This window comes from Microbacterium sp. NPDC079176 (assembly GCF_040686675.1).
Taxonomy (GTDB): Bacteria; Actinomycetota; Actinomycetes; order Actinomycetales; family Microbacteriaceae; genus Microbacterium.
Genome location: NZ_JBFBLM010000001.1, coordinates 56,822 through 168,213, shown reverse-complemented (window position 1 = coordinate 168,213; position 111,392 = coordinate 56,822). Strand labels below are relative to the sequence as shown.

General features: G+C 68.5%; 111 protein-coding genes, 1 tRNA gene and 2 pseudogenes (1 of these 114 cut by a window edge). 57 read left to right on the top strand and 57 right to left on the bottom strand.

The features are described from left to right. Window positions 1-213 precede the first annotated feature (213 nt). Window positions 214-1,335, bottom strand: a complete 1,122-nt coding sequence (locus tag AB0P11_RS00840) for a methyltransferase (RefSeq protein WP_363518878.1) — start codon at window positions 1,333-1,335, stop codon at window positions 214-216. 61 nt (window positions 1,336-1,396) lie between these two features. On the opposite strand from AB0P11_RS00840, the gene AB0P11_RS00835 reads away from it, so the two are divergent. The 8 genes from AB0P11_RS00835 to AB0P11_RS00800 all read left to right on the top strand — a co-directional run bounded on the left by AB0P11_RS00835 (window position 1,397) and on the right by AB0P11_RS00800 (window position 7,779). Next, a complete protein-coding gene (locus AB0P11_RS00835) occupies window positions 1,397-2,053 on the top strand; it encodes a TetR family transcriptional regulator (protein WP_363518875.1) in 657 nt (218 codons plus the stop codon). Next, window positions 2,050-3,033 carry an ABC transporter ATP-binding protein gene (locus tag AB0P11_RS00830; RefSeq protein ID WP_363518873.1) on the top strand — a complete coding sequence of 328 codons (984 nt, stop codon included), beginning with the start codon at window positions 2,050-2,052 and terminating at the stop codon, window positions 3,031-3,033. The genes AB0P11_RS00835 and AB0P11_RS00830 overlap by 4 nt, the downstream gene beginning before the upstream one ends. Beyond that, window positions 3,030-3,830: an ABC transporter permease subunit gene (locus tag AB0P11_RS00825; protein WP_072590464.1), complete on the top strand. Its 801-nt coding sequence runs from the start codon at window positions 3,030-3,032 to the stop codon at window positions 3,828-3,830. The genes AB0P11_RS00830 and AB0P11_RS00825 overlap by 4 nt, the downstream gene beginning before the upstream one ends. A 101-nt stretch (window positions 3,831-3,931) precedes the next feature. Beyond that, window positions 3,932-4,330 (top strand): GntR family transcriptional regulator, encoded by a 399-nt coding sequence (locus AB0P11_RS00820; protein ID WP_053098362.1) that lies wholly within the window; start codon window positions 3,932-3,934, stop codon window positions 4,328-4,330. Further along, window positions 4,327-5,244 carry an ABC transporter ATP-binding protein gene (locus AB0P11_RS00815; RefSeq protein ID WP_363518868.1) on the top strand — a complete coding sequence of 306 codons (918 nt, stop codon included), beginning with the start codon at window positions 4,327-4,329 and terminating at the stop codon, window positions 5,242-5,244. The genes AB0P11_RS00820 and AB0P11_RS00815 overlap by 4 nt, the downstream gene beginning before the upstream one ends. Further along, window positions 5,244-5,930 (top strand): hypothetical protein, encoded by a 687-nt coding sequence (locus AB0P11_RS00810; protein WP_053098360.1) that lies wholly within the window; start codon window positions 5,244-5,246, stop codon window positions 5,928-5,930. The genes AB0P11_RS00815 and AB0P11_RS00810 overlap by 1 nt, the downstream gene beginning before the upstream one ends. A gap of 158 nt (window positions 5,931-6,088) precedes the next feature. Next, window positions 6,089-7,225: an aromatic acid exporter family protein gene (locus tag AB0P11_RS00805; RefSeq protein ID WP_363518865.1), complete on the top strand. Its 1,137-nt coding sequence runs from the start codon at window positions 6,089-6,091 to the stop codon at window positions 7,223-7,225. A 95-nt stretch (window positions 7,226-7,320) separates the two neighbouring features. Further along, window positions 7,321-7,779 carry a GyrI-like domain-containing protein gene (locus AB0P11_RS00800; RefSeq protein ID WP_053098358.1) on the top strand — a complete coding sequence of 153 codons (459 nt, stop codon included), beginning with the start codon at window positions 7,321-7,323 and terminating at the stop codon, window positions 7,777-7,779. Window positions 7,780-7,782: 3 nt separating this feature from the next. Here the strand turns inward: AB0P11_RS00800 and AB0P11_RS00795 are convergent, their stop codons facing one another. Further along, window positions 7,783-8,004: a hypothetical protein gene (locus tag AB0P11_RS00795; RefSeq protein WP_363518862.1), complete on the bottom strand. Its 222-nt coding sequence runs from the start codon at window positions 8,002-8,004 to the stop codon at window positions 7,783-7,785. A 150-nt stretch (window positions 8,005-8,154) separates the two neighbouring features. On the opposite strand from AB0P11_RS00795, the gene AB0P11_RS00790 reads away from it, so the two are divergent. The 4 genes from AB0P11_RS00790 to AB0P11_RS00775 all read left to right on the top strand — a co-directional run bounded on the left by AB0P11_RS00790 (window position 8,155) and on the right by AB0P11_RS00775 (window position 13,511). Continuing rightward, window positions 8,155-8,781 carry a sigma-70 family RNA polymerase sigma factor gene (locus AB0P11_RS00790; protein WP_233277273.1) on the top strand — a complete coding sequence of 209 codons (627 nt, stop codon included), beginning with the start codon at window positions 8,155-8,157 and terminating at the stop codon, window positions 8,779-8,781. Further along, complete coding sequence (locus AB0P11_RS00785; protein WP_056275923.1) at window positions 8,778-9,260, top strand: hypothetical protein; 483 nt, start codon at window positions 8,778-8,780, stop codon at window positions 9,258-9,260. Before AB0P11_RS00790 ends, AB0P11_RS00785 begins: the two co-directional genes overlap by 4 nt. Before the next feature lie 185 nt (window positions 9,261-9,445). Continuing rightward, window positions 9,446-11,020, top strand: coding sequence for a S8/S53 family peptidase (locus tag AB0P11_RS00780; protein ID WP_363518858.1), 1,575 nt, complete (start codon window positions 9,446-9,448; stop codon window positions 11,018-11,020). Between the two features lie 61 nt (window positions 11,021-11,081). Beyond that, window positions 11,082-13,511 carry a CHAT domain-containing protein gene (locus AB0P11_RS00775; RefSeq protein WP_363518855.1) on the top strand — a complete coding sequence of 810 codons (2,430 nt, stop codon included), beginning with the start codon at window positions 11,082-11,084 and terminating at the stop codon, window positions 13,509-13,511. 248 nt (window positions 13,512-13,759) lie between these two features. On the opposite strand, the gene AB0P11_RS00770 is transcribed toward AB0P11_RS00775, so the two are convergent. From AB0P11_RS00770 to AB0P11_RS00750, 5 genes are read right to left on the bottom strand one after another with little or no spacing between them, the layout of a single operon-like run. Beyond that, window positions 13,760-14,536 (bottom strand): DeoR/GlpR family DNA-binding transcription regulator, encoded by a 777-nt coding sequence (locus AB0P11_RS00770; protein WP_056275914.1) that lies wholly within the window; start codon window positions 14,534-14,536, stop codon window positions 13,760-13,762. Window positions 14,537-14,564: 28 nt separating this feature from the next. Then, window positions 14,565-15,419, bottom strand: a complete 855-nt coding sequence (locus tag AB0P11_RS00765; protein WP_363518852.1) for a class II fructose-bisphosphate aldolase — start codon at window positions 15,417-15,419, stop codon at window positions 14,565-14,567. Then, window positions 15,416-16,357 carry a 1-phosphofructokinase family hexose kinase gene (locus AB0P11_RS00760; RefSeq protein WP_363518850.1) on the bottom strand — a complete coding sequence of 314 codons (942 nt, stop codon included), beginning with the start codon at window positions 16,355-16,357 and terminating at the stop codon, window positions 15,416-15,418. Before AB0P11_RS00760 ends, AB0P11_RS00765 begins: the two co-directional genes overlap by 4 nt. Continuing rightward, entirely contained in the window at window positions 16,354-17,346 is a 993-nt protein-coding gene (locus tag AB0P11_RS00755; protein WP_363518847.1) for an ROK family protein, read from the bottom strand. The genes AB0P11_RS00760 and AB0P11_RS00755 overlap by 4 nt, the downstream gene beginning before the upstream one ends. Window positions 17,347-17,370: 24 nt before the next feature. Continuing rightward, window positions 17,371-18,267: a sugar isomerase gene (locus tag AB0P11_RS00750; RefSeq protein WP_363518844.1), complete on the bottom strand. Its 897-nt coding sequence runs from the start codon at window positions 18,265-18,267 to the stop codon at window positions 17,371-17,373. Window positions 18,268-18,555: 288 nt separating this feature from the next. Between AB0P11_RS00750 and AB0P11_RS00745 the strand changes: the two genes are divergently transcribed. Genes AB0P11_RS00745 through AB0P11_RS00735 form a run of 3 tightly spaced genes read left to right on the top strand, consistent with a single transcriptional unit; the run spans window position 18,556 to window position 21,728 of the window. Next, a complete protein-coding gene (locus AB0P11_RS00745; RefSeq protein ID WP_056275906.1) occupies window positions 18,556-19,800 on the top strand; it encodes an extracellular solute-binding protein in 1,245 nt (414 codons plus the stop codon). A 30-nt stretch (window positions 19,801-19,830) separates the two neighbouring features. Continuing rightward, window positions 19,831-20,805: a sugar ABC transporter permease gene (locus AB0P11_RS00740; protein ID WP_053098347.1), complete on the top strand. Its 975-nt coding sequence runs from the start codon at window positions 19,831-19,833 to the stop codon at window positions 20,803-20,805. A gap of 2 nt (window positions 20,806-20,807) precedes the next feature. After that, complete coding sequence (locus tag AB0P11_RS00735; protein WP_171821966.1) at window positions 20,808-21,728, top strand: carbohydrate ABC transporter permease; 921 nt, start codon at window positions 20,808-20,810, stop codon at window positions 21,726-21,728. Between the two features lie 96 nt (window positions 21,729-21,824). On the opposite strand, the gene AB0P11_RS00730 is transcribed toward AB0P11_RS00735, so the two are convergent. Beyond that, entirely contained in the window at window positions 21,825-22,559 is a 735-nt protein-coding gene (locus AB0P11_RS00730; protein WP_363518839.1) for an SDR family NAD(P)-dependent oxidoreductase, read from the bottom strand. A 112-nt stretch (window positions 22,560-22,671) separates the two neighbouring features. On the opposite strand from AB0P11_RS00730, the gene AB0P11_RS00725 reads away from it, so the two are divergent. Then, complete coding sequence (locus tag AB0P11_RS00725) at window positions 22,672-23,148, top strand: hypothetical protein (RefSeq protein ID WP_053098345.1); 477 nt, start codon at window positions 22,672-22,674, stop codon at window positions 23,146-23,148. 43 nt (window positions 23,149-23,191) lie between these two features. Here AB0P11_RS00725 and AB0P11_RS00720 read toward each other — a convergent pair whose 3' ends face one another. Further along, window positions 23,192-24,358 (bottom strand): ROK family protein, encoded by a 1,167-nt coding sequence (locus AB0P11_RS00720; RefSeq protein ID WP_363518836.1) that lies wholly within the window; start codon window positions 24,356-24,358, stop codon window positions 23,192-23,194. Between the two features lie 138 nt (window positions 24,359-24,496). Beyond that, window positions 24,497-24,796 (bottom strand): chorismate mutase, encoded by a 300-nt coding sequence (locus AB0P11_RS00715; RefSeq protein WP_053098343.1) that lies wholly within the window; start codon window positions 24,794-24,796, stop codon window positions 24,497-24,499. A 95-nt stretch (window positions 24,797-24,891) separates the two neighbouring features. On the opposite strand from AB0P11_RS00715, the gene AB0P11_RS00710 reads away from it, so the two are divergent. Beyond that, entirely contained in the window at window positions 24,892-26,169 is a 1,278-nt protein-coding gene (locus tag AB0P11_RS00710) for an AI-2E family transporter (protein ID WP_363518833.1), read from the top strand. Window positions 26,170-26,236: 67 nt separating this feature from the next. Here the strand turns inward: AB0P11_RS00710 and AB0P11_RS00705 are convergent, their stop codons facing one another. The 8 genes from AB0P11_RS00705 to AB0P11_RS00670 all read right to left on the bottom strand — a co-directional run bounded on the left by AB0P11_RS00705 (window position 26,237) and on the right by AB0P11_RS00670 (window position 34,199). After that, the gene (locus AB0P11_RS00705; RefSeq protein WP_056275893.1) at window positions 26,237-27,160 is read right to left on the bottom strand and encodes an ABC transporter substrate-binding protein; all 924 of its coding nucleotides are present in this window, start codon (window positions 27,158-27,160) and stop codon (window positions 26,237-26,239) included. 98 nt (window positions 27,161-27,258) lie between these two features. Beyond that, on the bottom strand, window positions 27,259-27,987 hold the full coding sequence (locus AB0P11_RS00700; RefSeq protein WP_053099329.1) for an ABC transporter permease: 729 nt from the start codon (window positions 27,985-27,987) through the stop codon (window positions 27,259-27,261). Continuing rightward, window positions 27,984-28,664 carry an ABC transporter permease subunit gene (locus AB0P11_RS00695; protein ID WP_230101098.1) on the bottom strand — a complete coding sequence of 227 codons (681 nt, stop codon included), beginning with the start codon at window positions 28,662-28,664 and terminating at the stop codon, window positions 27,984-27,986. Before AB0P11_RS00695 ends, AB0P11_RS00700 begins: the two co-directional genes overlap by 4 nt. Further along, window positions 28,661-29,548, bottom strand: coding sequence for an ATP-binding cassette domain-containing protein (locus tag AB0P11_RS00690; protein ID WP_053098339.1), 888 nt, complete (start codon window positions 29,546-29,548; stop codon window positions 28,661-28,663). Before AB0P11_RS00690 ends, AB0P11_RS00695 begins: the two co-directional genes overlap by 4 nt. Window positions 29,549-29,616: 68 nt before the next feature. Further along, window positions 29,617-29,919 carry a DUF427 domain-containing protein gene (locus tag AB0P11_RS00685; protein ID WP_363518828.1) on the bottom strand — a complete coding sequence of 101 codons (303 nt, stop codon included), beginning with the start codon at window positions 29,917-29,919 and terminating at the stop codon, window positions 29,617-29,619. 199 nt (window positions 29,920-30,118) lie between these two features. After that, window positions 30,119-31,552 (bottom strand): NAD(P)/FAD-dependent oxidoreductase, encoded by a 1,434-nt coding sequence (locus AB0P11_RS00680; protein WP_072590451.1) that lies wholly within the window; start codon window positions 31,550-31,552, stop codon window positions 30,119-30,121. A 243-nt stretch (window positions 31,553-31,795) separates the two neighbouring features. After that, window positions 31,796-32,905: a beta-propeller fold lactonase family protein gene (locus AB0P11_RS00675; protein WP_363518824.1), complete on the bottom strand. Its 1,110-nt coding sequence runs from the start codon at window positions 32,903-32,905 to the stop codon at window positions 31,796-31,798. Between the two features lie 7 nt (window positions 32,906-32,912). Continuing rightward, entirely contained in the window at window positions 32,913-34,199 is a 1,287-nt protein-coding gene (locus tag AB0P11_RS00670) for an adenylosuccinate synthase (protein ID WP_056275880.1), read from the bottom strand. 210 nt (window positions 34,200-34,409) lie between these two features. Between AB0P11_RS00670 and AB0P11_RS00665 the strand changes: the two genes are divergently transcribed. Then, window positions 34,410-35,345, top strand: a complete 936-nt coding sequence (locus tag AB0P11_RS00665) for a DMT family transporter (protein ID WP_363518821.1) — start codon at window positions 34,410-34,412, stop codon at window positions 35,343-35,345. 64 nt (window positions 35,346-35,409) lie between these two features. Continuing rightward, on the top strand, window positions 35,410-36,150 hold the full coding sequence (locus AB0P11_RS00660; protein ID WP_363518818.1) for a Pr6Pr family membrane protein: 741 nt from the start codon (window positions 35,410-35,412) through the stop codon (window positions 36,148-36,150). A gap of 260 nt (window positions 36,151-36,410) precedes the next feature. On the opposite strand, the gene AB0P11_RS00655 is transcribed toward AB0P11_RS00660, so the two are convergent. Beyond that, window positions 36,411-36,875: a hypothetical protein gene (locus AB0P11_RS00655; protein ID WP_363518815.1), complete on the bottom strand. Its 465-nt coding sequence runs from the start codon at window positions 36,873-36,875 to the stop codon at window positions 36,411-36,413. A gap of 235 nt (window positions 36,876-37,110) precedes the next feature. On the opposite strand from AB0P11_RS00655, the gene AB0P11_RS00650 reads away from it, so the two are divergent. From AB0P11_RS00650 to AB0P11_RS00615, 8 genes are read left to right on the top strand one after another with little or no spacing between them, the layout of a single operon-like run. Then, window positions 37,111-38,271 (top strand): AAA family ATPase, encoded by a 1,161-nt coding sequence (locus AB0P11_RS00650; RefSeq protein ID WP_363518812.1) that lies wholly within the window; start codon window positions 37,111-37,113, stop codon window positions 38,269-38,271. 6 nt (window positions 38,272-38,277) lie between these two features. Further along, window positions 38,278-39,165: a DUF58 domain-containing protein gene (locus AB0P11_RS00645; RefSeq protein ID WP_363518809.1), complete on the top strand. Its 888-nt coding sequence runs from the start codon at window positions 38,278-38,280 to the stop codon at window positions 39,163-39,165. Next, complete coding sequence (locus tag AB0P11_RS00640; protein WP_053098330.1) at window positions 39,152-39,643, top strand: hypothetical protein; 492 nt, start codon at window positions 39,152-39,154, stop codon at window positions 39,641-39,643. The genes AB0P11_RS00645 and AB0P11_RS00640 overlap by 14 nt, the downstream gene beginning before the upstream one ends. Next, window positions 39,634-40,620, top strand: a complete 987-nt coding sequence (locus AB0P11_RS00635) for a VWA domain-containing protein (protein WP_363518805.1) — start codon at window positions 39,634-39,636, stop codon at window positions 40,618-40,620. The genes AB0P11_RS00640 and AB0P11_RS00635 overlap by 10 nt, the downstream gene beginning before the upstream one ends. Continuing rightward, window positions 40,602-41,639 (top strand): VWA domain-containing protein, encoded by a 1,038-nt coding sequence (locus tag AB0P11_RS00630; protein WP_363518802.1) that lies wholly within the window; start codon window positions 40,602-40,604, stop codon window positions 41,637-41,639. The genes AB0P11_RS00635 and AB0P11_RS00630 overlap by 19 nt, the downstream gene beginning before the upstream one ends. After that, a complete protein-coding gene (locus AB0P11_RS00625) occupies window positions 41,636-42,421 on the top strand; it encodes a hypothetical protein (protein ID WP_363518799.1) in 786 nt (261 codons plus the stop codon). The genes AB0P11_RS00630 and AB0P11_RS00625 overlap by 4 nt, the downstream gene beginning before the upstream one ends. Further along, on the top strand, window positions 42,415-43,536 hold the full coding sequence (locus AB0P11_RS00620; RefSeq protein WP_363518796.1) for a hypothetical protein: 1,122 nt from the start codon (window positions 42,415-42,417) through the stop codon (window positions 43,534-43,536). The genes AB0P11_RS00625 and AB0P11_RS00620 overlap by 7 nt, the downstream gene beginning before the upstream one ends. Window positions 43,537-43,588: 52 nt before the next feature. Next, window positions 43,589-44,221 carry an ATP-binding protein gene (locus AB0P11_RS00615; RefSeq protein ID WP_363518793.1) on the top strand — a complete coding sequence of 211 codons (633 nt, stop codon included), beginning with the start codon at window positions 43,589-43,591 and terminating at the stop codon, window positions 44,219-44,221. 28 nt (window positions 44,222-44,249) lie between these two features. On the opposite strand, the gene AB0P11_RS00610 is transcribed toward AB0P11_RS00615, so the two are convergent. The 3 genes from AB0P11_RS00610 to AB0P11_RS00600 form a co-directional block, all read right to left on the bottom strand. Then, the gene (locus tag AB0P11_RS00610; RefSeq protein WP_056275856.1) at window positions 44,250-44,957 is read right to left on the bottom strand and encodes a hypothetical protein; all 708 of its coding nucleotides are present in this window, start codon (window positions 44,955-44,957) and stop codon (window positions 44,250-44,252) included. A gap of 89 nt (window positions 44,958-45,046) precedes the next feature. Continuing rightward, window positions 45,047-45,838, bottom strand: a complete 792-nt coding sequence (locus AB0P11_RS00605; RefSeq protein WP_363518789.1) for an NAD(P)H-dependent oxidoreductase — start codon at window positions 45,836-45,838, stop codon at window positions 45,047-45,049. Window positions 45,839-45,851: 13 nt separating this feature from the next. Beyond that, on the bottom strand, window positions 45,852-47,234 hold the full coding sequence (locus tag AB0P11_RS00600; RefSeq protein ID WP_363518786.1) for an MFS transporter: 1,383 nt from the start codon (window positions 47,232-47,234) through the stop codon (window positions 45,852-45,854). 98 nt (window positions 47,235-47,332) lie between these two features. On the opposite strand from AB0P11_RS00600, the gene AB0P11_RS00595 reads away from it, so the two are divergent. The 6 genes from AB0P11_RS00595 to AB0P11_RS00570 all read left to right on the top strand — a co-directional run bounded on the left by AB0P11_RS00595 (window position 47,333) and on the right by AB0P11_RS00570 (window position 55,657). After that, on the top strand, window positions 47,333-47,737 hold the full coding sequence (locus AB0P11_RS00595; protein ID WP_363518783.1) for a helix-turn-helix domain-containing protein: 405 nt from the start codon (window positions 47,333-47,335) through the stop codon (window positions 47,735-47,737). Window positions 47,738-47,787: 50 nt separating this feature from the next. Further along, window positions 47,788-49,221 (top strand): argininosuccinate synthase, encoded by a 1,434-nt coding sequence (argG, locus tag AB0P11_RS00590; RefSeq protein WP_056275848.1) that lies wholly within the window; start codon window positions 47,788-47,790, stop codon window positions 49,219-49,221. A gap of 233 nt (window positions 49,222-49,454) precedes the next feature. After that, entirely contained in the window at window positions 49,455-50,078 is a 624-nt protein-coding gene (locus AB0P11_RS00585) for a helix-turn-helix domain-containing protein (protein ID WP_363518780.1), read from the top strand. Next, window positions 50,075-50,995, top strand: a complete 921-nt coding sequence (locus tag AB0P11_RS00580) for a hypothetical protein (RefSeq protein WP_363518777.1) — start codon at window positions 50,075-50,077, stop codon at window positions 50,993-50,995. The genes AB0P11_RS00585 and AB0P11_RS00580 overlap by 4 nt, the downstream gene beginning before the upstream one ends. Further along, on the top strand, window positions 50,992-52,869 hold the full coding sequence (locus AB0P11_RS00575) for a YhgE/Pip domain-containing protein (RefSeq protein WP_363518774.1): 1,878 nt from the start codon (window positions 50,992-50,994) through the stop codon (window positions 52,867-52,869). The genes AB0P11_RS00580 and AB0P11_RS00575 overlap by 4 nt, the downstream gene beginning before the upstream one ends. Window positions 52,870-53,002: 133 nt before the next feature. Then, window positions 53,003-55,657, top strand: a complete 2,655-nt coding sequence (locus AB0P11_RS00570) for a penicillin acylase family protein (protein ID WP_363518771.1) — start codon at window positions 53,003-53,005, stop codon at window positions 55,655-55,657. Between the two features lie 20 nt (window positions 55,658-55,677). On the opposite strand, the gene AB0P11_RS00565 is transcribed toward AB0P11_RS00570, so the two are convergent. Further along, the gene (locus AB0P11_RS00565; protein ID WP_363518768.1) at window positions 55,678-57,039 is read right to left on the bottom strand and encodes an MFS transporter; all 1,362 of its coding nucleotides are present in this window, start codon (window positions 57,037-57,039) and stop codon (window positions 55,678-55,680) included. A 104-nt stretch (window positions 57,040-57,143) separates the two neighbouring features. Here AB0P11_RS00565 and AB0P11_RS00560 point away from each other — a divergent pair, with 104 nt between their 5' ends. After that, on the top strand, window positions 57,144-57,905 hold the full coding sequence (locus AB0P11_RS00560) for an alpha/beta hydrolase (protein WP_363518765.1): 762 nt from the start codon (window positions 57,144-57,146) through the stop codon (window positions 57,903-57,905). A gap of 63 nt (window positions 57,906-57,968) precedes the next feature. Here the strand turns inward: AB0P11_RS00560 and AB0P11_RS00555 are convergent, their stop codons facing one another. From AB0P11_RS00555 to AB0P11_RS00490, 14 genes and pseudogenes are all read right to left on the bottom strand, one after another. Beyond that, window positions 57,969-58,886 (bottom strand): hypothetical protein, encoded by a 918-nt coding sequence (locus tag AB0P11_RS00555; RefSeq protein ID WP_187249117.1) that lies wholly within the window; start codon window positions 58,884-58,886, stop codon window positions 57,969-57,971. 261 nt (window positions 58,887-59,147) lie between these two features. Then, window positions 59,148-59,537 carry a monovalent cation/H(+) antiporter subunit G gene (gene mnhG, locus AB0P11_RS00550; RefSeq protein ID WP_053098314.1) on the bottom strand — a complete coding sequence of 130 codons (390 nt, stop codon included), beginning with the start codon at window positions 59,535-59,537 and terminating at the stop codon, window positions 59,148-59,150. Beyond that, entirely contained in the window at window positions 59,534-59,803 is a 270-nt protein-coding gene (locus AB0P11_RS00545) for a monovalent cation/H+ antiporter complex subunit F (protein ID WP_053098313.1), read from the bottom strand. The genes mnhG and AB0P11_RS00545 overlap by 4 nt, the downstream gene beginning before the upstream one ends. Further along, complete coding sequence (locus AB0P11_RS00540; RefSeq protein WP_053098312.1) at window positions 59,800-60,387, bottom strand: Na+/H+ antiporter subunit E; 588 nt, start codon at window positions 60,385-60,387, stop codon at window positions 59,800-59,802. The genes AB0P11_RS00545 and AB0P11_RS00540 overlap by 4 nt, the downstream gene beginning before the upstream one ends. Continuing rightward, a complete protein-coding gene (locus AB0P11_RS00535) occupies window positions 60,384-61,937 on the bottom strand; it encodes a Na+/H+ antiporter subunit D (protein WP_056275836.1) in 1,554 nt (517 codons plus the stop codon). The genes AB0P11_RS00540 and AB0P11_RS00535 overlap by 4 nt, the downstream gene beginning before the upstream one ends. Window positions 61,938-62,200: 263 nt before the next feature. Continuing rightward, window positions 62,201-62,701 (bottom strand): annotated as a pseudogene (locus tag AB0P11_RS00530) (Na(+)/H(+) antiporter subunit C); the annotation flags it as partial. Beyond that, complete coding sequence (locus tag AB0P11_RS00525) at window positions 62,701-65,643, bottom strand: Na+/H+ antiporter subunit A (RefSeq protein WP_072590435.1); 2,943 nt, start codon at window positions 65,641-65,643, stop codon at window positions 62,701-62,703. The gene AB0P11_RS00525 and the pseudogene AB0P11_RS00530, both read right to left, overlap by 1 nt. A gap of 180 nt (window positions 65,644-65,823) precedes the next feature. Continuing rightward, window positions 65,824-66,540 (bottom strand): GntR family transcriptional regulator, encoded by a 717-nt coding sequence (locus AB0P11_RS00520; protein ID WP_285363596.1) that lies wholly within the window; start codon window positions 66,538-66,540, stop codon window positions 65,824-65,826. 5 nt (window positions 66,541-66,545) lie between these two features. Further along, the gene (locus tag AB0P11_RS00515) at window positions 66,546-67,559 is read right to left on the bottom strand and encodes an aldo/keto reductase (RefSeq protein ID WP_363518759.1); all 1,014 of its coding nucleotides are present in this window, start codon (window positions 67,557-67,559) and stop codon (window positions 66,546-66,548) included. Then, window positions 67,556-68,704 carry a mandelate racemase/muconate lactonizing enzyme family protein gene (locus AB0P11_RS00510; RefSeq protein ID WP_363518756.1) on the bottom strand — a complete coding sequence of 383 codons (1,149 nt, stop codon included), beginning with the start codon at window positions 68,702-68,704 and terminating at the stop codon, window positions 67,556-67,558. The genes AB0P11_RS00515 and AB0P11_RS00510 overlap by 4 nt, the downstream gene beginning before the upstream one ends. Then, window positions 68,704-69,567 carry a carbohydrate ABC transporter permease gene (locus tag AB0P11_RS00505; protein ID WP_363518753.1) on the bottom strand — a complete coding sequence of 288 codons (864 nt, stop codon included), beginning with the start codon at window positions 69,565-69,567 and terminating at the stop codon, window positions 68,704-68,706. The genes AB0P11_RS00510 and AB0P11_RS00505 overlap by 1 nt, the downstream gene beginning before the upstream one ends. Beyond that, window positions 69,560-70,399, bottom strand: a complete 840-nt coding sequence (locus AB0P11_RS00500; RefSeq protein ID WP_363518750.1) for a sugar ABC transporter permease — start codon at window positions 70,397-70,399, stop codon at window positions 69,560-69,562. The genes AB0P11_RS00505 and AB0P11_RS00500 overlap by 8 nt, the downstream gene beginning before the upstream one ends. A gap of 136 nt (window positions 70,400-70,535) precedes the next feature. Next, entirely contained in the window at window positions 70,536-71,792 is a 1,257-nt protein-coding gene (locus AB0P11_RS00495) for a sugar ABC transporter substrate-binding protein (protein WP_233277270.1), read from the bottom strand. Between the two features lie 80 nt (window positions 71,793-71,872). Further along, window positions 71,873-73,216: an alpha-L-fucosidase gene (locus AB0P11_RS00490; RefSeq protein WP_363518746.1), complete on the bottom strand. Its 1,344-nt coding sequence runs from the start codon at window positions 73,214-73,216 to the stop codon at window positions 71,873-71,875. Between the two features lie 86 nt (window positions 73,217-73,302). On the opposite strand from AB0P11_RS00490, the gene AB0P11_RS00485 reads away from it, so the two are divergent. The 3 genes from AB0P11_RS00485 to AB0P11_RS00475 are packed head-to-tail and all read left to right on the top strand — an operon-like array spanning window position 73,303 to window position 76,520. After that, window positions 73,303-74,631, top strand: a complete 1,329-nt coding sequence (locus AB0P11_RS00485; protein WP_363518743.1) for an alpha-L-fucosidase — start codon at window positions 73,303-73,305, stop codon at window positions 74,629-74,631. A 15-nt stretch (window positions 74,632-74,646) separates the two neighbouring features. Beyond that, on the top strand, window positions 74,647-74,973 hold the full coding sequence (locus AB0P11_RS00480) for an L-rhamnose mutarotase (RefSeq protein ID WP_056275821.1): 327 nt from the start codon (window positions 74,647-74,649) through the stop codon (window positions 74,971-74,973). A gap of 47 nt (window positions 74,974-75,020) precedes the next feature. Beyond that, window positions 75,021-76,520, top strand: coding sequence for a hypothetical protein (locus AB0P11_RS00475; RefSeq protein WP_363518741.1), 1,500 nt, complete (start codon window positions 75,021-75,023; stop codon window positions 76,518-76,520). 20 nt (window positions 76,521-76,540) lie between these two features. On the opposite strand, the gene AB0P11_RS00470 is transcribed toward AB0P11_RS00475, so the two are convergent. Continuing rightward, window positions 76,541-77,602, bottom strand: coding sequence for a LacI family DNA-binding transcriptional regulator (locus AB0P11_RS00470; RefSeq protein WP_363518738.1), 1,062 nt, complete (start codon window positions 77,600-77,602; stop codon window positions 76,541-76,543). Between the two features lie 59 nt (window positions 77,603-77,661). On the opposite strand from AB0P11_RS00470, the gene AB0P11_RS00465 reads away from it, so the two are divergent. Next, window positions 77,662-78,912 (top strand): MFS transporter, encoded by a 1,251-nt coding sequence (locus AB0P11_RS00465; protein WP_363518735.1) that lies wholly within the window; start codon window positions 77,662-77,664, stop codon window positions 78,910-78,912. 1 nt (window position 78,913) lies between these two features. Here AB0P11_RS00465 and AB0P11_RS00460 read toward each other — a convergent pair whose 3' ends face one another. Continuing rightward, window positions 78,914-79,207 carry a response regulator gene (locus AB0P11_RS00460; protein ID WP_363518733.1) on the bottom strand — a complete coding sequence of 98 codons (294 nt, stop codon included), beginning with the start codon at window positions 79,205-79,207 and terminating at the stop codon, window positions 78,914-78,916. Between the two features lie 147 nt (window positions 79,208-79,354). On the opposite strand from AB0P11_RS00460, the gene nucS reads away from it, so the two are divergent. Next, window positions 79,355-80,050, top strand: coding sequence for an endonuclease NucS (gene nucS, locus AB0P11_RS00455; RefSeq protein ID WP_363518730.1), 696 nt, complete (start codon window positions 79,355-79,357; stop codon window positions 80,048-80,050). Between the two features lie 599 nt (window positions 80,051-80,649). Here nucS and AB0P11_RS00450 read toward each other — a convergent pair. Further along, a complete protein-coding gene (locus AB0P11_RS00450; protein ID WP_363518727.1) occupies window positions 80,650-81,375 on the bottom strand; it encodes a hypothetical protein in 726 nt (241 codons plus the stop codon). A 38-nt stretch (window positions 81,376-81,413) separates the two neighbouring features. On the opposite strand from AB0P11_RS00450, the gene AB0P11_RS00445 reads away from it, so the two are divergent. Further along, the gene (locus tag AB0P11_RS00445) at window positions 81,414-82,070 is read left to right on the top strand and encodes a hypothetical protein (protein ID WP_363518725.1); all 657 of its coding nucleotides are present in this window, start codon (window positions 81,414-81,416) and stop codon (window positions 82,068-82,070) included. Between the two features lie 565 nt (window positions 82,071-82,635). On the opposite strand, the gene AB0P11_RS00440 is transcribed toward AB0P11_RS00445, so the two are convergent. Continuing rightward, complete coding sequence (locus tag AB0P11_RS00440; protein ID WP_363518722.1) at window positions 82,636-82,983, bottom strand: hypothetical protein; 348 nt, start codon at window positions 82,981-82,983, stop codon at window positions 82,636-82,638. Window positions 82,984-83,332: 349 nt separating this feature from the next. On the opposite strand from AB0P11_RS00440, the pseudogene AB0P11_RS00435 reads away from it, so the two are divergent. Next, window positions 83,333-83,533: pseudogene (locus AB0P11_RS00435) on the top strand (endonuclease NucS domain-containing protein); the annotation flags it as partial. A gap of 63 nt (window positions 83,534-83,596) precedes the next feature. Next, window positions 83,597-84,262 carry an HAD hydrolase-like protein gene (locus tag AB0P11_RS00430; protein WP_072590425.1) on the top strand — a complete coding sequence of 222 codons (666 nt, stop codon included), beginning with the start codon at window positions 83,597-83,599 and terminating at the stop codon, window positions 84,260-84,262. Between the two features lie 116 nt (window positions 84,263-84,378). On the opposite strand, the gene AB0P11_RS00425 is transcribed toward AB0P11_RS00430, so the two are convergent. Beyond that, window positions 84,379-84,585 carry a cold-shock protein gene (locus AB0P11_RS00425; protein WP_042540947.1) on the bottom strand — a complete coding sequence of 69 codons (207 nt, stop codon included), beginning with the start codon at window positions 84,583-84,585 and terminating at the stop codon, window positions 84,379-84,381. A 542-nt stretch (window positions 84,586-85,127) separates the two neighbouring features. Between AB0P11_RS00425 and AB0P11_RS00420 the strand changes: the two genes are divergently transcribed. Beyond that, window positions 85,128-85,946: a shikimate 5-dehydrogenase gene (locus tag AB0P11_RS00420; RefSeq protein ID WP_363518720.1), complete on the top strand. Its 819-nt coding sequence runs from the start codon at window positions 85,128-85,130 to the stop codon at window positions 85,944-85,946. Between the two features lie 30 nt (window positions 85,947-85,976). Here AB0P11_RS00420 and AB0P11_RS00415 read toward each other — a convergent pair whose 3' ends face one another. Continuing rightward, window positions 85,977-86,810 (bottom strand): aldo/keto reductase, encoded by an 834-nt coding sequence (locus AB0P11_RS00415; RefSeq protein WP_363518717.1) that lies wholly within the window; start codon window positions 86,808-86,810, stop codon window positions 85,977-85,979. A 35-nt stretch (window positions 86,811-86,845) separates the two neighbouring features. After that, entirely contained in the window at window positions 86,846-88,033 is a 1,188-nt protein-coding gene (locus AB0P11_RS00410; protein ID WP_187249132.1) for an MFS transporter, read from the bottom strand. 114 nt (window positions 88,034-88,147) lie between these two features. On the opposite strand from AB0P11_RS00410, the gene AB0P11_RS00405 reads away from it, so the two are divergent. Next, on the top strand, window positions 88,148-88,597 hold the full coding sequence (locus tag AB0P11_RS00405) for a MarR family transcriptional regulator (protein WP_363518713.1): 450 nt from the start codon (window positions 88,148-88,150) through the stop codon (window positions 88,595-88,597). A gap of 15 nt (window positions 88,598-88,612) precedes the next feature. Here the strand turns inward: AB0P11_RS00405 and AB0P11_RS00400 are convergent, their stop codons facing one another. The 4 genes from AB0P11_RS00400 to AB0P11_RS00385 all read right to left on the bottom strand — a co-directional run bounded on the left by AB0P11_RS00400 (window position 88,613) and on the right by AB0P11_RS00385 (window position 93,646). Then, on the bottom strand, window positions 88,613-90,958 hold the full coding sequence (locus AB0P11_RS00400) for an FdhF/YdeP family oxidoreductase (RefSeq protein WP_363518711.1): 2,346 nt from the start codon (window positions 90,956-90,958) through the stop codon (window positions 88,613-88,615). Continuing rightward, a complete protein-coding gene (gene fdhD / locus AB0P11_RS00395) occupies window positions 90,948-91,832 on the bottom strand; it encodes a formate dehydrogenase accessory sulfurtransferase FdhD (protein WP_363518708.1) in 885 nt (294 codons plus the stop codon). The genes AB0P11_RS00400 and fdhD overlap by 11 nt, the downstream gene beginning before the upstream one ends. 66 nt (window positions 91,833-91,898) lie before the next feature. Further along, window positions 91,899-92,579, bottom strand: coding sequence for an ABC transporter ATP-binding protein (locus AB0P11_RS00390; protein ID WP_187249133.1), 681 nt, complete (start codon window positions 92,577-92,579; stop codon window positions 91,899-91,901). Further along, window positions 92,576-93,646, bottom strand: coding sequence for an ABC transporter permease (locus tag AB0P11_RS00385; protein WP_363518706.1), 1,071 nt, complete (start codon window positions 93,644-93,646; stop codon window positions 92,576-92,578). The genes AB0P11_RS00390 and AB0P11_RS00385 overlap by 4 nt, the downstream gene beginning before the upstream one ends. Before the next feature lie 163 nt (window positions 93,647-93,809). Between AB0P11_RS00385 and AB0P11_RS00380 the strand changes: the two genes are divergently transcribed. Next, window positions 93,810-94,994 (top strand): sensor histidine kinase, encoded by a 1,185-nt coding sequence (locus AB0P11_RS00380; protein WP_363518703.1) that lies wholly within the window; start codon window positions 93,810-93,812, stop codon window positions 94,992-94,994. Further along, window positions 94,991-95,617, top strand: a complete 627-nt coding sequence (locus AB0P11_RS00375) for a response regulator transcription factor (protein ID WP_363518700.1) — start codon at window positions 94,991-94,993, stop codon at window positions 95,615-95,617. The genes AB0P11_RS00380 and AB0P11_RS00375 overlap by 4 nt, the downstream gene beginning before the upstream one ends. Window positions 95,618-95,672: 55 nt before the next feature. On the opposite strand, the gene AB0P11_RS00370 is transcribed toward AB0P11_RS00375, so the two are convergent. Continuing rightward, window positions 95,673-96,644 (bottom strand): LacI family DNA-binding transcriptional regulator, encoded by a 972-nt coding sequence (locus AB0P11_RS00370; RefSeq protein ID WP_053098288.1) that lies wholly within the window; start codon window positions 96,642-96,644, stop codon window positions 95,673-95,675. A 152-nt stretch (window positions 96,645-96,796) separates the two neighbouring features. Between AB0P11_RS00370 and AB0P11_RS00365 the strand changes: the two genes are divergently transcribed. The 7 genes from AB0P11_RS00365 (at window position 96,797) to AB0P11_RS00335 (ending at window position 104,493) form a co-directional block, all read left to right on the top strand. After that, window positions 96,797-98,329 (top strand): mannitol dehydrogenase family protein, encoded by a 1,533-nt coding sequence (locus AB0P11_RS00365; RefSeq protein WP_363518697.1) that lies wholly within the window; start codon window positions 96,797-96,799, stop codon window positions 98,327-98,329. Continuing rightward, a complete protein-coding gene (locus AB0P11_RS00360; protein ID WP_363518694.1) occupies window positions 98,326-99,330 on the top strand; it encodes an L-idonate 5-dehydrogenase in 1,005 nt (334 codons plus the stop codon). Before AB0P11_RS00365 ends, AB0P11_RS00360 begins: the two co-directional genes overlap by 4 nt. A gap of 59 nt (window positions 99,331-99,389) precedes the next feature. Continuing rightward, window positions 99,390-100,781 carry an MFS transporter gene (locus AB0P11_RS00355; RefSeq protein ID WP_363518691.1) on the top strand — a complete coding sequence of 464 codons (1,392 nt, stop codon included), beginning with the start codon at window positions 99,390-99,392 and terminating at the stop codon, window positions 100,779-100,781. An 84-nt stretch (window positions 100,782-100,865) separates the two neighbouring features. Beyond that, on the top strand, window positions 100,866-102,092 hold the full coding sequence (gene manD, locus AB0P11_RS00350) for a D-mannonate dehydratase ManD (protein WP_053098284.1): 1,227 nt from the start codon (window positions 100,866-100,868) through the stop codon (window positions 102,090-102,092). Beyond that, window positions 102,082-102,735, top strand: coding sequence for a bifunctional 4-hydroxy-2-oxoglutarate aldolase/2-dehydro-3-deoxy-phosphogluconate aldolase (locus AB0P11_RS00345; RefSeq protein ID WP_053098283.1), 654 nt, complete (start codon window positions 102,082-102,084; stop codon window positions 102,733-102,735). The genes manD and AB0P11_RS00345 overlap by 11 nt, the downstream gene beginning before the upstream one ends. Next, a complete protein-coding gene (locus AB0P11_RS00340; protein ID WP_363518687.1) occupies window positions 102,732-103,691 on the top strand; it encodes a sugar kinase in 960 nt (319 codons plus the stop codon). The genes AB0P11_RS00345 and AB0P11_RS00340 overlap by 4 nt, the downstream gene beginning before the upstream one ends. Before the next feature lie 40 nt (window positions 103,692-103,731). Further along, window positions 103,732-104,493, top strand: coding sequence for a Pr6Pr family membrane protein (locus AB0P11_RS00335; protein ID WP_363518684.1), 762 nt, complete (start codon window positions 103,732-103,734; stop codon window positions 104,491-104,493). A gap of 18 nt (window positions 104,494-104,511) precedes the next feature. On the opposite strand, the gene arr is transcribed toward AB0P11_RS00335, so the two are convergent. From arr to AB0P11_RS00320, 3 genes are all read right to left on the bottom strand, one after another. Continuing rightward, a complete protein-coding gene (arr, locus tag AB0P11_RS00330; protein WP_083569242.1) occupies window positions 104,512-104,922 on the bottom strand; it encodes an NAD(+)--rifampin ADP-ribosyltransferase in 411 nt (136 codons plus the stop codon). A gap of 128 nt (window positions 104,923-105,050) precedes the next feature. Further along, the gene (locus tag AB0P11_RS00325) at window positions 105,051-105,305 is read right to left on the bottom strand and encodes a hypothetical protein (RefSeq protein ID WP_053098281.1); all 255 of its coding nucleotides are present in this window, start codon (window positions 105,303-105,305) and stop codon (window positions 105,051-105,053) included. Next, window positions 105,302-105,538 (bottom strand): hypothetical protein, encoded by a 237-nt coding sequence (locus tag AB0P11_RS00320; RefSeq protein ID WP_053098280.1) that lies wholly within the window; start codon window positions 105,536-105,538, stop codon window positions 105,302-105,304. The genes AB0P11_RS00325 and AB0P11_RS00320 overlap by 4 nt, the downstream gene beginning before the upstream one ends. A 188-nt stretch (window positions 105,539-105,726) precedes the next feature. Here AB0P11_RS00320 and AB0P11_RS00315 point away from each other — a divergent pair, with 188 nt between their 5' ends. Both AB0P11_RS00315 and AB0P11_RS00310 read left to right on the top strand, forming a co-directional pair. After that, window positions 105,727-106,140, top strand: a complete 414-nt coding sequence (locus tag AB0P11_RS00315) for a hypothetical protein (protein WP_056275740.1) — start codon at window positions 105,727-105,729, stop codon at window positions 106,138-106,140. A gap of 69 nt (window positions 106,141-106,209) precedes the next feature. After that, the gene (locus AB0P11_RS00310; protein WP_056275737.1) at window positions 106,210-107,199 is read left to right on the top strand and encodes an aldo/keto reductase; all 990 of its coding nucleotides are present in this window, start codon (window positions 106,210-106,212) and stop codon (window positions 107,197-107,199) included. A 14-nt stretch (window positions 107,200-107,213) separates the two neighbouring features. Here AB0P11_RS00310 and AB0P11_RS00305 read toward each other — a convergent pair whose 3' ends face one another. From AB0P11_RS00305 to AB0P11_RS00290, 4 genes are all read right to left on the bottom strand, one after another. Next, window positions 107,214-108,011 (bottom strand): siderophore-interacting protein, encoded by a 798-nt coding sequence (locus AB0P11_RS00305; RefSeq protein ID WP_363518678.1) that lies wholly within the window; start codon window positions 108,009-108,011, stop codon window positions 107,214-107,216. Window positions 108,012-108,138: 127 nt separating this feature from the next. Beyond that, entirely contained in the window at window positions 108,139-109,443 is a 1,305-nt protein-coding gene (locus AB0P11_RS00300) for an LCP family protein (RefSeq protein WP_363518675.1), read from the bottom strand. Window positions 109,444-109,645: 202 nt separating this feature from the next. Next, window positions 109,646-109,969, bottom strand: a complete 324-nt coding sequence (locus AB0P11_RS00295) for a hypothetical protein (RefSeq protein WP_320489366.1) — start codon at window positions 109,967-109,969, stop codon at window positions 109,646-109,648. A gap of 19 nt (window positions 109,970-109,988) precedes the next feature. Then, a complete protein-coding gene (locus AB0P11_RS00290; RefSeq protein WP_363518672.1) occupies window positions 109,989-110,237 on the bottom strand; it encodes a hypothetical protein in 249 nt (82 codons plus the stop codon). 205 nt (window positions 110,238-110,442) lie between these two features. On the opposite strand from AB0P11_RS00290, the gene AB0P11_RS00285 reads away from it, so the two are divergent. Next, window positions 110,443-110,856, top strand: a complete 414-nt coding sequence (locus AB0P11_RS00285; protein WP_363518669.1) for a hypothetical protein — start codon at window positions 110,443-110,445, stop codon at window positions 110,854-110,856. Between the two features lie 86 nt (window positions 110,857-110,942). Here the strand turns inward: AB0P11_RS00285 and AB0P11_RS00280 are convergent. Beyond that, a tRNA-Leu gene (locus tag AB0P11_RS00280) sits at window positions 110,943-111,025 on the bottom strand. A 271-nt stretch (window positions 111,026-111,296) separates the two neighbouring features. On the opposite strand from AB0P11_RS00280, the gene AB0P11_RS00275 reads away from it, so the two are divergent. After that, window positions 111,297-111,392, top strand: partial view of a DUF3662 and FHA domain-containing protein gene (locus tag AB0P11_RS00275; RefSeq protein ID WP_363518666.1) — the 5' portion only. It continues 633 nt past the right edge of the window; 96 of the gene's 729 nt are visible here — the first part of the coding sequence; its start codon is at window positions 111,297-111,299; the stop codon falls past the right edge of the window.

Sequence of the window (111,392 nt, the reverse complement as noted above, 5' to 3'; positions counted from 1 at the left end):
AACGTAACGAAATGGCCGGTCAGGGGCAAATCCACGATCCCTAGTGCCGTTCAGTTTCGTCGGCTGACCGGGGGATTGCGCGGGTTTCGGACGCGGTCGCGGCGCGGTTCTGGTCGGCGATTTCGGTCGGCCGTTCGCGCCTGCGTCGGCCCGATCCCGAGCATTCGGCCGCGGGAAGTGCGTGTGACCGAACGACGCCCAGTCGGCGACGGATCAGCGCCGGATGCTGCGCGTGACCGTGAACTTCGGGGTGCGCGCGAGCTGCTCGGTCGCCCCGACGAGCCGGGTCAGTTCGGCGCGGTACCCGAGCGACGAGTTGAAGACCGTGAAGAGCTCTCCGCCGGGGCGGAGGATGCGGGCGGCGGCCTCGAACAGTCGGGTCGCAGCCCCGGTGTGCACGCTGCTGCCGAGGTGGAAGGGCGGATTGAGCAGCACGACGTCGACAGTCGCGTCGGCGATCTCCGAGCCGGCGTCGTCGTGCATGACGGTGACTCGATCGTCGACGCCGTTCGCGACCATCGTGGCGCGGGCCGAGGCGACGGCCGCCGCAGATCGGTCGGTGGCGATCACACGGGAGTCCGGGTGCGCGAGGGCGTAGGAGGCGGCGAGCGCGCCGGTCCCGCAGCCCAGGTCGACGACGATCGGAGCCGGGCTCGGCTGTTCATCGAGACCGAGCACCTCGAGCAGAACCCGCGTGCCGATGTCGAGTTTCGCCCCCGCGAACGCGCCGCCGTGCGCGACGAGCACGAGCCCGTCATGCCGCTCCGCGACCGGGAACGGCGGCTCAGCGGGGGCCGGCCGCGGCTCGGATGCGACCACCAGCCGCGACTTCCGCTCGGCGCGCTGCGCCTGCACCGTCTCGAAGCTCCGCGCGAGCACCTCGTTCTGCGTGATGGTCATGTGCTTCACGCGCCCGCCGGCGACGAGCGCCACATCCGGGGCGGCCCGACGCGCTACGGCATCGGCGATCTCCTCGAGCTCGGCGAGCGCCTTGGGCAGCTGCAGCAGCACGAGCCGCGCGCCGTCGAGCAGAGTGGAGTCGAGCTCGTGAGTGGAGAATCCCGTCAGCCCGAGCTCCTCGGCGTTGCGGGCGAGCGCGCGTCGCCCGGTCGCGAGGTCCTGATGCACGCGGATGCCGTCGAGTCCGGCGGCCGTGAGCGCGAGCGTGATCGCCCCGTATTCGTCGCCGATCACCGCGATCTCGCGCCCCGAGAAACCGGAGAAGTCCGGCGCCAGCGCGCGCTCGACGAGCAGCAGGTCGGTCGCGTCGTGCGCCTGCAGATTGTCGGCCTCGACGTCGGGCCAGCGGCGCAGGCGGCTGTAGGGGAAGTCCACTCCTCCAGAGTACGAGCGACCCCTCTTGACCGCGGCTGAACATCTGTTTAGTGTGCTGTACATGCGTTCAGCTTCCGACGATCTCACCGCTCGTGCCCGCATCCGCGACACTGCCATCGCCGCCTTCGCGCGCAACGGCTTCGATGGCACCAGCCTTCGCGCGATCGCCACGGAGGCCGGAGTCAGCGCCGCGCTGATCGTGCATCACTTCGGCGACAAGAACGCCCTGCGCACGGAGTGCGACGACTATGTCGTCGGCGTCTTCACCGATGAGGAGCACGACCTCATCACGGCCCCGACCGGCGACCGCATCCGCACCGCGCTGAACGACCTCGGCCGGTACGGGCCCTATATCGACTACCTCGCCCGGATGCTGATCGACGGCTCTCCGGCAGCGGATCGGCTGTTCGACAGCTTCCTCGCGAGAACGCGCGATGTGCTCGCCGAGCAGCGCGAGGCGGGGATGCTCGAGCCCATGAGCGACCCCGAGATGACGACGCTGACCCTCACCCTGATCGGCCTGGCGCCGGTGGTGATGCGCGCTCAGATCGCCCGCGCCCTGGGCGCCGATCAACTGAGCCCTGCCGGGCTGCGACGCACGACGCTGCCCACACTCGAGCTGCTCACCCACGGCATCTATTCGACGACCGCGCTGCTCGACGGTGCGCGCGAAGCCCTCGGAGCAGAGGGTCCCGCCCCGGAAGGAGACGCATCATGACCGACACCATCGAGATCGAACGTCTGCACAAGCGCTTCGGCAGCCGCGTCGCGCTGCACGAGCTCGACCTCCGAGTACGTCCGGGAACCGTGTTCGGGCTCATCGGACCGAACGGCGCGGGCAAGACCACCACGCTCCGCACACTGGTCGACATCATCCGTCCGTCCTCCGGCACAGTGCGCATCCTCGGCGAGGACCCGCGTCACGGCGGTGCCGCTCTGCGGCGGCGCATCGGCTACGTGCCGGGCGAGCTGCACCTCGAGGGGCGCACGAGCGGACATCGGATGCTGGCGTTCTATGCCCAGGTCTCGGGTTCACGGGACTCCGCCGCGACCCTGCGCACGGCACGCGACCTCGGCGACCGTCTCGGCGTCGATCTGTCACGTCCGGTGCGCACCCTGTCGAAGGGCAACAAGCAGAAGGTGGGGCTGATCCAGGCGTTCATGCATCGTCCGGAGCTGCTGATCCTCGATGAGCCCACCAGCGGCCTCGATCCTCTCGTGCAGCGGGAGTTCCTGCAGATGGTCCGCGAGGCGAAGGATGCCGGGCAGACCGTGCTGCTGAGCTCGCATGTGCTCAGCGAGATCCAGCAGACCGCCGACGAGGTCGCCGTCCTCGCGAACGGACGGGTCGTCGCCGACGGTGACGTCGCCTCGCTGCGACTGGGCTCGATCCGCCGGGTGCGCGTCGAGCTCGCGACGACGGATGCCGCGGCCGCGCGCGCCGGCTTCGACCGGGTACCGGGGCTCACCGGCATCGACGCGCACGATGCCGACGGGATCCTGCAGCTGTCCGGCACGGTCGACGGCGCGATCGACCCGTTCATCAAGGCGCTCGCGCCGTTCGAGGTGCGCGACCTCACCGTCGAGGAGCCGGACCTCGAGGAGTCCGTGCTGCGGCTCTACGGATCCTCTGTCACGCCGGCGTCGACCCGACCCGCGACCCGACGATCGCGGCGCGACAGGGGGGAGCAGCGATGAACGGCATCCTGCCCGTGTTCCGACGCAGCCTGCGCGAGTCCTGGCGAAGCCTGCTCGGATGGACCGCCGGCCTCGCCGCGGTGCTGTTCCTCTATCTGCCGCTGTACCCGAGCCTCGCCGGAGACGGCCAGCTCGAGGCCATGATCTCGTCGCTGCCGAAGGAACTCGTCGACACCCTCGGGTACGACCAGATCGCGACCGGCGCCGGATACGCGCAGAGCACGTTCTTCGGCCTGATCGGCTTCCTTCTGCTGACGATCGCAGCAGTGACGTGGGGGTCGGCGGCCATCGCCGGCGCGGAGGAGAGCGGACGGGCCGAACTCGACCTCGCGCACGGCATCGGCCGCGGCCGGTATGCGCTGGAGTCGGCCTTCGCCGTGCTCGTGCGACTGCTGTGGCTCGGCGTCTTCTCGGGGCTCGTCGTCTGGGCGTTGAACGACTCGGCCGAGCTCGGCCTCGACGGCTGGCGCATCGTCGGAGCGAGCGCCGCGCTCACCGGACTCTCGTTCCTCACGGCATCCGCCGCCCTGCTCGCCGGCGCAGCGACGGGTCGCCGCATCTGGGCGACCGGCGCCGGCGCAGGGATCGCCGTGCTCGGATACATCCTGCAGGCGTTGGCGAAGCAGTCCGATGACCTCGAGTGGCTGAACGCGCTCTCGCCCTACGCCTGGGTGTACCGTCAGCCGCCCCTCGCCGAGGGCGTGGATGCCGGTGGACTCGCGCTCACCTGGGGCCTGGCCGTGGTCCTCGCCGCAGCTTCGGCCGTCGCGCTGCGCGCCCGGGACCTGCGCGGCTGAGCGCTCCTCACCGCACCTGCCTGCCTGAAACAACTGTTGACACACCCGCGGTTCAGTGGTTACCTAGTCGAGTAACTAACCCATTAACCAGCGGAGGACTCGTGATCGAAGAAGGCAAGCCGCTCTTCCTCCAGATCGCCGAGCAGATCGAGGACTCGATCCTCGACGGCTCTCTCGAGGAGGAATCGCAGGCGCCCTCGACGAACGAGCTCGCCGGCTTCTACCGGATCAACCCCGCGACGGCAGCGAAGGGAGTCGCCATGCTCACCGACAAGGGAGTGCTCTACAAGCGCCGCGGCATCGGCATGTTCGTCGCCGCCGGGGCGAAGGATCTGCTGCTCGGCGAGCGCCGTGCCGCATTCGCCGACCGCTACATCGAACCGCTCATCGCGGAGGCCCGCACACTGGGCCTCGGCTCCGACGACCTCGTCGCGCTGCTGCACGAGCGCGCGACCCAGACACAGCAGAAAGACCAGACAGAAGGGAAGACCACCGCATGACTGCCGTCATCGAGGTCCAGAACCTCACCAAGCACTACAAGGAGAAGAACGCGCTCGACGACGTGTCGCTCAGCCTCGAGGGCGGCGCGATCTACGGACTGCTCGGCCGCAACGGCGCGGGCAAGACCACGCTCATGTCGATCCTGACCGCGCAGAACTTCGAGTCGTCCGGCACCGTGCGCGTCTTCGGCGAGCACCCCTACGAGAACACGCACGTCCTCAACCGGATCTGCTTCGTGCGCGAGAGCCAGAAGTATCCGGATGACGCCTACCCGCGTCACGCGTTCAAGGCGGCCAGCCTGTTCTTCCGCAACTGGAACCAGGAGCTGGCCGACGAGCTCATCGAGCAGTTCCAGCTGCCGATGAAGCAGACCATCAAGAAGCTCTCCCGCGGACAGCTCTCGGCCGTCGGGGTCATCATCGGCCTGGCGTCGCGCGCCGAGCTCACCTTCTTCGACGAGCCGTACCTGGGGCTCGACGCGGTCGCCAGGCAGATCTTCTACGACCGCCTGCTCGAGGACTATGCCGAGCACCCGCGCACGATCGTCCTCTCGTCGCACCTGATCGACGAGGTCTCGAACCTCATCGAGAAGGTCATCGTGATCGACAACGGCAAGATCCTCCTCAACGAAGACACGGATGCCGTGCGCGACCGCGCCGTCACCGTGGTCGGCGATGCGGTCAAGGTCGACGCGTGGGCGGCAGACCGTGAGGTCCTGCACCGCGAGGCGCTCGGCCGAGTGGCATCCGTCACCGTGCTCGGGGCGCTGTCGGCCGCCGAGCGCGCCGAGCTCACGGCATCCGGTCTCGATCTGGCTCCGGTGTCGCTGCAGCAGCTGATCGTCCGTCTCACCCAGAAGGCCGAGGCGGGCGCAGCCAACAGGGCCTCCGTCGCGAAAGAGGAGGTGCGCTGATGCGACGCACACTCAACGTCATCCGTCTGCAGCTCATCAACCGTCAGACGTTCATCTGGGTGCCGCTGATCATCCTCGGCTCCGCGGTCGTGATCTCGGTGCTGATCTACGCGATGATCCCCGTCGACACCCCCAAGTACGGCGGTGGCGGCCAGGCTCCGCTCTGGTACTTCTTCGCGATCGGCCTCTCGGCCATGACACTCACCTTCCCGTTCTCGCAGGCAATGAGCATCACGCGGCGCGATTTCTTCTTCGGCACGCTGCTCACCGCGATCCTCGGCAGTGCGCTCATGGGCGTCGTCTTCCTGATCGGCGGCGGAATCGAGACGCTGACGAACGGCTACGGCGTGAACGGCTACGTGTTCTACCTGCCGTGGCTGTGGGAGGCGGGTCCGCTCGGAGCGTTCACCGTTTACTTCACGCTCGCCCTGTTCCTGTTCGTGGTCGGCTTCACCGGTGCGACGATCTACAAGAGCTGGGGACCCACCGTGCTCACGATCGCGGGCGTCGGGCTCGGTCTCGTGCTCGTGGGTCTCGCGTTCCTCGCGACGAGGCTCGAGCTGTGGGACGAGGTGTGGCGGGGCATCCTCGACGCCGGAGCTCTCGGTCTCGCACTGTGGGGTCTCGTCGTGACCGCGGTGCTGGCGGGCATCTCGTTCCTCGCGTTCCGCCGGGCCATCCCCTGATCACCCGCTGATCACTCGACGCCGGTCGCTCCGAAGAGGGGCGGCCGGCGTCGACGCGTCGCGACCGCTACTCGCCCTCGCCGCCGGACGCAAGCACATGCGTGAACGGATGCCGAGCGGCTAGCGTCACCCTTCGGGGAGGATGACGAGAGGATGCCGTGACGAACATCAGGACACGAGTGCGCGCGCGCCGTCCCGGCATCGTGCGCTCACTGCGCGAGGCGGTCGACCCGGCCCGGCTGCTGCTCGTGGCCAAGACCGCTCTGGCTGTCGGACTCGCGTGGCTGATCGCCCCGCACATGCCCGGCGTCACCGACGAGTACCCGTACTACGCGCCGCTCGGCGCCCTCGTGAGCATGTATCCCACGCTGATGGGGTCGGTGCGGTCGGGGCTGCAGACCCTGCTCGGACTCGCCACCGGCATCGGGCTGGCAGCGATCGTCGTGCTCACCGTCGGCCCGACGTGGTGGACCATCCCGGCCGTGGTCGGCATCGGCGTGCTGGTCTCGGGAACGGGGTGGTTCGGCGTCGGCCGCGAGTACGTGCCCATGGCCGCGCTCTTCGTGCTGATCATCGGCGGCCAGAATGCTGACGACTACTCGATCGGGTACCTGGTGCAGACGGCGGTCGGCGTCGTCGTCGGACTCCTCGTCAACCTGGTGATCGCGCCGGCGCCGCTGACCCTCGCCGCCGCGGCCAAGGTCGACGCGTTCCGCACGCAGCTGAGCGAGCACCTGCACGACATCGGGTCGGCGGTCTCGGAGTCGTGGCCGCCCGAGCACCAGCAGTGGGCCGATGATGCGGCCTCACTCGCCGACACGACGGCGGAGCTGCGCACGGCCCTGTCGGAGGCCGACGACAGCCGGCGAGGCAACCCACGGGCGCTGGGACGACGGGGGGAGACGCGACACATCCACGCCGAGCTCGCCCGGCTCGACAGGATCGCGCATCTGATCCGCGACATCTCGGACGAGATCGCCGACACCATCTGGGATCGCCCAGGGGCTCTGGTGCTCGACGCGGCGCTGCCCGAACCGCTGTCGAACGCGTGCCATGCCGTCGCCGAGGTGATCGCCCAAGAGGATCCCCTGTCGCCCGAGGATCACCGGGTCAGGGGTGAGGCCGCGCGCGCCGTGAGGCTGCTGCTCGAGACCGTCGACGACCGGACCATCGACGCCCGCCGCTCGATGGGGCCGGGAGTGCTCGCGGCCATGCACCTGCGGCGCATCCTGATCCTCAGCGGCCACCGCGACGAGGACGAAGACGAGGACGAGTCGGACGACGAGGCGGGATAGTCGGATCCGGCGAGCGACCGGATCGACGACGGTAGCCGATGTCCGTGCCCCTGCGTAGGATCGGCGGCACGCACCCACGACCTGAGGAGACGACGATGTCCGCCGAGCAGATCACCGAGAAGCCCCTTCCCTACGTCCGCCTCGCGGCGCTGACCCAGAGCGTCGCCTCACAGCCCGAGGTCGCGGGGGTGGTGGGTCCGCTGTTCGATCAGGTGGCCGATGCGATCGTCGCGTCGGGCGGAGAGCCGGGGCTCCCGATCGCGGAGTACGACATGAACAAGCACGGCGTGCGCATCACGGTCGGCTTCACCTATGACGGGCCGGCGATCGACGGGCTCGTCATCGTCGAGCTTCCCGCCGTCGACGATGCGTTCACCGCCACACACCTCGGCACCATGGCGACGATCGATGACAGCTGGCATGCGCTGAATCAGGCGATCGCCGCGCACGGGGCGACGGCGCAGGGCGCCTGCCGTGAGGTGTATCTGCAGTCGGAGTCCGAAGATCAGGCCGACTGGATCACCGAGCTCCAGCAGCCGGTCACCCGCAGCTGATCGTCAGAGCGCTCCGGCGAGCGCCGCGATGCCGACGATCACCGAGACGAGCGCGAGCACCAGGGCGATCGCGATCAGCACGGCGTGCACCTTGAGGAACGCCGTCGCCTTGCCGTCGGTATCCCGTGCCCGCGGGTCGGTCGCGACGCGCTTGTAGAAACGGGGCCACACCAGCACGTTGAAGGCGGCGTTGAGGAAGAGCACGACGGCGAGAGCGATCACCACTCCACGCTAACGCCCGCGGCACGGGTCGCCGGACACCCGGCATCCGTCTCCCCGGGACGGAATCCCGCCAGAACCCCGAAAAAACATACCGAGTCCATGTATCAGGAGCCTCTTGCCGTGCTCCTTACCGGTGTGATCACAATGGGACTCATGATCGACGGCGCACCCGACGGCGCCGCCCTCGATCCTGCACCGGACGACGGAGCAGCACGCTGGAGGCGTGCCGCCGAGTTCTTCGACGCATGGCGGGACGGCGAGAGCCGCGCGATGGACGACCTCGTGCGGCTGATGACGCCTGTGCTCTGGCATGTCGTGCGCGCCTACGGACTCGACCGCACACTGGCCGAAGACGTCGTCCAGACGACGTGGCTGCAGCTGGTTCGCGGGCACCGCTCGATCAGTGATCCGAAAGCGGTGTCGGCCTGGCTGACGACCACCGCTCGCCGCGAGGCCTGGCGGGCCGGGAAGGCCCAGAACAGGGTCGACACGACCGAGTCGGATGCTCTCGACGCACTGCTTCCCACGCAGCAGTCGGCCGAGCACCACGCCACCGTCGGCGACGAGAAGCGACGGCTGTGGGCAGCGGTTCACCTCCTCGCCGACCGATGCCAGCGACTGCTGCGAGTGATCGCCTTCGAGGAGCGACCGGACTACGCCCGCCTCGCCGCCGATCTCGCGATGCCGGTCGGCAGCATCGGCCCCACCCGCCAGCGCTGCCTCGCGAAGCTGCGCGAGCTGCTCGACGCACCGACACCACGAACGGAGGGCAGCTCATGAGCGAGAACGATCGCGCCAACGGCGGCGACAACCATGAGGATGCCGAGCTGTTCGCGCAGCTGCGTTCGCTCTGGCGTGACGTCGACCCGATGCCGGCCGCCCTCATCGACCGCATGATCGCGGCCGTGGCAGCCGAGGGGCTGTCGGAGGAGTACGCGCTGCTCACCCTCATCGAGGAACCGCTCGGAGCCGTTCGCGGCGACGCCGACGCGCTCACCCTGCAGTTCAGCGACGGCACGACCAGCATCCTGCTGCACGTCACGCGCACGGCGAGCGGTGCGCACCGGGTCGACGGCTGGGTCGACTCGATCTCGGGTGCGATCGAACTGGCTCAGGGCGAGAGCATCCGCACGACGACCGCGAACGACACCGGCCGCTTCCTGTTCGACGACGTGCCCGACGGGTTGACCCGCGTGCGCCTGAGCACCACGGTCGGCGACCAGGAGCGCACCCTGTCGACCCCGCAGTTCGAGTTGTGATCCACCGCGGGGCGACCCGCGTATGACGGGGCGACCCGCGCACACCACCGCTGGGCGACTCCCGCACCACGCAGGACCTCACTCACCGGAAGCGGGCCGACCCGCACACACCGCGGGGTCCCCCGCACAGGACGCGGGCTCATCCCGCAGAGGACGCGGGTCCGCCCGCGAGGAGAGGATCGACGATGGAGCAGCCCAAGGGGTGGAGCTGGCAGGACCGGGCCGAGGGATCGATCAGACGGGGGACGGCGCTGGACCCGTCGGTCGAACCCGTCGAGGGCGTCAGGGCGTTCCCCACCGCATATCTGCAGGAGCGGCTGCTGATCACGCAGGATCAGGAGAATGGTCAGGAGGAGTACGACGAGGAGATCCGCGAGCTGCGCGATGCAGCCGGCTCGTTCGGCTGGATGCTCGAGATCGATTCGCCGGATGCTCTGCGCGCGGCTGATTCGCTGGTCCCCGGCGTGCCGGGGTTCCTGCGCGCTCGCCTGACCACTCCCGACGAGCCGACCCGCGGCGAGTCGCCGGTGCCGCCGGACGCCTGGCGCGTGCTGCAGCGCGCGCGGCGCAGCTCCGGCACGTCGATGCCGCGAACCAGCCTCGAGCATGTGCTGTCGATCGACCCCGTCGGACTCAACCCGTTCAGCCGAACGAATCCCTTCAGCCGCACCAACCCGTTCAGCCGCACCAACCCGGTGCGCGGCGCGGGCGGAGGGGCCGGAGGCAGCGACGACTACCTCGAGCCGGGGCGCGGCGCGCGCCAGCCGGTGACCTGGCTCGGACCGGCTCCCCGGCGCACGGCGGCCCCGAAGCGCGGCCGACGTCCGGTGGTGGCGGTGCTCGACACGGGATGCGGTGTGCACGACTGGCTGCCGGACGACATCGTCACCCGCCACATCGAGATCGACGGCGTGCCGATCGGACTCACCGACGACGCAGACCCCGAGGTCTATCCGGATCTCTACGGGCAGCTCGACGGCGAGATCGACGCCGTCGCCGGGCACGGCACGTTCATCGCGGGCATCATCCGTCAGACGGCGCCGGATGCCGACATCCTGTCGATCCGCATGGCCGGCGCACTGGGCGTGATCGACGAGAGCACCTTCCTGACGACCGTCGCGCAGGTCGTCGAGCTGCTGCGGCGACACCGCGAGGACCCGTCGACCGGGCATCCGATCGACGTGCTCAACCTGTCGCTCGGGTACTACCACGAGACCCCGGTCGACGGTCAGTTCAGCCGGACCCTCGACGCGCTGCTCACCGCGGCGCGAGAGCTGGGGTGCGTGGTGGTGTGCTCGGCGGGCAACGACGCGATCGACCGGCCGTCGTTCCCGGCATCGCTGTGGCCGTGGCCCGGTGCCGACAACGGCATCCCCCGTGATCACGCTGCGCCGCATGTGTCGGTCGGGGCTCTCAATCCGTCGGGCCGCTCGGTCGCGCTGTTCTCGAACGTCGGCCCCTGGGTGCAGGTCTACGCCCCCGGCGCCGCCGTCGTGAGCACGTCACCGGCCTTCGTCGGAGGCGAGCAGGCGACGACCAGAGCGGACGTCGACGGACTGCGGCGCGAGACGATCGACCCGGACGACTACCGCGGAGGCTTCTCGATCTGGAGCGGCACGTCGTTCGCGGCTCCGTATGTCGCGGGGCGCATCGCGGCACAGTGGGGCTCCGTGCCGCCACAGGGCGTCACGGCGGATGCTGCGGCCAAGGCCGTCTCCGCCGTGCTCAAAACCCTGCCTTCACCCGTGACGGGAGGGTAGCCGCGCGCGTCGGATCACAGCACACCTTCCCTGAGGCCAGACATACCGGCATTCTGGTGCAATGCCCCTGTCTGCTCTCGAGCTGCATCAGCGCGGCGTCGACGCAGCCAACTCCCGACGGTTCGCCCAGGCGCGGCGTGCGCTGACCGCCGCATCGGCGCGCACGGACGACGCCGATCTGCGTGCCCGCATCGACGGGACCATGGCCTACGTGCTCGCCCAGACGGGCCAGCCGGTGGAAGCCGAGCGACTGTCGCGCGAAGCGCTGTCACGGCCGGGCCTCAGCGACGAGACAGTCGCCCTCGCGAACGGCCAACTCGGCACGTTGCTCATGCACGGCGGACGGCTCGACGACGCCGACCTGTTTCTCACCAGGGCGATAGACGGCCTCGACGAGGGCTCGATCGAGAGCGCCAACTGCCTGATGAGCCGGTCGATCGTCAGTATGCAGAGGCACCGGCTCGACGCCTGCACGGCCGATCTGCAGCGGGCCATCGCGGCCTATGAGGCCCACGGAGCCGAGGAGCCGCTGGCCGAAGCGCGCCACAATCTCGGCTACGCCGCGCTGCTCGGCGGCGACCTCGTCACCGCACTCGGGCTGATGACCCGATCGCGTCCGATCCTCGCCGCGACCAGCGACCTCGCCGCCGCGATCAGCGACCTCGATCGGGCCGAGGTGCTGCGCGATGCCGGCCTCACGACCGAGGCCGAAGAACTGCTCGGCACGGTCGCGGTGCGATTCGGTGCACAGCGGATGCGGCAGGCGCGAGGCGAGGCCGAATTCCATCTCGCCCGATCGCTGCTGCGGCACGACGCCTCGTCGGCCGAGCGTGCCGCGGCGACCGCATCCCGTCGCTTCGCCACCCTGGGAAGCGCGAGCTGGGCCGCCCGCGCCGACGCGGTGCGGCTGGAGGCGCAGCTGCGAACCCGACCTCAGAAGCCGCCGGCCGCCGAGGACTTCTCTCGCACGGTGGACGCGCTCACCCGGGGAGGATTCCGCACCGAAGCGGCTGCGGTGTCACTTACCGCTCGGCTGGCCGACGGAGGTCGCCTGCCCCGACTCACCCCTGACGCCCCGACGCCGCTGCGTCTGCGCGCGCACGAGGTGCGTGCGGTGCGTGCCGCCGCACGGGGCAGGGATGCCGATGCTCGCCGGGCCGCCGCCGAGGGGCTCGACCTGCTCACCACGTGGCAGCAGTCGTTCGGAGCGCTCGACCTGCAGGCGTCGGTGGCCATGCACGGCACCGAGCTGATGTTCGCCGGTCTCGCCGCGGCCGCGCGATCGCGCGATCCCGAGGTGCTGTTCGAGTGGTCCGAGCGTGCCAGGCATCTCAGCCAGCAGGTCGCACCGGTGCGCCCGCCGCACGATGCCGAATTGTCGGCCGACCTCGCCGAGCTGCGGATGCTGCGCGCCGACCTCGCGGGGTCGGACTGGACGACGGATGCCCGGGTGCGCGAGCTGCGGGATCGAGTACGTGACCGCCAGTGGTCGTCGACCGGCGTCGGCGAGAGCCACGAACGCCTGGGTCTCTCCGAGACCCGAGCGCGACTCGACGAGGACACAGCGATCCTCGCCTACGTCTTCACGCGCGAGGAGCTGCTGTGCGTCGTCGTGACGACATCCGGCTCGTCGATCGTCGAGCTGGCGCTGCCGCGCATCGAGGCCGCGCTCGACGGACTCCGCGCCGACCTCGACGTGGCGGCTCTGACCCACGGCGGGCCGATGGCGCACGTCGTGGCGCGTTCGCTCGACGACAGACTGCGACGACTCGACCAGGCCCTCCTGGCACCGGCGCGCGCGGCGTCGGGAGGAGCGGCACGTCTGGCCCTGACGGTGCCCGGCATCCTGGGCGGCATCCCGTGGGCGATGCTCCCGGGAATGCGCGGAACTCCGTTCACCATCGCGACGTCGGTGTCTCGCCTGCTCGGCGGCTCCGATCGCCGCCCGCCACAGGCCTCCCGGGCAGGTTTCGCGACCGGCCCCCGCGTCGCGCGCGCCGAAGAGGAGGTGCGCCGGGCCGCCGCAGCGTGGGCAGGCGCCAGGATGCTGACCGGCGACAGCGCGCGGGTCAGTGCCGTCACCGAGCTCGCCGAGCAGGTCGACGTGCTGCACATCGCCGCCCACGGTCGTCATGCGGTCGACAACCCGCTGTTCTCAGGGTTCGAACTCGTCGACGGCACCCTGTTCGGGTACGACGTCGACCTGATCTTGCGCCCGCCCGAGACCGTCGTGCTCTCGGCGTGCGAACTCGGCCGCTCGTCGGTGCGGTGGGGCGAGGAGGCGCTGGGCATGACGCGCGTCTGGCTGCACGCCGGCACCGGCTGCGTCATCGCCGCCCCTGTCGTGGTCGCCGACGACGTCGCCTGCGAGCTGCTCGGGGCCGTGCACTCCGAGCTGGCCACCGGTGCCAGCCCCGCGGACGCGCTGGCCGCGGCATCCGAATCCACAGGCCTCAGCGCGCCTTTCCAGTGCCACGGAAGCGGACTCTGAAACTTTTCTCCAGTCGATGTATCAGAACATCGGTGACCCGCTCCTTATCTCCAGAAGGTGCCAGCGAAGGGCTTCGGAAACGAAGCGCGAGGGAGGCGCAGTCGAACTGGGGAAACCCTCGTGCACTGGGGAGTGTGAGGGGACGACAGGACACCATCTACTCCGGGGATGTCGCGAGAGGGGTCGCGGCATCCCCACCAGGAGTCCCGCACCGTGTTGCTTGTGAGAGTCAAGGACTGATCGGCAGGTCAGGCCGTCATGACCTCGTACCCCGCGTCGCGGAACGCGGCAAGCGAGGCGTCGTCGGAACCGTCGTCGGTCAGGAGAACGGGGAACAGCTCCGGGCCGCCGACGGCCGCGAACGCCACGGTGCCGATCTTGCTGCTGTCGGTGACGACCACGGCTCGGCGGGCGCGCTCGGCCATCATGCGGTTCACCGCGGCTTCGCGTTCGTCCTGCGTGGTGGCGCCGGCCGCGGCATCCATCCCGTTGACCCCGATGAAGGCGATGTCGAGTCGCACTCCGCGCAGCAGCTGCTCGACGAACGGACCCACCAGCTCGTAGCTGCGCGAGTGGATCACCCCGCCGGTCACGACGACCTTGATGTCGGGTCTGGTGGCGAGCTGGGCGGCGATGTTCACGGCGTTGGTGACGACCGTGATGCCCGGGCCTGCGGCGAGATCGTCCCGAGCGGCGAGCGCTGCGGCGATGGCGGTGGTCGTGGTTCCGCCCGAGAGCCCGACGACCATGCCCGGCGCCACGAGGGCGGCGGCGGCCTGGGCGATGCTCTCCTTCTGCTGCGAGCGCTGGTGGCTCTTATAGCGGATCGGCAGCTCGTAGGCGACCGAGTGGGCGACCGCCCCGCCGTGGGTGCGTGTGAGCAGACGCTGCTCGGCGAGCGAGTCGAGATCACGGCGCGTGGTGGCGGCCGAGGCTCCGAAGCGCTCGACGAGTTCGTCGACGTTCACCTCGCCGTCCGCGGCCAGCAGGTCGAGGATCGCGTTCAGTCGGGCGGCGCGCTTCATGTCACCATCCTGCCCGGCATCGCGTGACTCACCCCGCCACCTCGGTGGACTCGAGGGCGAACAGGCGCAGCATCCGCGCCGCCTCCCCGGCGAGCGCATCGCGCGCAGGGGTGAGGTACTTGCGCGAGTCGACGAGCCTCTCATCGGTGTCGAGGGTCGCGCGGATCGCGCGGGTGAAGAACCCGTTCAGGTGCGTCGAGACGTTGATCTTCGTCATGCCCGCGCGCACGGCGTCAGCGATCACGGCGTCCGAGACTCCCGATGATCCGTGCAGCACCAGGGAAACGGGGAGGGCTTCGCGCAGGCGTGCGATGAGAGCGAGGTCGAGGGATGCCGTGCGGTCCGTCATGGCGTGCGACGACCCCACGGCGACGGCGAGCGCGTCGACGCCGGTCGCTGCGACGAACGCGCGGGCCTCGTCGGGGTCGGTGCGCACACCGGGGGCGTGGGCGCCGTCCTTGCCGCCGACCTCGCCCAGCTCGCCCTCGACGTAGACGCCTGCCGCGTGCGCCCGCTCGGCGACGGCAGCGGTCAGCGCCACGTTCTCGTCGTACGGCAGCGCACCGCCGTCGAACATGACCGAGCCGAAGCCCAGCGCGATGGCCTCGTCGACGAGCTCGGGGCGCTCGGCGTGATCCAGGTGCACCGCGACCGGGGTCTGCGCGCGCCGCGCGACGGCGAGCGTCGCCAGAGCGATCGGCTCGAGGCCGCCGTGGTAGTCGGCGCAGTTCTGCGAGATCTGCAGGATCACCGGCAGTCCGGCGTCGGCAGAGGCACGCACGAGCCCCTCGGCGGTCTCGAGGTGGATCACGTTGAAGGCGCCGATGCCGGTGCCGCGGGCTGCGGCATCCGTCACGAGCTCTCGGGCGGAGACCAGGGTCACAGAGGGTCCTCTCGAACGGGGGAATCGTAGGGGGTGACGACGAGGCGCTCCTCGAGCGCCGCCCAGTCGTCGGAGATCTCGCCGGCGAGCGGCATGAGCACAGCGGCGGCCGACCACGCGGTGGCGCGTCGCAGAACGGTCTCGGGATCACGGACGCCGTCGGCATAGAGCACCGCGCACGCGGCCACTCCCGCGTCGCCCGCACCGGTCGGGTTGCCGGCCAGCGGGGCATCGAGGCGCGCATGCAGCACGTCGGAGGCCGTGACGGCGAGCATGCCCTCGGCGCCGAGCGACAGCAGCACGAGGTCGACGCCGCGCTCGATCAGCGAACGCGCGCCGTCGACCGGGTCGGTGATGCCGGTAGCCTCGACGAGCTCGGCCGCGTTGGGCTTGAGGACGGATGCTCCGGCATCCGCCGCGTGCAGGAGAGCCGGACCCGAGGTGTCGACGATCACGGGCACACCGGCGTCCCGCGCCGTGCCGATCAGCAGCGGAAGCAGCGTCTCAGGAGCACCGGGCGGCAGGCTGCCCGAGATCACGAGCACGCGCGCGCCGGGAAGCGCATCGACGACCTCGCCCAGCATCGCAGCCCACTCGGGGTCGGAGGGGTTCACGCCCCGCTCGTTCACGATCGTCGTGTCGCCGAGGGTCTCGTCGACCAGCGCGATGCTCTGCCGTGTCGCTCCGACCACGGGGACCAGGCGATGGGGCACGCCGCTGGCCCCGAGCTCTGCGGCGAGCTCGACACCGCTGCGACCGCCTGCCGTCGACACGGCGAGCACCGAGGCGCCCTGCGCGTGGGCGACCCGGGCGACGTTCAGGCCTTTGCCGCCGGCACGCACCGCACCGGCATCCGCTCGGTGGGTCTCGCCGAGGGTCAGTCGCTCGACGTGCCAGGTGAGGTCGAGCGCGGGGTTCGGGGTGACGGTGAGGATCATGCCAGCTCCCTCGCGCGCAGCGCCGCGCCCAGGATGCCGGCATTGCCCGACAGCTCCGCCGGCACGAGCTCAGGAAGGCGATGGAAGCTCAGACGCTCCGCCAGTCGTGCCCGCAGCTCGTCGAAGAGCGCTCCCCCGGCGCGGGAGAGTCCACCACCGATCACGATCGCCTCGGGGGCGATGACGGCGGTGAGCTGCGCGAGGGACAGGGCGAGGGCGTCGAGCGCCGAGTTCCAGATCTCGGAGGCGACGCGGTCGCCGGCCGCCGCGCGGGCGATCACGTCCTTCGCGCCGTCGGGGCTGATTCCGGTCGCCTCGCGATAGCGGCGAGCGATGGCGCCGGCAGACGCGACGACCTCGAGGCACCCGCGCGCACCGCACGCGCACACCGGTCCGTCGGCGATCGGCGAGTGGCCGATCTCGCCCGCGTAGCCGCCGGCGGTGTACGGCTCGCCGCCCACCAACAGGGCACCCGCGATGCCCGTGCCGATGACCAGCACGACGGAGTTCGAGTAGGCGCGGGCGCCGCCGAGGCGGTGCTCGGCCCAGCTCGCCGCCCGCACGTCGTGATCGAACGCGACGGGCAGACCGAGCTTCTCCGACGCGAGGTCGCGCAGCGGCGAGTTCCGCCAGCCGAGATTGCTCGCGAAGACGCCGAGGCCGGCCTCCGCGTCGACGATCCCCGGCACCACGAGTCCTGCCGCCAGCGGCACGACATCGGGGTGGTCGGCCCGAAGTTCGGCGGCGAGCACGCCCAGGCGCTCGATCAGCACCTCCGTGCGGTCCCCCTCGGCGACGGGGGTCGGCGTGCGGCGGAGGCCGAGACCCGTGCCGTCGGCATCGAACAGCGCCGACTTGATGTCGGTGCCGCCCACGTCGAACGCCAGCACCGGCGCGCCGTGACCGAGCGGGCGCGCGGCGGCGAGCCGCTCGCCCGACGCGTCGCTCACGACGTCGGCGATGCTCGCGGCATCCTCAGTGCTGGTCATCGATCGCTCCGCTGATGGGTCGGGTCATGCATCCAGGATGACGGATCGCGTGAGGTTGCGCGGCTGGTCGGGGTCGAGCCCGCGGGCGACGGCCCTGTCGAGGGCGACGCGGTGCAGGCGCACGAGGTCGGCGAGCGGGTCGACCGGATGCTGCACGAAGCGGGCTCCGGTGGCCTCGACCTGCGCGGCCAGGCCTTCGGGCGCCTCGCCGAACTGCCAGGTGACGCGGCCGGGGGCGGCGATCGCGATCGGACCGTGGCGGTACTCCATCGACGGGTACGACTCGGTCCACGACTGCGACGACTCGCGCATCTTCAGCGCGGCCTCGTGCGCGAGGCCGACCGTCCACCCACGGCCGAGGAACGAGTACTGCTCGGCGTCGCGGAGCTCGTCGTCGTAGTCCGCCGTGAGCACGACGGCCGCATCCGCGATCGCGCCGGAGAGATCCTCACCGAGCGAGGCACGGAAGAGGGCCAGGGCCGTGGTCGCGAAGCGGGTCTGCACGACCGACTTCTCATCGGCGAAGGGCAGCAGCACGGCGTCGTCGACGAGCGAGACGAGCGGCGATGTCTCGTCGCCGATCACGCCGATCGTGGGCACGCGGCCCTTGATGCGCTCGACCAGCTCGAGCACCTCGGTCGTCGTGCCCGAACGCGTCAGTGCGACGACCGCGTCGTAGCCGCGGTCGACGAACGACTCGGATGCGGCGAACGCATCGGTCTCGCCCTGGCCCGCGGTCTCGCGGAGGAACGCGTAGGACTGCGCCATGAACCACGAGGTTCCGCAGCCGACGACGGCGATGCGGGCTCCGGATGCCGGGAGCAGCGCCTGCGCGTCGCGGAGATCCGCCGCGCGGGCCCAGGTCTCAGGCTGCGAATTCAGTTCTTCGCGCATGTGTGCGCCGGGCAGAAGTTCGGTCATGTCGGGCCCTCCGGACCAGATGTTGCAAGTTTGTGATTGTTTAGCGGCTTATTCGATCATAGTATGTCGAGATTAGGAATCGTTGCAAGGTTCCTCTTGATTTGTTTATTCTCCTGACAAATAATCGAACAAGTTCCACCGCCCCTCCGGAGATCCGGTCCATGGAGGGTTCCTCGAGCCGACCCGGCTTGAACCGATCGTCCCGCCACCGGGGGAGGCGATCACACGCATCGTCGCGTGCTGTGCTTGCGACTGTGCACCACCTACACAGTGAGGAATGCAATACACATGAAGAAGTCACTGCGATTCGGTGCTGTCGCTCTTGCGGCCACCGCCACGCTCACGCTCGCTTCGTGCGGGTTCGGCGGCTCGACAGGAGGCGGCGGAGACGCCGAGGGCGAGACGACGCTCAACCTTCTGGTCCCCAGCTACTCCGACGCCACCAAGGGCCTGTGGGAAGACGTGATCGAGGGTTTCGAGAAGGAGAACCCTGACATCACGGTCGACCTCGAGGTGCAGTCATGGGACAACCTCGAGAAGGTCGTCTCCACCAAGATCCAGGCCGGCGAGGCTCCCGACATCTACAACGGCGGTCCGTTCGCCGGATTCGTCGGCGACGAACTGCTCTACCCGGTCGAAGACGTCGTCTCGGAGGAGACCTACTCCGACTTCCAGGACGCGTTCCTCGCGAACGCCGAGGTCGACGGCACGGCCTACGCCCTGCCGCTGATCGCATCGGCCCGTGCGCTGTTCGTCAACAACGCGCTGCTCGAGCAGGCCGGCGTCGAGGCTCCGACGACCTGGGACGAGCTGCTCGACGCTGCGACCAAGGTGTCGGCACTCGGTGGCGGCGTGGCCGGCTACGGCATGCCCCTCGGCTCCGAAGAGGCTCAGGCCGAAGCGGCCGTGTGGCTGTGGGGCGGCGGCGGATCGTTCGGCGACGCGTCCGAGATCACGATCGACACCCCCGAGAACCTCGAAGGTGCCGAGCAGATCAAGAAGATGATCGACGCCGGTGCGACGCAGGCCGACCCCGGCTCGACGCAGCGCTCGCCCCTGATGGACATCTTCATCCAGGGCAAGATCGGCATGCAGGTCGGCCTGCCGCCGACGGTCGGCCAGATCGAAGAGGGCAACCCCGAGCTCGACTACTCGATCGTCCCGATCCCGACGAAGGACGGTTCGCCCTTCACCCTCGGCGTCATGGACCAGCTGATGGCCTTCCAGAACGACGGCGACAAGCAGGAGGCGATCACCGCCTTCTTCGACTACTACTACTCGGCAGACGTGTACGTGCCGTGGGTGCAGGCAGAGGGCTTCCTGCCCGTCACCAAGTCCGGTGCCGAGCAGCTCGCCGGTGAGGAGGCGCTCGCGCCGTTCCTCGAGGTACTGCCCGACGCGCAGTTCTACCCGTCGACGAACGAGAAGTGGTCGGCCACCGACGGCGCCTTCAAGTCGCTGTTCGGCCAGCTGCAGTCGAAGCCGGCCCAGGACGTCCTGGCCGAGATCCAGGCACAGGTCGACGCGGGCTGAGCCCCGCAGACGGAGAGGTTCGGGTATCCCATGAGCCAGACGAAAGAATCCTCGAACCTCGCGGGGGCGGCCACCGGCCGCCCCCGCACCCCGGGCCGCCGATCGGGCGCCGCCCGCGGCAAGCCGGGAGGGAAGGACCTGCTCCAGGCGCTGCCCTGGATCGCGCCCGCCCTGCTCCTCATCATCGGCGTGGTCCTGTTCCCCGCCGGGGTGATGTTCTTCAACTCCACCCGTGACATCTCGCTGTCGGGCCTCGACAAGGGCTCGGTCGGCTTCGACAACTTCGTGACCGTGTTCACGTTCGCCGAGTTCTGGCCGATCATGTTCCGCACGATCATCTGGGTCGTCGCGGTGGTGACCTTCACCGTGATGATCTCGCTCGGGCTCGCGCAGATCCTCAACAAGGCCTTCCCCGGTCGCCAGATCGTCCGCATGGCCGTGATCGTGCCGTGGGCGGCATCCGTCGTGATGACGACGATGGTCTTCTACTACAGCCTCGAGCCGTACTTCGGCGTCTTCAACAAGTTCCTCTACGACATCGGGCTCGCAGACGACGCGGTCGGCTACGGCTGGACCAAGAACCCGGCCACCGCCTTCGCCTGGTCGATCGTGATCGCGATCTTCGTCTCGCTGCCGTTCACGACCTACACGATCCTCGCGGGCCTCCAGACGGTTCCGGCCGACACCCTCGAAGCCGCGAAGATGGACGGCGCCGGCGCGACCCGCACCTACTGGACGGTCGTCGTTCCCCAGCTGCGCAGCGCCCTGGCCGTCGCGATCCTCATCAACATCATCAACGTCTTCAACTCGCTGCCGATCCTCAAGGTGATGACCGGGTCGATCCCCGGATACGGCGCCGACACGATCATGACGATGATCTTCAAGTACATCGAGCTGCAGAAGAAGGTCGACGTCGCGAGCGCACTGTCGGTCGTCGCCTTCCTCATCGTGATCGTGATCGTCGCGATCTACGTCAAGGCCGTCAAGCCCATGAAGGAGGTCTGATCATGACCCTGACCGAGACCGCCCTCGTCACCACCGCGGGCGATGACGCCGCCCCTCGCATCCCCGGACGCAAGCGCCGCTACACCGAGGACCAGGTCACGCTGCCCCGCGTCATCCTGCGCATGGCCGCCGGCATCCTGGTGCTCGCGATCTTCGTGCTGCCGTACCTGATCATGTTCTTCGGCTCCGTGAAGACGAAGTCGCAGATCCGCTCGGTCGACCCGACGTACCTGCCGATCGAGTGGCACTGGGAGAACTACATCTCGATGTGGTCGACCCCCGAGACGCCGCTGCCCTACAACCTCATCTCGACGATCATCATCGCCGTGTTCGCGACGCTGCTCGTGCTGCTGGTCTCGCTGCCCGCGGCCTACTACACCGCCCGCTTCAAGTTCCCCGGGCGCATGGTCTTCCTGTTCCTGGTGATCGTGACGCAGATGCTGCAGCCGGCCGTGCTCACCTCTGGCCTGTTCCGCCAGTTCACGGTGCTCGGACTCAGCGACACGTGGGCGGCGATGATCTTCATCAACGCCGCGTTCAACCTGTCGTTCGCGGTGTGGATCATGCACTCGTTCTTCGCGGGCATCCCGAAGGAGATCGACGAGGCCGCCCAGATCGACGGCGCGGGGCGCTTCACCGTGCTGTTCAAGATCAACCTGCCGCTCGTCTGGCCGGGCATCGTGACGGCCATCGTCTTCACGTTCGTCGCCTGCTGGAACGAGTTCGCCGCATCGCTCGTCATCCTCTCGACCGACAAGAACCAGCCGCTCTCGGTCGCATTGACCAAGTTCGTCGGTCAGTACGAGACGAGCTGGCAGTACGTGTTCGGCGTCTCGATCGTCGCGATCCTGCCCGTCGTCATCCTGTTCATGCTCATCGAGAAGCGCCTCGTCGGCGGCCTGACCGCCGGCAGCGTCAAGTAGACCTCGGGCCCGTCGCGGGGCGTCCGGTTCGCAGTTCGTGCCGCCGGGCGCACCCGCGAGCGGCACGAACTGCGACGGGAACCTCGACTCTGACGCCTACCGCGCAGGCAGCTCGACCCCGGTCGCGTCAGCGAGGGCCGCGAGGAGCCGCTCCTGGAAGGATGTGTCGTCGACGGCCGGGTGGGGTGTGCGCCGCTCGCCGTGGTGCCAGTATCCGCCGGTGACGTCGAGACGCGGCTCGGTCGCGAGGCGCTCCTGCGTCTCATGCCCGAGATCGAAGTCGTCGGGGGCGCCAGCACCGCCCATCTTCGTCGGCACCCATCCAGGATCGACCGAGTCGGCCGCGACGCGAGGCGCCCACCGTCGGGCGACCGCCGCCGACAGAGCCGTGACGAACAGCTTGCTGTCGGAGTAGCCGGCCGTCGTCCGCGAGCCGTCCCAGTCGAGCTCCGTGAGATCGGTCGAGCCGCCGCGATGCATCCCGCTGCTGAGGTAGACGTGACGTGTGGGCGTGCGCAGCAGCGCGGTGAGCAGGTAGGGACTGACCACGTTGACGGGCAGGATGCCGGACCCCGAGATGACACCGGCGTTGTGGATGACCGCGTCGACCTCCGCTCCCCCGTTCAGCTCGTCGGCGACATCCCTGACGGCGCGGCGATCCGTGAGGTCGGCGATGACGAGATCGGCACCGCGATCCGTCAGCGATGAGACGGCGGCTGCTCGATCCGCGCTGCGCGCATGGACGATCACCCGATGGCCCTGGTCGAGAAGTGCGGCGGCCGTCGCGCGGCCGAGACCGTCCGTGGAGCCCGTGACGAGGATGCGTGTCATGACCCCATCCTCTCGCGATGCTCAGCATCCTCTCCACCGACAGGAGCCGACCGCTCCCGGTACTCTGGCACGGTCGACTCCGCCATCCGGCGCGGTGAGACGGGGGGATCACATGACCTGGCAGGATGCGGGGCGCGTCGAGAGGCGGCCGACGGAAGACGCTCACCCCGGGTGGGGGTGGGGCGTGGTGCTGGTGCCCGTGGCCGTCGGACTCGCGGCTCTCGGGCTGTTCTTCATCCGTGAGCTCGACCCCGGGATGGGCACCGTGATCGGCGTCGCGCTCATCGCCTGGGCCGTGTCTCTCGCGATGCCGTTCTTCGTCATCGCCTGGTATGCCGTGCAGGCTGCGTGGAAGGCATCACGCGAAGAGCGCGGGCAGACGTTCGCCGCACCGTCGCACGCGCTGCGGCGCATCGGGTTCGGCATGCGCTGGAGCTTCCGCGCACGCGGCACGCTCTTCAATCCCGCGTCGTACGACGGACCCGACCTGCCGATGCTCGTCGTGGGCAAGGTGGTGCACATCCTCGCGATCGTCGTCCTGGTGATCGCCGGGCTCGTCGCCGCTCTCGTCGGGATCGCCTCGCGCTGAGCGGGATCCCGCACCCTCCGATGCGTCGTTGCCGATCCGCGAATCAGGATGCCGGAACGGATGCCGCGCGCAGCTGCGCGGGACTCCAGCGGACCCCGAGCGCGCTCGACAGCGCCACCTGTGCGACCCCCGTCGAGATCGACGCGTCGGCATCCGCGAAACGCACCGGAACGTTCGCGGTGCCCGTCGCCGTGTAGTCGATCTCCGCCTGCACGAGGCCGAGGAACGGGTCTCCGAGCGCGCGCGCCGGCCCCCCGATCACGACCTCGGCCGCGTCGAGCACTGCGGCGATGAGCTTGATGGTGCGCGCGAGTGCGCGTGCGCCCTCAGCCAGCTTCTCCTCATCGGCAGACGCGGCCAGCGCGGTGATCGCCTCGTCATCCATGGCGTCATCGAAGTCATCGCCCAGCATCGCCGTCATCGACGACGCCGATTCCAGGCATCCCTGGCGTCCGCAGCGACACGCGCGCGCATCCTCGCCGAACTGCACCTGGACGTGACCGATCTCGCCCGCGCGATCGCGTGGGCCCGGTGCGAGTTCGCCGTCGAGAGTCACCGCCACACCGATCCCGGTGCCGATGTGGATGAACAGCCGGTATCCGGACGACTCATCCTCTCGGGCCGCTTCGGCGATCGCCTCGGCATCCACGTCGTTCACGAGAAGGACGGGAACCGAGAGCAGGCGCTCGAAGCGCTCGGCGAGCGGCACGTCGGTCCATCCGAGCTGCACGCTCTCGAACACGCGGCGGCCGTCTGTCGTTCCGGGAAGCTGCACGCCCGCGACGAGCAGCCGTCCGGCGTATTCGGCGGCGATCTCCGTCAGCGCAGCGTCGAGCATTCGCACCCGTGATTCATCGGAGAACGCGACTCGCCGCGTCTCGACCTCGGTGCCGTCGAGCGCGACCAGAGCGATGCGCGCATCGGTCGGTCGGATCACGAGCACCAGGATGACGTGATGCTCGGCCTCGATGCTCAGCGTGGTCGCGCGTTTGCCGCCCGTGCTGGCGGCCTGCTCGCCGTCGACGACCAGCTGCAGCTCGATGAGCTCGGCGACCAGCGACGAGGCCGTCGCCGCGGTCAGGCCGGTGGCTCGGGCGATCCCCGCCCGGGTCTCGGAGCCCGGGTTGCGGAAGACCAGCTGCAGCGCACGGCGCAGGTTCGCGCGGCGGACCGAGGCCTGGGTGTCGAGTGCGTCATCGCCGTTCAGCATGGTGCCGGTCCCGGTGCAGGAATCAGTTGACAGACCTGGTGGTTCTGCGTACCCTCGGTCATAGTTTATTCAATAAACTTAGTTCGGTCCCCGGGCGAGTGAGTGCTGCACACACTGTCACTCGCTCGGAAGGCCGGATCATCGTCCTTCGGCGGCTTCGGTGTGATGGCGGATCACTTCGGCCACGACGAAGTTGAACCACTTCTCGGCGAACTCCGGATCGAGATGCGCCTGCTCGGCGAGTGCCTTGAGCCGCGCGACCTGCTGCTCCTCGCGACCCGGATCGGATGCCGGCATCTCGTGCTCGGCTTTGAGCTGACCGACCTGCTGCGTGGCGCGGAAGCGCTCGGCGAGCATGAAGATGAGTGCGGCGTCGATGTTGTCGATGCTCGAACGCAGTCGGAGGAGTTCAGCTCGGGGGTCTTCGGCGGCGGTCATGCCCCCTACTCTACGGAAACACGCGGCAGAACGACCCCACCCTGAAGGGGGGATGCCTCCCGGATGGACCCGCGCTCGGCCGCTATCGTGAGCACATGAGCCGAGAAGAGCAGGACCCGTCGAAGAGCGCGTCTGCTGCCGCATCCGAACCCTCCTCGGCACCCGACGTCGCAGCGTCGATCACCGAAGCATCCGCCGGCACCCCGGGGTCCGCGAGCTCCCCCGCGGGAGACACCGCCGTTCCGGCGATCTCCCCCCACACCCCGAAGACGTCGCCGGCAGTTCATCACGGGGTCGTCGAGCCGATGACTCCGAGCCGCTCGTTCTGGACGCGCATCGACCGGCCTTTCGTGTTCGGATTCCTGGTGACGATCGGCGGCCTCGCCGCCATCGTGCTCGGTTTGGCCGTCGCGAACCTGTCGACCGTGCTCATCTACATCGCCCTGGCACTGTTCGCCGCCCTCGGCCTCGACCCCACCGTGCGCTTCCTCGAGCGGCGCGGGCTGTCTCGCGCCATCTCGGTGGTCGTCGCGATCCTCGGGCTCGTGATCGTGGCAGGTCTCGTCGTGTGGATGGTGCTGCCGGTCGTGATCGACCAGGTCGCGAGCTTCGTGCGGTCGGTGCCGGGGATGATCCAGGAGTTCACCCGCAGCGACATCTACGCGACGCTCGACGCCCAGTTCGGCGACCAGTTCCAGGACCTCGTCGCCGATGTGCAGAGGTTCCTCACCGACCCGGGAAACATCGCCGCGATCGGCGGAGGAGCGCTGCAGGTCGGCGCCTCGATCGCCAACGCCATCTCGGGCATCATTGTGGTGCTCGTGCTCACGCTCTACTTCGTCGCGACGCTGCCGTCGATCAAGTCGGGGATGCTCCGCCTCGCTCCCGCACGTGACCGCGCGCGCGCAAGCGACATCACCGAGCAGATCACCGATTCCGTGGGCGCCTACGTGATGGGAATGGTCGTGCTCGCGTTCTGCAACGCCGTGCTCACGTTCCTGCTGTACGTGTTCCTCGGGCTGCCGTTCCCACCGCTGATGGCGACGGTCGCCTTCTGCATCACCCTGATCCCGCTCGTGGGCTCTGTGATCTTCTGGATCATCGGCACCGGCATCGCGCTGTTCAGCGACCCGATCGCGGCACTCGTCTTCGCTCTCATCTACGTCGTGTACATGCAGATCGAGGCCTACGTCATCACCCCGCGCGTCATGAACAAGGCCGTCGCCGTTCCGGGTGCCCTCGTCGTGATCGGCGCCCTCGCCGGCGGCACGCTGCTCGGCCTGCTCGGCGCTCTCGTGGCGGTGCCGGTCGCGGCATCCATCCTCATCGTGATCAAACAGGTGCTGATACCCCGGCAGGACGCCAGGGTCTAGGCAGTCCCTGGACGCAGAAGTGCCCGGCCCCCTGAAGGGCCGGGCACTTCTGTGAGGACGACTCAGGTCAGACGAGGTCGTTGTCAGCGAGCCACTTCTTCGCGATGTCCGCGGAGGACTGCTCCTCGACCGTGCTGAGCACGTTGAGGGCGACGAGCTCCTCGCCGGTCAGCTTGGCGCTGATGGCGTTGAGGACATCGGAGACGTCGTCGGCGATGTCGCTCGAGACGATCGGCACGACGTTCGACGAGATGATCAGGTTCTCAGGGTCTTCGAGAGCGACGATCTCCTCGGTCTCGAAAGCCGGGTCGGCGGTGTAGATGTCGGCGACCTGGATCTGGCCGGCGAGCAGCGACTCGAGCGTGGTCGGGCCGGTGGCCGAGAACGTCAGGTCGACGCCGTAGACCTCTTTGGCCTTGGCCGGGCTGTACGGACGCTGCTCGAACTCCGGAGCCGCACCGATCGTGACCTCGGAGGTCACCTTCGAGAGGTCGCCGATCGTCTTCAGGTCGTTCTCCTCGGCGAAGCTCTTCAGCACCGTGTAGGAGTCCTGATCGGTCGCCTCGGCGAAGTCGAGAGCGGTCAGGCTCTCGGGAAGGGCCTCCTGCAGCGCCGCGTAGACGTCGTCAGGGCTCGTGACGTCGACCTCGTCATCCGAGATGTACTCGAGCAGGCTGCCCGTGTACTCGGGGAAGACGTCGATGTCGCCCGACTCGACATCCGGCATGTACGCGTCACGCTGGCCGATGCTGAGCTGCTTCTCGACGTCGAAGCCGGCGGCCTCGAGCGCCTGGGCGTAGATCTCGGCGATGATCTCGTTGGAGTAGTACGCCTGCGAGCCGACGACGATCGTGTCGCCGCTGCCCGAGCTCTCACCGGAGTCGGACGGCTCGTCGAGCGGGTTGCTCGACGAGCAGGCGGACAGGGCGAGTGCAGCCGCGGCGACAAGACCGACGGCGAAGACAGAGCGCTTGCCTCGTGCTGTGAACATGGACTTCCTCTTTTCTGGAACTGCTGTGGGGGACTGCTGCTGTGTGGGACTGCTGCTATGTGGAACTGCGCGGTAGGGACGGAGGAGCCGGTGCGCGATCAGGCCGTGGCCGGAGCCGCGGCGGGAGCGAGGTCGCGCGACCGGCGACGGGTGGGACGGCCGGCACGGAGCCCCGCCGGCACCGCGGCGTGCTGGGCTGCGGCGAGGATCAGGTCGACGAGCAGCGCCAGCGTGGCCACGAGGATCGCCCCGGCCAGGACCTGATCGAACTTCTGCAGGGGAATGCCCTGGATGATCGGCCAGCCGAGGCCGCCGAGATTCACGTAGGCGGCGATCGTGACGGTCGCGATGACCTGAAGCAGGGCCGAGCGGAGGCCGCCGACGAGCAGAGGCAGTCCGAGCGGCACCTCGACCTTCCAGAAGATCTGCCAGCCGGTCATGCCCATCGCCTTGGCCGAATCGATCACGCGGCGGTCGATCGCCTCGAGCCCCGTATACGCGCCGGCGAGCAGCGAGGGGATCGCGAGCAGAACGAAGGTGATGATGGCCGCCTGCGGCACACGCAGCACGCCGAGCAGGAGGACGAGCAGGATCATCAGGCCGAACGCGGGAATCGCTCGCGCCGCGCCGGAGATCGCGACCGCGACCTCGCGCCCCTTGCCCGTGTGGCCGATCAGCCAGCCGATCGGCACCGCGATCACCGCGGCGATCAGCACCGAGATCACCGTCAGGGCGAGATGCTCGGCCAGCAGCTTGGGCAGCGCGTAGTTTCCCGTCCACTGCTCGGGAGCGAGCATCCAGGCGAAGGCCTCGGCGAAGAGATTCATGCCGGGGCTCCCAGCGCGATCGGCCGAGGCGCGACCTTCTTCGAGGCGGCGCGCGTCCACGGCATCAGCGCGCGACCGATCAGCAGCAGGATCAGATCGATCACGAGGGCGATGATGACCACGGCGACGACGCCCGCGAACACCTCGGCGATGATGCGCCGGTCGAGGCCGTTCGTGAACAGGTAGCCGAGGTTGGTCACGCCGATCAGGATGCCGACCGTGGCGAGCGAGATGGTGCTGACGGCCGTCACGCGGAGTCCGGCGAGGATCACCGGACCGGCGAGCGGGAACTCCACCGCCCAGAATCTGCGGAAGGCGGCGAAGCCCGTCGCCGTCGCCGCCTGGCGCACATCGTCATCGACCGAATCGAGACCGTCGGAGACCGCGCGCACCAGGATCGCGATCGCATAGATCGTGAGCGCGATGACGAGATTCGACTCGCTCCGGGCCGAATACCCGGCGACCGAGGGCAGCAGGATGAGCAGCGCGAGCGACGGGATCGTGTAGAGCAGACCGGTGAGCACGATGATCGGGCCGCGCACCAGGCGGAAACGCCACGCGACCCAGCCGAGCGGGAGCGACAGCACGAAACCGAGCACGATCGGGATGATGCTCTGACGCAGATGCACCAGAGTCAGATCGAGGATCAACCCGAGGTTGTCGGTGACCCAGTTCACGCGCCCTCGCCCTGCACAGCGCCGAGAGCGGCGGCATCCGGCCCCGCCAGGGGACCGTCGGACGTCTCGGCCGCCGCGACGATCGCGCCCTGCGTGCGCCCCTCGGAGTCGACCACGACGGTGCCGTGCGGGGTCTCTTTGAGGTGCAGGGCCCGACGCCCACGGTCGGCTCCGATGAACGAGGCGACGAAGTCGTCTGCCGGGTTCTCGATGATCTCGCTCGGGCTGCCCACCTGCACGATGCGCGCGCCCTTGTCGAGGATCACGACCTGATCGCCGAGCAGGAAGGCTTCGTCGATGTCGTGGGTGACGAACACGACGGTCTTGTCGAGCTCGTGCTGCAACCGCAGCGTCTCCTGCTGCAGGTCGGCGCGCACGATCGGGTCGACGGCGCCGAAGGGCTCGTCCATCAGCAGGATGTTCGGATCCGCCGCAAGACCGCGGGCCACACCCACACGCTGCTGCTGACCGCCCGAGAGCTGACTGGGATACCGGTCGGCGAGTGACTGGTCGAGCCCCACCGTCTTGAGCAGCTCACGCGCGCGCTCGTGCGCCGGCCCCTTCTTCACGCCGGTCAGACGCAGCACGGTGGCGACGTTGTCGATCACCGTGAAGTGCGGCATCAGGCCGGAGTTCTGCATGACGTAGCCGATGCGGCGGCGCAGGGCGACGGGGTCGCCGCCGAGCACGCTCTCGCCGTCGATCTCGACCTCGCCCGAGGTCGGCTCGACCATGCGATTGATCATGCGCAGCAGAGTCGTCTTGCCGCATCCTGAGGATCCGACGAACACCGTCGTCTTGCGGGACGGCAGCACCAGGCTGAAGTCCTTCACGGCGGTCGTGCCATCGGGGAACTGCTTGGTGACGTTGCGGAACTCGATCACGATTTACTACTCTCCGGTCGATCGATCGACGAGGCGCGCATCAGCGCCTCGACTGCGGCATACAGAGGTCATGCAGAGACCTCGACCCGCGGGTCGAAGGCGACGAAGCCCGAGAAGTCCTTGCCCACACGGTCGAAGGCGCTCGGATACGGCGTCGGATACGACCAGGCGTAGTCGGTGTGCAGCTCGCCACCGGCCTGGACGGAGAAGTACTGGGCGGCGCCCTTCCACGGGCATGTGTACGGAGTGGGGCTCTCGACGAGCACGCCCTCCGTGATGGATGCCGGCGGGAAATACCAGTTTCCCTCGATGCGCGCGAGATCGCTCTCGTCGGCTTCGGCGATGAGGGTTCCTGCGAGTACAGCCTTCATGGTCCTGCCTCCTCGGATGTGTGTTCGAGCGTATAAGAGGTGTGCGACATTCGGCCGGGGGTTGTGCCGGAGGTCGTCAATGTGGGAAACAATCCTGCTCCGGGCGCGCCGATCGCGCCAGTCTCTCGTCGGTTGTTCGGAGCGGATGCCGAAACGGATGGGCCGCGCGGCGTCCGTCGTCGGCATCCGTCCGATGCGCTCAGGCCGAGTCCCTCCCATAGGACTCGAGCAGCCGCAGCCAGATCTCGCTGATCGTCGGGTACGCCGGAACGGCGTGCCACAGGCGGGCGATCGGCACCTCGCCGACGATCGCGACCGTGGCCGTCTGCACGAGCTCGGCGACCTCGGGGCCGACGAAGGTCGCTCCGATGATCACGTCGCGCTCCTTGTCGATCACGAGGCGGGCCTGCCCCTCGAAGCCGTCCTCATAGAGGCTCGCGCCGGCGACAGAGCCCAGGTCGTAATCGACGACGGCGACGTCGGTTCCGGCCTTGCGGGCCTCTGCCTCGGTGTGCCCGACCGAGGCGACCTCGGGGAACGAGAAGGTCACCTGAGGGGCGCCGGCGCTGTCCGCGGTGGCGACGTGACGACCCCAGGCCGCATCGTCGACGTCCTCGCCTTTGGCGCGCGCCGCGATCACGTCGCCCGCTGCTCGCGCCTGATACTTGCCCTGGTGCGTGAGCAGCACACGACCGTTCACATCGCCGACCGCATAGAGCCAGTCGGATCCGGGAACACGCAGCGTGTCGTCGACCGTGATCCAGCGACCGGGCTCGAGACCCGCGACGTCGAGGCCGATGTCGCCGCTGCGAGGAGACCGCCCGGTCGCCACGAGGACTTCGGCAGCGGTGACCGTCGATCCGTCGTCGAGCACGATCTCGACTCCCTCGTCGCCTCGCGTCACGCTGGTCGTGCCGGTGTCGGTGCGGACGTCGACACCGAGCTCCTTCAGCCCGGCCGCGACGCGCTCCCCGGCGAACGGCTCCATCGAACCCAGCAGACCGCTGCGGGCGATGATCGTCACCGTCGAACCGAGGGCCGCATAAGCCGTGGCCATCTCGACAGCCACGACCCCGCCGCCGATCACGGCCAGCGACTCGGGCAGCTCCTCTGCGCTGGTCGCCTCGCGGCTGGTCCAGGGGGACGAGTCGCGCAGGCCCTCGATGGGCGGGATCACGGCATCCGATCCGGTGCTGATCGCGACGGCGTGGCGGGCGCGGAGCACGCGGGTGCCGCCGTCGGCATCCGTCACCGTCACCTCGCGCTCACCCGTCAGACGGCCGTGCCCGCGGGCGAGGTCGATGCCGGCGGAGTCGAGCCACTTCACCTGCCCGTCATCCGACCAGTTGCTCGTGAACGAGTCTCGGCGGTCGAACACCGCGCGCACGTCGAGCGACCCCGTCACCGCCTCGGCCGAGCCCTTGACCTTCTGCGCGGCTCGCAGCGCCTGGGCCGGACGCAGCAGCGCCTTCGACGGCATGCATGCCCAGTACGAGCACTCACCGCCGACCAGCTCGCTCTCGACGATGATCGCGGTCAGTCCGTTCTGCACGGCGCGGTCGGCGACGTTCTCGCCCACCGGCCCGCCGCCCAGCACGATCAGGTCGTAGTCGTCGGTCTTCTCAGCAGTCATGGGGTGCACCTCTCCGTCGCCCAGTCTTGCTCAAGTCCAACGTCGAGTCACGGGGTGGTTGTTCCGCGACGCGCCGTCGGGCGCGTTGCCGGCCTGCTCCACAACTCCGGAAGGCCGGCGAACAGCGACGCGCACCGGCCGTGCAGCCCCGCATCGGGCCGTTCGTCCGGAGTTATGGCGCCGCCCCGGTTCACAGCCTGAGTGCGAACGCCAGGTCAAGCTCCCCGAGGCGCGACCCGCGCGTCAGCGAACCGGCAGGATGTGCGTCGGCGCCGGGGCCTGCGCGAGGTGGCGGATGCCGAGCGGCGCGCCCGTGCGCTCGTCGAGGTCGATCAGCGCGACGGTGTCGGAGCGCTGCCCCGCGACCAGCAGCTTGCCCTCGTGCACGACGTGATGACGGGGCCAGTCCACGCCCGAGTCGGCGAGGGCGATCGACTCGAGAGCCTCGCCTCCCCCGCGCACGCGGAGCGCGGCGATCGTGTTGCTGCCGCGCAGGGCCGTGTAGAGGAACTGCGCGTCACGGCTGCGGGCGAGTTCGGCGGGGAAGTCCACGCCGATCTCGGCGATCGGGCTCGCGAGCACCGACGACACGACAGCCCACGTGCCGTCGCGCCCGGGACCGAGAGTGAACACCTCGCACGAGTACTCGGTCACCACGTGCAGGTGGCCGCTGGGGTGCACGACCATATGCCGGGGGCCGGTGCCGACGGGCAGCACGACCTCGTGATCGAGCACCAGGCCACCCCCGGTGGGTCGCCAGATCCGCACCAGGTCGAAGCCGAGATCGGTGGTCGCGATGCGCCCGTCGGCGAGGAAGGCTGCCGAGTGCGCGTGCGATGCGCGCTCCTCACCCGTCGCGGTGAGCTCGCCGGGGTACGGATCGGATGCCGCGACCGCGACGCCCGCCGGAGGCGCCGCCTCGAGCGGCTCGCCGAGGAGAGCGGCACGCAGCTCGGCTGCCTTGTTCACGGCATCCGGCACCAGGCGGCCCTGCGCGTCGATGCCGATGCGGACGACGCGGCCGTCGCCGTAGCAGCTCGCGACGAGGAACGATCCGCTCGACGAGACCGCCACGTGGCAGACGCCGTCGCCCGCGGCGACGGGCTCTCCGAGCGGCTTCAGCGTCGAGTCGCCGCTGCGCGCGAACGCCTGCACTCCGGCATCCCCTTCGAGCGCCGCGTAGACGACGTCGAGCGACGGATGCTGCGCCAACCACGACGGGGAGGGGGTCTGCGTGACCGCTCCCCGATACTCGAGTGCGGTGGGCGCGCTCTCGTCGCCCGCGAGCAGGCCGATGCCGTCGGCCGAGCCGTCCATCGCGGGTCCGTACCCGCCGAGCCAGAACCGGGTCATGTCAGCCTCAGTCGAGCAGGTCGTGACGCACGATGACCTGGTCGCGCTCGGGGCCGACGCCGATGACGGAGATGCGCGTGTTGCTCATGCCCTCGAGCGCGATGACGTAGTCCTGCGCGTTCTTCGGCAGGTCGTCGAACGTGCGTGCGGTCGAGATGTCCTCGCTCCACCCCGGGAAGTACTCGAGGATCGGCGTCGCGTGGTGGAAGTCGGTCTGGTTGACCGGCACCTCGTCGAAGCGTCGACCGTCGACGTCGTATGCGACGCAGACCGGGATCTGCTCGAGTCCGGTGAGGATGTCGAGCTTGGTGAGGACGAGATCGGTGATGCCGTTCACACGCGTCGCGTAGCGGGTGATCGGGGCGTCGTACCAGCCGACCCGGCGCGGACGGCCCGTGGTGGTGCCGAACTCGAAGCCGCGTGACCGCAGCCACTCGCCCTGCTCGTCGAACAGCTCGGTGGGGAACGGACCGGAGCCGACACGGGTCGTGTAGGCCTTCACGATGCCGACGATGCGGTCGAGCGCTCCGGGGCCGACGCCCGATCCGGTGGACGCGCCGCCCGCCGTGGCCGACGACGACGTGACGAACGGGTAGGTGCCGTGGTCGACGTCGAGCATGGTGGCCTGACCGCCCTCGAACACGACCACCTCGTCGCGGCGCAGGGCCTCGTCGAGCAGGTATCCCGTGTCGGCGACCATCGGCCGCAGGCGCTCGGCGTACGAGAGCAGGTCTTCGACGACCTCGTCGGCGGTGATCGCGCGACGGTTGAAGATCTTCACCAGCAGGTGGTTCTTCTGGTCGAGGGCGCCTTCGACCTTCTGGCGCAGGATGTTCTCGTCGAAGAGGTCCTGCACGCGGATGCCGACGCGGTTGATCTTGTCGGCGTAGGCGGGGCCGATGCCACGGCCGGTCGTGCCGATCATGCGCTTGCCGAGGAAGCGCTCGGTGACCTTGTCGAGAGTGCGGTGGTACTGGGTGATGATGTGCGCGTTGGCGCTCACCTTCAGACGGGAGACGTCGATGCCGCGGCCGCCGAGCGCCTCGAGCTCGCTGAAGAGCACCTCGAGGTCGATCACGACGCCGTTGCCGATCACCGGCGTGACGCCCGGCGACAGGATGCCGGACGGCAGCAGGTGCAGTGCGTACTTCTCATTGCCGACCACGACGGTGTGGCCCGCGTTGTTGCCGCCGTTGAACTTGACGACCCAGTCGGTGCGCTCGCCGAGCAGGTCGGTGGCCTTGCCCTTGCCCTCATCGCCCCACTGGACGCCGACGATAACGATTCCTGGCATGGGTATCCCCCTTGCTTTCGCCGGGTTTGCACCGGCTGATGAGCTGGCCCTCTTCGGGCGGCTCCATCCTATCGAAGGTCGTTCGCCGACCCTCCGGGCTGTGGGCGGCGGACGCTCTCGAACGGACTGCAGCAACCCGTGGCGGAAAACGAGCGGATGCTGTCGCTCGGGCGCATCGCCGATGTCCGTGGCCGGTGCCAGGATCGAAGGATGCCGAAGACCGGTCGCGTGCGTCGCGACGACAGCCCGAACCCCGCGAAGCCCCGCCCACAGGGTCCGCTCGTGCTTGTCGCCGCACTGGTGACGGTGGTGCTGTGGGCCTCGGCGTTCATCGGCATCCGCGGCGCCGGTCCGCACTTCGACCCGGGCGCGCTGGCGCTGCTGCGCATGGCTGTAGGAAGCGCCGTGCTGGCGATCATCGCGGTGCGCCACGGCATCCGTCTTCCCGACCGGAGGAACTGGTGGCTCGTCGCGGTCTGGGGCGTCGGGTGGTTCTGCGTCTACAACCTGGCCCTCAATGCCGCCGAGCGCACGCTCGATGCCGGCACGGCCGCGATGGTGGTCAACCTCGCGCCGCTCATGGTGGTGGTCTTCAGCGGGCTCTTCCTGCGTGAGGGCTTTCCGAAGCCGCTGATCATCGGCGCGCCGATCGCCTTCCTCGGGGTCGTCCTGATCGGCATGAACTCGTCGACGAGCGAGGGTCCCGACATCACCGGGCTGCTGCTCGCGCTGCTCGCGGCCGTGATGTACGCGGGATGCACGCTGCTGCAGAAGCATCTGCTCAGCGCGGGGTCCGACGCGACCACGCTGACGTTCCTCGGCGCGGTGGCCGGCACGGTCGCGCTGCTTCCGTGGGCGGGCAGCCTGGTCGGAGCACTGCAGACGGCCCCGCTCGGCTCGACGCTGTGGGTGGTGTATCTCGGCATCTTCCCGACGGCGGTCGCGTTCACCACCTGGGCGTACGTCCTGCAGCGCAGCACGGCCGGCCAGACGTCGGCGACGACCTATGTCGTGCCCGCGATCGCGATCCTCATGTCGTGGGCGATCCTCGGTGAGGTGCCGACCCCGCTCATGTTCCTCGGCGGTGCGCTGTGCCTGCTCGGGGTGCTCGTGACACGGATGAAGTGGGGGCGCCGCGCCGCGTGACGTGACGGCATCGCGGTCTAGCGTCAACCGGCATACTGACCGATAAAGTGTGCGCGGAGGCGAAATGACGACCTGGTGGCCCTACGCCCGACTGGCAGCAGCAGCGCTCGGACTCGCGGCGATCATCGCCCAGCTCGCACGCAGCGTCGAGAACGCTCTCGCGGCAACCACCGAGTGGGGCCAGCACCTGCCGACGGTCGCGGCGAACTTCCTCAGCTTCTTCACGATCCTGTCGAACCTGCTCGCGGCCATCGTGCTGATCGTCGCCGCGGTCTGGGCGCTGCGCCACCGTCACGACGAGGAGCGGGAGCCCGGCTGGCTCGCTGTCCTCCTCGTCTGCGTCAGCACGTACATGATCGTCACGGGCATCGTCTACAACACCCTGCTCCGCGGCGTCGAACTGCCCCAGGGCGTCACGGTCCCCTGGTCGAACGAGGTGCTGCACGTCGTCTTCCCGTTGTTCCTGCTGGTCGACCTGCTGTTCGCTCCGCGGCGGCGCGCGCTGCGCTGGCGTGCCGTGGCGATAGCGACGATCTTCCCCATCGTGTGGGTCGTCTACACGATGATCCGGGCGAATCTCATCGTCGCCCCCGCCACCGGCGAGGCCTGGTGGTATCCGTACCCGTTCCTCAACCCCCACATCGTGCCGGGCGGCTATCTCGGGGTCGCCGGCTACATCGTCGGCATCGCCATCGCCATCATCGGCGTGGCCTGCGCGGTCGTCTGGGTGGGCCGCAAGCGCGGCGCCTCTCAGGACGTCGCCGACACGACGCACGCCGAGGAGTCCCCGCGCGCCCGAGGATGATGCGGCGAGAAGCCTGCCCCGAGGCGGAGCGGCTCACGCTGCGGCTATCGGGTTCCGCCCTCGGGCCTGAACGTCGCGAGCACCGGATCGCTCACGTGCTGAGGAGTCGTGGCCAGGGCCTCGCGCGGATCGAGGAGGCGAGCCGACGCCGAGGTCGATGCTCTGGATGTCGGCCCAGTGCACTTCGCCATCCAGGTGGAAGGTCGCGGATCCGAGCCCGCGGGGATGCAGGAACAGTCGCCGAGGCTGCCGCAGTGAGATCAGGTGACTGACGACAGGACCGAGCAGCAGCACCGCGAACAGTGCCCAGTGCCCAGTGCCCAGACGATGCGCCACACACCGCTGACGGTCGCCGCCACGACCGCAAAGGTCGACGCGGCGGCGAGCGCCGCGACCAGCGTCATCGCGGGCACGAGCTTCGATCCGGGAAGGAGGATGCCCCCGGGGACGCTCGCACTCGCCCGACTGATGTCCTCCGCGCTGACGCGCCGGCGAGAGAGCGTGGTGAGCCAGAGTGTCACCGCGATCACCCACCACAGCGAAGGGACAGCGATGAGCACGCCGATCATGGATCGCATGGACCCGGTGTCGTGCAGGTACGCCCAGGCGCAAGCAGAGGTAGCGACGGCCGCGAGGATCACGTTCAGCACGACCACGGCCACCCATAACGGTCGTCCGATCGAGTACTCGAGCGCACTGCGCGGCATCGTTCTGAGCTGCTTCATCGTTCCCGCATCATCCGAAGATCGAGCTCTCAGCTAAGCACGCGTCCGTCGCTCCGCCGATATACGCGTCGGGCCGGATCAGATCCCATGATGTCGAGTCACGGATGCCGTCCCCCCCTGCGTGGCCCGCCGCCGCGCCATCCGCGCCGGGGCCGGAGCCGCGCCGGCCGATGCGGTTACGCTGGTCGACGGGGGGTCGTCGACGCGTCCCCCGTGGGAACGAGGAGACACACCGATGAACGAGCCCTACGCGCCCGGCCCCTCCGCAGGTTCGACGCCGCCGCCTCCGCCTGCGCCCTCCGCCCAGGCCGCCGCGCCGGCTCCTCCCGCTCCCGCGACCCGCGCCGAATCGTCGGCCCCCGCGGCCCCCGCGGCCCCCGCGGCCTCCCCGTCGGCGAGCAGGAAGTCCGAAGCGCCGACGGACGCCGAGCTCCAGCGCGCGAGCGCCGTGCTGAAGACCGTGTCCGACGCATACTCGGCCAAGATGGTCGGCCAGGAGCGTCTGCGCATGAGCCTGCTGATCTCGCTGATCGCGGGCGGGCACATCCTGCTCGAGAGCGTTCCGGGTCTGGCGAAGACCACCGCGGCCAGCACCCTCGCCGACACCGTGAGGGCGCAGTTCAAGCGCATCCAGTGCACCCCCGACCTGCTGCCCAGCGACATCACGGGCAACCAGATCTACGACGCGGCGACCGGGTCGTTCCGCACCGTGCTCGGACCGGTGCACGCGAACTTCGTGCTGCTCGACGAGATCAACCGCTCGAGCGCCAAGACCCAGAGCGCCATGCTCGAGGCCATGCAGGAGCACCAGACCACGATCGGCGGCGAGGTCCACCACCTGCCCAAGCCGTTCCTGGTGATCGCGACGCAGAACCCCATCGAGCAGGAGGGCACCTACGAGCTGCCCGAGGCGCAGATGGACCGCTTCCTGCTCAAGGAGATCGTCGAGTACCCGAGTCCCGCCGAGGAGTTCGAGATCCTCGGCCGCATCGACTCGGGAGTGCTCGATCCCGACCGTCACGTCTCGAGCGCCATCAGCCTCGACGACGTGCACATGCTGCAGGACGTCGCGAGCCGCATCTACGTCGACCCCGCGATCCGCAGCTACATCGTCTCGATCGCCTACGTCACGCGGAACCCCGGCCCGTACATCGGCGAGGAGCGCGCGCGCTTCATCAAGTACGGCGCGAGCCCGCGTGCGAGCATCGCGTTCCTGCAGGCGTCGCGGGCGCTGGCGCTGCTCAACGGCCGCGGCCACGTGATCCCCGAGGACATCCGCTCGCTGCGCCACCTCGTGCTGCGTCACCGCGTGCTGCTGACGTTCGAGGCCGACGCCGAGGGCATCCGCAGCGAGGAGATCATCGACCAGATCTTCGCGTCCGTCCCCACGCCCTGACCCGCCATGGCCAGCCTGATCGCCCAGGTGAAGAGCAAGCTCTTCATCCACTCGTCGCGCAAGTCGCTGCACGCGCTCGACGGCGCCTACGCGTCGCTGCTGCACGGCCGCAGCCTCGACTTCGAGGACCTGCGCAAGTACGAGTACGGCGATCAGGTGCGCGACATCGACTGGCGCGCGACGGCTCGACTGGGCACTCCTCTGGTCAAGCGGCACCGTGCGATGCGGATGCACACGGTCCTCTTCGTGGTCGACACCGGCCGCTCGATGGGCGCGCTCGCGCACGACGAGAAGTCGAAGAAGGACCTCGCGATCCTCGCCACCGGCGTGCTCGGCGTGCTGGCGCTGCGGCACGGCGACGACTTCTCACTGGTCTACGGCGATTCCGACCGCATCCGCCGCCGCGCGCCGGGCCGCAGCGAAGGCGCACTGGAACACGCGCTGCGCACGATCGACCGGTCGATCGACACGAGCAGGGCAGCCAGCGACCGCGACGCGCTGCTGTCGTACGTCACGCGCACGATCTCTCGCCGCATGATCGTCGTCGTCATCACCGACCAGGCTCCGGTCACGACGGAGACCGAACGGATGCTGCGCCGACTGCGCGTGCAGCACGACGTCCTGTGGCTGACCGTGAGCGACGCCGATCCGGTGCTCGACCACGCGACGGCCACCATCCGCAGCGATGTCGACAGCATGTGGGAGGTGCCGGACTTCGTGCAGGGCGATCCCGACATCATCCGCGAGCTCGCCGCGCAGACCGAGGCCGACGCGGCGCGTCTTGCTGAGCTGCTCAAGCGCATGGAGATCAGCCACAGCGTGCTGGCGGGTCAGGACGACGCCGTCTCGCAGCTGCTCCAGCTGCTGAATCGGAGGTCGAATGCCCGACTCTGATGAGCTGTACCCGCCTTTCCAATACGGCTGGGGCTGGATCCTGGTCGCATTCGGCATCCTCCTGCTGCTGATCGCGGCAGCATGGGTGGTCGTGGCGCTCACCAGGCCGCGACGTGACCTCACGCTGTCGCGCGACGCCCAGGGACCGACCCTGCTCACCACCGACGTGCTGTCGCAGCTGCGGGTCGAGTACTTCGACCGGATCCAGCGCATCGAAGACGACTACCGCGCCCGCACCCTGTCCGCCCGCAACGCGAATCTCGAGCTCAGCCGCGTCGTGCGCACGTTCGTGAACGAGTACAGCGGACTCGAGGCACCGGTGCTCGCGCTCGACGACCTCGTCTCTCGAGGGGTCCATCCCGCGCTCGTCGACGCCATGGGTCGCCACTACTACCCCAGCATCTTCCGGCCCGGTCCCGCGATCGACCCGATCGCCGGCGCCGAGGCGGCCCGAACGGTGGTGCGCACATGGCACTAGCGAACGGGTGGCTCATCCTCGTCGCCGTGGCCGTCGTGGTCATCGCGATAGCGCTCGGAATCGTCATCGGGCTGCGCAGCGGTGTGAAGACCGAGGCCCACGAGCGCGCCCGCGTCGCCCGAGCCGAGCGCCTGCGCGCGCTGCCGACTTTCCGCCAGGCGTTGAACCGCCGCGTGCTCGCACTGTCGAGCATCCTGCTCATCGGCGTGATCGCGACCCTCGCGGCCGGGGTCGTCTCCGCCCGGCCGATGGCGTCGCAGACCATCCAGCCCGTCAATACGAGCCGCGACATCATGCTCTGCCTCGACGTCTCGGGGTCGATGAGCGAGGTCGACGTCGAGGTGCTCACGGTCTTCGAGGAGCTGCTCGAGGACTTCGAGGGCGAACGCATCGGCCTCACGATCTTCAACAGCTCGCCCGTGCAGATCTTCCCCCTGACCGATGACTACGAGTTCATCCGCAGCCACCTGCAGAGCATCCGCGAGAGCTTCGAGTTCGCCGAATCGGTCCCCGAGCACTGGGTGGGCACGCTCAACGGCAACGGTGCCTCGCTGATCGGCGACGGCCTCGCGGCATGCGCGATGGCGTTCGACCACCCCGACGACGAGCGGTCGCGCTCGATCATCTTCGCGACCGACAACGAGGTCAACGGCGCCTCGATCGTGACGCTCGACGAGGCCGCCGCGTATGCCGCATCGAACGGCGTGCGCGTCTTCGCACTCAACCCGGTGCAGGGCAAGGACGCCGACGTCAGCGCCGAGCTCACGAAGGCCGCCGAGGCCACGGGCGGACAGGCGTACGGCCTCCGGGACACCACCACCGTGAGCGACATCGTCACGCAGGTGCAGGAGCAGGAGGCGTCCGCGCTGAAGGGTCAGGCGCAGGTCGTCTGGACAGACGCGCCGAACCTCTGGATCGTCGTGCTGATGATCTCGATGCTCTCGTTCATCGTCGTGCTGTGGAGGGTGAGACTGTGATCTTCCAGCCCGTGCTGAACGTCTTCCTCCTCGCTCTGCTCTGCGCGCCGGTGGCCGCCCTCGCCGTGATGGCGCTGATCAGGGCGACCGGCCGCGGACGGGCGCTCTGGGCCATGCGGCTCGTCATGCTGCTCGCCTGCTTCGTCATGCTCCTGCGCCCGGGGATCCCCGGCGGTGCCACCGAGACCCTCGCGACCGACACCGACATCGTGCTCGTCGTCGACACCACCGCGAGCATCGTCGCCGAGGACTGGGACGGCGACAAGCCTCGCCTCGACGGCGTCCGCGCCGACGTGCAGGCGATCGTCGACGAGTACCCCGGTGCGCGGTTCGCGCTGATCACGTTCGACGCCACGGCCGATCTCCGCATGCCGCTCACCACCGACACCACCGCGCTCGTCTCGTCGCTCGAGGTGCTGCGCCCCGAGGTGACGAGCCAGTCGCGCGGCAGCTCCATCGGCATCGCGAACCAGCTGCTCTCGGGCACCCTGTCGAACGCGGCCGAGTCGTCGCCCGATCGCTCGCGCATGGTGTTCTACTTCGGAGACGGCGAGCAGACGGTCTCGTCGGCCCCCGAGCCGTTCGACGGGAGCGCCGAGCTCACCGACGCCGGCGCCGTGCTCGGGTACGGCACCGCGGAGGGCGGACCGATGAAGCTCACCACGGGCGGCGTGGACGGTTCGTCGAGCGAATACATCGAGTACGAGGGTGCGAACGCGCTGTCGGTGATCGACGAGGGGAACCTCGAGGCGATCGCCTCGGATCTCGGAGTCGAGTACCAGCACCGCACCGCGGATGCCGCACTCACCCTGCCCGAGGCGCCCTCGACCACCACCACCTACGCGGAGTCCGGCACCGTGGGCAACGTGACCGAGCTCTACTGGGTCGCCGCCCTCGTGATCGTGGCGCTGCTCGGCGTGGAGCTCACGAGGGCGAGCATGCTCGTGGCCCGACTGCGTCTGCTGCGAGCGCCGTCGACATCGCCGCGACGCCGGACGACCGACGGAGGTGCCGCATGACGGATCTGTCTGCACGCGCCGGCGGGACGCCGTCCGACAGCCCTGAGGACCTGAGGGCGTCGGCCGCCGCCGCGCTGCTGGCCTCGAATCGTCGCCGTCGCCGCATCCGACGGTGGATCGCGATCGGCACGCTTCCGCTGACACTGGCCGCACTGCTGTTCGTCGGCAAGATCCTCAGCATGTACGCATTCGCGCACCAGTCGATCACCGCGTACGTGGCCGATGACTATGCCGGATCAGAGGCGTCGGCCCGCGGGCAGGAGTTCCTCAACTGGTTCGAGCCCTTCAAGGCGCCGTTCAACGTCGGCACCGCGCTGGCGGGCGCCGAGAAGCTGCCGGATGCTCGGGCGAAGCTCGAGGAATCACTCGACCTCGCGACCGGCCTCGAGGTGTGCACGGTGCGCATCAACCTCGCTCTCGTCCTCGAGCGCATGGGCGACGCCGCCCGCGCCGAGGGCGACGGCGCGGGGGCCGCGGAGTTCTACGGCGAGGCGCTCACCGTCACGACCGAGATGCCCGAGGAGTGCAACAGCGACGAGGCGCAGGAGCAGTCGTCCGACCCCGACCGCGACATGCAGCAGAGCAGGGAAGACCTCGAGGACCGCCTCAAGCAGAAGCAGCAGAACGAGCAGCCGCCGCCGGAGGAGGAGCAGGAGCAGGAGCCGCAGCCCTCCGACGAGAAGCTCGAAGAGCTCGAGGACAAGCTCGAGCAGGGCACGCAGGAGCGCGATCAGCAGCAGGGCGACGATGGCGGAGGCTCGGGAACGGACAAGCCATGGTGATGGATCACGAGAAGCAGCGGGCCCGCTACGTCGCCGGCACGGAGGGTGCGCCGCCCGTGCCGCCGCCCGGCGGCTATCGCAACGCCCGCCGCCAGGCCGGGCCGGTCGTGCAGCATCCCGGCGCTCCGGCGATGTCGGGCACGGCGACCGCAGCCGACGTCGCCTCCGCGGAGAAGAAGCCGGCGAACGCACTCGGCTGGATCGCACTGATCGCCGGCATCCTGTTCGCCCTGATCCTCCTCATCATGCTCGCGATCGGAGCGACCGACGCGGTCTACGGCGTGACGATGCTGACGCTGCAGCTCGTCGTCGTCGCCGTCGTGATCGGCGCGCTGTTCACCGCCCGAGGACGCACGCTGGCCGCCGTCGCCCTCGCTGTCACGCTGATCTTCAACGTCGCCACCGTGGGCGGCATCGGTGCACTGCAGACGTCGGCCTCGGGCAGCTACGACGGCATGAAGACCGACGAGCAGAAGCACGAAGAGGCCTACCCGGGCATCAAGGGCACCGATCCGCAGGACGCTCTCACCCAGCAGTCGCTCGAAGAGGTGAAGACCGAGGCGGACAGCCTGTTCGCCGACATCCGCGAGCGCATCACCGCCGAGTACGGATACGACTGGGTGCAGGTCGGCGACGAGGATCTGCGTCCGGAGCGCAACGGCTACGGCGGCGAATCGATGCTCATCGAGTACACCTCCGCCGGCTGGGCCACCACCGAGCCGATCCAGGACTACAGCCTCAAGCTCGAGGTCATGTCGACGATCGACTCGGTCGTCGCCGAGCACGGTCTGCCCACGCTGTACTCGTTCAACGGGGAGTACTCGGGGATCGACGCGTCGATGATCGCGAAGCTCTACGGCAGCGAAGACCCGCGCGAGCAGCACACGTGGGAGTACTACACCGAGAACTACCCCGATCCGATGAGGTTCTACGCGAACATCTTCGACCTCTCGAACGACCCGTCGGGCGACTTCCTGACGACGCGCGAGGCGCAGAACGCCCGCACCGGCGAGCCCCTCGAGGGGCTGCAGATGGTGGTCATCGCGAGCGCCGTGCTCAGCGATGCGGACCGAGCCGAGTTCGAGCAGAAGCTGCAGGAGTACCCCGGGTTCTGAGCCCTGGCGAGTCTGCCATCCCCGACCGGCCGCGGATCGGTAGAGTGCGGTGATGAAGTCGGAGGATCGCGCCACGTGGACCATCACGACGCATGACTGGGCGCGAGATGTCGACGTCGATCACCTGCACGGCATCCGCGACGAACGAGCCATGTACGAACCCGGCGGACGCCGCCATCAGATCCTCGAAGTCCTCGCGTACGCGGACGACGAGGCCGCTGGGCTCGGGCGAATCGGCCATGTCGTCGTGAGCATCTCTCGCGACGGCTCGGTGTCGGTCGCCGACGATGGCCGCGGCACCGACACGCGGACCGACGGCGGGGGTGACATCGTGCGGAAGCCCGTCATGGCCACCCGGGATGTCCGCTTCTTCGAATCTGCCTCGGCACCGCTTCTGCCGGATGGTCTGCCGCGCCGCGGAATGTCGACAGTCTCGGCACTCAGCTCTGTCCTCGCCCACGAGAACCGGCGGGCTGACGGGCGGTGGGTGCAGGAATACCACCACGGAGTCCCGTCGACGGACCTGCGCATCCTGGCCGATCCGGCAGAAGTCTCACCCGGCGCCGGCGCGGGGACCGGGACGACGGTGACGTTTCGCTCCGAGCTCGGCGACCCGACGGACCTCAGCGACACGGATCTCGCCGCGTTCCGTTGGGTGAGCATCCGGGTCGTCCGCGAGGGCTGACCTATCGGGCGGGCTCATCGCGGTGATGCTAGCTCGCGAGCGAGAGCCCCGCGGCGAGCGCGAAGCCCAGCACGGTCGCGAGCCCGGTCACCTGCTTGGCCTTCTGCTGCGCGTCGGGCACCATCGAGTCGACGAGCATCACGAGCAGCGCGCCTGCCGCGAAGCCGCTCGCGCCGGCCCGGAAGTCGTCGCCGGTGCTGCTCGCCACCGCGAATCCGGCGACGGTCGCCAGCGCGCAGATGACCGAGATGCCGGCCCACAGCAGCAGCACGCGCGACTTCGCCATGCCGCCCTTCAGCAGGTCGGCGGCCGAGCCGATCGACTCGGGCAGGTTCGAGACCACGATCGCCACGACGAGCGCGATGCTCACCGGTTCTCCGGAGGCCAGTCCGATTCCCAGCACGAGCTGCTCGGGGATGCCGTCGAGCAGTGCTCCGAGCGCGAGCGGGACGCCCGCTCCCCGTTCCTGGGACTTCGCGGCTCGCGCATCGAGGATCCGGTCGGCGATGAAGTACGCGAGCGCGCCAGCGACCACGCCGACGATGAGAGGGATGGGGCCTGCGAGGTCCAGCCCCTCCTCCCACAGCTCGAAGGCGATGGAGGCCATCAGGGCACCGGCTCCGAAGCCGAGCACGATGCCCAGCCAGCGCGGCGGCCAGGTGCGCAGGAGAGCGAGAACAGCGCCGATGATGAGGGGCGACGCCGCGACGACGCCCCACAGGATCGCTCCACCCATGCCGTCCTCCTTCACGGACACTCTGCCACCGTCGGGGCCGATCGTGCAGAAGCGGAGAGCTACGCCCGCGCGCGTCGGGCCGCGTCGCCTCAGTCGACCGCGACGCGATGGATGCCGAGGTCGGTGCGCCCGGGAAGCAGGTCCGATCGCAGCGCCCGGGTGCCGTGGTAGTCGCCATCGCGCAGCCGACGGTACGGGCGGCTCGGAGATTCGAACGCCACTCCGGAGAGCCTCTCGATCAGCCGTGCGCTCTCGAGATCGACGCGCTCCGCGTCCAACCCGTCAGCGTCGTGGACGACGTGCAGGTCGAGCGGCTCGATGCCCGTGTACCAGAGGGTGCCGTGGGTCAGCGGGAACAGCAGCGAGTCCAGATCCCCGCTGATGCCCCGTTCTCCGATCGAGCGCTCGTCCTCCCCTGCCGTCACGATCACGAGAGCTCGGCGCCCGGCGAGCGGGCCCTCTCCGTATCGCAGCGGCAGACCGGTCTCGGCATCCGCGGGGCCGTAGGCGAAGCCGTTGGTGAGCACCCGATCGAGCCAGCCTTTGAGGATCGCCGGCGGTCCGTACCACCACAGCGGGAACTGGAGCACGACGAGGTCGGCGGCCGCGAGCTTGCGCTGCTCCTCGGTGACGTCCGGCGGCAGCTGGCCCGCGGCGTACGCCTCGCCCATCAGGTCGACGACGCTGCCCTCACGCCCCCGGGGCTCGCCCAGATCCGGCGCTGCGAGAACCGGATCGAAGCCCTGAGAGTACAGGTCGGTGATCTCGACATCGTGGTCGCGCGCGAGGGCGTCGACCCCATCTCGGAACAGTCGCGCGTTGAACGAGCTCGATCGGGGGTGGGCATAGATCCAGTGGACGGTCGGGCGCGATGCTGACACGGGTGTCCTTCCTTCAGCGGGCATCGATGGCCGGGTTCTCGGCAGCGCTCACCGGCGAGCGTCTCCACAGCGGCAGGAGCGCGGCGGCGACGACCCCGACGGTCGCGACCAGCAGGGCGACGAGGAAGCCGCGAGAGCCGACGATCGACGCGATCGTGCCGAGCACCGCGATGCCGAGACCGCCGCCGAGGGCGAACCCGACCTCCTGGATCGCCCCCACCTGACCGGCGTCGTCCTCCGTCGTGACGTCGAAGAGCGTGGTGGCGGCGAGCGTCGCCGCGACTCCGAACCCCGCGCCGACGAGCACCAGAGGGATCACGACCAGCTCGACGCCCGTCGACAGCCACGCGAGTCCCGCCCCCTGCACCACCAGGGCGAGCACGGTGAGCGTCGGCGAGGTCAACCACCGCAGGAACAGGGGTGCGAGCACCCCGCCGAGGGCGATCGCCACCGCCTGCGGGAGGATCGCGATACCGGCTTCGGCCGCGCTGAAGCCCCGCGCATCCTGCAGGTGGAGGCTCACCAGGAGCACGGATGCCGTCGACACCCCGCTGCTCGCCAGGATGCGCACGATCGCAGGGCTGAAGCCGGGCACGCCGAACAGCCGCATGTCGATGAGAGGCTCGGCGAGGGCACGCTGGCGGCGGATGAAGAAGACGAGCGTCACGACGGCGACGACACCCGCGATGCCGGCGGCGAGGGGAGCGGCGAGCACCTCGTGCAGGGCGAAGACGAGAGACCCGAGCGCGACGATCGACGACACGATGCTGAGGATGTCCCACGACGGGCGACGGGAGCTGCGCGAATCCGGCACGAGCCAGATCGCGAGCACCCCGGCGACGACGGCGAGCGGCACGCTTCCGAGCAGCAGCCAGCGCCACCCCGGACCCTCGGTCACCAGCCCGCCGAGCACGGGTCCGAGCGCGCTGCCGGCACCGAACGTCGCGGTCCACAGCCCGTAGGCGAGCACCCGCTGCCGTGCGTGATAGTGCGCCCCGATCGTCGCGACGACGCCCGCCACGACGAACGCCTCGGCGACGCCGAGGAGCGCCCGGACGACGATGAGCAGCATCCCGTCCTGAGCGAATCCGCCGACGAGGTTGAGCACCGCGAAGCCGGCGAGACCGGCGAGCACGATCCGCTTGCGACCGAACGCGTCTCCGATCCTGGCCGCGATGATCAGGGTCGCCGCCAGCGACAGCGCGTACACGTCGACGAGCCACAGCGCTCCACTGTCGGACAGGACGAGATCGCCGCGGATCGCGGGCAGCGCGGTCGACATGCTGCTGATCGCGAGAGCCCCGGTCAGGATGCCGAGAAGCAGCGGGATCATGGCGAGCCACGGATGCAGGGTCGTGCGCGGTCGAGCGGATGCCGTGGGAATCGGGAAGGTCACCGCATCAGTCTCCCGGTCTGAGTACACTTCAGACAAGTACTGTCATTCCGGGTAGATAGTGACCGAATGGATACCATGACGACCAGGAGGCGGAGCCGATGAGGGAGAAGACCGAGCGGATCGTCCGGGAGTGGGGCGACGCGTGCGACGCGGAGATCTCGATCGCCGTCCTCGGCGGGGCCTGGAAGCCCAGCATCCTCAGCCTCCTCGATGAGCATGAGGTGCTGCGTTTCGGCGAACTCAGCCGGCTTCTCGACGAGCCCACAGCCCGCGTGCTCACCCGTCAGCTGCGCGAGCTGGAGGATGACGGCCTGATCCTCCGCACGGTCTACCGGCAGGTGCCTCCCAAAGTCGAATACCGACTCAGCGACCTCGGGCGCGGATCGATGCCGCTCGTCGAGTCGCTCACGAGCTGGGGTGCCGGCTACGCCGCGCATCAGCGACGCGAGCTGGCGCGGCTCGACTCCGAGCCCGAGGCGCTCGACGCCGTCGTCGCCCGCTGACGGCCGACGCCGTCCGAAACAGCCGACACGCCGCCGATAGACTGGGAAGCATGTCCAAGGTCCTCCAGTCACTTCCCGTCGGCGAGCGCGTCGGCATCGCCTTCTCCGGAGGACTCGACACCTCCGTCGCCGTCGCGTGGATGCGCGACAAGGGCGCCGTCCCTTACACGTACACCGGTGATCTCGGTCAGTACGACGAAGACGACATCGAGTCGATCCCCGGCCGTGCCCTCGAGTACGGCGCCGAGGCCTCGCGCCTGGTCGACTGCAAGACCGCGCTGGTCGAAGAGGGCCTGGTGGCGCTCGCCTGCGGCGCCTTCCACATCCGCTCCGGCGGCCGCACCTACTTCAACACCACTCCCCTCGGCCGCGCCGTCACCGGCACGCTGCTGGTGCGCGCCATGAAGGAGGACGGCGTCGACATCTGGGGCGACGGCTCGACCTACAAGGGCAACGACATCGAGCGGTTCTACCGCTACGGCCTGCTCGCCAACCCGCGTCTGCGCGTGTACAAGCCGTGGCTGGATGCCGACTTCGTCACCGAGCTCGGCGGCCGCAAGGAGATGAGCGAGTGGCTCGTCGCCCACGACTTCCCCTACCGCGACTCGGTCGAGAAGGCGTACTCGACCGACGCCAACATCTGGGGCGCCACGCATGAGGCGAAGACGCTCGAGCACCTCGACGTCTCGCTCGAGACCGTCGACCCCATCATGGGCGTGAAGTTCTGGGACCCCTCGGTCGCGATCGAGACCGAAGACGTCTCCGTCACGTTCGAGGCCGGCCGCCCCGTCGCACTCAACGGCGTCGAGTACACCGACCCGGTGGCCCTGGTGCAGGAGGCCAACACGATCGGCGGACGCCACGGCCTCGGCATGAGCGACCAGATCGAGAACCGCATCATCGAGGCGAAGTCGCGCGGCATCTACGAGGCCCCGGCCATGGCGCTGCTCTTCATCGCCTACGAGCGCCTCGTCAACGGCATCCTGAACGAGGACACCCTCGCGACCTACCACGAGCAGGGTCGCCGCCTCGGTCGGCTGATGTACGAGGGCCGCTGGCTCGAGCCGCAGTCGCTCATGCTGCGCGAGTCCATCCAGCGCTGGGTCGGCCTCACGATCTCGGGCACCGTGACGATCCGCCTGCGCCGCGGTGACGACTGGACGATCCTCGACACCACCTCGCCGAACCTGTCCTACGGCCCCGAGAAGCTCTCGATGGAGCGCGTCGGCGACGCCGCCTTCGGCCCGGTCGACCGCATCGGCCAGCTCACGATGCGCAACCTCGACATCGCCGACTCGCGCGCACGCCTCGAGCAGTACGCAGGCCTCGGCCTCGTGGGCGGCGCGACGGGCGAGCTCGTCGGTCGCGTCACCGCCGGCGAGTCCGGCGAGATCACGGGTTCCGTCGAAGAGGTCGACGAGAACTTCGCCGACGCGGTCGACACCGCATCCGAGGGCGCTGCCTTCGACTCCGGCACCGACTGACGTCAAGGGTTCTGCAGAAGGGGGCGGATGCTGCGGCATCCGCCCCCTTTTCTGTCTGTGCCCGCCGCTCGCCGTTCACGATTCAGCATGAGCGCCGGGATTCGGGTCCGCATGGTGCTGATTGCGGCTTTAAGCGCCCATCCGTGCTGAGTTGTGAACGGCCCACCGTTCAGACCCTGTGAGTCCCCCGAGTTATCTTGCACACTACTGTGCACATTACGTATCATTGAGGCATGACCACCCGTGCTCCCCGTCGCGACTCCGTCGAGAACCGCGCCGGAATCCTCGATGCGGCCCGCGCGACCCTCGCCACCGACCCGCGGGCGTCCATCGACGTCATCGCCCGCAGCGCCGGCCTGTCGCGCCGCACCCTCTACGGCCACTTCGACGACCGAGAGGCTCTGATCCGCGAGCTGATCTCGGTCGGAGCGCAGCGCTTCAACGCGATCGCCGAATCCGTCATCGACGCCGACTCGCGCATCGCGCTGGCCCGCCTCGCCGCACGACTCTGGCAGGAGGCGGCGCACGTTCAGGTCGCAGCCGCGCTCGCCCTCGACGAAGCCCACGTGCAGCACACCGCAGACGCCCTGGCCCCGCTGCGCCGCACCGTCGCCGCCCTCGCGCGTCGCGGGCAGGAAGACGGCAGCTTCCGCACAGACCTCTCTGCCTCGACCCTCGCCCGCCTCATCGAAGAGGTCGCCCGCACGGTCGTCTCGCGCACGGACGCATCGAGCACCGGGGCAGCCGATCTCGCTGTTCGCACTCTGCTCAGCATCGCCGGACTCTCGTGGCGCGAGGCCGACGAGCTGTTGAGCGCGCACCCGGACATCGTCGAATCACAGGAGGTCAGCGCATGAGGGTCACCCTGCACGACGTGAGCAAGGGACGCGGTGGTCAGGCGCTGCCGACGACGAGCCTCGAGTTCCACAGCGGAGCGGTGCGCTTCGCACTCGCCGAGACCGAGCAGCGCCCGACGGTGCTGGGCCTCATCGCCAGCGGTCGGATGCGGCCGGACACCGGGCGCGTGACGATCGACGGCGACGCGGACAACCGCGCGCTGCGCCGCACGATCGCGCTCGTCGACGCCCCCGACGTGAGCGATCCCCACGCTGACATCACCCTCGCGGGTGTCGTCGGCGAAGAGCTCATGTTCGCCGGCGTCGGCGCCACCCCTCTGCACGCACGGCGCTGGCTGAATCAACTCGGCTTCGGCGAGCTCGCCGGCGTGGCGATCGGCAACGTCGATCCCGCCGCACGGGTGCGCATCCTCTGCGAACTCGCGATCCTCCGCACGGGCACCGAAGGAATCGTGCTCGTCTCGCCCGACCGTCACGGCGGCAGCCCGGACGGCTGGTGGCGGATCGCGTCGGAGTTCGCCGACCGCGGGTACGCGATGCTCGTCGTCATCGGCGGATCCGCTGCGGTCGCCCTCGAGCGCATGCACGAACTCGAGGCGATCAACGCGTCCGGACCGGTCGAGCCGCTCGTCCTCGACCTGCCCGGCGGCTCTGATCCCGAGCCCGAGCCAGACTCCGAGGCCGAGCCCGAGCCCGAGCCAGCGCCCGAACCGGATCCCGAGCCCGACCCTGAGCCAGAGCCGGCGCCCGAACCGGATCCTGAGCCAGAGCCCGAGGCGGAAGACCCGGACGAGCGCCCCGCGACACCGCATGCCGACGCCGAGCACGCGGATGCTCTCGGCTCTCCCCCGGCCGACGACGAAGACCCAGCCGCAGAACCCGAGCCGAACACGACAGAGAACGGAGGCGAGCGATGAAGGTTCCCGCCATGATCGCCGCCGAGCTGCGGCGCCTCACCGCGAGCAGGATGGGCGTGATCGCCCTGATCGCACTGGTCTGCGTGCCCATCCTCTACGGCGGCCTGTACCTCTGGGCCAACCAGGACCCGTACGCGAAGTTCCCGGAGGTCCCGGTCGCGCTGGTCGTCGATGACAGTGGAGCCCCCGAGCCCACCACGGGAACGGATGCCGCCACCGGCGAGACCGTGAACTACGGCGAGGACGTCGCCGACAACCTCATCGACGGCAACGCCTTCGACTGGCAGCGGATGTCGGCCGACGAGGCCGCCGACGCATTGCGGGAGGGAACGGTCGACTTCACCGTCACGATCCCCGCCGACTTCTCGTCGGCCTTGACCTCGGCCGCGGGTGACGACCCCCACCAGGCGCGCATCGAGCTCGAGACCAACGACGCGAACAACTACCTCGCGTCGTCGATGGGCACGCAGGCGGTGGAGAAGATCCGCAGCTCGGTCGCCGAGATGGTGGGCAGCGAGGCCGCAGAGCGCCTGCTCACCGGCCTCAGCGAGGTGCGCGACAACCTCGTGACCGCGGTCGACGGAGCGACCCAGCTCGCCGACGGCGCCGACACCGCCGCCACCGGCAGTGCGACGCTCGCAGACGGAACCTCTCAGCTCGCCGCGGGCACGTCGCAGCTCGCGGGCGGCGCGTCCGAGCTCGCCGGTGGTGCGGCGACGCTGGCGTCGGGGGCTCAGCAGGTCAGTGACGGCAACCGGCAGCTGGCCGACGTCGCGGACCGGGCCGGATCGGCTGTGCAGCAGGCGACGGATGCTCTGCCCCAGGCGCGCGAGGACATCGCCACCGTGCTCACGGATCAGGGCCTGACGCCGGAGCAGATCGATCGGGTCCTCACGACACTCGATCCCCTCGCGACACGACTCCAGGAGGGCAACTCGACCGTGCAGAACGCGGTCGACAAGGTCGACCAGCTCGCCGCAGGAGCGGACTCGGTGGCATCCGGCGCCTCGCAGCTCGCCGGCGGCGCGCAGACCCTGGCCAGCGGCGCGCAGACCGTCGCCACCGGCGCCGCGGCGGCGAACGACGGCGCGGCCCAGCTGCGCGATGGGCTCGGAACCCTCGCGTCGGGAACGGCCGAGCTGCGCGACGGGCTCTCGGACGGTGTGCAGCAGATCCCCGTCTCGACGCCGGAGCTCCGCACGCTGCAGGCCGACACGATCGCCGACCCGGTCAAGGTCTCGAGCGACAAGGTCGCCTCCGCCGAGGACTACGGCGCCGGTCTCGCACCGTTCTTCGCCGCACTGTCGGCCTGGATCGGCATCTACGCCCTGTTCCTCATCGTGAAGCCGATCTCCCGCCGCGCGGTCACGGCGCTGCACTCTCCGATCCGAGTGACGCTCGCCGGGTGGCTCACCCCGGCGATGCTCGGCGCGGTGCAGATGCTGGGGCTCATGGGCATCCTGGCGATCACCCTGGGCTTCACGTTCAACAACCCCATCGGCACCTTGGGCGTGATGATCTTCGCGTCGGCGACCTTCGCGGCGATCATCCTCGCCCTCAACGTCTGGCTCGGTTCCGTGGGGCAGTTCCTCGGACTCGTGCTCATGGTTCTGCAGCTCGTCACCGCGGGCGGCACCTTCCCCTGGCAGACCCTCCCCGCCCCGCTGGCCGCGCTCCACCACGTGCTGCCCCTCGGCTACGTCGTCGACGCCATGCGGCAGCTGATGTACGGCGGCAGCCTCGGCCGGGCGGGCTGGGATCTGGTGGTACTGGGCATCTGGCTGGTCGGCGCGCTGCTGCTCGCCGCCATCGGAGTGACGCGCATGACGCACCGGCGCACGCTGCGCGACCTGCAGCCGAGCCTGATCGGCTGACACTGCGGGCGGGGGCGAGAACACCCCCGCCCGCGAATGCTTTATGGGTAGTATTCCGGAAGCGTCTGTTGAGACGCGCTCTGGGACTCTCTGGGACTGAGTTCCGCCATGCCACCCGAAAGAGTTCTCGAAGATGACAACCCATTCGACCGAGATCGTCGACCCGTCGCGCCCTTCCCTGGGTGCTCGCATCGGCCGCATCGTGTTCCTCGTCGTCGCTGCGATCGTGGTGGTCGCCGTCGCCGGTGCCTTCTTCGTGACCTGGACCATCCAGCGCTCGTTCCCGCAGACCGACGGCACCCTGTCGCTCGACGGGCTGCAGGCCGAGGTCACGGTGCAGCGCGACGCCAGCGGCATCCCGACCATCACCGCCGACTCATCGCACGATCTCTTCTACGCCCAGGGCTTCGTGCACGCGCAGGACCGTTTCTTCGAGATGGACTTCCGCCGGCACGTCACGGCGGGACGCGTGGCCGAGATGTTCGGCGAATCGCAGGCCGGGACCGATGCCTTCCTCCGCACGCTCGGCTGGCGCAAGGTCGCCGAGGCCGAGGTCGAGGCCATGGACGACGTCACCCGCGGCTACTACGAGGCCTACGCCGACGGCGTCAACGCCTACCTCTCCTCCCGCTCGGGCGCCGAGCTCTCGCTCGAATATGCCGTTCTCGGAATACAGAACCCGGAGTACGCGCCGGAGCCCTGGGAAGCCGCCGATTCGGTGGCGTGGCTCAAGGCGATGGCCTGGGATCTCCGCGGCAACGTCGAAGACGAGGTCGAGCGCTCGCTCCTGGCCGCCCAGCTGGCGGAGACCTCCGACGCCGCCGGGATCACCACGACGCTCGACGAGCTATACCCGCCGTATCCGTTCGAGGATCACCCCGTCATCGTCCCCGAGATCTCGACCGCCCCGATCACCGAGGCCGGTGCCGAGCCCGCCGCGCTCACGACCGATGGGAACGACGGCGAGATGCAGCAGGCGGCGACGACGATCCAGTGGCAGGAGGCGTCGGACGTGATCGAGGCGGCAAGCCTGCTCGTCGGCGATGTCGGCGAGGGGATCGGATCGAACTCGTGGGTCGTGTCCGGGGACCTCACCGACACCGGCATGCCGCTGCTCGCCAACGACCCGCACCTGGGCGCATCACTCCCCTCGGTCTGGTATCAGGTGCAGCTCCGGTGCAGCGAGGTCACCGACGACTGCCCGTTCGACATGGGCGGTTTCTCGTTCTCGGGTCTCCCCGGCATCGTGATCGGCCACAACCAGCAGGTCGCCTGGGGCTTCACCAACCTGACCACCGACGTCACCGACCTCTACGTCGAGCGGATCGAGGGCGACCAGTACTGGCGCGACGGCGCGCTGGTGCCGATCGACGAGACCACCGAGACGATCGCGGTGGCCGGGGGCGACGACATCGAGCTCACGATCCGGTCGACCGTGCACGGACCGATCATCTCGGGTCTCACCGACGACTTCACCGCGATCGCCGACGACCCTGAGCCGGGCCTCGCTGCCGGCGGCGCGACAGGTCCGGCGCCCACCGGCACCGCGCCGGAGGGAGCCGAGTACGCGGTCAGCCTGCGCTGGACGGCGCTCGACCCCGGCACGGCCGCGACCGCGATCTTCGCTCTGTCGACCGCCCAGGACTTCGAGGAGTTCCGCGCGGCGGCCGCGCTGTTCGATGTGCCGGCACAGAACCTCATCTATGCGGACGTCGAAGGCAACATCGGCTATCAGACCCCCGGACGCCTCCCCGTGCGCGGGGCCGGCGACGGATGGATGCCGCAGCCCGGCTGGGACAGCAGCTACGACTGGACCGGATTCATCCCGTTCGACGAACTGCCGGTGTCATACAACCCGGCATCCGGGTACATCGTGACCGCGAACAACGCGATCGTCACCGACGACTACCCCTACTTCCTCTCACGGGACTGGGACTACGGCTACAGGGCCGATCGCATCGCGCACCTGATCGAGCGACGCGCCGCCGCCGCACCGCTCACCGCCCAGGACATGCGGGAGATCCAGATGGACAGCGAGATGTGGATCGGCAAGCGACTCGCAACGGAGATGGAGGATGTGGAGGTGACGGGTGCGGGGACTGCAGATGCCGTGGCGCTGCTGCGCTCGTGGGACGCACAGAACGACGCGGGGTCGGCCGCGGCCGCCTACGCGAACGTCCTCTGGTCGAACCTCGTGCAGAACCTGTTCGCCGAACGCGACCAGCCCCTGCCGATCGACGGCCAGGGTCGACTCTTCACCGTCGTCGCGGATCTTCTCGACGACCCATCCGACCCGCTCTGGACCAACCCGAGCATCGATGTCGCGGGCATGGACGAGATGCTCGCCCTGTCGGCGGAGGAAGCGTACGACGAGCTCTCCGCGGTTCAGGGCGACGTCGTCACCGCATGGAGGTGGGGCGACCTGCACGCGATCACCCTCACGAGCGACACCCTCGGGTCCTCCGGCATCGCCCCGATCGAAGCCCTCTTCAACCGCGGCCCCTACGCCGTCAGCGGCGGCGCGTCCGTGGTCAACGCCACCGGCTGGGAGCTCGGCACGTCGTACGCCACGACCACCGTGCCGTCGATGCGGATGGTCGTCGACCTCTCCGATCTCGACGCCTCGACCTGGATCCACCTCACCGGCGCATCCGGACACGCGTTCGACGAGCACTACGTCGATCAGACGTCCGACTGGGCGGCGGGGATTCAGCGGCCGTGGGCGTTCACCGACGGGGCGGTCGATGCGGCGACGCGTCACACTCTGGTGCTGGCGCCGGCCGGTTAGCCCGGGGCGGCTCTGCGGGCTCAGGCGGGAGCAGGCGTGGCGGATGCTGCGGCGCGGCGTGCGATGAGCCAGATGCCGATCGCTGCGGCGAGGAAGATCGCGGCGAGGATCACCCAGCCCACGAAGCCGAAGGTGATCGCGGTGGCGTTCACGACGATCGGCGACGCCAGGGCTCCGAGCGAGAAGCCCATGCCGAACACGCCCTGGTAGGCGCCCGCTCGCACAGGATCGGCGAGCTCGAAGCTGAGACCCCAGGCTCCGGCCTGCGACAGGATCTCGGCGAACGTGTGGGCGATCATGCCGACGATGAGGATGACGATCGCCGCCCATGCCGGAAGCCCCGCGGCGAGCGCGTAGATCAGGCAGGCGGAGACCATGAGCCAGCCGGCGATCATCGTCACCCTGCCGGCGATCCGCAGGTCGTGCGTGCCACGGGAGGCACGCACCTGGAACAGCACGACCAGCGCGGTGTTGACGATCAGGAGCACTGCGAACGTGGCATCCGGGGCGTTCGTGTACTCGCTGATCCACAGCGGCACCCCGAGTTCCGCGACTCCGAACTGCATGCCGAAGATCGCCGAGAGCGCGCTCAGCAGCAGGTACCTCGGGTCCCGCCACGGTGAGCGGCGGTTCCAGTCCCTGCGCTCGGCGGATGCCGCGGCCGTGGCGTGCGTGTCGATGGATCCCGTTTCCGTCAGCTGAGCCGCGGCTCGGTTGCGCGGCGGCGCGTCGACGGCCGATGTCAGCCGCAGGAGGGAGAGCGAGCCGAGCGCGCAGACGGCACCCGCGCAGGCGATGACGACGCGGTAGGCCTCGGGTGTGCCGAGAGCCAGAGCGATCGCGCCGAATCCGGAGCCTGCCGCGATCGCGAGGTTCGTGACCGTGCGCAGCACCGCACGCGCGTGCACCCGCCGGTCCGGCGCGAAGCCCCGGGCGATGATCGCGGAACGAGCGGAATACCCCAGCGAGTCGAAGAAGCCCGAGAGGCTGGCGAGGACGAGCGCCGACACGAAGTCTCCGACGAACGCGTACGCGGCGAGCAGCACGCCACCCGCCATCTCGAAGCCGAAGGCGAGGCGTCGGGCGCTCCACCGGTCGGCGAGCCAGCCGCCGAGGAGCGACCCGACCACCCCGCATCCGCTCGACACGGCGAGCACCACCGCGGCGTGCGCGGGCGAGAGGCCGATGATCTGCGTGAAGAACAGCACGGTGACCGCGAGGAAGACGCCGCGGCCGATGCGTGAGACGGCCGTCGCGGCGACGAGCGCGCGCAGCACCGGATCGCTCAGCCCGCCGGCGATGCGCGCGATGACACCCTTGGGCGAGCCTGATGTCTCGCCCTCCGACTCGATCTGATCGGGATCGGGGTTCGGCGAAGACACCCTTCATCCTCGCACGACGCAGGCTCGCCCCTCGTCGCACACCGGCATACGGCATGCGTGGATCCCGGTTCGTCGCAGGGGTCCCACTCGGTTAGCGTTGAGGTGTGGTCTCCAGCTATCTCGCCCCGAAGGGCACCCCCGTCACGCTGCTCGAGTTCGAGCACGCGGGCGCGACGCTGATCGCGGAGACCTTCGGCGACGGACCGCACACCTTCCTCCTGCTGCACGGCATCGGCATGGGACGCAGCGTCTACCTCGACGTTGTGCAGCGACTGAAAGGCCGGGTGATCGCAGTCGACCTGCCCGGTTTCGGCGAAGCACCCGAGCCCGCTCGCACCTTCACCATGGAGCGTCACGCCGACCTCGTCGCCGCGTACCTCCGTCATGCCGACGAGGGCCCCGTCGTCGTCATCGGGCACTCGATGGGCAGTCAGATCGCCGCGGAGCTCGCCGCCCGGCATCCCTCCCTCGTCGAGGGCGTCGTGCTCGCCGGTCCGACCGTCAACAAGGCCGCACGGAATGTCGCAGCGCAGGCGAGCTATCTCCTCACGGACCTGGTCGGCGAGCGCCCGCTCGTGATCTGGCGCGGTGCCCGCGAATATCTGCGCGGCGGCCCCCACCTCATCCGCAAGATCCGGGCGACCATCGTGCACGAGCCGGAGAAGGCGTTCGCGCGCATCGATCAGCCTGTGCTGGTGCTGCGCGGGGAAGACGACCCGCTCGCTCCGATGACCTGGTGCCAGGAGATCATCGACGAGATCCCGGGTGCCGATCTGCAGGTCATCCCGGATCACGGCCACGGCACGTTGATCAGCGACTCCGAGCCGGCCGGGCGGCTGATCCAGAGCTTCGCCGACGGGCTCTGACCCGCCGCCCCGCACTTTTCCGTTCACAACTCAGCATGAACGCATGTGAGCCCCGTGATTCCGCTACTCGACCGCCGCTCCGCGGCGATTCCTGCTGAATTGTGAACGACGTGCGTCTACGAACCTCGGTCCGAGTGCAGCGATGACCTGCTCGAGAGCCTGCCTCACAGACGCCTGGTCACCGAAAATGTCTTTCGCAAGGGGCCGGACGGTCACGAAGCCGAGTCGGGCCGCGGCGATATCGCGCTCGCGATCCTGCATCTGCTTCTCCCACCCCTCGTGGAACTCCTTGCTGTCGCACTCGATGATCAACCAGCCGTCCACCACGAAGTCGACGTACCCGACGCCTTCGAGGTACACCTGGGTCTCATAGGCGACGCCCATCGTCCGGAGCAGCAACCGCATGAATGTCTCTGAGCCCGAGCCCGCCGACGGGTCGACCAGTGCGAGCAGCGGGCGGAATCGGGCGGGTAGAGCAGCGAACATCGTGACCAGATCGTCGCGGGTCAGGAGTCCGTGATGAAGCACACTGTCCAAGGTGGCAAGCGCCTCGCGCGGAGCCTGGCAGAGCACGGAGTGCGCGACGGCATCGATCAACGGAGCCGCATGAAGGCTCTCGCGAACGCTGGTCAGCGCCTTCCAATGGAGCACGACCTTTCCGTCCCTCGCCACACGTAGACGAGACGAGCCAGGAGTCACGAGCACATGGAGCTCTCGGCAACGGAACACGAAGACACCGAGAAGGGCGAGGAGAGACAAGCATGAGACCCGCCCGCCGATGCGGACAGCCTCGACGATGTCCCGGTGCGTCGACGGCAGCGCATATCGATCGCGGCGCACGTGCTGGAGTTCTCCTCGGGCCACTGACTCGGCGATGAGACGCCCCGTGAGCCCTCGGTGCACCAGATCCGATCGACTGAAGACCGTGCGCGAATAGGTGTCTCTCGCGCGCTGAACGACCGTCTTCTGCTTATTCCCCATCGCAGAAGTGTGCAGACAAGGGACGGTGTCGATGTGCGTCGTCCAAGCAACAGTGGATGACTTGCACGGAACAGGGTTCCGTGTAGGAGAAGAAGCAATGACCGGTGTCGTTCACTACTCAGCATGGATCTCGTATCGAGCAGCCCTGAAGCCCCTTTGGCCCCACCGGCGCAGGCTCATGCTGAATTGTGAACCGCAAGCGGCCCCGCACCGGCGTAGGACGTGCGTGGCGTCCGTCTCAGCGCAGCTGCGGGCGTGCGATCAGCCGGCGGCCGGCGGGGTCTGCTTCGACTCGGCGAGCTCGTCGACGACCAGGCTGCGCTCGTCGGTCGTGCCGTTGCGATATGCCTGCCGCCCGACGATGTGCGCGGACAGCGGCGCGGTGGCGAACTGCATGAGCACGACCGGGGCGACGAGCGCGAGCCCGAAGAGGATTCCGCCGACCGTGCGCTGAGACAGTGCGATCGCGAGGCAGATGAGGATGAGGCCGAGCACCTGCGGTTTGGTCGCGGCGTGCAGCCGCGACGGCACGTCGCGGAATCGCAGCAGCCCGACCGCCGCCGACAGGCAGAGGATCGCGCCGAGCAGGATCAGCACGAGCACCGCGACGTCGATGACCACGTCGGGAATGGCGAGACCGAACACGTTCATGGTGTCGTGTTGTCCCTTCTGGCCACGAACCGGGCGACCGAGATCGAGCCGAAGACGCCGACCGCGGCGATGATCAGCATCACCGGGATGTTGCGGGTGTGGCCGTTGATGGCCATCTCGGCGCCGAGCACGCACATGACCTCGGTGAGCAGCACGTCGGAGGCCACCGCCCGGTCGAGGATCGAGGGCCCCCGCACGATGCGGATGATCGTCAGGATGGCGGCGACGCCGAAGACGACCATGATCGCGAGCATCAGCACATTCATCGGGCACCTCCACCGGCGCGCGCCGCACGTTCGTCGGCCTTGAGGGCACGGTACTGCGCCGGGGCTCCGAGCGCACGCACGACCCGTCGCTCCCAGCGCAGCACGCCTTCGCGCTGCTTCTCGACATCGGCCATGCTGCGCACCCCGATCACGTGCAGATACAGCACCTGCCGGTCGCGATCGGCCTCGACGACGAGCGACCCGGGAACCAGCGACGACACCACGGACACGTGCGTCATCATCAGGTCGTCGGCGTAGCGCAGAGGAACGGCGATGATCGCGGCGCCGGGCTGATGCCGGAAGTCGAACACCTGCAGGGTGACCGCGACAGCGCCGCGGAGCACGGCGAAGAGGAACTGCACGATGAGCAACGCGGCGAACCAGATGTTGATGCGTCCGGACAGCTCGACGGTGGGCAGCCGGAAGACACGGGTGACGAACACCGCGATGACCAGGCCCGAGACGAACGCCAGCACCGTGAACTGCCCCCACAGCAGCATCCAGAGCACGACGAGCCATGCCAGGAACGGCAGCTGCACGCGGATGTCCCGCCAGAAGTGGCGGCCGGTCTCGGTGGGGCTCATCCTTCCACCTCGTCTTCCAGCTGCACGAGGGTGACGGGGTCGAGCAGCGCCGCACCGATGCGGTCGCACAGGGCATACAGCGGGCCCGCGAACACGGTGAGCGCGATCGTGACCCCGACCATCCCGGCGGTCGCGATGGTCATGATCCGGGGGATGCGGCGACGCTCCTGCTGCTCATCCGCGGCCGGGGCGTTGCCGAGGTACGAGATGCGCCCCTCGGTCTCGGTCGAGTCGTCCTCCTCGCGCCAGAACGCGAGGTTCCATGCTCGCATCAGCGCGTAGAGCGTGAGCAGCGAGGTGACGATGCCGCCGAAGATCAGCACGAGCATCAGCGGCGTTCCCACGGAGGCTGCCGCTTCGAACAGCGCGAACTTGCCGATGAAGCCGGAGAACGGCGGCAGTCCGCCGAGGTTGATCGCGGGGATGAAGTAGAGCACCGCGATCACGGGCGCGACCTTGAGCAGTCCCTTCACGCGCAGGATGGACGTGCTCCCCGCCCTGCGCTCGATGAGACCGACCGCGAGGAACAGCGTCGTCTGCACGATGATGTGGTGGACGATGTAGTAGACCGTCGCGCCGATCGCCGCGGGGGTCGCTATCGCGAGGCCGAAGATCATGTAGCCGACGTGGCTCACCAGCGTGAACGACAGGATTCGTTTGAGCTCGGCCTGTGCGACAGCGCCGAGCACGCCCACGATCATGGTCGCCAACGCGATGATCAGGAGCACCGTGTCGATGCTGTTCTCGGCGAACAGCTGCGTCTCGGTGCGGATCAGCGCGTAGACGCCGACCTTGGTCAGCAATCCCGCGAACACCGCTGTGACGGGCGCCGGTGCCGTCGGGTACGAGTCGGGCAGCCAGAACGACACCGGGAAGATCGCGGCCTTGATGCCGAAGGCGATCACCAGCATGAGGTGCAGCACGAGCTGCGTCTCCTGCGGGAGCTCGGTCATGCGCTCGGCGATCTGGGCCATGTTCACGGTGCCGAGGGCACCGTAGATCATCGCGATCGAAGCGAGGAACAGGATCGACGAGACCAGCGAGACGACGATGTAGACGGCACCCGTGCGGATGCGGGACTCGGTGCTCCCGAGCGTTATCAGCACGTACGACGCCACGAGCAGGATCTCGAATCCGACGTACAGGTTGAAGAGGTCGCCCGCGATGAAGGCGTTGAAGATGCCGGCCGCGAGGATCAGGTACGACGGGTTGAAGATCGAGATCGGGGTCTCGTCGGTGCCGTCCGCGGCACCCTGACCGATCGAGAAGAGCAGGACCGCGAGCAGCACGATGCTCGAGATGAGCACGAGGAGCGCCGCGAGCCTGTCGACGTAGAGCACGATGCCGAACGGCACCGGCCACCCGCCGACCGAGACCGCGAGCGGCTCACCCGCATCGACGACGACCAGCAGCACGGCCGCGATGACCGAGACGATCGCGAGCGTGGCCACCGTGACGAAGGCCTGGAGGCGCGGATTGCGGCCGAAGATCAGGGTCACGGCGGCGCCGAGCAGCGGCAGGGCGACGAGCAGGGGGACGAGGGCGCTCATCGGCGGTCCTCCCCATCGTCGGTGTGCTCGGGTGCGCTGTCATCGGATGCCGTGTCAGCCGCCGTATCTCGAGCGGCGTCCGCCGCATCGGTCTCGTGGGCGTCCGACGCGTGCGTGTCGGCATCCGTCCGGAAAGCCGACGAGTGCGTCGAGTCTTCGGGGTCGTCGTCGGGCGGTGCCGACTCCCCGTCGAGGACGGCCGCGCCTGGACCGGCATCCGCATCGGGATCCTGATCGGACGCCGCGGACACGGCTCGAGGCGGGGTGGGCCGGTCGGTCGGAGCGTCGTCGTTGATCGCGGCGTGGTCGCGCATGTGCAGCACGGTGATCGGCGACGTCTGCACGCCGACGAAGTCCGTGGTCGCCTCGTCGTCCGCCGCGTCGGCCTCGTCGTCCATGAGGTCTTCGTCGGCATCGGTGCGCTCACGGAGAGCGATGTCGGCCTCGTCGTCCTCGACGGTGTCGGCCTGACCCAGCTGCCACGAGCGGTAGATGAGGGCGAGGAGGAATGCCGAGACGGCGAACGTGATGACGATGGCGGTCAGGGTGAGCGCCTGGGGCAGCGGGTCGCTGAGCTCGCCCTCGGTTCCGAAGAAGGGCGCGTTGCCGGGCACTCCCATGACGATGAGGAGCAGCAGGTTCGTCGCGTTGCCGAGCAGCAGGAAGCCGATCAGCACGCGGGTGAGACTGCGCTCGAGCATCGCGTAGACGCCGCAGGCGAAGAGCACGGCCATGATCACGATCAGGGTGAGGGAGACATCCATCAGAGGGTCACCCCTCGCTCGCGGAACTCCTGCGCCTGACGGTCGACCTCGGCACCGAGGCTGCGCAGCACGTCGAGCACGAGGCCGATCACGACCAGGTACACACCGACATCGAAGATGGTCGAGGTGACGAACTCCATGTGGCCGATGCCGGGGATCTCCCACTCCCAGAAGTTGCTGGTGAGCGGCGCCAAGCCGAAGAACAGCGGCACGACCGCCGTGCCGACGGCGAGGATCAGACCGGCACCGAGCAGTCGCCCGGCATCCGTGGGTGCGGCAGCGCCCAGCTCCCAGCGTCCGCCGGCGACGTAGCGCATGACGAGGGCCATGCCCGCGACGAGGCCTCCGGCGAAGCCTCCGCCTGGGAGGTTATGGCCGGAGAAGAGCAGGAAGATCGACACGACGATGATCGTGTGGAAGAGGATGCGGACGATGACCTCGAGCAGGATCGACCTGTTCTCGGGCTTCATCTTCGGGCCGCCGACGAGCCAGGCGCGGGGGCTGCTCTCGTTCTCGTCGGTCTGGAAGCGCACGCCCTCGGTCGTCTCGACGAGCGGGCGGCTGAGCGTGCGACGGCGGCGCGCCTTGGGCAGCGTCTTCGTCGCGGAGAGCATGTCGGCGCGGTGCGTGACGAACACGAGAGACGCGACACCCGTGGCGGCGAGCACGAGCACGGAGAGCTCGCCCATCGTGTCCCAGCCGCGCAGGTCGACCAGGGCGACGTTCACGACGTTCTTGCCGTGACCGATCTCGTACGCGAGCTTCGGGAACGCGGCGGAGATCGGATCCGCGACGCGAGACTGGGTCGCCACGATCGCGACCAGCGCCATGGTGAGCCCGACCCCGACACCCAGCAGCGCGCGGGGAATGCGCCCGACAGAGGCGTTGTGCTCGCCCATCCGCGCGGGCAGGCGACGCAGCACCAGTGCGAAGGTGACCATCGTCACGGTCTCGACGAGGATCTGCGTGAGCGCGAGGTCGGGGGCGCCGCTGGTCGCGAACAGCACGACCATCCCGAGGCCGGTGATCGACACGAGCACGACGCCCGTGTATCTCTTCTGCGCGCGCACGGCCATGACGCCCGCGGCGGCCATCATCGGCGCGACCACGAGCTGCGTGGGCGTGTGCCAGGCCGAGAGCTGGAAGCGGTCGATGTCGCTGGCGACGAGCGCCGTGATCTCGGCGGCGACGAACACCACGAAGATGGTGCCGACGTAGACCGGCAGAGAGCCGCGCTGGGTGAGCGTCGTGCTCAGCACCGAGAGTCGGTCGATACCGCGCATGACCAGGTAGTAGACGTCTGCGGCAGTGAAGCGGATCAGTCGCGCCTTGCGGTCCCATCCGGTGCGCAGCGTGAGGAGGAAGACCGCGGCGCCGAGCAGGATCGACAGGATCGAGATGCCGAGCGCCGGCTCGAGACCGTGCCAGAGCGCGAGGTGCCCGGGTCCTTCCGCGGCGACCCCCTCGGCATCGAGGCCCGGGGTGGCTGTGAGCGCGTATCCCTGGAGCGCGACGTCGAGAGCCGGTGCTCCGATCCCGGCGGCGAGCGTGAGCCCGGCGAGGATGATCGGCGCCGAGAGGAATCCGACGGGCGGGTCGGGCCAGGCGGTGTCGGGAAGGCGATCGCCCGCCGCATCGCGCTTGGTCCAGAAGGCACCCCAGAGGAAGCGGATGCCATATGCCGCCGTGAGCATGGATCCCAGGCTGACGCCGATGATCGCGACGAGCCCCCAGGGCGAACCGTGCAGTGCGTCGTCCAGGAGCGCCGTGAGGGTCGACTCCTTCGCCACGAATCCGAGGGTCGGTGCGATGCCGGCCATCGATGCGATGGAGATGAATGCCGCTGTCGCCATGACGGGAGCCTGACGCCCGACGCCGCTCAGCTCGGTGATGTCTCGCGTCGACAGCTGACGGTCGATCACTCCGACGATCAGGAACAGCGCCGACTTGAACAGCGCGTGCGCGATCACGAGTGCGAGACCGGCCAGCGCGCTCGCCTGGGTGCCGTAGCCGATGACGACCGAGAAGAAGCCCAGCTGGCTGACGGTGCCGAACGCGAGGATGCGCTTGAGGTCGGTCTCGCGCAGCGCCTGGATGCCGCCGATCAGCATCGTCAGGATGCCCAGCGAGATGATGATCGGCCGCCACGGACCGGTGAAGGCGAAGATCGGGGCGAAGCGCGCGATCAGGTAGATACCCGCCTTGACCATCGCCGCGGCGTGCAGGTACGCGCTCACGGGAGTGGGCGCCGCCATCGCACCGGGCAGCCAGAAGTGGAAGGGGAAGATCGCGGACTTGCTGATCGCGCCGACGAGGAGCATCACGACGGCGGCGTCGACGATGGCGCCTGTGGGTGCGATCTCGAGGATCTCGCGGATGCTCGAGGTACCCGCGTCGACCACGAGCAGCACGACTCCGACGAACATCACGAGCCCGCCGAGAGTGGTGACCAGGAGCGCCTGCAGTGCTGCTCGTCGGCTGGCGGCGCGGCGTCGGTAGTGCCCGATGAGGAGGTACGAGAGGATGCTCGTCACCTCCCAGAACATCACGAGCATGACGAGGTCGTCGGTCAGGACGAGGCCGTACATCGCACCCGCGAACCCGAGCAGCACGCCCGCGAACTGGCCGATGCCGGCGGAGTCGTCATGGAAGTACCAACGGCAGTACAGCAGCACGAGAGCACCGACGCCGGTGACGATGAGCGTCAGCACCCAGCCGAGCACGTCCATGTTCATGGACAGATTCAGTCCGAGCTGCGGGATCCACGCGACCGAGACGAAGGGCGTCGGTCCGTCGAGCACCTGAGGGGTGAGGACGAGGGCGTGGATGAATGCCGCGGCGGGAATGAGAGCCGCGATGGCGAATGCCTGGGATCCCAGCCAGCGCACCAGAACGGGCATCAGGATCGACCCGAGGAGGAACACGGCGAGGAGCGTCAGCATATACGCGGCTCCTCAAAGCTCGTCGGCCGGGGGCGGCGCAGGCGGGCGGGCGGGTGTCGATATCGAGTTTACCTTGATATTCCGCGCTTCAGGGTCGATGATGTCGGCGCCCGACCATGCAAATGGTCGGTTTCCCCCGGATTTTCGGGCACTTTGCGCGATCTCGCACGCAGAATCAGCTCATTCGGATGCGTTCTCAGCCTGCCGAGCGAGCGCCGGACCGAGACGGTCGTACGAGTTCGCGATGTGCATCCTCATCGCCGCGGCGGCGGCTTCGGGGTCGCGTCGGCGCAGCGCGTCGAGGATGCTCTCGTGCTCGCTCACGGTGTCGTCTTCGAAGTCGTGGCGGAAGTTCAGCCGGTAGAGGTGCATGTGCGCACGCAGCCGCACGATGGCCTCCGACAGCAGCGGACTCTGCGCACTCTCCGCGATCAGGTGATGGAAGTGCAGATCCTCGTCGATGAACCGCCGGTAGTTGCGGAAGCGCTCGTCCTCATCGGGTGCCGACGCTGTACGCATCGTCACCACGGACTCCGCCAGCTCGGTCTCGGTCTCGTGGTCGAGATGCGCCGATGCACGCCGCGCCGCCTCCGGCTCCAGCAGCTCGCGCATGTCGTACAGATCGCGCAGGCCCGCCGCGTCGAGCAGAGGAGCTGCGACATAGCCCTTCAGCGCCCGCTTCGCGACGAGCCCTTCGGACTCGAGCCGCGTCAGCGCCTCGCGCACGGGCGTCGGAGACACGTCGAGGTCGCGGGCGACCGCGTCGATGTTGACCTTGGCGCCCGGTTCGATGACCTGGTCCATGAGCAGGCCGAGCACCGCGTCGTACACGTCGTCGACGAGCGCGCGCCGCGCCGGAAGCGGCCTCGGTCCGCGTGCCTCTTCGTCGCCGAACATGAGTCTCATCGTAGGGGGTGCCCTTCGTCGGCGATCAGACCGCGATCACGCAGATCGTCCCAGACCGCCTCGGCGACCGGGCGTGCGACGAGACGGCTGTTGCGCGCGACCTGCTCCGCGCTGGCACCGCCCATCACCACCGCGCCCACGGCGGGATGCGTCAGCGGATACTGTGCGGCCAGCTCGGGGAGTGTGGTGCCATGATGCCGGGCGACCCGGGCGATCGCCTGAGCCCGGGCGAGCACCGAGCGGTCCGCGGGGCCGTAGTCGAACGTGGCATCGTGAGCGGGAGCATCCGTCGCGAGGATTCCCGAGTTGAAGACGGCGGCGGCCAGCACCGTCACCGCACGCTCCCGGGCGATCGGGAGCAGGTCGTCGGCGGCCGACTGGTCGAGCAGCGTCCAGCGCCCGGCGACCATCATGACGTCGGCATCCGTCTCCTGCACGAACCGCGTGAGCATGCCGCTCTGGTTCATGCCGGCACCGAACGAGCGGATGACGCCCTGGTCCCGCAGCTCGCTCAGGGCGGGGAAGGCACCCTCGAGAGCCTCGCGCTCGTGCTCATCGGGATCGTGCACCAGAGCGATGTCGATGCGGTCGAGTCCGAGGCGCTCGAGCGACTGCTCGACCGAGCGCAGCACGCCGTCGCGGGAGTAGTCGCGCACGCGCCGATGATCCGCCGGCACGTCGAACAGGTTGTCGAGGTCCGAGCGGCCCGCGGCATCCTGCGGAACCAGCAGGCGTCCGACCTTGGTCGAGACGATGTACTCGTCACGCGGGAGCTCGCGCAGGCTCTCGCCGAGGCGTCGCTCGGCGAGGCCGAGACCGTAGTGCGGCGCGACATCGAAGTACCGCACGCCGCCCTCCCACGCGGCCGGCACGATCCGCGGCCACTCCCGGTCGTCCAGCGCCCGGTACAGATTGCCGAGCGCGGCAGCCCCATAGGCGACGGGCGGGGCGAGAAGCCCTCCGCGTCCGATCGCGACGGGCTTCGCTGCGGTGGAGACAGGCGCACTCATGACACGATCAGCCGGCCCAGGGCGTCATCGTTCCAGGGGATGCCGAGGCCCGCCTGCGTCGGCGCCCACCCGCGACCGTTCTCGATGCGGATCTCGCCCGTCGTGACCGCTCGCAGCTGCGGGATGTGCTCGAGGTACAGCGCGTTGGGGATCGCGCAGACGAGGGAGACGTGGAGCTCCATGAGGAAGTGCGGCGCGACGGGGGCGTTGAAGGACTCGGCCAGATGCGCGATCTTGAGCCACGGAGTGATCCCGCCGACCCGGGCGACGTCGGCCTGCACGATCGACGCGCCGCCACGCTGCAGGTGCTCGCGGAAGTGACCGAGCGAGTACATGCTCTCGCCGACCGCGATCGGCACCGACGTCGAGCGCGCCAGAAGACGATGCCCCTCGACGTCCTCCGCAGGCAGGGGCTCTTCGAACCAGAAGACGTCGACCTGCTCGAACAGCCGGGCTCGACGCACGGCTTCGGCGACCGTGAACGACTGGTTCGCGTCGACCATGATGTCCATGCCGGGTCCGACCGCGTCGCGCACGGCACGCAGTCGCTCGAGGTCCTGGTGCCCTCGCGGCATGCCGACCTTGATCTTCACGCCGCCCATGCCGCGCTCTTTGGCGGCGACCGCATGGGCGACGAGCTCGTCGGTGCGGAAGTGCAGCCATCCGCCCTCCGTGTCGTACACGGGCACGGAGGGCGACGCACCTCCGGCGGCGACCCAGAGCGGGAGTCCGGCGCGACGGGTCTTCGCATCCCAGACCGCGGTGTCGACCGCGGCGAGCGCGAGCGCCGTGATCGGCCCGACCGTGGTGGCGCGAGTGATGCTGAAGAGTGCGAGCCACAGCGCTTCGGGACGCTCGGCCTCGAGCCCGATCAGAGCGGGCAGCAGCGTCTCGCGCAGCATGCTGAGCACCGCCCCGCCGCCGGTGCCGATCGTGTAGCTGTAGCCGATGCCCTCGGTGCCGTCGGCGGTGCGCAGCCGCACGAAGATGGTCTCCTGCTTGACGAACGTCTGCAGGGCATCCGTGCGCTCGGTCTCGACGGGCAGGTCGCACAGCTGCGCCTCCGCGTGCACGATGCGGCTGCCGGCCGTCGCGTCCGCGACGGCCTCCCGCACGGGCTTCGTGGTGTGGTGTGTCGTGGTCATCAGCGTCCTCCGAGTCCGCCCAGGGTGACCCCCTTGATGAGCTGCCGTTGCAGCAGCAGCACGAGGATCAACGAGGGGATGACGGCCAGTGTCGATGCGGCCATGAGCAGCGACCACTGCGTGCCGAACTGACCGGTGAACATGCCGAGCCCGAGGGGCACGGTGGCCATGTCCTGCGTGTTGATGATGATCAGCGGCCACAGGTACGAGTTCCAGTAGCCGATGAACGAGAACACCGCGAGCACGCTGAGGGGGGCGACCAGCTGCGGCAGCAGCACCGACCACAGGGTGCGCAGTCGCGAGGCGCCGTCGATCAGTGCCGCCTCCTCGTACTCCATCGGGATGGTGAGGAAGAACTGCCGCATCAGGAAGGTGCCGAACGCGGTGAAGGCGAACGGGATGATGAGGGCCGCGTAGCTGTCGTTCCATCCCCAGCTGTTGATGATGATGAAGAGCGGGACGACGAGCACCTCCTGGGGCAGCACGAGAGTGAGCACGAACAGCAGGAAGAGCTTGTCGCGGTACTTGAACCGCAGTCGAGAGAAGGCGTATGCCGAGAGCACGGCGACGACCACCGAGAGGGCGGCGCCGAGGATCGCGACGAACAGGCCGTTGAGGATGAAGCGTCCGAACGGCACGACGGTCCACGCCTCGACGAAGTTCGCCCAGCGGATCTCCGATCCGAAGATCTGCGGGGTGGCGGTGAAGACCTCGTTCTCGGGCTTGAGCGCCGTGAGGAACATCCAGATGAAGGGGAAAGCGAAGATCAGCGCGACCACGGCGATGGCCGCGGTGTTGAGCCACTCCTTGAGCGACTCACGGCGCTGACGCGCACGACGGGGCAGGCTCACGACGTCACTCATAGTTCACCCACCTGCGCTGGCCGACGAACTGCAGGGCCGTGATGAGCATCACGACGAGGAAGAGGATCCACGCGAGAGCGGATGCATAGCCGAGCCGATCGAAGACGAATCCGTTGCGGTACAGGTACAGCACGAAGGTGTTGGTGCTCTCTCCCGGCCCTCCCTGCGTGAGGAAGAGCGGCTGCACGAACACCTGGAACGCGCCGATCATCGTCATCGTGGAGCAGAAGAACAGCGACGGCGAGAGCAACGGGAGGATGATGAAGCGCAGTCGCTGCCACGCCGAGGTGCCGTCGATGCGAGAGGCCTCGAGCAGTTCCTTCGGGATGGCGCTGAGTCCGGCCGACAGGACGATCACGTTGTAGCCGAACGACTGCCATACCGACATCGCGATGACCGAGGGCAGCGCCCACGCCGAGTCCGACAGCCAGTTCGGTCCGTCGACGCCGACGGTCGCGAGCATCGAGTTGACGAGACCGTCCTGCGAGAGCAGGAGTCGCCACACCAGCGCGTTGGCCACCATGGGCGTGATCACGGGCAGGAAGAAGATGACCCGCCACGCCCCGGCCGCCTTCATGCGCGTGCTGAGCCACAGCGAGATGGTGAGGGCGACGACCAGATTCAGCGCCGTGTACACGATCGCGAAGATCAGGGTGTTGCCGAGCACCGTGTAGAACGTCGGGTCGCGGAACAGCTTGACGTAGTTCTCGAAGCCGATGAAGTCGGGGCTGCCGAACAGCTTCCAGTCGAACAGGCTGATGAAGGCCGACCCGAACAGCGGAGTGAGGATGAAGAGGACGAACCCGATCATCCCGGGTGCGAGGAAGGCCACCGCTACCCAGGCTTGGCCGCGCCGTCGCGGGGGGCGGGGAACCCGCGGGGCGGGAGCGCCGAAGGGCACTCCCGCCGCGCCGGGCACGGGAGAGGAGGCCGTGGCCTCTCTCCGCTCGCTCATGATCGCCATCCGCTCAGCCCGCGACCGAGTTCTGGATGGTCTCCATGATCTCCTCCGCCGTCAGCTCACCCCGGTAGCCCTGCACTCCGTACTGGGTCATCAGGGTCTCGACCTGGTTCCAGGTCGGGGTGGTGCGCTGCGGGGTCGCATCGGCCAGCAGAGCCTCGACGACCTCGGCGGCACCCTCGGTCTTGCCCTCAGCCCAGGCCGGAAGCGCCTCGATGCGCGCCGGAACGATGCCGCGCGCCTCGGCCTGCTTCTCCTGCACGGACACCGAGGTCAGTGCCTCGATCGCCGCGAACGCCTCGTCCGGGCGGTCGCAGTTGGCCGCGATGCCGAAGCCCGAACCCGCCGTCATCGCGGCGGCCTCGCCGCTGGTCGACGGGACGATCGTGACGCCGAGCGTGAAGTCGGCGGCGTCGGCGAAGCTGCCGTACATCCACGGACCTTCGATCAGCATCGGCACCTCGCCCGAGGTGAAGGCCTGCTGCGAGACCTCCGAGCCGTCCGCCGCTTCGGGTGCCTTGGCGACCTGCTCGACCGACACCAGGTCGAAGAAGCTCTGGATCTGGTCGACGAAGTCGGGGTTCGTGAGGTCGAGCTCGCCGTCCTCGGTCACGGCCGGAACGCCGTCGGCGAGCGACCAGGCGTTCGGGATGAAGATGCCGGGTGCGAGCGCGAGGCCCTTCTTGTCGCCGTCGGTCAGCGCCTTCGCATCCGCGATGAACTGATCGCGCGTGTACTCGGTGCCGGGCAGTTCGAGACCCGCGGCCTCGAACGCCTCGACGTTGTAGAACAGGACGATCGGCTCGGCGTCGTAGGGGATCGCCCTGATCGTGCCGTCGACCGTCATGCCGCTGAGCATGGATGCGTCGATGTTCTCGATGTCGAAGTCGGACTTCTCGATCAGGTCGTCGAGCGGCATCAGCAGGTCGCCGAGCTCCTGCGCGCGGGCCGCCTGCGTGGTCAGCAGGCAGGGCGGGTTCGAGCCGCTGAGGCGGGTCTTCACCTTGGTCCAGTAGTCCGAGAAGCTGGGCCCCTCGACGGTGATGTCGAGGTCGGGATCTTCGGCCTGGGCGCCGTCGATGAAGTCAGCCCACTGCGCCTGATCGCCCTCGCTGGCGGCCCACGTGTAGAGCACGAGAGGGCCGCCGGCGTCGCCGCCTCCTCCTCCCGAGCCGCTGGCACAGCCGGCGAGGGTGAGAGCGGTGAGGCCCGCGACGCCTGTCAGGATGAGACGCTTCGCGCGTCGGGATGAGAGTGCATTCATTCTGTCTGCCTCCTTCATTGGATGCTGATTCGATGCGATGGGTGAGGGGGTGCTGCTCGGGGGTTCGGGTCGTGCTCGGGTCACTCGGAGAAGTCGATGGCGACGACGTCGATCAGGGCGCCGCTCGGTGCAGGGGCGACGATGCGCAGCTCGCCCAGGTCGTCGCCGGCGATCGAGGCCTCGTGCACCTCGAAGCTCGCGTCATGCTGCAGCTCGAGATCGTCGGCCAGGCGGTGCACCCGGGTGATGCGACGCACGGGCAGGCCCCGCACGATGATCTCGTCCACCGGCACCGCGGTCAGATGCAGGTAGAGGCGTCCGGCGCGCGCGGTCGTCGGCCCGTGGAAGTCGATGCCGACGGTGGGCTCGACACCGATCACGGACTCGGCGTGCGCATGCATCCATCCCGCGAACTCGCCCAGCCTCTCCTGTTCGACCGCCGGCAGCGCACCGTCGGGACCGGGCCCCACGTTGAGCAGCAGATTGCCGCCGCGGGCGACGACGTCGATGAGGGTGACGAGCAGCGACCGCGCGGACTTCTCGTTGTCCGGCCCCGTGCGCCATGCCCAGTGATCGCCGATCGTGAGGCACAGCTCCCACGGACCGGTCGGCGGGGTGAGCGGGAAGCCCTGCTCGGGGGTGCGGTAGTCGCCCTGGCCGGGCAGGCGATCGTTGATGACGACATCGGGCTGCAGCTCCTTGATCAGGCGGCGCAGTGCCGGAGCCGTCCACTCGACGGCGGAGCGCTCCCAGTCGCCGTCGAACCAGAGCAGATCGATCTGCCCGTAGTTCGTGAGGAGCTCGGTCAGCTGCGCCCGCACGTAGTCGAGGTAGCGCGACCACTCCTCCGGACTCGACCGCCGGTGGCGATCGGTCGCGTCGGGGGTGTCGGCGAACTCGGCGAGGCCCGCGGCGGGCCAGTGCTCGAGCTTGTACGGCCGGTCCTCATCGCGGAATGCCGGATAGTCGGGGTGGTTCCAGTCGGGGAGGCTGTAGTAGATGCCGACCTTCAGGCCTTCGGCGCGCACGGCGTCGACGAACTCACGGGTGATGTCGCGACCGAAGGGGCCGTGCTGCACGCCGAAGTCGGACTCCTCGGTGAAGAACATGTTGTATCCGGCATGGTGACGTGCCGTGAAGACGAGGTAGGTGGCTCCCGCTTCGCGGGCACGACGCGCGAGATCTGCGGCATCCCAGTTCACGGGGTCGAACGTCGGAGCCGTCGCCTGGTACTCGGCCACGGTCACGGCGTCTTCCACGGCATCCTCACCCGGGATGATCGATCGTCCGACGAGGGGCCAGGAGATCTCGATGCCCTGCTGCGATGCCTGGTCCCAGTGCACGAAGAGGCCGAAGCCTGCGCCGCTGAACCACTCCCCGCCGGGGATGCGCTCTGTGGGGCGTCGGAAGCCTGCGTCTGTCATCGAACCTCTCCTTTGAGTTCAAGATTTCCTATAGGATACGTGATAGACGAAACCGTTCACAAGGGTGTGATGAAAGGTGCCTACCGATGGCGATGTTCGAAACCGATCCTGTTCGTCCCGAGGCCTACCGCGAGTTCGAGCGACCGCTTCCCGAGTGGTTCCGCGGCGCCGCACTGGGGATCTTCGTGCACTGGGGGCCGTACTCGGTTCCCGCCTGGGCAGAGCCCACCGGTGAGCTCGGCGCCGTGCCACGGGACGAGTGGTACGCCCACAATCCCTATGCCGAGTGGTACGCCAACACCATGCGCATCGAGGGCTCGCCGACCCACCGGCATCACGAGGAGGTCTACGGCGGGGCTCCTTATGACGACTTCCTCGATGCCTGGAAGGCCGAGGAGTTCGACGCCGACGAGGTGCTCGCCGTGGTCGCGGCGACGGGCGCGCGGTACTTCATCCCCACGACCAAGCACCACGACGGCGTCACACTCTGGGACGCACCGGGAACGGATGGGCGCAACACCGTCGCCCGTGGCCCTGGCCAGGACCTCATCGGAGCCTTCGCCGACGCGACGCGCGCGGCCGGCCTCCGCTTCGGCGTGTATTACTCGGGCGGTCTCGACTGGCACTTCTCCGACCTGCCGCCCATCGACCATGACGGCGCCCCCGCCCCCGATGACCTCGCCTACGCGGAATATGCGCACGACCACGTCATCGACCTGATCGACCGCTACCGTCCCGACATCCTCTGGGGCGACATCCGGTGGCCGGCTGCGGGAATCGAGCCGGGGCCGAAGAGCATCGCCCACGCCTTCCAGACGTTCTACGCACAGGTTCCCGAGGGCGTCGTCAACGATCGCTGGGGCGAGTCCCACTGGGACTTCCGCACCAGCGAGTACGTGCACGGCACCGCAGTCGAGGTCGGCGAGGCGTGGGAGAACACCCGGGGGATCGGACTCTCGTTCGGCCACAACCGCAGGGAGACGAGCGAGCACCTGCTGTCGGCGCACGAGGCCGTGCTTCTGCTCGTCGACGTGGTCTCACGCGGCGGCAACCTGCTGCTCAACATCGGCCTCGAGGCGTCCGGCCGCATCCCCGATCTGCAACGAGAGACCCTCGAGGGCATCGGCCACTGGAACAGGCAGTACGGGCACGCCGTGTTCGGTGCGCGACCGGAAGAGCGGATGCCGGCGTCCGACGACCCCTGGCTGCGCTGGACACGCACGGATGACGCGGTGCACGCGGTCGTCGACCGGAACGGACACGTCGAGCTCCCCGATCCGCACGGCCTGCTCGACGAGAGCAGCGCACGGATCGGCGAGCATCCGGTGACCGCAGAACGCGTCGATGGTGCCATCCTGGTCGAGGTGGCGGACGCGACGACCCCGGTCGCGATCTCGTTCCAGCCCAGGGACTGACGGAAGGACCCTCTCATGCGCATCGCTCTGCACTCCGAGATCCGCGACGGCGCGGTCGACGACTACCGCACGAACCACGCCCGCATCCCGGATGCTCTCGCCGAGACCTTCGCGCGCATCGGCATCCACGACTGGACGATCTGGAGGTCGGGCCGGCGCCTGTTCCACCTGGTCGAGTGCGATGACTGGGATGCCGCGGTCGCCGCGCTCGAGGACGATCCGGCCGACCACGCCTGGCAGGCCGACATCGGTCGCTTCGTCGAGCTCTTCCGCGACGAAGACGGCGCCGAGGGCACCGCTCCCCTGGAGCAGGTCTGGGATCTGAGGTCGCAGGTCTCCTGACCGCCCCGCTGCCCGGGTCTGCCGCGGGCTCGTGGCAGAGTAGCCCCGTGACTCGGACGTGGGTGCGCGAGCTGGCCGGCTGGATGTGCGCTGCCGCCGTGTCGATCGTCACCGCATCCGTGGTCGCGTCGTCAGCCCGGTCCGACCTGCTCTTCCGAGACGGCGATTCGCTGGTCGTCGCGATGCTCGCGCGGTCGCTGCTGTCGGGAGAATCGCTCGACTGGGCGATGTCGAGCGTGCTGTTCCTGCCCGAGACCGCGGCGTTCACCGCGATCGACGCCGCCGTGCCTGCGACGGTGAACGGCCTCTTCGCGATCAGCGCGGTCGTCAATCTCCTCGCCCTCTATGGAGCCATCCGGCTCGTCGCCGGCCGCGGCCGCGCGGGCTCTGCGCCCGTCACCTGGTCCGTCGTCGCGCTCGGGGTGTTCGGCATGCTCGCGATGACCGATGTCTCGGCGTCGCGAGAGGCGCTCGACCTCGCATCCTTGCAGCTGACGACCACCTACTACTCGGCGACCGTGATCGGCGTCGTCATCACGGTCGGCATCGTGCGGCGCGTGATCGACGACGGCCGCCTCAGAGCCTCGCCGTCGATCGCTCTCGGTGCCGTCGCGCTCGTATCGGCGCTCTCGAACCCGCTGTACGCGGTGTGGGCGACCCTCCCCCTCGCGATCATCCTGGGCATCGCCGCCGTGTCTCCGTCGCGGCGTGCGCAGATCCTCGCCCTCATCGCGGTGCTGCTCGCCGGCACCACCGCGGGCTTCCTGGCTCGTATTCCGTTCGCGGCATGGATCGCGAACACCGGCGTCGGCTACGCGCAGCCCGACCACTGGCACGAGTCGGTCGGCTATTACGCACGGCTCATCGCCGAACGCGGTCAGAGCCTCCCCGGGCTGATCGGGCTGCTGGTCACCGTCGCCCTCATCGTCTTCGCCGTCGTGAGAACGGCGCAACAGGGCGACCCGGGAACCCGTCTCGTCGCCGCGATGGCCTGGGCGGCACCGATCGTCGTCGTCGTCGGGGCGATCGCGCTGGGCACGCATGCCGCGCGCTACCTGCAGCCTCTCGTCTTCGCTCCGGTGCTCGTGCTCGTCGCGTCACCTCGCGCGATTCGCCTCCCCGCCCGCCTGCGTCGTTCGACAGCTGCCATCGTCGGCGTGGTGCTTCTCGTCGTCGGCGGCCTCAGCATCCCGCGCCTGACGGACGCGACCACCCGGCCGGACCCTGATCTCGCGTGCGTGACGGACTGGGTCGACGCCTCCGGTCGCACGGGCGCCGGACAGTTCTGGACCGTTCGTCTGCCCGCACTGCATGTCGCAGACCCCTCGCGCCTCGTCCAGGTCGATCACCAGCTCAACGGCTACGCGTGGCTGGTCAACCGCACGGACTTCGCAGTCGGCGAGGTGTCGTTCCTCGTCGAGGATTCGCAGACCGTGCCGTGGGATCTTCCGCAGGCGGTGCAGCCTGAGCGTGTGGTCGAGTGCGGCCGGTACTCGATCCTGGACTTCGGCAGTCAGACCCTGCCCCTGGGGCCGCAGCGCAGTTGAGCGAGACCGCAGCGACCCGGTCAGCGGGTTGGTGCCGCGGTGGTCGTTCCCTCGCGGAACCGGCACGTGAGGTGCAGGGTCTGGCCGGCTTCTCCCCGGAGCATCCGCGCGACCTGCTCACCTGCGGCGCGCCCCTTCTCGACCGCCGGCTGCACGCTGGTCGTGAGCACGAGGTCGCCTAGCCCATCGGCGGCGATCCCGTCGAAACCCGCGACCGACAGGTCTTCGGGCACGCGCAGTCCCAGCTCCTCCGCGGCGCGGATGATGCCGACGGCGATCAGATCGCTCTGAGCGAGGATCGCCGTGGGCCGCGTCTCGGCATCCGCCAGCAGATGCCGTCCGGCGAGGAGCCCCTCGTCGATGAAGCTGCCTCCGGCCGAGATCGCGGGCGCGTCGGGAAAGATCTCGCGCATGCCGGTGAGGCGATCGATGGTCACATCCACCGTCGCCGCGTCGATTCGCTCCTGAGTGACCGGTCCCCGCTCGCGACGGGTGTCGAGCGGCAGCGTGACGAGTGCGACGTCGCGGTGTCCGAGGTCGCGCAGGTGACGTGCGACGTCTGCGGCCGCCGCAGAGTTGTCGAGCAGGATCTTCGGGATGCCCTCCCCCGCGTCACCCTCGATCACGACGACCGGCAGGCCTCGGCTGCGCACGATGTCGAGCGACGCCTTGGCGCGCCCCGAGCACCCGATCAGCACGACCGCATCGACGGGTGCGTTCGAGAGCGACGACTCGTCGTCGCCCGGCTCGTCGCGCATCAGCAGTATGCCGGCACTGAGCTCGGCCATCCCATCGGTCAGGCCGTCCATCATGGCGGTGGTCACCGGGTCGAGGAACGCCGCACGCAGGTGCCCCTCGAGCACGACCGCGACGATGCCGCTGCGTCCTCGACGCAGCGATGCGGCGCGCGGGTCGGGACCGGCATACCCGAGGGCCGCCGCTGCGGCGAGCACCCGCTCGCGCGTGGCCGGCGCGACGTTGGCCTTGCCGCTGAAGACGACGGATGCCGTCGACGTGGCAACTCCCGCCTCGCGTGCGACGTCGGCAATCGTCGCTCGGCGCGGGCTGTCGTGGCTCGTCATACTTCGAGGATAGCTCCCCGGCTTCCCGATCATCGAATCGATTCGATATGCTGATCCGCATGGACACGGCTCTCTCCCGATCGCAGTACGTGCGCTGGCGCACCGCGATCTTCGCGATCTTCCTCGCCAGCGGTCTCTCGATCGCGACCTGGGCGTCCCGTGTCCCCGACATCAAGCTCGCCCTCGAGGTCGACAAGGCTCAGGTGGGCATGCTGCTGCTCGGCGCGGGCATCGCCTCGATTATCGGCATCTCGACCAGCCCGGCGATCATGGCACGCACCGGCGCGCGCCTCGGCATGATGGTGTCGATCTTCACCTTCGCCTCGGGCGTGGCCCTCATCGGCATCGGCGCCAACGTCCTCGGCTCGTACTCCGTGGTGCTGATCGGTCTCGTGCTGTTCGGACTCGGCAACGGCTGCGTCGACGTCATGATGAACGTCGAGGCCACCGCGATCGAGCAGCACTCGGGCAAGACGATCCTGCCCCTCTTCCACGCCTTCTTCAGCTTCGGCACCGTGATCGGCGCCGGGCTCGGGGCGCTTGCCGCACAGCTGCACATCGACGTCTTCACCCATACGCTCGTGATCGCCGTCGCGATCGCCGCCATCGGCATCGCCAGCATCGCGAACGTGCCGCGACGCGAAGAGGCACTCGACCCCGCGGCCAACGACGCAGAGAAGCCTCACTGGCGGGAGCGGATGCACGTCGCGATGTCCGCCTGGCGCGAGCCGCGCACCTACGCGATCGGCGTCGTCATGCTCGGCATGTCGTTCGCAGAGGGCGGCGCCAACGACTGGCTCGCCCTCGGCGTCGCCGAAGACCACGGAGGCGGCACCGCACTGGGCGCCGCCGCGCTCGCGACGTTCTCGGTCGCGATGACCGTCGTCCGCGTCTTCGGAGGCCCACTGGTCGACAGGTTCGGCCGCGTCGCCGTGCTGCGCATCCTCGCGGTTGCCGCCGCATCCGGCATCCTGATCTTCATCCTCGCCCCCAGCCTTCCTCTCGTCTTCGTGGGCGCAGCACTGTGGGGCGTGGGCGCTTCTCTCGGCTTCCCGCTCGGTATGTCCGCCGCCGCAGACGACCCCGCCAAGGCGGCCGCGCGAGTGAGCGCAGCCGCGACGATCGGCTACATCTCGTTCCTGGGCGGCCCGCCCGTGCTCGGCTTCATCAGCGAGCACATCGGACTGCTCAACACGCTCTACATCCTCGTCGGCCTGGTCGTGTTGTCCGGCCTGTTCTCGGGTGCCGCGCGCCCGCTCCGCAAGGACGAGATGTCGACGCCGCCGGTCACCGCGAAGTCAGCCTCGTAGATCAGCGGGCGACAAGCGGACGCGGCGCCGGGCCTTCGAGTCGGGCGATGGCGATCTTCACCTCTCCGAGCTCGACGGCCACCTTCTCGAACCGCGCGTCCATACGCTGCTCGAACTTCTCGAACCTCGCATCCATGCGCTGCTCGACCTTCTCGAACCGCGCATCCATACGCTGCTCGAACATCTCGAACCGCGCATCCGTGCGCGTGATCATCCATCCGAAGCCTGCGGCAAGCCCCAGCAGCGTGGTCGCGACGGTCACGATCATGGTCACGAGCTCTATCGACACCGTCATCTCCTCATCCTTGACCTGTCCGCCCAGAATGTCAGGATCCAGTCCGATGGAATCGACGACGGGAGTCGATCCGCCGCAGATGTGGAAACTTCGGCGCTGATGCTGACATCAGCAGAACGAGTCGACCCGACGAAGTAGGCTCGACGGGTGCGTCTCGTCATCGCCCGCTGCTCCGTGGATTACACGGGCCGCCTCAATGCCCACCTCCCGCTCGCCACGCGTCTGCTCGTGCACAAGGGAGACGGGAGTCTGCTCGTGCACTCCGACGGCGGCAGCTACAAGCCGCTGAACTGGATGAGCCCGCCGTGCTCCCTCGCGGCCGAGGAACCCGGCGAGGAGGAGTCCATCGCCGGTGTCACCGAAGTATGGCGAGTGACGCACAAGAAGACCGGCGACGCGCTCCGCGTGCAGATCTACGAGATCCTGCACGACACCAACCACGACCTCGGCGTCGACCCCGGTCTGCAGAAGGACGGCGTTGAAGCCGATCTGCAGCGCCTGCTCGCCGAGCAGGTCGAGCGCATCTCCGACGGCGCGACCCTGGTGCGCCGCGAGTACCCGACCGCGATCGGTCCCGTCGACCTGCTCGTGAGGGATGCCGCCGGCGCGGCGATCGCTGTCGAGATCAAGCGCAAGGCCAATATTGACGCTGTAGAGCAGCTCACCCGATACCTCGAGCTCCTGAACCGTGACAGCCACATCGCGCCCGTACGGGGCATACTCGCAGCTCAGAGCATCGCACCCCAGGCACGGACCCTCGCGAACGATCGAGGAATCGAAGTACTGCTCCTGGACTATGAAGCGATGAAGGGTGTCGAGAGCGGCATTCCTACGCTGTTCTGACCTTCTGTTCGATTTCAAACAACGGACCTCAGAGCGCTGAATCCCAGACATCAGGGTCGATGACGATACCGCGTCTCTCCACCCACCACCGCGTCAGGCGCAGACTCGACCTCACCGCATCGAACTGTGCGGATACGAACGACGGTGATTCCAAAACGCCAATGTAGTAGTCCAGCAGTAACGCGCCCTCGGCTTCCAAACGCTCAAGGGTGCTAACGCTGACTCCCCAGTGGGCCGCAAGCATCTTTCGCCGGTCAATCACGCTGTCTTGCGACCAAAGGTCTTCAGGGGCGAAGAAGGCCCCTGCCGACGCAGAGCGACCGAGCGCAACGGCCCGGATAGGGTGCTCATACTCATCAGATGTTGACGAACGCAACTAGGAGGTGAGTCGTTTCCAAGAGAATCCAGCTGTTCCAGATGCCGCGTCACGGCTGCGGATCGCCCCTTTGACTCCCATGCCCGTCAGGTTGACTGGGTTGTCCGACTCATCCTTCCAACTCACCGCCTTGCTGAGGGTTATACCTTGCTCTGTCGGAAAGTCGTATCGTCCGGCCATATCTGACCTTGAATATGAACGGCTTCGGAGCGAATGTAAAGCTCTACTCTTCGGGGACCGCTTTAATGCTGTCGTTCTTCTGCCCGAGTACCCCGAGCATCTTCTTCGGGTCTCTCACTACGTCCTCACCAAGACGGTTAGATGCCACGTCCTTCGAGCCGATCACACGAGCGCGGGCGTGCATCTTCCCTTCTTCATCCGTGTACTGGACATACTGGAGCGGTCCGGAATCGAATGAGAAGGAATCTAGGTGCTTCGTACTCTCTGCGAGCTCGGCGACCGACTTGGCGTGAGTGCCAGTGTTGTCCGCTTGGAACTTGTCTACCGTGAAACCTTCGAGCCCTGAGAGTAGCTGCGTAGCCGCGACACGGACCTTCCGCTTCTCCGCGACCTTCACCGTCCACTGCTTGAACTTGACCCAGACGGAACCCCCCTCGACGGCGATGATCTCTGACTGGACGAAGCCGAGATCCTTCAGGACGGCCATGTACGCCTGAACCACCTTCATGACCACGACGGCATCGCTGGAGCCGATGTACATGCTCCCCTCGAGCTTCTTTAGCTTGAGAGGCTTGGTGGACGGATATAGCCCTCCTCTGCGCCCGACCCGCACGCCCAGGGCTTCCTTCTGAGGCACCGACAAGCTAACAAACTTCCCCTTCAACAGCACGAAGACCTCGCCGTCCGAAGGTTTCCCCATCTCCCGACCCGTGCCGGTGTCTCGGCCCACCTGCGTGCGCTGGAGCCGCACTCTGTTCTTCTCGGTCACAAGAGCACTGTATCGACACCGCCCGCTAAATTGAGGGCATGCCACCTACCCCCTCTCCTGAGCCCCAGTTGATCCAACTAGTGGGTGCCAGTGACGGCGCGCCCTGGTTTGGGGATGCAGTGGTAGCTGGCTCGTTCCTATTGCTCGGTGCGATCTTGGCCTTCGCGTTCAACCTGATCCAGGACAAACGCCGCGCGACACAGGAGCGCACCAACGCCCTTACCGAGGAGCTTCTAGAGTTCGCGGCCGAGCTCATCACGCTCGGAAGCAAGTTTGCTGGCTTGGGTCAGAAGAGTCTGGTTGCCCCGTTGGCTGACTTCCTTCCCGAACTTATCGAGGAGAACACCAAACTCCTTGCCCAGCATTCGATCCTTTTCACCCGCTTCCGTCTAGTGATGCCTCAGAGCATTCAGAAGACCGTGGTCGCTTACTCTGCCGCCTGCATCTCGCTGACGCTTCCTCCCTTTGACGAGAAAACCATGACCCCTCGTCTGAACAACTACATTCAGTCGGAGCAAGCTCTAGTAAACGACCTGCGCCGTCTTCGCGGGCTAACAGACCTCAAGACGTCGGGGGACCTGGACCCACACAGGAAGCGGACCGACTTCGCAGACCGGGCGACAGATCAGTTCATTAAAGCGATGACAGACAACGGGATCGAGATGGAAGATGGCCCGAAGAAGCCGCGCCAGTAGTAGCAGACGCCGCTAGGTGATCCCATGCCACCAACGCCGTCACCCGACCCATCGCTTATCTAGATGGTAGGCGGCGCTGAGAGTGCGCCATGGTGGGGCGTACCCGTGGTCGCCGGGGCATTCCTTATCATCGGCGCTGTTCTCGGCTTCTACTTCAACCGTCAACAGGAGAAGTGGAAGGCGAAGCGAGAGGACACCCGCAAGTGGGACGACAGGATCCTCGAGAAGAGTGCCGAGTACATCCAGACCGCTGACAGCTGGCCGCACTCGCCGAAACCCCTATGGCCGTGAGGACAGCAGCCAGCTCGCACGGCTTCGAAACGACCTGGATGACCTCTCCTCGTACCTTTCATTGATCACGCCCGACAAGCTTCGAGACCCACTGGCGTACGTGCTGAGCGCTTCGCTGGACGTCGAGTACAGCGGCGGCGAGGATTGGGACGGCCTAGACAATCTGAGGACGATGGTGATCGCATACGACAAGGCAGTACGTGAACACTTCGGTGTCGTGACAGCAAAAAGCGCCCCTCTCGGAGCGCTCAGTAGCTTCAGTAGTCCCGGTGGACTAGCTAGCGGCAGGCTTCTTCGTTGCGTCGACTAGCGACTTGGCTTCTGCCTTCGCCTTGTCGGTGATGTCCTTCCCGAGGTCCTTTGCGGCCTTCACGGTGTCTTCACCTTGAGATCTAGCAGCGTCGGCAGTTATCTTCGCTTCTTCGTTGGCGGTCGAAGTGATGGTGTTCGCATCCTCCTTCGCAGTGTTGATGATGGTTTCAGCTTCCACCTGTGCGGCGGCTACGATCTTGCTCGCTTCAGCCTGAGCGTCAGCGATGAGGATCTGGGCATCGCCTTCAGCGTCGTCTGATTGAGCCACATTCATGTCTAGCAACGCACCGGCTGCAATGAGAGTGTTCACGGTTTCGGCCTCAGCTTCGAACGCGTCGCCCTCACGTGGGTCTTGCCGTCGTGGTTATGTGTTGATCACTTTCGCTTTCATAGGTCTCCTTACGGCTCCAGGACCGCTACGTTGAATTGGTTTGCAGCTGTCACCGCAGCCGCGAGGGTGACTGTAAGAGTCGTTGCCGCGCACGGCCACGACCTCAAAGCCGTACCGTTCACATGCAGCCTTGCATGCTTCTATTTGGGTGTCTATTGATTCGGATCCGTCACGGGTCTTAGATTGCTTCGCATAAATCACACATCGCACTATTGAGTTCTCCATTAAATACCTTCCTATTGCAAAGCAATAGGCGTATTTAGAACACATCAACGGCGTCGAGCAGCTCACCCGCTATCTCGAGCTGCTGGGCCGCGACCCGCACCTCGCGCCGGTGCAGGGCGTCTTCGCCGCGCAGGAGATCAAGCCGCAGGCGCGGGTGCTCGCCGAGGACCGCGGCATCCGCTGCCTCGTGCTCGACTACGACGACATGAAGGGCATCGAGTCCGGCATCCCCCGCCTGTTCTGAGGCCATCTGCACAGATGTCCACCGCGGTCGGTCGCGTCGTGCACTGCCCATAGGCTGGAAGGTATGGCTTCTTCCCCCTATTCGTGCGTGCTCTGGGACGTCGACGGCACGATCGCCGACGCGTCGGTCGGCATCCTGCGCCGTCTGAACGTCGCCCTCACGCACTTCGGTCACCCTGCTCCCACGCGCGAACAGCTCGTGCACTGGATCGGGCCGCCCATGTTCGAGTCGTTTCAGGCGCAGGCGGCGATGACCCCCGAGCAGGCGACCGAGGCGGTCACCTTCTATCGGACACTCGGCAAGGCCGACGGATACACGACCGATGTCGCGACCTACCCGGGCGTGCCCGAGATCATCCGCGATCTGCACGCGGCAGGGGTGCCTCAGGCGACCGCCAGCTCGAAGCCCGAGATCCAGGTCGATGCGATCGTCGACTTCTTCGAACTGCGCCCGTACTTCCTCACGACGGTCGGTGCGACGCCCGACGAGGCGACGCTCGCGTCGAAGACCGACATCGTCGCCGAGGCGCTGCGCCGTCTGGCCGAGCGCGGTGCAGACATCTCACGCCCCGTGCTGGTCGGAGATCGCCATCACGACGTCGAGGGCGGCAACGCCAACGGAGTGCCGGTGATCTTCGTCGAGTGGGGCTTCAGCGACACGCACGAAGGCGATGAGGCCGCGTTCCGCGCCGCATCCGCCGACGAACTGCGCGCGCTGCTGCTCCACTGATCTCGGCCGACCGGAGGCCACCCGGCCGGGGTAATCCGGCCGGAAAGCACAGAACTCCCCGCCGGGGGTCGCAACGAGTGCAGACCTCCGGTCGGGGAGTTATATGACGTCCGCTCTCAGAGCGGACGGATGTTCTCAGCCTGCAGGCCCTTGGGGCCCTGCGCCACGTCGAACTCGACTCGCTGGTTCTCTTCAAGAGAGCGGTAGCCGGATGACTCGATGGCGGAGTAGTGCGCGAAAACGTCAGCGCCGCCGTCGTCGGGGGAGATGAAGCCGAAGCCCTTCTCCGAGTTGAACCACTTAACCGTGCCCTGGGTGCTCATGTACTGCCTGTTCTGCTGGAAAGAAGCCGACGCAGGATGCCCCGACGTGCTCCACGCTAGTGGAGCACGCGCTGAGCGGAAGTCCTGATGTCAGCCCGTAACCCAAATGTTGCATGAGCGGTCGTCCGCGGTCACATGACAGGGCAGATGGAGACCCTCAGAAAATGGTGTGGCCCTCACCGCGGGGGGAGCGATGAGGGCCGAAGACGACCGGAGGGTGCGTCAGATTCCAGCTTAACCCCTCGCGCCTGCTTTTGTCCCCCATTTGGGGGACAGATTAGAAATTTGTGCGATGGAGACAAACGACAGCGGCCCTCTCGAGCAGTCCGTTGGGGACAGAACTACTCGAGAGGGCCCAATCGCATGCACGGATCGCCTTTGCCTCTGGGGAAGGCAGCCCGTCTCTGGGGAAGACGGAGACGATCAATCCCCTGTGCATGCACCTTCACCCTAGGGGAGTCCGTTCGATCCCGCCAAGGGGGGTTGACGATCGTCGTCATCGGTGGCAATGACGGGACGGACTGCGCGAGTAGCCTGGTGCGGTGACCATGCTGAACAAGGACATGACCCTGTGCATCTCGCTGTCTGCACGCCCGAGCAACAACGGCACGCGATTCCACAACTTCCTCTACGAGGAGCTGGGCCTGAACTGGATCTACAAGGCCTTCGCCCCGACCGACCTCGGCCAGGCGATCGCCGGCGTGCGCGGTCTCGGCATCCGCGGGTGCGCGATCTCGATGCCGTTCAAGGAAGACGTCATCGCGCTCGTCGACCGCATGGACCCTTCGGCGACGGCTATCGACTCGGTGAACACGATCGTGAACGACGACGGGGTGCTCACCGCCTACAACACGGACTACAGCGCGATCGCCCAGCTGATCGAGCGCAACTCCCTCGACCCTGCATCATCGGTGCTGCTTCGGGGCTCAGGCGGGATGGCCAAGGCCACCGCCGCCGCCTTCCGTGACGCCGGGTTCAGCCGCGTCACGATCGCGGCCCGCAACGAAGCGCGCGGTCGAGGGCTGGCCGATCTCTACGGCTTCGCCTGGACGGCGGATGCGGATGCCGCCACCGCCGACATCATCGTGAACATCACGCCGATCGGCATGGCGGGAGGCGCGGACGAGCACGCGCTGTCGTTCACCGAGGAGCAGATCGCGGCGGCATCCGTCGTGTTCGACGTCGTCGCCCTGCCGGCGGAGACGCCTCTGATCTCCGCCGGGCGCGCGGCCGGGAAGGCCGTCATCACGGGCGCCGAGGTGGCGACCCTGCAGGCCCTCGAGCAGTTCGTGCTGTACACCGGCATCCGCCCCTCCACCGCGCAGGTGCAGGCGGCCGAGGAGTTCATGCGGGCGCAGTGACCACTGCGCCCGCAGTCCGCCCCGAGGACCTCAGCCGTTGAACGCGGCGGGGTGGGGGCCGGTGCGACCGTCGCGCTCGAGGCGATCGACCGCGGCCAGCTCGTCGTCGGTGAGCTCGAACCCGAACACGTCGAGGTTCTCGGCGATGCGAGCGGGGGTCACCGACTTGGGGATCACGATGCGCCCCTGCTGCAGGTGCCAACGCAGCACGATCTGGGCTGGCGTCCGCTCGTGCCGCTCGGCGATCTCGACGACCGAGCGATCGGAGAGCACGGCGCCCTGGGCGAGCGGGCTCCATGCTTCGGTGAGGATCCCCCGCTGAGCGTTAGCCTCGGCGACCGCTCGGTTCTGCAGCGCCGGGTGGAGCTCGACCTGGTTGACGGCGGGCACGACGCGACCCTCGGAGGCGATGCGCGCGAGGTGCTCGGGTTCGAAGTTCGAGACGCCGATGGCTCGTACGCGCCCGTCCGCGTAGAGGCTCTCGAGCGCACGCCAGGTCTCGGGGTACGTCGCCAGAGCGGGCGTCGGCCAGTGGATCAGGTACAGGTCGAGGTGATCGAGGCCGAGCCGTTCGAGGGACGCATCGTATGCGCGCAGGGCGGCGTCGTATCCGTGGTCGGAGATCCATGCCTTCGACGTCACGAACAGCTCGTCGCGAGGGATGCCCGACTCGGCGATCGCACGCCCGACGCCGGCCTCGTTGCCGTAGATCGCCGCGGTGTCGATGCTGCGGTACCCGGCGTCGAGGGCGGCAGCGACGGCGGCCGTGGTCTCGGCATCCGGCACCTGGAACACGCCGTATCCGAGCTGCGGCATCTCGATGCCGTTGTTCAGGGTGAGTGTGGGGACGATGGGAGCGTTCATGCTCGTGCTTCTTTCTCTCTCCGCGAATCGGGTGGTCACGCGGCGACGGTCTGCAGCGTGCCGGTGGGGGCGGGCGACGGCTTCCTGGCTGCGACCACGGCGATCACCATGACGACCAGGGCGGATGCGGTGATCGCGGCCCCGATCCAGATCGGCGAGGTGTAGCCGAGCCCTGCGGCGATGCCGAGGCCGCCCGCCCACGCGCCGAGGGCGTTGCCCACGTTGAAGGCGCCGATGTTGGCGCCGGAGGCGAGGGTCGGTGCACCGCCGGCGTAGTGCATGATGCGGCTCTGGAGCCCCGGAACCGTGCCGAATCCGAACGCGCCCATCAGAACGAGGATCGCGATGGTCACGGGCTGCGACCAGGCGAAGAAGCCGAACAGCACGAGCACGACGACCAGAGCCGCGATGAAGATCAGCAGCGTGCGGTCGATCGATCGGTCGGCCAGGCGTCCGCCGATCCAGTTGCCCGCGACGAGCCCGGCGCCGAAGAGCACGAGCAGCCACGGCACCGTGGTGTCTGCGAAGCCCGTGACCCCGGTGAGCGTGTAGGCGATGTAGGTGAAGGCGCCGAACATGCCGCCGAAGGCGAGCGCGGTGACGATGAGCGAGAGCCACACCTGTCCGGACCGGAAGGCCCGGAGCTCGCCGCGCAGACTCACCTGCTGGCCTGCCGTCTTCGGTGCCGTGACCAGCAGGGCGATGCCCGCGAAGGCGACGATGCCGATGGCGGAGATGACCCAGAACGTCGACCGCCAGCCGAACTGCTGTCCGAGGAAGGTTCCGAACGGAACACCGAACACGTTCGCCGCTGTGAGGCCGGTGAACATGATCGCGATCGCCCGCGCCTTCTTCTCGGGGGCGACGAGGTCGGCGGCGACGACGGATCCGATGCCGAAGAACGCTCCATGGCACAGCGCCGCGACGATGCGTCCGATCATGGCGGTCGTGTAGTCCGGGGCGAGGGCGGTGATCGCATTGCCGACGATGAACAGCACGACGAGGCCGAGCAGCACCGGTTTGCGGGGCAGACGGGTCGTTGCGGCGGTGAGGCCGAGTGCACCGACGACCACGCTGAGCGCGTAGCCCGAGATGAGCCAGCCGGCCGTGGCCTCGGTGACCCCGAAGTCCGCGGCGACGTCGGGGAGGAGCCCCATGATCACGAACTCGGTGAGTCCGATCCCGAAGGCGCCGATGGCGAGTGCGATGAGTCCGAGTGGCATGGGTGTGCTCCGTGGTCCTCTGCTAAAGTAGTTGCAGACGCGGGATATTGCGTCACGAGGGATAATCATTGCACACGCAACTATCCCGCGCAAGCAACTACTTCGGAGGTCACTGTGGGCATCTCAGACGACGCTGTCGAGATCCGGGCACGCGGCTGGCGAACGCTCGCCGCTCTGCACGGGATCATCGAGGCCGACCTCGAGAAGGCACTGGGCGCATCCGTCGGCCTGTCCGTCGTCGAGTACACGGTGCTCGACGCCCTCAGCAGACAGGACGGCTGGCACATGCGCATGCAGCAGCTCGCCCGCGCGACCGCGCTGAGCCCGAGCGCCACGACGCGTCTCGTGACACGGCTCGAAGACCGCGGGCTGCTCACGCGCATCCTCTGCGCCGACGACCGTCGAGGCATCTACACCGAACTCACCCCGGCCGGTCTGGCCCTGTATGAGCAGGCGCACCCGATCCACGACGAGACACTCGAACGGGCTCTCGGCGAGGCGGTCACGCAGCCCGAGCTGGCCCCCGTCGTGCACGCGCTTCAGTCAGTGACCGCCGAGGCCTGAGTCAGGCGAGCGCCCTCACGCGCTCGCGCGCGAGACCGTCACCTGGATGCTCTTCATCAGCGGCTGGTCGCTCTGGACGCTGAAGTCCTTGCGACCGATCAGCACGTTCATCTCCGGCATGTACCCGGCGGCGCTGCCGCGCGGCAGGTCGTACGGAACCGCGCGGAACGCCTTCAGCATCCGTGTCGACCCGTCTTTCGACGTCGACACGATGTCGACCAGATCGCCCTCGACGAGGCCGCGATCGCGCATGTCGTCCTCATGCAGGAAGACGAGCTCGCGCAGGTTCTTGACGCCTCGGTACCGGTCGTCGTTGGAGTAGATCGTGGTGTTCCACTGGTCGTGCGAGCGCACCGTCTGCAGCACGAGGGTGTCGGCGGACTCGGGGATGACGTTCGGCAGTGGAGCCAGGGAGAATTCGGCACGGCCCGACGGCGTCTCGAACACGCGGTCCCTGGCGGGCTGCGGAATGCGGAACCCGTGCCGGTCGCGGATCAGGTCGTTGAAGCCCTCGAACCCCGGCAGCACCTTCGCCATCACATCGCGGATGTTGTCGTAGTCGCCGACGTACCAATCCCAGGGCGTCGCCGTGTGCGGCAGGGTCGCCTTCGCGATGCCGGCGATGATCGCCGGCTCCGACCTCAGATAGGCGGATGCCGGCTGCTTGCGTCCCCTCGAGAGGTGCACCATGCTCATCGCATCCTCGACGGTGACGCCCTGCGGGCCCTGCGCCTGCTGGTCACGCTCGGTGCGGCCGAGACACGGCAGGATCAGGGCCTTCTCGCCATGCACGAGATGGCTGCGGTTCAGCTTCGTGCTCACCTGCACCGTCAGGCGGCACTTCTCGAGCCCCTGCGCGGTGAACGGGGTGTCGGGCGCAGCGAGCACGAAGTTGCCGCCCATGCCGACGAACACCTTCACGCGCCGGTCATGCATCGCCTCGATCGTGCGGACGGTGTCGAGCCCCGGATGCCGCGGCGGCTCGATGCGACAGACCTCCGCGAGGCGGTCGAGCCACGCCTCCGTCGGCCGGTGATCGATGCCGCACGTGCGGTTGCCCTGCACATTGCTGTGTCCGCGGATCGGCGACGGGCCCGCCCCCTTGCGGCCGATGTTGCCGCGCAGGAGCAGCAGATTGACGATCTCGCGCACCGTGTCGACGCCGTGCTCGTGCTGACTCACGCCGAGGCACCAGCTGATGATCGTACGCTCCGAGGCCAGATAGACCGCAGCGGCGGCGCGGATCTGCTCTTCCGTGAGGCCGGACTGAACGACGAGATCTGCCCAGCTCGTGGCGTCGACCAGTGCGCGGTACTCGTCGATGCCGTTCGTCAGAGTGCTGAGGAATTCGCTGTCCAGCACCGACGGGTCGGTGGCGGCGGCTTCGAAGACGACCTTCGACATGCCGCGGATCAGCGCCAGATCGCCCCCCGGGCGCACCTGCAGGTTCATGGTGCTCGTGTCCGTCGCCGCGAAGCGCGCCATGTCGACGAAGTCGTGCGGCACGATCGTCCGGGTCGCCCCGGCCTCGACGAGCGGGTTGACGTGCACGACCTGCGCGCCGCGCTTCACGGCATCCGAGAGCGCGGTGAGCATGCGGGGAGCATTGGATGCCGCGTTCACGCCCAGCACGAAGAGGGCGTCGCAGTCGTCCCAGTCGTGCATGTCGACAGTGCCCTTGCCGGTCGCGATCGACGCCTTGAGCGCGCGTCCGGAGGCCTCGTGGCACATGTTCGAGCAGTCGGGCAGGTTGTTGGTGCCGTACTCGCGCACCATCAGCTGATACAGGAAGGTCGCCTCGTTGCTCAGACGCCCCGAGGTGTAGAACGCGGCCTCGTCGGGACTGTCGAGCGCCTGCAGCTCGTCGCCGACGAGCGCGAAGGCGTCGTCCCACGAGATCGGCACGTAGTGATCGGTGGCGGCGTCGTAGACCATCGGCTCGGTGAGACGACCCTGGTCCTCCAGGTCGAAATCGGGCCACGTCGCGAGCTCGGTGACCGAATGCTCGGCGAAGAACCGGCGGTCGACGCGCTTGCGCGTCATCTCCCACGTGACGTGCTTGATGCCGTTCTCGCAGATGTCGAGCTTCAGATTGCCCGGGTCGTCCGGCCACGCGCATCCGGGGCAGTCGTAGCCCGACATGGGGTGGTTCATCTGCAGCATCGCGAGCGGTCCGGCGATGGGCTCTCGCTGATCCAGCACCACCCGCCCCACCGACACGGCGGCTCCCCACCCGGCGGCCGGATGCCGGTACGGCTTGCGCGACCACGGTCGATCGGTGCGAGGGCCGTATCCGCCCTGACGCGGCTCGGCGGGCATCAGCCCGAACGCGGTGCCGATGGGTCCCTGGCTATCGAGCATGGCGTGCCCCTTCTTCGGCGTGCGCAGACGGTGCGAGCCCGTCGAGGCGCACCCGATGCGCGTGCGAATAGATGTTCATCGAACGCCCTCGGACGAACCCGATGAGCGTCACCCCGGCCTCCTCGGCGAGCTCGGCGGCGAGAGACGAGGGGGCCGAGACGGCACTGAGCAGGGGGATGCCGGCCATCGCGGCCTTCTGCACCAGTTCGAAGCTCGCCCTGCCCGAGACCTGGAGGATCTGCCGACGCAGGGAAAGCCGGTCGTTCAGCAGCGCCCACCCCACCACCTTGTCGACGGCGTTGTGACGCCCGACGTCTTCGCGCAGCACGAGCAGCTCGCCCGAGTCGGCGTCGAACAGCGCGGCGGCGTGCAGACCACCGGTCTTGTCGAACGCCGCCTGCTCGGCGCGCAGCCGATCAGGGAACGACGCGATCTGCTCGGCCCCGACCTGGACATCGTCGACGGACACCGGATGCCGCGACACCGTGCGGACGGCGTCGATGCTGGCCTTGCCGCAGACCCCGCAGGAGCTGGTCATGTAGAAGCGCCGAGCGGCCTCGGGGTCGGGAAGCGCGACGCCGTGAGCGAGGCTGATGTCGAGCACGTTGTAGGTGTTCTCTTGTCCACCGGTGCCGGGGCCACCGCAGTGGATCGCCGAATGGAAGTCTTCGGCCTGGGCGATGATCCCCTCGGACACGAGGAACCCCGCCGCGAGCTCGACGTCATGCCCCGGAGTGCGCATCGTGACGGCGAGCGGTGAGCCTGCGACCCGGATCTCCAGGGGCTCCTCGACGGCGAGCGTGTCGGCACGCCGAGTGGCTCCCTCCCCGAGAGTGAGCTTCAGTATCGGTCTCCGCGTCGTGATCCGCCCCACACGAGCGAGCGTACTCCGCGGTAACAGGATCGCCTCATACCCATCTCACCCGGTCGCCGGGTCCGCCTACCGCGTGACGCGACCGTCCACGAGGTGCAGCACCCCGTGCATGCGCGGCAGGTGCACGAGGTCATGGGTGACGAGCAGCGTCGAGGTGTTGCGCTCATCGGTGAGTCGGAGGATGAGGTCGATGATCTTCGCTCCGCGCTCCTGGTCGAGAGCGCTGGTGGGCTCGTCGACCAGAAGCACGCTCGGATCGTTCATGAGCGCTCGCGCGATGTTGACTCGCTGACGCTGTCCGCCGGAGAGCTGGTGCGGCCTCTTGTGACCGTGCTCGGCGAGGCCGACCGCGGCGAGCAGCTCATCCGCACGGGATGCCGCGGCGGCGCGATCGCGGCGGCGGCTGCGCGGCGCACCGAGCTCGTTCATGACGCTCAGCTGCTCTCGGGCCGTCAGAGAGGGGATGAGGTTGGGCTGCTGGAAGACGATCCCGATCCGGTCCCGCCGCAGACGCGTCGCCTCGGCCGGACTGAGCGCCGTGACGTCGTTCCCGTCGATGAGGATCTCGCCGGAGTCCGGACGCAGGAGGGTGCCGGCGACGGCGAGCAGACTGGACTTTCCCGAGCCGCTGGGCCCTGTGATGCCGGTGACGGTTCCGGGGTGAGCCGTGAGTGAGACACCGTCCACGGCGGTCACCCGCGAGTCACCGTCGGGGAAGGTCAGAGTGATGTCGTTCAGGCGGATCATCGGTTGCTCCCGAGGGCGGTGAGAGGGTCGGCGGAGGTGACGGAGCGCAGGGCGAAGGCGGCGCCTGCGAGGCCGAGGGCGATCATGATGCCGCCCGGAAGGATGGTCGTGACAGGACTCAGCAGGAACGGGAGGGCGGTGCCCGCGAGCAGGCCGAGCGCGGTGACCAGGCTCAGCCCGATGCCGATGCCCGCCAGCAGGACGATCAGCGCCTGCCCCAACGCGTCTCGGATCAGGGAGCGCGTGCTCGCGCCGAGCGCTTTGAGGACGGCGACATCGCCCTTGCGCTGCATCGTCCAGACGGTGAAGAACGCCCCGATGACGAGTCCCGAGATGCCGAACAGCATGCCGACCATGAGCAGGAGCGATCCGATCTCGGAGCGGAAGGCGCTGAGTGCCGTCAGCGATCCGAGCGTCGTCTCGGAGATCGTGTCGTTCGCCGCATCCGCGGCATCCCAGTCGGGGGCTCCCGTGACAGCGAGGACCGTGGCGTAGGCGTCAGGGTTTCCGGTGGATGCCGAGTACGCCTGCCAATCCTGCAGGGTCATCTGCACGACCGGGGTGTGGCTGTACCAGCCGTCTCCCTCGATCGACTCGACGTCGTAGGAGACGCCCGCGATCTCGATCTGCTCACCGACCTTCGCGGCGAGCGCGTCCGCCGCGGGCACCGACAGGCGCAGCCGTCCGTTCTCGGAGGGGGCGGCAGCGTCGAAGCCGGGCTCGACACCGAACACCGCGATCGCGGCCCGGGTGTCGTCCGTCTCGGCGCGGGTCTGACTGATGCCGAGGGGGCGCGCGTCGGTCACCCCTGCCGTCTGCGCCCAGTCGTTCGCCTGCTGCTCGGTGATGGCGGAGTCCGCGAAACTGGCCGCACCGTCGCCGCCCGAGGGTGCGGAGAACACGATGCGGTCTGCGGGGAGCGCGAGCACGCCCGAGACGTTCTGGATGGCGAGGCCCCCCGTCAGTCCGCTGAGGAACCCGACGAGCAGGGTGATGAGGGCGACGACGGAGCCGATGAGGATGAATCGCCCCTTGGCGAAGCGGAGATCGCGTAACGCGACGAACATTGTGGTGCCTTTCCTGTCTCCGATGCGGTGACCATTCCACTTTCGCCGTCGGCCCATTCGACGTCATCAGCCGCTCGACGAGCCTTTCGCGCCCGGAGTGAGGACGCCTCGATCGTCCTTTCGGACGATGCCGCGGTGCGCTCGTCGGCGTAGAGTTCGAGCCATGGCGCATACCGCTCTGACCCCGGTGTTCGTGGGTCTGCGGACCGGTCTCCACGTCCTCTTCTTCGCCCTGACGGGGGTCGTCATCGCGCGGGCCGTGCTCGACCCGTCGGAGTCGAGCGCGTCCGCGATCGTCCTGGCGCTGATCGTCGGCGCGACGTATGCGTCGGGTGCGCTGCTCGCTCGTCTCTCCCGCGGACGACGGCTGACGTCACTGATCTGGCTCGCCCTGCTCTCGGCGGAGTGGTTGGGCCTGCTGTGGGTGAGCGCCGACGCCGCCTACCTCGTGTTCCCCCTGTTCTTCCTGTTCCTGCACCTTCTGGGGCGCTGGGCGGGATCGGCGGCGATACTGGCCGCGACGATCGTCGCCGTCTGCGCCCTCGGCATCCACAGCGGGTGGAGCGTCGGCGGCGTGGTCGGCCCGTTCGTCGGCGCCGGCGTCGCCCTCCTGATCGGCCTCGGCTACCAGGCCCTCGCGAGAGAGGCCCAGCAGCGTGAGGCGCTGGTCAGCGAACTGCTGGCGACCCGCGGACAGCTCGCCGCGCGCGAACACGAGTCGGGGGTCCTCGCGGAGCGCGCGCGGCTCGCCCGCGAGATCCACGACACACTCGCGCAGGGACTCTCCAGCATCCAGATGCTGCTGCACGCCGCGGAACGCGCCGATGACACCCGACCGGGCATCGAGCACATCCGGCTCGCGCGCGAGACGGCCGCCGCGAACCTCGTCGAGGCTCGGCGATTCATCCGTGAGCTGACCCCACCCCAGCTCGACGACCAGACCCTCGGCGGGGCGCTGCGCCGACTGGCGCGAACGCAGTGGGCGACGCAGGGACTCGACGTCCAGGTGCGGGTGTCCGACGCTGTCGTGCTGCCCATGCACCTGCAGACGGCGCTGCTGCGCATCACGCAGGGAGCCATCGCCAACGTCGTCCAGCACGCTCACGCGACGACGGCGACGGTCACCATCGGCATCGAGAACGACCACCTGCGCTTTACGGTCGAAGATGACGGAGACGGATTCGACGCCGAGCTCCCTGCGCCGGGGACCGCTGAGAAGTCCGACTCGTTCGGTCTGCGCGCCACCGCCGAGCGAGTGGAGCAGCTCGGGGGAAGCCTCGTGATCGACGCGGCATCCGGGCGGGGAACGACGCTCACCGTCGACCTCCCCCTCACGGAGTTCGCATGATCCGCCTCGTGATCGCCGACGACCACCCCATCGTCCGAGCCGGTCTCCATGCCCTGTTCAGCCTGGAACCGGATCTCGAGGTGGTCGCGGAGGCGGCAACGCCTGATGAAGCGGTCGCCTGCGCGGAGCGCGAGAATCCCGACGTGGTGTTGATGGACCTCCAGTTCGGGTCTCAGACAACCACCACCGGGGTGGATGCGACGCGACGCATCCGGGCGCTCGAAGCGCCGCCCTACGTGCTCGTGCTCACGAACTACGACTCGGATGCCGACATCCTCGGCGCCGTCGAGGCCGGTGCGAGCGGCTACCTGCTGAAGGACGCCCCGCCGCACGAGCTGACCGCCGCCGTACGCGCGGCGGCCGCCGGAGAGAGCGCACTCGCGCCGGTGATCGCCTCGCGATTGCTCGACCGGATGCGTGCACCCCGAGTCAGCCTCAGCAGCCGCGAGATCGAGGTCCTCGAGCTCGTCGCCGCAGGGCGTTCGAACAGCGAGGTGGCAGAACAGCTCTTCGTCAGCGAGACGACCGTGAAATCGCATCTCGCGCACATCTTCTCGAAGCTCGACGTCAGCTCACGCACCGCGGCCGTCTCGGAGGCGCGCCGGAAGGGGATCCTCCGCTGACACGGGCCGCACTCCGCGGTACTCACCTGTCGGACACGGTGCGACGGTGGGCGACTCAGCGGGAGTCGTCAAGCGGCGGAGCGGTCGACGCGCGCACGATCAGCTGCGACCCGAGGGTCACGACGTCGTCGATCGCGGTGCCGTTCATCGCCTGAAGGAGCAGGTCGACGGCGAGCGCGCCACTGCGTTCGATCGGCATCCGCACCGTCGTGAGCGCCGGGGTGACCGCACCCGCGAGGTCGATGTCATCGATGCCGACGATGCTGATGTCGGCGGGGCACCGCTTGCCCAGCTCGAGCAATCCGGCCTCGAGTCCCAGGGCGACGAGGTCGTTGTAGGCGATGACGGCCGTGGCGCCGCTCGCCGCCGCCGGTGCGGCTGCGGCCCGTCCGCCCTGAATGGACGCGGCATGGTGGCTGAGCCCGGTGAGACGGATGCCGTGGCGCTCGCACGCTCGCGCGACGGTGTCGGCGCGGCGCACATCGGCCCATGATCCGCGCGGACCGGCGGCGTAGGCGATGTGCGTGTGCCCGAGGGCGGCGAGGTGCTCGATCGCCTGGGCAGGTCCGTGCTCGGTGTCCATGAGCACGCACGGTGCGCCGTCGATCTGCCGGTTGACCACCACGTAGGGGGTGTCTCCGACGAGGTCGAGCACGTCGGCGTCGGGCAGACGTGGTGAGCACAGCAGCATGCCGTCGAGCTTTCGGGCCTGCTCGATCTGCTCGCGTTCGCGGCGCAGGTCCTCGTCGGCGTCGAAGAGCACGATGCGGTGGCGTCCGTGCCATGCCTGCCCCTGGATCGCCTTGAGCAGAGTGGCGTAGACGGGGTTCGCGACGTCGGGCACGACGACCCCGAAGGTGCGCGTGGCGGTGGCCGACTGCGACGCCGCGTAACCGAGCTCCCCCGCCGCTTCGAGCACGCGGCCGAGGGTGTTCGGGGCGAGGCGATCGGGCTCCCCGAAAGCACGCGATGCGGTCGCGATGGACACGCCTGCGCGTCGTGCCACATCCGTCAGCGTCGCTGCCATGTCGTTCTCCCGCCCTCGCAGGCAATCCTACGATCCTCCACCTCGATGTAAAACTGCTTGACAAGTTTGTACAAACACTGCACACTGATTTGCATGACGATCAACGCCGATCACCCTCAGCGGTGCGCGGCCCCGAGCGAAGGAGCCACCGCGTGAGCATCCCAGCACCGGCCCTGCGCCGCACGACCTCTGCCACCGCATCCCCGCTGGTCGCCCCGACGGCCCCCGGCATCCTGCACCTCGGCCTCGGCAGCTTCCACCGGGCACACCAGGCCGTCTACACGGCAGCCGCGCTGCAGTCCGCGGGCGGCGACTGGGGCATCGTCGGTGTCGCCTCGCGTTCGCGCACCATCGTCGACGCGATGCACGCTCAGGACATGCTCTACACGGTCGCGACCATCGCCCCGGGCACCACGTCACTCACCATCCCCGGTGTGCACGCCGACGCCTTCGTCGGCGCCGAGCAGCCCGAGCGCGTCGTCGCACAGATCGCCGACCCCGGCATCCGCATCGTGACCCTCACCGTCACCGAGAACGGCTACAGCTACTCCCCCGCCACGCAGCATCTCGACCTCGACGACGACACCGTGCGCTCCGACCTCCGGGGCGGCGCCGCCCGCTCGACCATCGGCCAGCTCGCCCGTGGCCTGCAGGCCCGTGCCGCAGCCGGTGGAGCGCCGATCTCGATCCTCAGCTGCGACAACCTCTCGGCCAACGGCGCCCACACCGAGAAACTCGTCCGGGAGTTCCTGCTCGAGCTGCCCGGATCCGAAGGCGCCGACACCCTCGCCTTCCTCGACCGCGCCGTGTCGTTCCCCTCGAGCATGGTCGATCGCATCGTGCCCGCGACCACCTCCGAGCTGCGCACCCGCGTCGACACCCTGCTCGGCGCCCGCGACGACATCCCGGTGCCTGCCGAGCCGTTCACGATGTGGGCGATCGAAGACCGCTTCGCCGGCGGACGCCCCGCCTGGGAGGCCGGCGGTGCCGTGTTCACCGACGAGGTCGGACGCTACGAGCAGATGAAGGTGCGACTGCTCAACGGCACGCACTCGCTGATCGCCTACCTCGGCGCGCTCAGCGGAGTGGGGACGATCCCCGAGGCCATCGGGCTCGACGACATCGAGAGCGCGGCGCGCGCCGTGCTGCGTGACGAGTACGAGCCCTCGATCGAGGTTCCGTCCGGCGTCGACATTCGCGCCTACGAGAGCGAGCTGTTCGAGCGCTGGGCCAACAGCGCCCTGGGTCACCGCACCAGCCAGGTCGGTACGGACGGCTCCGTGAAGCTGCGCCAGCGCATCCCGGAGCCCGCCCTGCGGGCGCTGCGGCTCGGCGAGATGCCCCACCTGATCGCCCTCACGGTCGCCGGATACCTGTCGTGCATCGCCCCGCTTCCCGGATTCGACCCCGGCCTGCACGCCGCCGCGATGACCGACGGCGCCCGAGAGCGTCTCGCCGGCTATGCGGCGAGCGCCCGCACGGGTCGCGAGCTCGCACAGCGCGTGATCGGCGAGCTGCACCTGTTCGGTGATGGACTCGGATCACAGGATGCGTTCATCGCGCGCGTCGGCGAGCTCGTCGACACGATCCAGCGGCGCGGCGTCGACGCCGCGATCGCCGATGCCGTCTCGGCATCCCAGACCACCACACCATCGCTCACCCGCGCAGAGGAGTTGCAGCCATGAAGGCTCTCGCCATCCACGGCAAGGAAGACATCCGCTGGGAGGACCGCGAGGTCCCGACCCCCGGCGACGGCGAGGTCCGCCTCCGCGTGAACTTCGTCGGCATCTGCGGCTCCGACCTGCACTACTACTTCCACGGAGCGAACGGCGAGTACACGATCCGCGAGCCACTCACCCCCGGCCATGAGCTGTCGGGTGTCGTCGACCTCGACCCGTCCGGCCGCCTGGAACCCGGCACCCCCGTCACCGTGCACCCCGCGCGCTACGGCGCCGAGGCCCCCGGGCTCGAAGGCCACCCGCATCTGCGTCCCGGCGGCGACTACTTCGGCAGCGCCGCCGCGAACCCCCACCGCCAGGGCGGGGCATCCGAGCTGCTGATCGTCGAAGACCACATGCTGCGCGTGCTCCCCGCATCCCTTCCGCTCGAGCGCGCAGCCCTCGCCGAGCCGCTGGCCGTGGCGATCCACGCCGTGAGCCTCGCCGGAGACATCACCGGCAAGCGGGTGCTGGTGATCGGCGCGGGACCCATCGGACTCCTCGTCGTCGCTGCGGCACTCCACGCGGGCGCCGCGGTGGTCGGCGCGAGCGACGTGCGTGAAGAGCCTCTCGACCGCGCGACGTCTCTCGGCGCGACCGAGGTATCGCTCGTCGGTCGCGACACCATCGAGAACGAGTCCTACGACATCGTGTTCGAATGCTCCGGCGTCGGAGTGGCCCTCACCCAGGCGGTGCGCGCGGCCCGCCGCGTCGGCACCATCGTGCAGGTCGGAATGCTGCCGAACGCCGACATCGGAGTGAACCTCGCGCCGATGCTCGCCAAGGAGCTCACCATCCGCGGCGCCTTCCGCTTCTCGACCGAGATCGACGACGCGGTCGCGCTGCTGGCCGATTCCGACGCCCTCGACTCCGTCATCTCGCACGTCCTCCCGGCATCCGACGCCGTCCAGGCCTTCGAACTCGCTCGCGACTCGTCCGCCTCGGCGAAGGTCCTGCTGGCCCTCTAGCAACACCCTCCGCGCTCCCCGCGCACCCCACCCGATCCTGGTCCGAAGGAGTACCTCCCATGTCCGAACCGCAGACGACCGCCACGGTCGCCGATCCTGCCGCGAAGAGGTCGGTGCGCGACCTCGTGCGCGCCGCCATCTCCGGATGGCTCGGCACGGCCCTCGAGTTCATGGACTACCAGCTCTACTCGCTGGCAGCCGCCCTGGTCTTCGCCGATCTGTTCTTCTCGTCCGAGAACCCCGCCGTGGCCGTGGTCGCCGCGATGGCCACCTACGGCGTCGGCTACGTCGCCCGCCCGGTCGGCGCATTCTTCTTCGCCCGCCTCGGCGACAGGACCGGTCGCACGAAGGTCCTCTTCTACACGATCCTCCTGATGGGTCTCGCGACCACCCTCATCGGATTCCTTCCGACCTACTCGCAGGTGGGCGTCCTCGCCCCGATCCTCCTCGTGCTGCTCCGCATCGCGCAGGGCTTCGGAGCCGGAGCCGAGATCTCGGGTGCGGGCGTCATGCTCGCCGAGTACGCCCCCGCCAAGCGCCGAGGCATCATCGCCTCGCTCGTCGCACTGGGCACGAACTGCGGAACCCTGCTCGCCTCGGGCATCTGGGCGATCCTGCTCGTCGCGTACAGCGAAGACGAGGTCATCGCCTGGGCGTGGCGCATCCCGTTCATCGCCAGCGCCGTCATCATGCTCTTCGCGATCTGGGTGCGCTTCAACCTCAAGGAGACCCCGGTCTTCGAAGAGCGCGACGACGTCGTCGACGGCAAGGCGCTCTCGCGTGAAGAGGTCGTGAAGCTCGCCACCGAGACCAACGACATCCGCACGCTCGAGGCGATGAACCGCAAGCCCTGGAAGGCGTTCTCGATCGCGCTCCTGCTGCGCTTCGGCCAGGCCGGCAACTCGGGCATGATCCAGACCTACCTGATCAGCTACATCACCGTCGTGCTGCTGCTCGACCGCTCGATCGGCGTCAACGCCGTGATCGTCTCGTCGCTCGTCGCCTTCATCACGGTGCCCCTGTCGGGCTGGCTCGGCGACCGCTTCGGCCGCAAGCGCATGTACATGGTGTGGGCGATCATCGCGCTCATCATCATCGTCCCGACCATGCTCATGATCAGCAGCAAGGACACCGCGCAGGTGTTCGTCGGCTACGTGGTGCTGCACAACCTCGCGGTGATGAGCTTCGCGTCGCTCGAGAACCTCACGCTCCCCGAGCTCTTCGGATCCCGCAACCGCTACACGTTCACGGCCATGGCACGCGAGATCGCCGCCATCGTCGCGACCGGTGCGGGCCCCGTCATCGCCGCCGCGTGGGTGTCGGCCGTCACCGGCTCGTTCATCCCGATCATCATCATGCTGTTCATCTTCACGCTGTGCGCGCTCATCGCCTCGATCTGGATGCCGGAGGTCGCCGGCCGCGACCTCACGGACCCGCGCGACGCGATCTGATCGGACCGCTCTTCACGACCAGGGGTGCGGGCGCCCGAACGCCCGCACCCCACACCTCATTCCGCACCTCCAGGAGAGAACGACATGACCATCGAGATCGTCGACGTCAACATCACCAGCCCCGGACGCAACTTCGTCACGCTCAAGATCACGACCTCCGACGGCATCGTCGGCCTGGGCGACGCCACTCTGAACGGCCGCGAGCTCGCCGTCGCCTCGTACCTGTCCGACCACGTCGCCTCGATGCTGATCGGTCGCGATGAGGACAGGATCGAAGACACCTGGCAGTACCTCTACCGCGGCCCGTACTGGCGTCGCGGACCCGTCACCATGGCGGCCATCGCCGCGGTCGACATGGCGCTGTGGGACATCAAGGCGAAGAAGGCCGGGATGCCGTTGTACCAGCTTCTCGGCGGCGCCAGCCGCGAGGGCGTCCGCGTCTACGCGCACGCCTCGGGCACCGACTACGCCGCCCTGAAGAACGCGATCACCGGATACGAGGAGCTCGGGTTCACCGCCGTCCGCGTGCAGACCGGTGTTCCCGGCCTCGGGCAGATCTACGGCGTCTCTGCCGCGGGCCCCGGCGTGCGCTACGACTACGAGCCCGCCAAGCGCTCGGGCGACCGCCCCAGCGAAGAGACCTGGGACACCCGCAACTACCTCAACCACATGCCCGGGATCTTCTCGCAGATCCGGGAGGACTTCGGCACCGACCTCCGCATCCTGCACGACGGACACCACCGCATGTCGCCGATCGAGGCCGCGCGCTTCGCGAAGGACATCGAGCCCTACGACCTGTTCTGGCTCGAGGACTGCACCCCCGGCGAAGATCAGACCGCCCTGCGGCTCGTGCGTCAGCACTCGACCACGCCGCTCGCGATCGGCGAGGTCTTCAACTCGGTCTTCGACTATCAGACCCTCATCACCGAGCGCCTGATCGACTACGTGCGCTCGGCGGTGACCCACACCGGTGGCATCACGGCCATGAAGAAGCTGCTCGACTTCGCCGCGATCTACGGCATCAAGTCCGGCATCCACGGGCCGACCGACATCTCGCCGGTCGGCATGGCCGCGGCGCTGCATCTCGACCTGGCGATCCACAACTTCGGCATCCAGGAGTACATGCCGCACAACGAGCAGACGCTCGAGGTGTTCCAGACCTCGTTCACGTTCGACAAGGGCTTCCTGCACCCCGGCGACCAGCCCGGTCTCGGTGTGGACCTCGACGAGGATGCCGCGGCGGGCCACGAGTACACCAAGGCGTACCTGCCGGTGAACCGTCTGCTCGACGGGACCGTCCATGACTGGTGAGGTGCGACGGGTCGCCCTCCCCCCGCGCACGGTCGACTCGCGCCTGATCGTCGTCGCCCGCGCGAAGCGGGCGGAGGACTACGACGCCGTGCTCGACGTGCTCGTCGATGCCGGCATCCGCAGCGTCGAGCTGACGCTGACCACACCGGGCACGTTCGAGCACTTCCCGCACCTGCTCGCGCGGTTCGGCGACACGATCGACCTCGGCATCGGCACCGTCACGAACGCCGTGGACCTGGCACGGGCGATCGAGGTGGGGGCGGCCTACATCGTGACCCCGATCACCTCGCGCGACTTCGTCACACAGGCGACGGATGCCGGTGTGCCGATCGTCCCGGGCGGACTCACGCCGACCGAGCTGTTCGCCTCGTGGTCTGCCGGGGCATCCGCGGTGAAGGTGTTCCCCGCGGGGCAGGTCGGACCCGCGTACCTGAAGGATCTGCGCGGCCCCTTCCCCGACCTCGTCGCCGTGCCCTCGGGGGGAGTCGATCTTGCCGGGGCCGAGGCGTGGCTGCGTGCCGGTGCGGTGGCGGTGAGCGTCGGCGGGCCGCTGCTCGGCGACGCGTTCGCCGGCGGTGACCTGCATGCACTTCGGGAGCGCGCCGCGTCATTCGTCGACGTCTGCGCGCGGAGCGCCGAGTGACCACCTCGTCGCCGTCCGTCGTCACGCTCGGAGAGACGATGGCGCTCGTGCGCACGACCGAGATCGGCTCGCTGCGTCATGCGAACTCGATGGCGTTCGGCATCGGCGGTGCTGAGAGCAACGTCGCGATCGGACTCGCGCGACTCGGAGTCACGACCTCGTGGCTGGGCCGCGTCGGCGACGACTCTCTCGGCGAGCGCATCGTCCGAGAGATCCGCGGTGATGGCGTCGACGTGCGCGCGATCGTCGACCCGGATGCCGCGACCGGCCTCATGGTGAAGGAGCGCCCGTCTGCGGCATCCACCGCGGTGCACTATTACCGTGCGGGGTCAGCCGGATCACGGCTGCGACCGGAGGACCTGCCCGACGGGTGGGTCGAGGACGCGTCGCTGCTGCACATCACCGGGATCACTCCGCTGCTGTCCGAGACGGCCCGGGCGGCCGTCCACTCAGCCATCGATCGTGCCCGGGCAGCCGAAACGATCGTGAGCTTCGACATCAACTACCGGTCGGCGCTGGCGTCGCCCGATGTCGCCGGGTCCGTGCTGCGCGAACTCGCGGAACGTGCCGACATCGTCTTCGGCGGCGACGAGGAGTTCGCCATCCTGTATCCCGGCACCTCGGCAGCGGATGCCGCGGAACGCCTGCGGGAGGCCGGATGCGCGACGACAGTGCTCAAGCAGGGACCTGACGGCGCCTCGGTCCTCACCGCCGGATCGGTGGTCGACTCGCCGGGGTTCACGATCGAGCCGGTCGACACGGTCGGTGCGGGCGATGCGTTCGTGGCCGGGTATCTGAGCGCCCTGCTCGACCGCCAGGCGGTCGATGCGGTCCTGCTCCGGGCGAATGCCTGCGGCGCCATGGCCTGCCTCGTTCCCGGCGACTGGGAGGCGGCACCGACTCTGCGCGACCTCGAGCGCTTCCTCGACGCCGGCTCCGACCCGGTGCGCCGCTGAATCGGCGTTGACGCCGCCTCAAGACGCGTAGCCTCGAAGGATGTCCAAAGCCGTCGCCTCCCTGTCCACGGCTTCCGCCCTCCCGGAGTCCGGGCCCCGTCGGACCCCGCTGTTCTCCCGCGCCGCGGTGAACTTCCGACCGGCCGCACTCGTCTACCGGGTCGTGGCGCTCGCCATCATCCTCACCGGTGTCATCCGGCACTCCGACATCCTGACCGGTCAGCCGGCGTGGACGACCCTGCTGTTCTACACGATGGTCAGCAACCTCCTGTGTCTCGCGTGGGTGGTGCTCCTCCTCGTCCGCACGGTCGGCGATCTGCGTCAGCGCGGACGGTTCGGCACATCGACGCCCAGCGCACGCGGCAGTGGAGCGGTGATGTTCGCGATCACCGTGACCATGCTGATCTACCTGATCGTGCTCGTTCCCTCGAGGTTCGCCGACGGCGACGCCGAGATCTTCTCACTCACCGACAACCTGATCCACATCATCACGCCCGTGCTCGTGATCGTCGACTGGCTGGTCTTCGTGCCGAAGGGATCGTTCCGGTGGATCGATCCTCTGCTGTGGACACTGCTCCCCTACGTGTATCTGACCTGGGCTTTCGTCTACGGCGCGCTCGGCGGCGAGTTCACACCAGGACAGGCGTATCCCTACCCGTTCATGGATGTCGACGTGCTCGGGGTCGCGGGCGTCGCTCAGTGGATCATCGCCCTCACGGTCGCTCTCGTCGCGGTCGGCTTCGTCTTCGTCATCATCGACCGCGTCCTCGGATCGCTCGCCCGGCGGTTCGTCCGACACTGAGACGCCCCGCGCCGGCGCTCAGTTGATGATCTCCGCGCGGTCGTCGGCGTGCAGCGCCGCGAGCCGTTCGCGCCATGCGGCGAGCGCCTCGGCCGAGAGGCGGGTCCAGTCGAGCACCTCGCGGACGACCCTCAGCGGCTCCGCGCTGCGATAGGAACGGGTCGGATTGCCGGGGAACTTCTTGTCGGTCACATTCGGGTCGTTCTCGAAGTCCCCGGTCGGCTCGACCTCGTAGACCCGCGGCTCGCGATCACCCGGCGCGAGTTCGGCGGCGAGTCCCGCACCGTCGGCCACGGCGGTGAAGTAGATGTGGTTCATCACGATCTCGGGCCGGTAGTTCGACGGATATCCGGCGGTCAGCAGGTCGCCCGGTCGCAGGTCTGCCTTGGTGCCGTGGAAGAAGGGGCCGTCATCCAGTGCGTCGCTCACCCGCAGCATCCTATGACTGCGCGCACACGCAGGGAAGGAGATCTCGCAGCACGAAGGACGGATGCCGACGGCTCACCCTTCGTCGAGAGAGATCTCCTTCGCTGCGGTCGTCGCACAGAGGGCGACGGTCAGTCGCCCGAGCGTCGCGTTCCGATACCCGGTTCGTCGTTGTGGATGGACTCGTCCTGCACGGACGATTCGGACGACGGGTCGACGCGCACCGCACCGGAACCGCCCGAGTCGGCTCCCGCGTTTCCGGCGGGAGTCTCTCCGACCTGGTCCGGGTCGTCCGCGTTGCGGTCTTCGATCAGCGCGGCGATCCCCTCCTCGGAGGGTTCTGCACCGCCGAGATCCTGACCGGACTCCTCGCCTCGGCCGCTCACTCGGTGCCGTCCCGCAGGTCGGTGGGCGCGTCTCCGCTGTGCTGCAGACCTTCGTCCTCCGGAGCCAGGTCTCCCTGTCCGTCGTCGCCCAGCTCGGCGTCGACCGGGTCGTCGCCCTGGGTCTCGGGCTGGTCGGTATCGGTGGGGAAGGTGCCGTCCGAGAAGTCGTCGACTCGGGGGATGCCGGGCATGTCCGGCGGGAAGCTGTTCGCGAAAGCGTCGATGTTCGACATGATGCCCTCCAGGGTTGGTGTCCGAGCTCTCATGATGCGTCCGATCCGCGGCGAGCGCAGGGCGGTTGACAGCCCGGCGGAGGGCGAGGATCATTCCCGCCCCGATCCCGACGGGTGACGTCACAGGCCGAGCCGCTTCGGCGGGCTGCTCGATTGTGTCGACACCCGGTCGCCCCTATGGTGTGGTCATGAACCGCTCGCGCCTCCGTCCACTGGTGAGCGCGGCTCTCGCGCTCGGGGCGGTCGCGCTTCTGGCCGGCTGCGTCAACGCTCCGACGGTCGACCTTCTCGCCAGCGGCGAATCCGCCCGCCTGCCTGAGTCGGTCACGTCCGACCAGATCGCGACGGTGGTCCCCGACACGGCGCGCCTGCTCGGCGAGGACTCCGAAGGGCACACTTTCTACGCCGTCGAGGCGAGTGATGAGAGCGGGCTCGGAAGGGTCTGCCTGGTGATCGACGGCGTTGAGAACGGGCCGGTCATGGGATGCGGGGCGATGCCGATCGAGGTCGAGACCGCCGGCGTGCGCGCCCGACTCAGCGTCGAGGTCGTCCCCGAAGACAGCGGCGAGAAGATCGGCGACTACCTCCGCGTCTTCCTGTGACCGACGACCCCGCACCGCGCGTGACCGTGAGAGCATCGATCGCAGACCACGACTCGAGGGAGATCTCGGATGCTCGACACAGCAGACAGCGTCAGGCTCGGCCGTTCCGGAGTGAAGATCTCGAAGGTGGTGCTCGGATGCATGAGCTTCGGCGCACCGGACCGCGGCGCACACGGATGGTCGCTCGATGAGCAGGCGAGCCGCCCGCTGATCGCGCAGGCTCTCGAGGCAGGAATCACGACGTTCGACACCGCCGACGTGTACTCCGACGGCACGAGCGAGGAATTCGTCGGCCGTGCACTCAAGGACTTCGCGCGCCGCGACGAGATCGTGCTCGCGACGAAGGTGCACGGGCGCATGGGCCCGGGCGCGAATCAGGCCGGACTCAGCCGCGGGCACATCCTGTCGGGCATCGACGCGAGCTTGACGCGCCTCGGCACCGAGTATGTCGATCTTTACCAGATCCACCGGTGGGACCCCGAGACGCCGATCGAAGAGACCATGGAGGCGCTGCACGACGTCGTCCGCTCGGGCAAGGCTCGCTACATCGGCGCATCATCGATGTGGGCGTGGCAGTTCGCCAAGGCCCAGGGTGTCGCTGCGCAGAACGGCTGGACGCGCTTCGTCTCGATGCAGGATCAGTACAACCTGCTGCAGCGCGAGGAGGAGCGGGAGATGCATCCGTTCTGCCTCGACTCGGGCGTCGGCGTGCTGCCCTGGTCGCCGCTGGCGCGTGGCAGGCTGACGCGGGAGTGGGATGAGACGACCACACGCACGGCGACCGATGCCTTCGGCGCGACGCTCTACCACCGCGAAGAGGAGTCGAATCGGGCGATCGTGGATGCGGTGGCTCGCGTCGCCGAGGGACGCGGCGTCTCCCGGGCGCAGATCGCCCTCGCGTGGGTCGCGCAGCAGTCGGCGGTGACCGCCCCGATCGTCGGCGCGACCAAAGCCGCTCACATCGACGATGCCGTCGCAGCCGTCAGCATCCGACTCGAGGCCGCCGAGCTCGCCGAGCTGGAGGGTGCCTACACGCCACGGGATCCCGAGGGCTTCTGACCGCGCTTCGGCGCCTACTCGATCTGACCGATGGGCTCGCGCTTCTCGGCCTGGAACTGGTCTTCCGCGCGGCCTCGCGCCCAGTAGGCGGAGATCGACAACGACTCTCTGGGCACCTCGCGCTGCTTCAGCAGGGCCCGAACGGCCTTGATGGTTCCGCGCTCACCGTGCGCGAACACACCGGGGTGCCCGTCCGACCAGGCCAGCTCCGCGAGGACGGCCAGCAGCTCGTCATCGGACTCAGTCCATCGCACTGTCACTCCCGACGGAGCATCGGGAAGGATGCGGTCGCCGGGGTCGGCGACGGTGAGGATGACGTGCCCGACGGCATCCGAGTCCATCGCCTCGAGGGCCGACGAGATCGCCGGGAGCGCGGTGTGGTCGCCGATGAGCAGATGCCACGGCGCTCCCGGCTCGGGCAGGTAGCCGCCGCCCGCGCCGCTGACGACCAGCGTGTCCCCGACCTGTGCACGTCGAGCCCACGGACCGGCGACACCCTCATCGCCGTGCACGACGAAGTCGATGACGAGACGCTGGCGCTCGGCATCCGCTGCTCGCACCGTGTATGTGCGCGGAGTGGGCAGCTTCTCGGGGCTGTGCTCCCGCAGCTGAGCGAGATCGTAGGGAGGGGTGAGCCCGTGGCGAGGATCGGCGAACAGGATCTTGACGTACTTGTCGGTGTAGACGTTGTCGGTGAAGGCCTCGTACCCGTCGCCTCCGGCCGTGATGCGCACGAGGTCGGGGCTGACCTGCTCGACCTGCTGCACGCTGAGCACGGCTTGGCTGGGGTTTCGGCGAGGCTGTTCCGGCATTGCGTCTCCTGACGAAGAGGAAGGGAGTCCTCTCCAGTCTGCCGGTCCTGTTCGGTGACCCGGGCCACTTTCCAATTTGGAAAGTCGTCGTACACCGCGCACGCCACGGAGGCGTGATCGGCGCGCCTCAGGCGGCGCAGAGGTCGGTGTCGGCGCTGCGGTTCACCGCATCCACCGGCCGCGGTGGCACCGGGGTGGCGCGGGGCTGCGAGGTGAGTGCTTCGTAGTCGGCGCCGAGCAGCAGCTGCACGCCGTCGACGTCGCCGACCTGGACGACGACCTGGATGCCGAGCTCTGCGGCGAGCGCCTGCGCCGTCTGCTGGGCGTCAGGGGTGTCTGCGGCCGTGATGGTCGTGAGGTCGACCGGGTCGGCATTGGCGATGCCGGCGACGGTGTATCCGTAGCCCGTCGCGTCATCGGAGACGCGGGACGCCAGACCGCTGACACCGGCACCGTTGAGGATCTGCACGGGCGCGGTGCGCACCGGCGCCTCGGGCTGCACCTCGTCGGTGGTGAGCACGATCGGCACGTCGTCGATCAGCGCCCGGAAGATGACGTCGGCGTCCGCGGTCGGCACGACGCGATTGGGGTCCTCCGGGGCCTCGGTCGTCGGCATGGTGAGGAATGTGACGCTGCTGAGCGGAACATTCGCGACCCGCGCGGCGAGGCCGGCGAGATCGGTCAGGGCTCCGAGACCGGGGTCGACGGTCATCGACGAGGTCACGGCATCGAGGAACGCGTAGAGCCGGTCGGGGCGCACGAGCACGGCGGACTTGGTGGCCTTCTGCACGATCGCCGAGAGCACCATCTGCTGGTGCCCGAGGCGGGCGATGTCGCTCTCCTGGGCGAGCGCATGGCGCGTGCGAGCGAGTGCGAGTGCCTGGTCGCCGTTGATCGACTGGGGGCCGGCGGGCAGGTCGAGGCGTGCGTGCCCGTCCTGCAGCGGCTCCGGCAGGCACACATCGATGCCGCCCATCGCGTCGACCATGCCGATGAATCCCTCGAAGTCCATCTGCACGAAGTGGTCTATCGCGAGACCGGTCAGCTGCTCGACCGCCGCGACGGAGCAGGCCGGGCCGTACTGCAGTGCCGAGTTCAGCATCCCCCAGCCGCCGCCATACGACCCGCGCCCGTTGTCGTCGCACGCCGGCAGGTCGCCGACGGTGTCGCGCGGAAGCTGCACGGCGTCGATGCGGGTGTTGTCACTCGAGATGTGAGCGATCACCATCGCGTCGCTGCGCTCGGTGCCGTCGTCTTCGCCGAAGCCCTCGGACTTGAGCGCCCGGGAATCGGACCCGAGCAGCAGGATGTTCAGATCGCCCGTCGCGAGCTCAGGCTCACTCTCACCGTCGTCCGAGCGGATGGGCGCCGTGGTGACGTTGCCCTGCAGCTGCCCGTAGGCGATGGCGCCCACGGCGACAAGGGCGGCCACGACGGCGACGCTGATCCAGCCGATCACTCGACCGCGCCGACGACGCGGTCGAGACGCGGGTTCGGAGCCTGACGTGACGTCGTTCTGGTCGTCGCTGTGGGGGGAAGCTGGCGATCTCACCTGCTCACACCATCACGAGTGGGGCCTGAGCGCCAACACGTGGAGGCGGCGAGTCCTGCGAGGGTGCTGTGAGCCCGGTCGCTCACACAGTGACATACCCCCGGGAGGAGTCGTCGTGGATGAGGCGGTAGTCGGGCGTGGTGCCCCGCCGGTCGGCCAGGCTCCACACCCGGGTCGCTCGCCCGTCGCCGGCGGACGCGGCGCCGTACTCGAGCACGAGCGCGCTCGGCATCGCCCCGTCGCGGTACTCCCCGACGAAGTAGCGCGGGCTGCCGAGACCACCCGAGTCCACCCGCCCGACGAAACGACCCGAGTCGGTCAGTCGAGGAGGAGTGGCGAGCAGGTCGGCGGGTGTGATGCGCTGGACGGCCTCGTGCTGTGCGAAAGCAGACAGGGAGAGAGGCATGATCGAGTCGATTCGCATCTCAGACCGCCTCCGCCTTCTGATCGCTGCGCGACGATCGTTCGCGAAGGCTCTGAGCCCAGTCCTTCGTGTCGGTGAACCGGTGCTCGTCGAGGTAGGCGCGGATGACATCGTGCACGAGGCGGATCTGTGACTCCGTCCCCATCGCCGCCTGCATCATGTCGACCTTCGGCGCGGGCGCCCCGTCGATGCGCTCGAGCGCCTGGCGGATGATGCGCTCGCGCCCCTCCCGTCCGAGGGACTTCTCCATGGAGGGCGTCTGGCGTGGGTACTCTGGGGCGTGTTCGTGACTCATGCGAGCCTCCTCAGTCAGGGATGGTGGTGTCTCACGGACAGTGGTGCCGGGGCTGCAACCCCGGCACCACGTCGTCTCCCCACCGTATCTTATTTTTAGTCATTAAAAATAAGCGAGGAGTTTCGGCGCGTCGGCCGCACACCGTGAGTAACCTTCATCCATGAGCTTCCACATCGAGCACACCCTCGACGGCCGGCGTGCGAGCACCGGCGCCTACGACTCCCTCGGCGAGGCCGTGATGGCGGCGTTGGGCGTGAAGCGCCCGCCCGTTCTCGTCGTCGACGACTCCGCCGACAGTGGCACCGACGCCGTCGCCGCCGTCCTGAAGAAGGGCGAGGTGCTCACCGCGACACCTGAGCCTGAGTGGTGGGGTCGGGTGAAGAAGGCGTCGCAGGACAAGCTGCTCGCCGGAGGCCGGCTCGATGCCGCCGTGGTGACGGATCTCACCGATGCCGGTGGTGCAGTGGCAGCGACGGCATGGGAGAGCGGCCCCGTCGAGGAGTGGGAGCTGACGCCGGCATCCGACCACGACTGGGTGCGCTTCGAAGCCGCTCGGCGGTCGATCCGAGGCTGAGGCCTCGCCGACACCTCTGCCGATGCATGAGAAAGGCCCGGCTTCCTCGAAAGGAACCGGGCCTGTCTCTCATTCACTGCTCGCTGTGCGCGAGGGGGGACTTGAACCCCCACGTCCATAAGGACACTGGCACCTGAAGCCAGCGCGTCTACCATTCCGCCACTCGCGCGAGTATGTCGGGCTCCGAAGAACTCAACTTCCCAAAGATATCACGCGTTTCGCCCATCGATGAAACCGGCGCCGCCGCGGTCTGCAGGAGTCCGGCACGGATGCCGGACGAGAGGATGTTCTTCGGTCCTGCAGACGTGCCGAGGTCCTGCATCCGGCGCATCCCACTCCCCCACTCCCCCGGAATCTCGGCGTTTTCCCGCCTCGCGAGGGCGTTCACCCAGCACACCTCGCTACGATGTGCCTACCGGTCGGCATGCCAGAGGAGCCCAGTGGGACTACTTGACAGCTTTGAGAAGGGTCTCGAGCGCGCTGTGAACAGCGCCTTCGCGAAGACCTTCCGCAGCGGCATCCAGCCCGTGGAGATC

Coding starts and splice junctions, on each gene's coding strand:
- AB0P11_RS00770 (WP_056275914.1), bottom strand. CDS start 14,536: ATGAAGCGCGCCGCCCGACTGAACGCGATCCTCGACCTGCTGGCCGCG.
- AB0P11_RS00320 (WP_053098280.1), bottom strand. CDS start 105,538: ATGTCGAACATCGACGCTTTCGCGAACAGCTTCCCGCCGGACATGCCC.
- AB0P11_RS00520 (WP_285363596.1), bottom strand. CDS start 66,540: ATGTTCGGCGACGAAGAGGCACGCGGACCGAGGCCGCTTCCGGCGCGG.
- AB0P11_RS00780 (WP_363518858.1), top strand. CDS start 9,446: ATGGAGCAGCCCAAGGGGTGGAGCTGGCAGGACCGGGCCGAGGGATCG.
- AB0P11_RS00305 (WP_363518678.1), bottom strand. CDS start 108,011: ATGCCGGAACAGCCTCGCCGAAACCCCAGCCAAGCCGTGCTCAGCGTG.
- AB0P11_RS00415 (WP_363518717.1), bottom strand. CDS start 86,810: ATGAACGCTCCCATCGTCCCCACACTCACCCTGAACAACGGCATCGAG.
- AB0P11_RS00660 (WP_363518818.1), top strand. CDS start 35,410: ATGACGACCTGGTGGCCCTACGCCCGACTGGCAGCAGCAGCGCTCGGA.
- AB0P11_RS00575 (WP_363518774.1), top strand. CDS start 50,992: ATGAAGGTTCCCGCCATGATCGCCGCCGAGCTGCGGCGCCTCACCGCG.
- manD (WP_053098284.1), top strand. CDS start 100,866: ATGACCATCGAGATCGTCGACGTCAACATCACCAGCCCCGGACGCAAC.
- AB0P11_RS00285 (WP_363518669.1), top strand. CDS start 110,443: ATGAGCTTCCACATCGAGCACACCCTCGACGGCCGGCGTGCGAGCACC.
- AB0P11_RS00710 (WP_363518833.1), top strand. CDS start 24,892: ATGAGCCGAGAAGAGCAGGACCCGTCGAAGAGCGCGTCTGCTGCCGCA.
- AB0P11_RS00640 (WP_053098330.1), top strand. CDS start 39,152: ATGCCCGACTCTGATGAGCTGTACCCGCCTTTCCAATACGGCTGGGGC.
- AB0P11_RS00705 (WP_056275893.1), bottom strand. CDS start 27,160: ATGTTCACAGCACGAGGCAAGCGCTCTGTCTTCGCCGTCGGTCTTGTC.
- AB0P11_RS00825 (WP_072590464.1), top strand. CDS start 3,030: ATGAACGGCATCCTGCCCGTGTTCCGACGCAGCCTGCGCGAGTCCTGG.
- AB0P11_RS00625 (WP_363518799.1), top strand. CDS start 41,636: ATGACGGATCTGTCTGCACGCGCCGGCGGGACGCCGTCCGACAGCCCT.
- AB0P11_RS00810 (WP_053098360.1), top strand. CDS start 5,244: ATGCGACGCACACTCAACGTCATCCGTCTGCAGCTCATCAACCGTCAG.
- AB0P11_RS00335 (WP_363518684.1), top strand. CDS start 103,732: ATGTCCAAAGCCGTCGCCTCCCTGTCCACGGCTTCCGCCCTCCCGGAG.
- AB0P11_RS00555 (WP_187249117.1), bottom strand. CDS start 58,886: ATGGGGAATAAGCAGAAGACGGTCGTTCAGCGCGCGAGAGACACCTAT.
- AB0P11_RS00745 (WP_056275906.1), top strand. CDS start 18,556: ATGAAGAAGTCACTGCGATTCGGTGCTGTCGCTCTTGCGGCCACCGCC.
- AB0P11_RS00670 (WP_056275880.1), bottom strand. CDS start 34,199: ATGCCAGGAATCGTTATCGTCGGCGTCCAGTGGGGCGATGAGGGCAAG.
- AB0P11_RS00655 (WP_363518815.1), bottom strand. CDS start 36,875: ATGAAGCAGCTCAGAACGATGCCGCGCAGTGCGCTCGAGTACTCGATC.
- AB0P11_RS00570 (WP_363518771.1), top strand. CDS start 53,003: ATGACAACCCATTCGACCGAGATCGTCGACCCGTCGCGCCCTTCCCTG.
- AB0P11_RS00645 (WP_363518809.1), top strand. CDS start 38,278: ATGGCCAGCCTGATCGCCCAGGTGAAGAGCAAGCTCTTCATCCACTCG.
- AB0P11_RS00760 (WP_363518850.1), bottom strand. CDS start 16,357: ATGATCCTCACCGTCACCCCGAACCCCGCGCTCGACCTCACCTGGCAC.
- AB0P11_RS00515 (WP_363518759.1), bottom strand. CDS start 67,559: ATGAGTGCGCCTGTCTCCACCGCAGCGAAGCCCGTCGCGATCGGACGC.
- AB0P11_RS00615 (WP_363518793.1), top strand. CDS start 43,589: ATGAAGTCGGAGGATCGCGCCACGTGGACCATCACGACGCATGACTGG.
- AB0P11_RS00430 (WP_072590425.1), top strand. CDS start 83,597: ATGGCTTCTTCCCCCTATTCGTGCGTGCTCTGGGACGTCGACGGCACG.
- AB0P11_RS00735 (WP_171821966.1), top strand. CDS start 20,808: ATGACCCTGACCGAGACCGCCCTCGTCACCACCGCGGGCGATGACGCC.
- AB0P11_RS00360 (WP_363518694.1), top strand. CDS start 98,326: ATGAAGGCTCTCGCCATCCACGGCAAGGAAGACATCCGCTGGGAGGAC.
- AB0P11_RS00460 (WP_363518733.1), bottom strand. CDS start 79,207: ATGACGGTGTCGATAGAGCTCGTGACCATGATCGTGACCGTCGCGACC.
- AB0P11_RS00535 (WP_056275836.1), bottom strand. CDS start 61,937: ATGAGCGCCCTCGTCCCCCTGCTCGTCGCCCTGCCGCTGCTCGGCGCC.
- AB0P11_RS00345 (WP_053098283.1), top strand. CDS start 102,082: ATGACTGGTGAGGTGCGACGGGTCGCCCTCCCCCCGCGCACGGTCGAC.
- AB0P11_RS00505 (WP_363518753.1), bottom strand. CDS start 69,567: ATGAGTGACGTCGTGAGCCTGCCCCGTCGTGCGCGTCAGCGCCGTGAG.
- AB0P11_RS00425 (WP_042540947.1), bottom strand. CDS start 84,585: ATGAGCACCCAGGGCACGGTTAAGTGGTTCAACTCGGAGAAGGGCTTC.
- AB0P11_RS00790 (WP_233277273.1), top strand. CDS start 8,155: ATGATCGACGGCGCACCCGACGGCGCCGCCCTCGATCCTGCACCGGAC.
- AB0P11_RS00310 (WP_056275737.1), top strand. CDS start 106,210: ATGCTCGACACAGCAGACAGCGTCAGGCTCGGCCGTTCCGGAGTGAAG.
- AB0P11_RS00495 (WP_233277270.1), bottom strand. CDS start 71,792: ATGAATGCACTCTCATCCCGACGCGCGAAGCGTCTCATCCTGACAGGC.
- AB0P11_RS00380 (WP_363518703.1), top strand. CDS start 93,810: ATGGCGCATACCGCTCTGACCCCGGTGTTCGTGGGTCTGCGGACCGGT.
- AB0P11_RS00715 (WP_053098343.1), bottom strand. CDS start 24,796: ATGACCGCCGCCGAAGACCCCCGAGCTGAACTCCTCCGACTGCGTTCG.
- AB0P11_RS00675 (WP_363518824.1), bottom strand. CDS start 32,905: ATGACCCGGTTCTGGCTCGGCGGGTACGGACCCGCGATGGACGGCTCG.
- AB0P11_RS00650 (WP_363518812.1), top strand. CDS start 37,111: ATGAACGAGCCCTACGCGCCCGGCCCCTCCGCAGGTTCGACGCCGCCG.
- AB0P11_RS00725 (WP_053098345.1), top strand. CDS start 22,672: ATGACCTGGCAGGATGCGGGGCGCGTCGAGAGGCGGCCGACGGAAGAC.
- AB0P11_RS00800 (WP_053098358.1), top strand. CDS start 7,321: ATGTCCGCCGAGCAGATCACCGAGAAGCCCCTTCCCTACGTCCGCCTC.
- AB0P11_RS00775 (WP_363518855.1), top strand. CDS start 11,082: ATGCCCCTGTCTGCTCTCGAGCTGCATCAGCGCGGCGTCGACGCAGCC.
- AB0P11_RS00830 (WP_363518873.1), top strand. CDS start 2,050: ATGACCGACACCATCGAGATCGAACGTCTGCACAAGCGCTTCGGCAGC.
- AB0P11_RS00355 (WP_363518691.1), top strand. CDS start 99,390: ATGTCCGAACCGCAGACGACCGCCACGGTCGCCGATCCTGCCGCGAAG.
- AB0P11_RS00755 (WP_363518847.1), bottom strand. CDS start 17,346: ATGACCAGCACTGAGGATGCCGCGAGCATCGCCGACGTCGTGAGCGAC.
- AB0P11_RS00545 (WP_053098313.1), bottom strand. CDS start 59,803: ATGAATGTGCTGATGCTCGCGATCATGGTCGTCTTCGGCGTCGCCGCC.
- AB0P11_RS00585 (WP_363518780.1), top strand. CDS start 49,455: ATGACCACCCGTGCTCCCCGTCGCGACTCCGTCGAGAACCGCGCCGGA.
- AB0P11_RS00580 (WP_363518777.1), top strand. CDS start 50,075: ATGAGGGTCACCCTGCACGACGTGAGCAAGGGACGCGGTGGTCAGGCG.
- AB0P11_RS00315 (WP_056275740.1), top strand. CDS start 105,727: ATGAACCGCTCGCGCCTCCGTCCACTGGTGAGCGCGGCTCTCGCGCTC.
- AB0P11_RS00730 (WP_363518839.1), bottom strand. CDS start 22,559: ATGACACGCATCCTCGTCACGGGCTCCACGGACGGTCTCGGCCGCGCG.
- AB0P11_RS00815 (WP_363518868.1), top strand. CDS start 4,327: ATGACTGCCGTCATCGAGGTCCAGAACCTCACCAAGCACTACAAGGAG.
- AB0P11_RS00465 (WP_363518735.1), top strand. CDS start 77,662: ATGGACACGGCTCTCTCCCGATCGCAGTACGTGCGCTGGCGCACCGCG.
- AB0P11_RS00445 (WP_363518725.1), top strand. CDS start 81,414: ATGCCACCTACCCCCTCTCCTGAGCCCCAGTTGATCCAACTAGTGGGT.
- AB0P11_RS00485 (WP_363518743.1), top strand. CDS start 73,303: ATGGCGATGTTCGAAACCGATCCTGTTCGTCCCGAGGCCTACCGCGAG.
- AB0P11_RS00470 (WP_363518738.1), bottom strand. CDS start 77,602: ATGACGAGCCACGACAGCCCGCGCCGAGCGACGATTGCCGACGTCGCA.
- AB0P11_RS00620 (WP_363518796.1), top strand. CDS start 42,415: ATGGTGATGGATCACGAGAAGCAGCGGGCCCGCTACGTCGCCGGCACG.
- AB0P11_RS00610 (WP_056275856.1), bottom strand. CDS start 44,957: ATGGGTGGAGCGATCCTGTGGGGCGTCGTCGCGGCGTCGCCCCTCATC.
- AB0P11_RS00540 (WP_053098312.1), bottom strand. CDS start 60,387: ATGAGCCCCACCGAGACCGGCCGCCACTTCTGGCGGGACATCCGCGTG.
- AB0P11_RS00685 (WP_363518828.1), bottom strand. CDS start 29,919: ATGAAGGCTGTACTCGCAGGAACCCTCATCGCCGAAGCCGACGAGAGC.
- AB0P11_RS00290 (WP_363518672.1), bottom strand. CDS start 110,237: ATGGAGAAGTCCCTCGGACGGGAGGGGCGCGAGCGCATCATCCGCCAG.
- AB0P11_RS00370 (WP_053098288.1), bottom strand. CDS start 96,644: ATGGCAGCGACGCTGACGGATGTGGCACGACGCGCAGGCGTGTCCATC.
- AB0P11_RS00410 (WP_187249132.1), bottom strand. CDS start 88,033: ATGCCACTCGGACTCATCGCACTCGCCATCGGCGCCTTCGGGATCGGA.
- AB0P11_RS00665 (WP_363518821.1), top strand. CDS start 34,410: ATGCCGAAGACCGGTCGCGTGCGTCGCGACGACAGCCCGAACCCCGCG.
- AB0P11_RS00700 (WP_053099329.1), bottom strand. CDS start 27,987: ATGAATCTCTTCGCCGAGGCCTTCGCCTGGATGCTCGCTCCCGAGCAG.
- AB0P11_RS00390 (WP_187249133.1), bottom strand. CDS start 92,579: ATGATCCGCCTGAACGACATCACTCTGACCTTCCCCGACGGTGACTCG.
- AB0P11_RS00785 (WP_056275923.1), top strand. CDS start 8,778: ATGAGCGAGAACGATCGCGCCAACGGCGGCGACAACCATGAGGATGCC.
- AB0P11_RS00510 (WP_363518756.1), bottom strand. CDS start 68,704: ATGACCACGACACACCACACCACGAAGCCCGTGCGGGAGGCCGTCGCG.
- AB0P11_RS00525 (WP_072590435.1), bottom strand. CDS start 65,643: ATGCTGACGCTCCTCGCCGTGTTCCTCCTCGGGTCGATCCTGATGCCC.
- AB0P11_RS00400 (WP_363518711.1), bottom strand. CDS start 90,958: ATGCTCGATAGCCAGGGACCCATCGGCACCGCGTTCGGGCTGATGCCC.
- argG (WP_056275848.1), top strand. CDS start 47,788: ATGTCCAAGGTCCTCCAGTCACTTCCCGTCGGCGAGCGCGTCGGCATC.
- AB0P11_RS00720 (WP_363518836.1), bottom strand. CDS start 24,358: ATGCTGAACGGCGATGACGCACTCGACACCCAGGCCTCGGTCCGCCGC.
- AB0P11_RS00680 (WP_072590451.1), bottom strand. CDS start 31,552: ATGACTGCTGAGAAGACCGACGACTACGACCTGATCGTGCTGGGCGGC.
- AB0P11_RS00385 (WP_363518706.1), bottom strand. CDS start 93,646: ATGTTCGTCGCGTTACGCGATCTCCGCTTCGCCAAGGGGCGATTCATC.
- AB0P11_RS00595 (WP_363518783.1), top strand. CDS start 47,333: ATGAGGGAGAAGACCGAGCGGATCGTCCGGGAGTGGGGCGACGCGTGC.
- AB0P11_RS00740 (WP_053098347.1), top strand. CDS start 19,831: ATGAGCCAGACGAAAGAATCCTCGAACCTCGCGGGGGCGGCCACCGGC.
- AB0P11_RS00750 (WP_363518844.1), bottom strand. CDS start 18,267: ATGACCGAACTTCTGCCCGGCGCACACATGCGCGAAGAACTGAATTCG.
- AB0P11_RS00480 (WP_056275821.1), top strand. CDS start 74,647: ATGCGCATCGCTCTGCACTCCGAGATCCGCGACGGCGCGGTCGACGAC.
- AB0P11_RS00835 (WP_363518875.1), top strand. CDS start 1,397: ATGCGTTCAGCTTCCGACGATCTCACCGCTCGTGCCCGCATCCGCGAC.
- AB0P11_RS00635 (WP_363518805.1), top strand. CDS start 39,634: ATGGCACTAGCGAACGGGTGGCTCATCCTCGTCGCCGTGGCCGTCGTG.
- AB0P11_RS00490 (WP_363518746.1), bottom strand. CDS start 73,216: ATGACAGACGCAGGCTTCCGACGCCCCACAGAGCGCATCCCCGGCGGG.
- mnhG (WP_053098314.1), bottom strand. CDS start 59,537: ATGAACGTGTTCGGTCTCGCCATTCCCGACGTGGTCATCGACGTCGCG.
- AB0P11_RS00295 (WP_320489366.1), bottom strand. CDS start 109,969: ATGCCTCTCTCCCTGTCTGCTTTCGCACAGCACGAGGCCGTCCAGCGC.
- AB0P11_RS00375 (WP_363518700.1), top strand. CDS start 94,991: ATGATCCGCCTCGTGATCGCCGACGACCACCCCATCGTCCGAGCCGGT.